The organism is Microbispora rosea (assembly GCF_044460045.1).
Taxonomy (GTDB): Bacteria; Actinomycetota; Actinomycetes; order Streptosporangiales; family Streptosporangiaceae; genus Microbispora; species Microbispora rosea.
Genome location: NZ_JBITJO010000002.1, coordinates 512,629 through 625,279, shown reverse-complemented (window position 1 = coordinate 625,279; position 112,651 = coordinate 512,629). Strand labels below are relative to the sequence as shown.

General features: G+C 71.6%; 104 protein-coding genes and 1 riboswitch (2 of these 105 running past the window's edge). Of the genes, 49 read left to right on the top strand and 55 right to left on the bottom strand.

The features are described from left to right. Positions 1-628: the 5' portion of a neutral zinc metallopeptidase gene (locus tag ACIBK1_RS10225; RefSeq protein ID WP_081903187.1), read on the bottom strand. It extends 167 nt beyond the left edge of the window; only the first 628 of its 795 coding nucleotides appear in the window; its start codon is at positions 626-628; the stop codon falls past the left edge of the window. 237 nt (positions 629-865) lie between these two features. On the opposite strand from ACIBK1_RS10225, the gene dxs reads away from it, so the two are divergent. Next, a complete protein-coding gene (dxs, locus tag ACIBK1_RS10220; RefSeq protein ID WP_030505446.1) occupies positions 866-2,779 on the top strand; it encodes a 1-deoxy-D-xylulose-5-phosphate synthase in 1,914 nt (637 codons plus the stop codon). 66 nt (positions 2,780-2,845) lie between these two features. Next, complete coding sequence (locus ACIBK1_RS10215) at positions 2,846-4,327, top strand: amino acid permease (RefSeq protein WP_030505445.1); 1,482 nt, start codon at positions 2,846-2,848, stop codon at positions 4,325-4,327. Here the strand turns inward: ACIBK1_RS10215 and ACIBK1_RS10210 are convergent. Both ACIBK1_RS10210 and ACIBK1_RS10205 read right to left on the bottom strand, forming a co-directional pair. Continuing rightward, positions 4,293-4,913, bottom strand: a complete 621-nt coding sequence (locus ACIBK1_RS10210) for a LysE family translocator (protein WP_051761141.1) — start codon at positions 4,911-4,913, stop codon at positions 4,293-4,295. The two genes, ACIBK1_RS10215 and ACIBK1_RS10210, sit on opposite strands and share 35 nt — an antisense overlap. A gap of 132 nt (positions 4,914-5,045) precedes the next feature. Further along, on the bottom strand, positions 5,046-5,417 hold the full coding sequence (locus tag ACIBK1_RS10205) for a MerR family transcriptional regulator (protein WP_030505443.1): 372 nt from the start codon (positions 5,415-5,417) through the stop codon (positions 5,046-5,048). Positions 5,418-5,545: 128 nt separating this feature from the next. Here ACIBK1_RS10205 and ACIBK1_RS10200 point away from each other — a divergent pair, with 128 nt between their 5' ends. Both ACIBK1_RS10200 and ACIBK1_RS10195 read left to right on the top strand, forming a co-directional pair. After that, positions 5,546-6,619 carry an alkene reductase gene (locus tag ACIBK1_RS10200; RefSeq protein ID WP_396733875.1) on the top strand — a complete coding sequence of 358 codons (1,074 nt, stop codon included), beginning with the start codon at positions 5,546-5,548 and terminating at the stop codon, positions 6,617-6,619. Positions 6,620-6,779: 160 nt separating this feature from the next. Beyond that, complete coding sequence (locus ACIBK1_RS10195) at positions 6,780-6,959, top strand: DUF6461 domain-containing protein (protein WP_030505441.1); 180 nt, start codon at positions 6,780-6,782, stop codon at positions 6,957-6,959. Between the two features lie 17 nt (positions 6,960-6,976). On the opposite strand, the gene ACIBK1_RS10190 is transcribed toward ACIBK1_RS10195, so the two are convergent. The 4 genes from ACIBK1_RS10190 to ACIBK1_RS10175 form a co-directional block, all read right to left on the bottom strand. Continuing rightward, positions 6,977-7,222, bottom strand: a complete 246-nt coding sequence (locus ACIBK1_RS10190) for a hypothetical protein (RefSeq protein ID WP_030505440.1) — start codon at positions 7,220-7,222, stop codon at positions 6,977-6,979. After that, positions 7,223-7,555, bottom strand: coding sequence for a DUF6247 family protein (locus ACIBK1_RS10185; RefSeq protein ID WP_030505439.1), 333 nt, complete (start codon positions 7,553-7,555; stop codon positions 7,223-7,225). A gap of 149 nt (positions 7,556-7,704) precedes the next feature. Then, complete coding sequence (locus ACIBK1_RS10180) at positions 7,705-9,810, bottom strand: 3-hydroxyacyl-CoA dehydrogenase NAD-binding domain-containing protein (protein ID WP_396733871.1); 2,106 nt, start codon at positions 9,808-9,810, stop codon at positions 7,705-7,707. After that, positions 9,807-10,991 (bottom strand): thiolase family protein, encoded by a 1,185-nt coding sequence (locus ACIBK1_RS10175; RefSeq protein ID WP_030505437.1) that lies wholly within the window; start codon positions 10,989-10,991, stop codon positions 9,807-9,809. The genes ACIBK1_RS10180 and ACIBK1_RS10175 overlap by 4 nt, the downstream gene beginning before the upstream one ends. A 240-nt stretch (positions 10,992-11,231) precedes the next feature. Here ACIBK1_RS10175 and ACIBK1_RS10170 point away from each other — a divergent pair, with 240 nt between their 5' ends. Continuing rightward, positions 11,232-13,694: a hypothetical protein gene (locus tag ACIBK1_RS10170; protein WP_396733868.1), complete on the top strand. Its 2,463-nt coding sequence runs from the start codon at positions 11,232-11,234 to the stop codon at positions 13,692-13,694. Positions 13,695-13,782: 88 nt separating this feature from the next. On the opposite strand, the gene ACIBK1_RS10165 is transcribed toward ACIBK1_RS10170, so the two are convergent. The 5 genes from ACIBK1_RS10165 to ACIBK1_RS10145 all read right to left on the bottom strand — a co-directional run bounded on the left by ACIBK1_RS10165 (position 13,783) and on the right by ACIBK1_RS10145 (position 17,298). Next, positions 13,783-14,418 (bottom strand): hypothetical protein, encoded by a 636-nt coding sequence (locus tag ACIBK1_RS10165; protein WP_396733865.1) that lies wholly within the window; start codon positions 14,416-14,418, stop codon positions 13,783-13,785. Next, positions 14,415-14,984, bottom strand: a complete 570-nt coding sequence (locus ACIBK1_RS10160; RefSeq protein ID WP_030505434.1) for an RNA polymerase sigma factor — start codon at positions 14,982-14,984, stop codon at positions 14,415-14,417. The genes ACIBK1_RS10165 and ACIBK1_RS10160 overlap by 4 nt, the downstream gene beginning before the upstream one ends. Before the next feature lie 93 nt (positions 14,985-15,077). Then, entirely contained in the window at positions 15,078-15,473 is a 396-nt protein-coding gene (locus tag ACIBK1_RS10155; RefSeq protein WP_396733862.1) for a VOC family protein, read from the bottom strand. 1 nt (position 15,474) lies between these two features. After that, a complete protein-coding gene (locus ACIBK1_RS10150; RefSeq protein ID WP_030505432.1) occupies positions 15,475-16,698 on the bottom strand; it encodes an HRDC domain-containing protein in 1,224 nt (407 codons plus the stop codon). A 3-nt stretch (positions 16,699-16,701) separates the two neighbouring features. Further along, complete coding sequence (locus tag ACIBK1_RS10145; protein WP_030505431.1) at positions 16,702-17,298, bottom strand: DUF3000 domain-containing protein; 597 nt, start codon at positions 17,296-17,298, stop codon at positions 16,702-16,704. 567 nt (positions 17,299-17,865) lie between these two features. Here ACIBK1_RS10145 and hemE point away from each other — a divergent pair. Next, a complete protein-coding gene (hemE, locus tag ACIBK1_RS10140; RefSeq protein WP_396733859.1) occupies positions 17,866-18,903 on the top strand; it encodes a uroporphyrinogen decarboxylase in 1,038 nt (345 codons plus the stop codon). A gap of 48 nt (positions 18,904-18,951) precedes the next feature. On the opposite strand, the gene ACIBK1_RS10135 is transcribed toward hemE, so the two are convergent. From ACIBK1_RS10135 to ACIBK1_RS10125, 3 genes are all read right to left on the bottom strand, one after another. Continuing rightward, the gene (locus ACIBK1_RS10135; protein WP_396733856.1) at positions 18,952-19,962 is read right to left on the bottom strand and encodes a DUF4349 domain-containing protein; all 1,011 of its coding nucleotides are present in this window, start codon (positions 19,960-19,962) and stop codon (positions 18,952-18,954) included. A gap of 169 nt (positions 19,963-20,131) precedes the next feature. After that, positions 20,132-23,443: a PQQ-dependent sugar dehydrogenase gene (locus ACIBK1_RS10130; RefSeq protein ID WP_396733854.1), complete on the bottom strand. Its 3,312-nt coding sequence runs from the start codon at positions 23,441-23,443 to the stop codon at positions 20,132-20,134. 125 nt (positions 23,444-23,568) lie between these two features. Then, complete coding sequence (locus ACIBK1_RS10125; protein ID WP_030505427.1) at positions 23,569-24,708, bottom strand: sugar phosphate isomerase/epimerase family protein; 1,140 nt, start codon at positions 24,706-24,708, stop codon at positions 23,569-23,571. Between the two features lie 125 nt (positions 24,709-24,833). Here ACIBK1_RS10125 and ACIBK1_RS10120 point away from each other — a divergent pair, with 125 nt between their 5' ends. From ACIBK1_RS10120 to ACIBK1_RS10085, 8 genes are all read left to right on the top strand, one after another. Then, positions 24,834-24,962 carry a hypothetical protein gene (locus tag ACIBK1_RS10120; RefSeq protein ID WP_357318838.1) on the top strand — a complete coding sequence of 43 codons (129 nt, stop codon included), beginning with the start codon at positions 24,834-24,836 and terminating at the stop codon, positions 24,960-24,962. A gap of 181 nt (positions 24,963-25,143) precedes the next feature. Further along, on the top strand, positions 25,144-25,296 hold the full coding sequence (locus ACIBK1_RS10115) for a hypothetical protein (protein WP_156080698.1): 153 nt from the start codon (positions 25,144-25,146) through the stop codon (positions 25,294-25,296). Then, positions 25,293-26,138 carry an SCO3242 family prenyltransferase gene (locus ACIBK1_RS10110; RefSeq protein WP_030505426.1) on the top strand — a complete coding sequence of 282 codons (846 nt, stop codon included), beginning with the start codon at positions 25,293-25,295 and terminating at the stop codon, positions 26,136-26,138. Before ACIBK1_RS10115 ends, ACIBK1_RS10110 begins: the two co-directional genes overlap by 4 nt. Continuing rightward, positions 26,135-26,986: a sugar phosphate isomerase/epimerase family protein gene (locus tag ACIBK1_RS10105; protein WP_357318832.1), complete on the top strand. Its 852-nt coding sequence runs from the start codon at positions 26,135-26,137 to the stop codon at positions 26,984-26,986. Before ACIBK1_RS10110 ends, ACIBK1_RS10105 begins: the two co-directional genes overlap by 4 nt. Continuing rightward, positions 26,952-27,455 carry an EboA domain-containing protein gene (locus tag ACIBK1_RS10100; protein ID WP_076434674.1) on the top strand — a complete coding sequence of 168 codons (504 nt, stop codon included), beginning with the start codon at positions 26,952-26,954 and terminating at the stop codon, positions 27,453-27,455. Before ACIBK1_RS10105 ends, ACIBK1_RS10100 begins: the two co-directional genes overlap by 35 nt. Positions 27,456-27,460: 5 nt before the next feature. Then, positions 27,461-28,303 (top strand): TatD family hydrolase, encoded by an 843-nt coding sequence (locus ACIBK1_RS10095; protein WP_030505423.1) that lies wholly within the window; start codon positions 27,461-27,463, stop codon positions 28,301-28,303. A 1-nt stretch (position 28,304) separates the two neighbouring features. After that, the gene (gene eboE, locus ACIBK1_RS10090) at positions 28,305-29,417 is read left to right on the top strand and encodes a metabolite traffic protein EboE (protein WP_030505422.1); all 1,113 of its coding nucleotides are present in this window, start codon (positions 28,305-28,307) and stop codon (positions 29,415-29,417) included. Further along, positions 29,417-30,742 carry an alkaline phosphatase family protein gene (locus tag ACIBK1_RS10085; protein WP_030505421.1) on the top strand — a complete coding sequence of 442 codons (1,326 nt, stop codon included), beginning with the start codon at positions 29,417-29,419 and terminating at the stop codon, positions 30,740-30,742. Before eboE ends, ACIBK1_RS10085 begins: the two co-directional genes overlap by 1 nt. 79 nt (positions 30,743-30,821) lie before the next feature. Here the strand turns inward: ACIBK1_RS10085 and ACIBK1_RS10080 are convergent, their stop codons facing one another. Beyond that, positions 30,822-32,000 (bottom strand): ROK family transcriptional regulator, encoded by a 1,179-nt coding sequence (locus tag ACIBK1_RS10080; protein WP_030505420.1) that lies wholly within the window; start codon positions 31,998-32,000, stop codon positions 30,822-30,824. A 276-nt stretch (positions 32,001-32,276) separates the two neighbouring features. Between ACIBK1_RS10080 and hemG the strand changes: the two genes are divergently transcribed. Both hemG and hemQ read left to right on the top strand, forming a co-directional pair. After that, on the top strand, positions 32,277-33,779 hold the full coding sequence (gene hemG, locus ACIBK1_RS10075) for a protoporphyrinogen oxidase (protein WP_396733849.1): 1,503 nt from the start codon (positions 32,277-32,279) through the stop codon (positions 33,777-33,779). An 88-nt stretch (positions 33,780-33,867) separates the two neighbouring features. Next, positions 33,868-34,569: a hydrogen peroxide-dependent heme synthase gene (hemQ, locus tag ACIBK1_RS10070; protein ID WP_030505418.1), complete on the top strand. Its 702-nt coding sequence runs from the start codon at positions 33,868-33,870 to the stop codon at positions 34,567-34,569. A gap of 79 nt (positions 34,570-34,648) precedes the next feature. Here hemQ and ACIBK1_RS10065 read toward each other — a convergent pair whose 3' ends face one another. Continuing rightward, positions 34,649-35,443: a maleylpyruvate isomerase family mycothiol-dependent enzyme gene (locus tag ACIBK1_RS10065; RefSeq protein WP_396733846.1), complete on the bottom strand. Its 795-nt coding sequence runs from the start codon at positions 35,441-35,443 to the stop codon at positions 34,649-34,651. Between the two features lie 77 nt (positions 35,444-35,520). Then, entirely contained in the window at positions 35,521-36,282 is a 762-nt protein-coding gene (locus tag ACIBK1_RS10060) for an SDR family NAD(P)-dependent oxidoreductase (protein WP_396733843.1), read from the bottom strand. A 332-nt stretch (positions 36,283-36,614) separates the two neighbouring features. Between ACIBK1_RS10060 and ACIBK1_RS10055 the strand changes: the two genes are divergently transcribed. Then, on the top strand, positions 36,615-37,208 hold the full coding sequence (locus tag ACIBK1_RS10055; RefSeq protein WP_396733840.1) for a hypothetical protein: 594 nt from the start codon (positions 36,615-36,617) through the stop codon (positions 37,206-37,208). Between the two features lie 3 nt (positions 37,209-37,211). Here the strand turns inward: ACIBK1_RS10055 and msrB are convergent, their stop codons facing one another. Beyond that, positions 37,212-37,613 (bottom strand): peptide-methionine (R)-S-oxide reductase MsrB, encoded by a 402-nt coding sequence (gene msrB, locus ACIBK1_RS10050; RefSeq protein WP_030505414.1) that lies wholly within the window; start codon positions 37,611-37,613, stop codon positions 37,212-37,214. A 410-nt stretch (positions 37,614-38,023) separates the two neighbouring features. Here msrB and ligD point away from each other — a divergent pair, with 410 nt between their 5' ends. Beyond that, entirely contained in the window at positions 38,024-39,019 is a 996-nt protein-coding gene (ligD, locus tag ACIBK1_RS10045; RefSeq protein WP_357322587.1) for a non-homologous end-joining DNA ligase, read from the top strand. Between the two features lie 489 nt (positions 39,020-39,508). Beyond that, positions 39,509-39,787: a hypothetical protein gene (locus ACIBK1_RS10040; protein WP_156080695.1), complete on the top strand. Its 279-nt coding sequence runs from the start codon at positions 39,509-39,511 to the stop codon at positions 39,785-39,787. A 119-nt stretch (positions 39,788-39,906) separates the two neighbouring features. Here the strand turns inward: ACIBK1_RS10040 and ACIBK1_RS10035 are convergent, their stop codons facing one another. The 3 genes from ACIBK1_RS10035 to ACIBK1_RS10025 all read right to left on the bottom strand — a co-directional run bounded on the left by ACIBK1_RS10035 (position 39,907) and on the right by ACIBK1_RS10025 (position 43,264). Next, complete coding sequence (locus ACIBK1_RS10035; protein ID WP_396733837.1) at positions 39,907-41,310, bottom strand: glutamate decarboxylase; 1,404 nt, start codon at positions 41,308-41,310, stop codon at positions 39,907-39,909. A gap of 23 nt (positions 41,311-41,333) precedes the next feature. Next, complete coding sequence (locus ACIBK1_RS10030) at positions 41,334-42,167, bottom strand: class II glutamine amidotransferase (protein WP_030505410.1); 834 nt, start codon at positions 42,165-42,167, stop codon at positions 41,334-41,336. Between the two features lie 230 nt (positions 42,168-42,397). Next, positions 42,398-43,264 carry a tyrosinase family protein gene (locus ACIBK1_RS10025; RefSeq protein WP_396733833.1) on the bottom strand — a complete coding sequence of 289 codons (867 nt, stop codon included), beginning with the start codon at positions 43,262-43,264 and terminating at the stop codon, positions 42,398-42,400. Between the two features lie 288 nt (positions 43,265-43,552). Between ACIBK1_RS10025 and ACIBK1_RS10020 the strand changes: the two genes are divergently transcribed. Both ACIBK1_RS10020 and ACIBK1_RS10015 read left to right on the top strand, forming a co-directional pair. Next, on the top strand, positions 43,553-44,290 hold the full coding sequence (locus tag ACIBK1_RS10020) for a pyrimidine reductase family protein (protein WP_030505408.1): 738 nt from the start codon (positions 43,553-43,555) through the stop codon (positions 44,288-44,290). Continuing rightward, positions 44,274-45,383 carry an ATP-dependent DNA ligase gene (locus tag ACIBK1_RS10015; RefSeq protein WP_449566881.1) on the top strand — a complete coding sequence of 370 codons (1,110 nt, stop codon included), beginning with the start codon at positions 44,274-44,276 and terminating at the stop codon, positions 45,381-45,383. Before ACIBK1_RS10020 ends, ACIBK1_RS10015 begins: the two co-directional genes overlap by 17 nt. Before the next feature lie 58 nt (positions 45,384-45,441). Here ACIBK1_RS10015 and ACIBK1_RS10010 read toward each other — a convergent pair whose 3' ends face one another. The 6 genes from ACIBK1_RS10010 to ACIBK1_RS09985 form a co-directional block, all read right to left on the bottom strand. Then, on the bottom strand, positions 45,442-45,750 hold the full coding sequence (locus tag ACIBK1_RS10010) for an AzlD domain-containing protein (protein WP_030505406.1): 309 nt from the start codon (positions 45,748-45,750) through the stop codon (positions 45,442-45,444). Further along, positions 45,747-46,706: an AzlC family ABC transporter permease gene (locus tag ACIBK1_RS10005; RefSeq protein ID WP_396733830.1), complete on the bottom strand. Its 960-nt coding sequence runs from the start codon at positions 46,704-46,706 to the stop codon at positions 45,747-45,749. Before ACIBK1_RS10005 ends, ACIBK1_RS10010 begins: the two co-directional genes overlap by 4 nt. Positions 46,707-46,874: 168 nt before the next feature. After that, positions 46,875-48,995: a glycogen debranching protein GlgX gene (gene glgX, locus ACIBK1_RS10000; RefSeq protein WP_076434686.1), complete on the bottom strand. Its 2,121-nt coding sequence runs from the start codon at positions 48,993-48,995 to the stop codon at positions 46,875-46,877. A gap of 114 nt (positions 48,996-49,109) precedes the next feature. Then, positions 49,110-49,535, bottom strand: coding sequence for an OsmC family protein (locus tag ACIBK1_RS09995; RefSeq protein WP_396733827.1), 426 nt, complete (start codon positions 49,533-49,535; stop codon positions 49,110-49,112). A gap of 101 nt (positions 49,536-49,636) precedes the next feature. Next, positions 49,637-51,247, bottom strand: coding sequence for an isovaleryl-CoA dehydrogenase (locus ACIBK1_RS09990; protein ID WP_396733825.1), 1,611 nt, complete (start codon positions 51,245-51,247; stop codon positions 49,637-49,639). A gap of 109 nt (positions 51,248-51,356) precedes the next feature. Continuing rightward, a complete protein-coding gene (locus tag ACIBK1_RS09985; protein ID WP_231513694.1) occupies positions 51,357-52,898 on the bottom strand; it encodes an ankyrin repeat domain-containing protein in 1,542 nt (513 codons plus the stop codon). Positions 52,899-53,056: 158 nt separating this feature from the next. Here ACIBK1_RS09985 and ACIBK1_RS09980 point away from each other — a divergent pair, with 158 nt between their 5' ends. From ACIBK1_RS09980 to ACIBK1_RS09970, 3 genes are all read left to right on the top strand, one after another. Continuing rightward, positions 53,057-53,746 carry a DUF1707 SHOCT-like domain-containing protein gene (locus ACIBK1_RS09980; RefSeq protein ID WP_081903236.1) on the top strand — a complete coding sequence of 230 codons (690 nt, stop codon included), beginning with the start codon at positions 53,057-53,059 and terminating at the stop codon, positions 53,744-53,746. A gap of 145 nt (positions 53,747-53,891) precedes the next feature. Continuing rightward, a complete protein-coding gene (locus ACIBK1_RS09975; RefSeq protein WP_030505400.1) occupies positions 53,892-54,389 on the top strand; it encodes a SigE family RNA polymerase sigma factor in 498 nt (165 codons plus the stop codon). Between the two features lies 1 nt (position 54,390). After that, entirely contained in the window at positions 54,391-55,182 is a 792-nt protein-coding gene (locus ACIBK1_RS09970; RefSeq protein WP_030505399.1) for a hypothetical protein, read from the top strand. A gap of 198 nt (positions 55,183-55,380) precedes the next feature. On the opposite strand, the gene ACIBK1_RS09965 is transcribed toward ACIBK1_RS09970, so the two are convergent. Next, positions 55,381-55,854 carry a GNAT family N-acetyltransferase gene (locus ACIBK1_RS09965; RefSeq protein WP_030505398.1) on the bottom strand — a complete coding sequence of 158 codons (474 nt, stop codon included), beginning with the start codon at positions 55,852-55,854 and terminating at the stop codon, positions 55,381-55,383. A 160-nt stretch (positions 55,855-56,014) separates the two neighbouring features. On the opposite strand from ACIBK1_RS09965, the gene ACIBK1_RS09960 reads away from it, so the two are divergent. After that, positions 56,015-56,311 carry a hypothetical protein gene (locus tag ACIBK1_RS09960; RefSeq protein ID WP_231513693.1) on the top strand — a complete coding sequence of 99 codons (297 nt, stop codon included), beginning with the start codon at positions 56,015-56,017 and terminating at the stop codon, positions 56,309-56,311. A gap of 14 nt (positions 56,312-56,325) precedes the next feature. Here ACIBK1_RS09960 and ACIBK1_RS09955 read toward each other — a convergent pair whose 3' ends face one another. From ACIBK1_RS09955 to ACIBK1_RS09930, 6 genes are all read right to left on the bottom strand, one after another. Beyond that, positions 56,326-57,069: a sirohydrochlorin chelatase gene (locus tag ACIBK1_RS09955; protein ID WP_030505396.1), complete on the bottom strand. Its 744-nt coding sequence runs from the start codon at positions 57,067-57,069 to the stop codon at positions 56,326-56,328. Beyond that, positions 57,069-57,797 carry a phosphoadenylyl-sulfate reductase gene (locus ACIBK1_RS09950; protein ID WP_030505395.1) on the bottom strand — a complete coding sequence of 243 codons (729 nt, stop codon included), beginning with the start codon at positions 57,795-57,797 and terminating at the stop codon, positions 57,069-57,071. The genes ACIBK1_RS09955 and ACIBK1_RS09950 overlap by 1 nt, the downstream gene beginning before the upstream one ends. Positions 57,798-57,858: 61 nt before the next feature. Further along, the gene (locus ACIBK1_RS09945) at positions 57,859-58,011 is read right to left on the bottom strand and encodes a hypothetical protein (RefSeq protein ID WP_030505394.1); all 153 of its coding nucleotides are present in this window, start codon (positions 58,009-58,011) and stop codon (positions 57,859-57,861) included. Next, complete coding sequence (locus ACIBK1_RS09940; RefSeq protein ID WP_030505393.1) at positions 58,008-59,690, bottom strand: nitrite/sulfite reductase; 1,683 nt, start codon at positions 59,688-59,690, stop codon at positions 58,008-58,010. Before ACIBK1_RS09940 ends, ACIBK1_RS09945 begins: the two co-directional genes overlap by 4 nt. A 147-nt stretch (positions 59,691-59,837) precedes the next feature. Next, positions 59,838-59,921 (bottom strand): putative leader peptide, encoded by an 84-nt coding sequence (locus ACIBK1_RS09935; protein ID WP_357054749.1) that lies wholly within the window; start codon positions 59,919-59,921, stop codon positions 59,838-59,840. Between the two features lie 80 nt (positions 59,922-60,001). Next, on the bottom strand, positions 60,002-60,136 hold the full coding sequence (locus ACIBK1_RS09930) for a hypothetical protein (RefSeq protein ID WP_260615795.1): 135 nt from the start codon (positions 60,134-60,136) through the stop codon (positions 60,002-60,004). A gap of 212 nt (positions 60,137-60,348) precedes the next feature. On the opposite strand from ACIBK1_RS09930, the gene ACIBK1_RS09925 reads away from it, so the two are divergent. The 4 genes from ACIBK1_RS09925 (at position 60,349) to ACIBK1_RS09910 (ending at position 65,341) form a co-directional block, all read left to right on the top strand. Then, the gene (locus ACIBK1_RS09925) at positions 60,349-61,314 is read left to right on the top strand and encodes a YihY/virulence factor BrkB family protein (protein WP_231513692.1); all 966 of its coding nucleotides are present in this window, start codon (positions 60,349-60,351) and stop codon (positions 61,312-61,314) included. 236 nt (positions 61,315-61,550) lie between these two features. Beyond that, a riboswitch (ZMP/ZTP riboswitch) is annotated at positions 61,551-61,646 on the top strand. Positions 61,647-61,655: 9 nt separating this feature from the next. Next, positions 61,656-62,933 (top strand): serine hydroxymethyltransferase, encoded by a 1,278-nt coding sequence (gene glyA, locus ACIBK1_RS09920; RefSeq protein ID WP_425293410.1) that lies wholly within the window; start codon positions 61,656-61,658, stop codon positions 62,931-62,933. A gap of 521 nt (positions 62,934-63,454) precedes the next feature. Next, positions 63,455-64,621, top strand: a complete 1,167-nt coding sequence (gene rsgA, locus ACIBK1_RS09915; protein WP_396733815.1) for a ribosome small subunit-dependent GTPase A — start codon at positions 63,455-63,457, stop codon at positions 64,619-64,621. 48 nt (positions 64,622-64,669) lie between these two features. Further along, positions 64,670-65,341 carry a phosphoribosyltransferase gene (locus ACIBK1_RS09910; protein WP_030505389.1) on the top strand — a complete coding sequence of 224 codons (672 nt, stop codon included), beginning with the start codon at positions 64,670-64,672 and terminating at the stop codon, positions 65,339-65,341. Between the two features lie 88 nt (positions 65,342-65,429). Here the strand turns inward: ACIBK1_RS09910 and ACIBK1_RS09905 are convergent, their stop codons facing one another. The 3 genes from ACIBK1_RS09905 to ACIBK1_RS09895 all read right to left on the bottom strand — a co-directional run bounded on the left by ACIBK1_RS09905 (position 65,430) and on the right by ACIBK1_RS09895 (position 68,564). After that, positions 65,430-65,744, bottom strand: coding sequence for a WhiB family transcriptional regulator (locus tag ACIBK1_RS09905; RefSeq protein WP_076434697.1), 315 nt, complete (start codon positions 65,742-65,744; stop codon positions 65,430-65,432). Between the two features lie 116 nt (positions 65,745-65,860). Next, positions 65,861-66,766 carry a sucrase ferredoxin gene (locus tag ACIBK1_RS09900; protein ID WP_030505387.1) on the bottom strand — a complete coding sequence of 302 codons (906 nt, stop codon included), beginning with the start codon at positions 66,764-66,766 and terminating at the stop codon, positions 65,861-65,863. A gap of 274 nt (positions 66,767-67,040) precedes the next feature. Further along, entirely contained in the window at positions 67,041-68,564 is a 1,524-nt protein-coding gene (locus tag ACIBK1_RS09895; protein WP_396733812.1) for a glycerol-3-phosphate dehydrogenase/oxidase, read from the bottom strand. 87 nt (positions 68,565-68,651) lie between these two features. Here ACIBK1_RS09895 and ACIBK1_RS09890 point away from each other — a divergent pair, with 87 nt between their 5' ends. From ACIBK1_RS09890 to ACIBK1_RS09880, 3 genes are all read left to right on the top strand, one after another. Further along, complete coding sequence (locus ACIBK1_RS09890) at positions 68,652-70,235, top strand: FAD-binding oxidoreductase (RefSeq protein WP_396734475.1); 1,584 nt, start codon at positions 68,652-68,654, stop codon at positions 70,233-70,235. Between the two features lie 19 nt (positions 70,236-70,254). Next, positions 70,255-71,754: a metallophosphoesterase family protein gene (locus ACIBK1_RS09885; protein WP_363414252.1), complete on the top strand. Its 1,500-nt coding sequence runs from the start codon at positions 70,255-70,257 to the stop codon at positions 71,752-71,754. A 180-nt stretch (positions 71,755-71,934) separates the two neighbouring features. Then, the gene (locus tag ACIBK1_RS09880; protein WP_030505383.1) at positions 71,935-73,560 is read left to right on the top strand and encodes a bifunctional 3'-5' exonuclease/DNA polymerase; all 1,626 of its coding nucleotides are present in this window, start codon (positions 71,935-71,937) and stop codon (positions 73,558-73,560) included. A gap of 41 nt (positions 73,561-73,601) precedes the next feature. On the opposite strand, the gene ACIBK1_RS09875 is transcribed toward ACIBK1_RS09880, so the two are convergent. From ACIBK1_RS09875 to ACIBK1_RS09855, 5 genes are all read right to left on the bottom strand, one after another. Further along, a complete protein-coding gene (locus ACIBK1_RS09875; RefSeq protein WP_396733808.1) occupies positions 73,602-75,359 on the bottom strand; it encodes a serine/threonine-protein kinase in 1,758 nt (585 codons plus the stop codon). A 132-nt stretch (positions 75,360-75,491) separates the two neighbouring features. Beyond that, positions 75,492-77,693 (bottom strand): serine/threonine-protein kinase, encoded by a 2,202-nt coding sequence (locus ACIBK1_RS09870; protein ID WP_396733805.1) that lies wholly within the window; start codon positions 77,691-77,693, stop codon positions 75,492-75,494. Positions 77,694-77,866: 173 nt separating this feature from the next. Further along, the gene (locus ACIBK1_RS09865) at positions 77,867-79,252 is read right to left on the bottom strand and encodes a DUF1116 domain-containing protein (RefSeq protein ID WP_396733802.1); all 1,386 of its coding nucleotides are present in this window, start codon (positions 79,250-79,252) and stop codon (positions 77,867-77,869) included. A gap of 34 nt (positions 79,253-79,286) precedes the next feature. Then, positions 79,287-80,654 carry an FdrA family protein gene (locus ACIBK1_RS09860; protein WP_396733799.1) on the bottom strand — a complete coding sequence of 456 codons (1,368 nt, stop codon included), beginning with the start codon at positions 80,652-80,654 and terminating at the stop codon, positions 79,287-79,289. Further along, entirely contained in the window at positions 80,651-81,556 is a 906-nt protein-coding gene (locus tag ACIBK1_RS09855) for a DUF2877 domain-containing protein (protein WP_396722100.1), read from the bottom strand. Before ACIBK1_RS09855 ends, ACIBK1_RS09860 begins: the two co-directional genes overlap by 4 nt. A 272-nt stretch (positions 81,557-81,828) precedes the next feature. Between ACIBK1_RS09855 and ACIBK1_RS09850 the strand changes: the two genes are divergently transcribed. From ACIBK1_RS09850 to cutA, 6 genes are all read left to right on the top strand, one after another. Then, complete coding sequence (locus ACIBK1_RS09850; protein ID WP_030505377.1) at positions 81,829-83,406, top strand: PucR family transcriptional regulator; 1,578 nt, start codon at positions 81,829-81,831, stop codon at positions 83,404-83,406. Between the two features lie 65 nt (positions 83,407-83,471). Further along, positions 83,472-83,699 carry an RNA-binding S4 domain-containing protein gene (locus ACIBK1_RS09845; protein WP_231513690.1) on the top strand — a complete coding sequence of 76 codons (228 nt, stop codon included), beginning with the start codon at positions 83,472-83,474 and terminating at the stop codon, positions 83,697-83,699. 144 nt (positions 83,700-83,843) lie between these two features. Continuing rightward, on the top strand, positions 83,844-85,226 hold the full coding sequence (locus ACIBK1_RS09840; RefSeq protein WP_030505375.1) for a uracil-xanthine permease family protein: 1,383 nt from the start codon (positions 83,844-83,846) through the stop codon (positions 85,224-85,226). 27 nt (positions 85,227-85,253) lie between these two features. Then, on the top strand, positions 85,254-86,129 hold the full coding sequence (locus ACIBK1_RS09835; protein WP_030505374.1) for an FAD binding domain-containing protein: 876 nt from the start codon (positions 85,254-85,256) through the stop codon (positions 86,127-86,129). Further along, positions 86,126-86,626 (top strand): (2Fe-2S)-binding protein, encoded by a 501-nt coding sequence (locus tag ACIBK1_RS09830; RefSeq protein WP_030505373.1) that lies wholly within the window; start codon positions 86,126-86,128, stop codon positions 86,624-86,626. Before ACIBK1_RS09835 ends, ACIBK1_RS09830 begins: the two co-directional genes overlap by 4 nt. Next, on the top strand, positions 86,623-89,007 hold the full coding sequence (gene cutA / locus ACIBK1_RS09825) for an aerobic carbon-monoxide dehydrogenase large subunit (protein ID WP_396733795.1): 2,385 nt from the start codon (positions 86,623-86,625) through the stop codon (positions 89,005-89,007). The genes ACIBK1_RS09830 and cutA overlap by 4 nt, the downstream gene beginning before the upstream one ends. Before the next feature lie 6 nt (positions 89,008-89,013). Here cutA and ACIBK1_RS09820 read toward each other — a convergent pair whose 3' ends face one another. Genes ACIBK1_RS09820 through ACIBK1_RS09805 form a run of 4 tightly spaced genes read right to left on the bottom strand, consistent with a single transcriptional unit; the run spans position 89,014 to position 92,113 of the window. After that, entirely contained in the window at positions 89,014-89,406 is a 393-nt protein-coding gene (locus ACIBK1_RS09820; protein WP_030505371.1) for a type II toxin-antitoxin system VapC family toxin, read from the bottom strand. Beyond that, entirely contained in the window at positions 89,403-89,663 is a 261-nt protein-coding gene (locus ACIBK1_RS09815) for a type II toxin-antitoxin system VapB family antitoxin (protein ID WP_030505370.1), read from the bottom strand. Before ACIBK1_RS09815 ends, ACIBK1_RS09820 begins: the two co-directional genes overlap by 4 nt. Before the next feature lie 57 nt (positions 89,664-89,720). Then, positions 89,721-90,632 carry a cytochrome d ubiquinol oxidase subunit II gene (gene cydB / locus ACIBK1_RS09810; RefSeq protein WP_030505369.1) on the bottom strand — a complete coding sequence of 304 codons (912 nt, stop codon included), beginning with the start codon at positions 90,630-90,632 and terminating at the stop codon, positions 89,721-89,723. Positions 90,633-90,643: 11 nt separating this feature from the next. After that, positions 90,644-92,113, bottom strand: coding sequence for a cytochrome ubiquinol oxidase subunit I (locus ACIBK1_RS09805; RefSeq protein WP_396733790.1), 1,470 nt, complete (start codon positions 92,111-92,113; stop codon positions 90,644-90,646). A 496-nt stretch (positions 92,114-92,609) separates the two neighbouring features. Here ACIBK1_RS09805 and ACIBK1_RS09800 point away from each other — a divergent pair, with 496 nt between their 5' ends. Beyond that, positions 92,610-93,299, top strand: coding sequence for a carbon monoxide dehydrogenase subunit G (locus ACIBK1_RS09800; protein ID WP_396733787.1), 690 nt, complete (start codon positions 92,610-92,612; stop codon positions 93,297-93,299). 145 nt (positions 93,300-93,444) lie between these two features. On the opposite strand, the gene ACIBK1_RS09795 is transcribed toward ACIBK1_RS09800, so the two are convergent. Continuing rightward, complete coding sequence (locus ACIBK1_RS09795; protein WP_396733785.1) at positions 93,445-94,623, bottom strand: FAD-dependent oxidoreductase; 1,179 nt, start codon at positions 94,621-94,623, stop codon at positions 93,445-93,447. A gap of 139 nt (positions 94,624-94,762) precedes the next feature. Continuing rightward, a complete protein-coding gene (locus ACIBK1_RS09790; protein ID WP_396733782.1) occupies positions 94,763-95,410 on the bottom strand; it encodes a PadR family transcriptional regulator in 648 nt (215 codons plus the stop codon). A gap of 126 nt (positions 95,411-95,536) precedes the next feature. On the opposite strand from ACIBK1_RS09790, the gene ACIBK1_RS09785 reads away from it, so the two are divergent. The 6 genes from ACIBK1_RS09785 (at position 95,537) to ACIBK1_RS09760 (ending at position 103,290) form a co-directional block, all read left to right on the top strand. After that, on the top strand, positions 95,537-96,199 hold the full coding sequence (locus tag ACIBK1_RS09785) for a DsbA family protein (RefSeq protein ID WP_396733780.1): 663 nt from the start codon (positions 95,537-95,539) through the stop codon (positions 96,197-96,199). Between the two features lie 94 nt (positions 96,200-96,293). Next, positions 96,294-98,339 carry a hydantoinase/oxoprolinase family protein gene (locus ACIBK1_RS09780; protein WP_396733778.1) on the top strand — a complete coding sequence of 682 codons (2,046 nt, stop codon included), beginning with the start codon at positions 96,294-96,296 and terminating at the stop codon, positions 98,337-98,339. Next, on the top strand, positions 98,329-100,176 hold the full coding sequence (locus ACIBK1_RS09775) for a hydantoinase B/oxoprolinase family protein (protein ID WP_396733776.1): 1,848 nt from the start codon (positions 98,329-98,331) through the stop codon (positions 100,174-100,176). Before ACIBK1_RS09780 ends, ACIBK1_RS09775 begins: the two co-directional genes overlap by 11 nt. A 121-nt stretch (positions 100,177-100,297) precedes the next feature. Then, on the top strand, positions 100,298-100,453 hold the full coding sequence (locus tag ACIBK1_RS09770; RefSeq protein ID WP_156080693.1) for a hypothetical protein: 156 nt from the start codon (positions 100,298-100,300) through the stop codon (positions 100,451-100,453). A 156-nt stretch (positions 100,454-100,609) separates the two neighbouring features. Then, a complete protein-coding gene (locus ACIBK1_RS09765; RefSeq protein ID WP_030505361.1) occupies positions 100,610-101,791 on the top strand; it encodes a CaiB/BaiF CoA transferase family protein in 1,182 nt (393 codons plus the stop codon). Next, positions 101,788-103,290 (top strand): carboxyl transferase domain-containing protein, encoded by a 1,503-nt coding sequence (locus ACIBK1_RS09760; protein ID WP_030505360.1) that lies wholly within the window; start codon positions 101,788-101,790, stop codon positions 103,288-103,290. The genes ACIBK1_RS09765 and ACIBK1_RS09760 overlap by 4 nt, the downstream gene beginning before the upstream one ends. Here ACIBK1_RS09760 and ACIBK1_RS09755 read toward each other — a convergent pair. Genes ACIBK1_RS09755 through ACIBK1_RS09735 form a run of 5 tightly spaced genes read right to left on the bottom strand, consistent with a single transcriptional unit; the run spans position 103,269 to position 106,120 of the window. Continuing rightward, positions 103,269-103,721 carry a hypothetical protein gene (locus ACIBK1_RS09755; protein WP_396733773.1) on the bottom strand — a complete coding sequence of 151 codons (453 nt, stop codon included), beginning with the start codon at positions 103,719-103,721 and terminating at the stop codon, positions 103,269-103,271. The genes ACIBK1_RS09760 and ACIBK1_RS09755 overlap by 22 nt on opposite strands. After that, entirely contained in the window at positions 103,718-104,176 is a 459-nt protein-coding gene (locus ACIBK1_RS09750; protein WP_030505358.1) for a hypothetical protein, read from the bottom strand. The genes ACIBK1_RS09755 and ACIBK1_RS09750 overlap by 4 nt, the downstream gene beginning before the upstream one ends. Positions 104,177-104,186: 10 nt before the next feature. Continuing rightward, the gene (locus tag ACIBK1_RS09745) at positions 104,187-104,978 is read right to left on the bottom strand and encodes a carbon-nitrogen hydrolase family protein (protein WP_357327075.1); all 792 of its coding nucleotides are present in this window, start codon (positions 104,976-104,978) and stop codon (positions 104,187-104,189) included. Then, positions 104,908-105,951, bottom strand: a complete 1,044-nt coding sequence (locus ACIBK1_RS09740) for a DUF418 domain-containing protein (protein ID WP_396733771.1) — start codon at positions 105,949-105,951, stop codon at positions 104,908-104,910. The genes ACIBK1_RS09745 and ACIBK1_RS09740 overlap by 71 nt, the downstream gene beginning before the upstream one ends. A 16-nt stretch (positions 105,952-105,967) precedes the next feature. Continuing rightward, positions 105,968-106,120 carry a hypothetical protein gene (locus ACIBK1_RS09735; protein WP_396733769.1) on the bottom strand — a complete coding sequence of 51 codons (153 nt, stop codon included), beginning with the start codon at positions 106,118-106,120 and terminating at the stop codon, positions 105,968-105,970. Between the two features lie 101 nt (positions 106,121-106,221). Here ACIBK1_RS09735 and ACIBK1_RS09730 point away from each other — a divergent pair, with 101 nt between their 5' ends. Beyond that, positions 106,222-106,542, top strand: a complete 321-nt coding sequence (locus ACIBK1_RS09730; RefSeq protein ID WP_396733767.1) for a hypothetical protein — start codon at positions 106,222-106,224, stop codon at positions 106,540-106,542. A gap of 40 nt (positions 106,543-106,582) precedes the next feature. Here ACIBK1_RS09730 and ACIBK1_RS09725 read toward each other — a convergent pair whose 3' ends face one another. After that, a complete protein-coding gene (locus ACIBK1_RS09725) occupies positions 106,583-107,191 on the bottom strand; it encodes a GNAT family N-acetyltransferase (protein ID WP_396733765.1) in 609 nt (202 codons plus the stop codon). A 497-nt stretch (positions 107,192-107,688) separates the two neighbouring features. Between ACIBK1_RS09725 and ACIBK1_RS09720 the strand changes: the two genes are divergently transcribed. The 3 genes in view from ACIBK1_RS09720 to ACIBK1_RS09710 are tightly spaced (at most 54 nt apart) and all read left to right on the top strand, a layout consistent with a single transcriptional unit that may run on beyond the window. After that, the gene (locus ACIBK1_RS09720; protein ID WP_396733763.1) at positions 107,689-110,040 is read left to right on the top strand and encodes an FxsB family cyclophane-forming radical SAM/SPASM peptide maturase; all 2,352 of its coding nucleotides are present in this window, start codon (positions 107,689-107,691) and stop codon (positions 110,038-110,040) included. After that, positions 110,030-112,117 carry an ATP-binding protein gene (locus ACIBK1_RS09715; RefSeq protein WP_396733760.1) on the top strand — a complete coding sequence of 696 codons (2,088 nt, stop codon included), beginning with the start codon at positions 110,030-110,032 and terminating at the stop codon, positions 112,115-112,117. Before ACIBK1_RS09720 ends, ACIBK1_RS09715 begins: the two co-directional genes overlap by 11 nt. A 54-nt stretch (positions 112,118-112,171) precedes the next feature. Then, positions 112,172-112,651 carry the 5' end (the start) of a pyridoxal phosphate-dependent aminotransferase gene (locus ACIBK1_RS09710; protein ID WP_357321549.1) on the top strand. The gene runs 696 nt beyond the window's last position, so 480 of the gene's 1,176 nt are visible here — the first part of the coding sequence; the start codon lies at positions 112,172-112,174; its stop codon lies off the right edge, out of view.

The following is a 112,651-nucleotide window of genomic DNA, read 5'->3' as shown; positions in this document are numbered from 1 at the left end:
AGTTCCAGACGCTGCGGACGAAGGCTCCGGAGAAGCAGTCGGCCTGCAGCTCGATGCGGCGGTTGAGGTCGTGGGCCCGCTTCCCGCTCAGCGTGCGGAACCGCCGCTCGAACTCGGCCAGGATGCCGGCGCGGTCCTGCGCGTGGTGGCCGTACTCGTGGGCGACGATCGTGAAGAGATCGAACCCCATGCGGTCCGACAGCTCCTCCTTGGACAGCATGATCCACATCGTCGTGTTCGCGGGGCAGTACAGGGCCGCGGCGTAGCTCGCCACGAATTGGCCGCAGCCCGTGTACACGCTCTTCGTGATGTAACGCACCTTGGGCGGGGAGAACCGCAGTCCGGCCTGCCGGAACCTCTCGCGCCAGGTCCGGTCGAGGCAGCCGAGCAGGTCGTCCAGGTAGGCCCGGTAGGAGTCGAGGTCGTCGGCCCACCGGGCCGGCTCGGTGCACTCCGAGGACTCGAAGGCGCCCGTGGCGTAGAGCGGGTTCCTCGTCAGCGCTCCCGGGCCGGTGGGCACGGGCCGCGCCGAGGCGCCGGAGGCGCCCGCCGTGCCGGTGAGGGACAGGGCTCCCGCCACCGCCGTGACCATGACGGCGGCCGCCCGGAGGCTTATGCGAATCATCATTGGGCATCCCAAGCGGACAGAGAGATAGTCAGGAATGTGGCGAATCGCCCGAATATCCGGTAACGCGGACTTTCCTTCTAGGGGATCATGAGGGTAGGGCAGGAGGCGGCGACGGGTAAAGCGGAATCGATGTCGGCGCCGGGAAGGTCTTGTGGAGGTTCGGTGCAACCCCTGATACCCCCGCACCTTCCTCGAACTAGACTCGATCCGTTCGATGGCGAGCGGGAAGGATGAGCGGTGGGGATTCTGGAGACGATCAAGGACCCGCTCGACGTGAAGCGTCTTGAGGCCGGGGAGTTGCCCGCGCTAGCGGCGGAGATCCGCGATCTGCTGGTCTCCACAGTCGCGAGGAACGCAGGCCACCTCGGGCCCAACCTCGGCGTCGTCGAGCTGACCATCGCCCTCCACAGGGTCTTCGACTCGCCGCGCGACCCGATCCTGTTCGACACCGGCCACCAGTCGTACGTGCACAAGCTGCTGACCGGGCGGGCCGGCCAGTTCGGCACGCTGCGGCAGGAGGGCGGCCTGTCGGGGTACCCCAGCCGGGCCGAGTCGGAGCACGACTTCATCGAGAACTCGCACGCCTCCACCGTCCTGTCGTACGCCGACGGGCTGGCCAAGGCGCTCGTACTGCGCGGCGACGCGGACCACACGGTGGTCGGGGTGATCGGCGACGGCGCGCTGACCGGCGGCATGGCCTGGGAGGCGCTGAACAACATCGCCGGGCGCAAGGACCTGCCGCTGATCATCGTGGTCAACGACAACGGCCGCTCCTACTCGCCGACGATCGGCGGCCTCGCCTCCCACCTGTCGTCCCTGCGGATGAGCCAGGGCTACGAGCACGTGCTCGAACTGGTGAAGAACAACCTCGGCCGGGTGCCCGTGGTCGGCGCGCCGCTGTACGACACGCTGCACGGCATCAAGAAGGGCCTGAAGGACATCCTGACCCCGCAGGTCATGTTCGAGGACCTCGGGCTGAAGTACGTCGGCCCGATCGACGGCCACGACGAGGGCGCGGTGGAGGCCGCGCTGCGCCGCGCCAGGGGCTTCCGCGGGCCCGTCATCGTCCACGTGCTCACCCGCAAGGGCAACGGCTACAGCCACGCGGAGAACCACGACGAGGACTGCTTCCACTCGCCGCAGCCCTTCGACATCGAGACCGGCGAGGAGCGGCCCAAGCCGCACAGCTGGACCAACGTGTTCAGCGACGAGATGGTCAAGGTCGGCGCCGAGCGAAAGGACGTCGTCGCGATCACCGCGGCGATGCTCCACCCCACCGGCCTGGCGGCGTTCGCCGAGGCGTACCCGGACCGCATCTACGACGTGGGCATCGCCGAGCAGCACGCCCTGACCAGTGCCGCGGGGCTCGCGATGGGCGGTCTTCACCCGGTCGTGGCGGTCTACGCGACCTTCCTCAACCGGGCCTTCGACCAGCTCCTGATGGACGTGGCGCTGCACCGGCAGCCGGTCACCGTCGTGCTCGACCGGGCCGGGGTCACCGGCGACGACGGGCCGAGCCACAACGGCATGTGGGACCTGTCGATCCTCCAGGTGATCCCCGGGCTGTCGGTCGCCGCCCCTCGCGACGGCGCGCGGCTGCGCGAGCTGCTGGCCGAGGCGGTCGCGATCGAGGACGGCCCGTCGGTGATCCGTTTCCCCAAGGGCGCCCTGCCCAAGGACGTGGAGGCCGTCGGCAAGCTCGGCGAGATGGACGTGCTCCGCACCGGCGACGCCGACGTGCTGCTGGTCGCGGTCGGCCCGATGGCCGAGGTCTGCATGGAGGCCGCCACCCTCCTCGACGCGCAGGGCATCTCGGCCACCGTGGTGGACCCGCGCTGGGTGAAGCCGCTGGACGAGGCGCTGGTGCTGGCCGCCGCCGCGCACAAGCTGGTCGTCGTGGTGGAGGACAACGGCCGGGTCGGCGGCGTGGGCGACGCCGTGGCGCGCCTGCTGCGCGACGCCGACGTGGACGTGCCGGTGCGGACCTACGGCATCCCCCAGCGCTTCCTCGATCACGCCAAGCGGGTCAAGATCCTTTCCGAGATCGGCCTGACCGGGCAGGACCTCGCGCGTCAGATCACCGAGGCCGTGGCGCGCAGGTCGCAGGTGATGGAGAGCCATCCGGCGCGGCTCGTGCAGCCCACGGATTGATAACCAGGAGTAATACCGGTGTGACCGGGAAGTCTGCAGGTCATCGACGTGATGAGGAGCCTGCGGATGAGCCTTTTCCGGACGAAGCCGGTCGAACAGTCGATTGAGGATGCCGAAGGCGGCGAGCATCGGCTCAGACGCAGCCTGAGCGCGCTCGATCTCACCGTCTTCGGCATCGGCGTCATCGTGGGCACCGGCATCTTCGTGCTGACCGGCGTGGCGGCGCGCAACACGGCCGGTCCGGCCGTCGCGATCTCCTTCGTGGTCGCCGGAATCGTGTGCGCGCTCGCCGCCCTGTGCTACGCCGAGTTCGCCGCCACGGTCCCGGTCGCCGGCTCGGCCTACACCTACGCGTACGCCACGATCGGCGAGTTCCCGGCCTGGATCATCGGCTGGGACCTGATGCTGGAGCTGGCGCTGGGGGCGGCGGTGGTCGCCTCGGGCTGGTCGGGCTACTTCGCCTCGCTGCTGAAGAACTTCGGGATCTACCTGCCGTCGTCCATCGCCGGGGACGAGGCCGTGTTCAACATCCCGGCGGCGCTGATCGTGATCGTGCTGACCGGGGTGCTGGTGGCCGGGATCAAGATGTCGGCCCGGTTCAACGGCGCCATGGTGGCGGTCAAGCTGGCCGTCGTGCTGCTCGTGATCATCGCCGGGTTGTTCTTCATCAAGGGGGCCAACTACCGGCCGTTCGTCCCACCGTCCCACCACATGGCCGCAGGGGAGGGCATGAAGGCCCCCCTCATCCAGGTGCTGTTCGGCGTGGAGCCGGTCGCGTACGGCGTCTTCGGCGTCTTCACCGCCGCCGCCCTGGTGTTCTTCGCCTACATCGGCTTCGACGTCGTGGCGACCGCGGCCGAGGAGACCCGCCGCCCGCAGCGCGACCTGCCCATCGGGATCATCGCCTCGCTGGTCGTCTGCACGATCCTCTACGTGGCGGTCTCGCTCGTGGTCGTCGGCATGCAGCACTACTCGGAGCTCAGCGCGTCGGCCCCGCTCGCCGACGCGTTCCGGTCGGTGGGCCAGCCCTGGATGGCGACGCTGATCAGCGTCGGAGCCATCGCCGGGCTCACCACCGTCGTGATGATCCTCATGCTGGGCCAGAGCCGGGTGCTGTTCGCGATGTGCCGCGACAGCCTGCTGCCCAGGTCCCTCGCCAAGGTCCACCCGACGTTCCGCACGCCGTACCGGATCACGATCGTCATCGGCGCCGCCACCGCGCTGCTCGCCGCGATGATCCCGCTGAGCGCCATCGCGGAGCTGGTGAACATCGGCACGCTGTTCGCGTTCGTGATCGTCGCGGTGGCGGTGGTGGTGCTGCGCAGGACCCGCCCCGACCTGCCCCGCTCCTTCCGCACGCCGTTCGTGCCGGTGGTGCCGATCCTGTCGGTGCTGGCCTCGGCCTACCTGATGCTCAACCTGCCCGTGGAGACCTGGATCCGGTTCTTCGCGTGGATGGTCGTCGGCGCCGTCGTCTACTTCCTGTACGGCCGCCGCCGCAGCAGGGTGGCCGCTACAACCCCTGGGGAAGCAGTCCTCGAACGGTGAGCACGGCGCCGACGACGGCCAGCAGCGCGCCGCTCGCGCCCAGCAGCAGGCGATAGCCGCGGGGGGTCAGCCGATGCCGGCCGGCCCCCACGGCCCCCGCCAGTGCCACCTTGGAGCCCACCAGGACCAGATAGAACCCGCCCACGAAGACCAGCGCGTACGCCGGGGCGTGATCCCACGCGGAGACGAAGATCGGTGAGCCCACCGCGATCCAGAACAGCCAGGGGTGCGGGTTGAGCAGGTTCACCACCACGCCCCGCAGGACCTCCTGGGCCGAGGACGGCGCGTCCTCGCCGGGGTGGGGCGGCAGGGCCGTACGGGCCTCGCGCAGCGTCTCCACGCCCAGGTACACGACGTAGAGCCCGCCTCCGACCGACAGCACGCGCAGGAGCACCTGCGGCAGCGCCCCGACCGCCGTCACGGCGAGCAGCACCACGGGCAGGTCGGACAGCAAGGGCACGCAGGCCAGGCGCACTCCCGAGCGGAACCCGCCGCGCAGGCTCGCCGTGATGACGAGCGTCAGCAGCGCGCCCGGCGTGACTCCCGCCCCCAGACCGAGGCTGAGCCCCATCAGCAGTTCCGTCACGCCGCTAACCTCCCGTTTCGTCCGCACGAGAGGCTATCGTCGGCCGGTCAGGGCGAGCACGCGGCCTGCCTTGGGCGAACCTCCGGCCCCCGGCCGGCCTCTGACGAGTGTTCCGGGACGGACCCGGCCGATTCAGCGAGGCGTCAGCTGCTGGGCACGGTGGACACGGTTGACCTCGATGAGCCGGTCGAGGGCGTCGCGGGCCTCGGCGAGTTCGTCGATGTGCCGGCTGATCCGGTCCCGCTCCTGGACCAGGCGCTCGAACGCCTCGTCGGAGTTCTGCTCGCTCGGCGTGTCGACACAGGGGAGCACTTCGGCGATCGTCCGGCTGGAGAGCCCCGCGCCGTACATGCGCTGGATGAGCCGTACGCGCTCGACCTCGTCGTCGGTGTAGTGGCGCTGACCGCTGAGGCTGCGCGTGCTGGTCAGCAGGCCCTGCTCCTCGTAGTAGCGCAGGGAACGGACGCTCACCCCGGCCCGCGCCGCCAGCTCGCCGATCCGCATCGTCGTGCCTCCTGTCGAAAACTCGGCTCAAACACTTGCATCTGACGTCAATGTCAGGTCTTAGCGTAGTCGCGTGTCCAGCCGGCGGACGCGACCATCCGCAGGAACGTCTGGAAAGGCACGTAGGAATGACGACCCTTTTCGACCGCTACCGGCTCGGTTCGCTGACCCTGCCCAACCGTGTGGTGATGGCCCCGATGACCCGCGTCCGTGCGGCCGCGGGCGGCCTGGCGACACCCTCGATGGCGGTCTACTACGCCCAGCGCGCCACCGCCGGGCTCATCGTGACCGAGGGGGTGCAGCCGAGCCTCGTGGGGCAGTCCAATCCGGGCACCCCGGGGCTGCACACCGACGAGCAGGTCGCGTCGTGGCGGCCGGTCACCGACGCCGTCCACGCCAACGGCGGCCGCGTCTTCGCGCAGATCATGCACGGGGGCCGCGTCTCCCACCCCGACACCACCGGGATGCAGCCCGTGGGCCCCTCGGCCGTCCCCGCTCCCGGCGAGGTGTTCACCCCGTCGGGGCCCAAGCCGGCGCCCGTGCCGAGGGCCCTGGAGACCACCGAGGTGCCCGAGCACGCCCTGTCCTACGCGCGGGCCGCTGTGCGAGCCGTCGACGCGGGCTTCGACGGCGTGGAACTGCACGGCGCGAACGGATATCTCATCTCCCAGTTCCTGTCGAGCACCGCCAACCTGCGCACCGACGCGTACGGCGGGTCGATCGCGGGCCGCATCCGCTTCGCCGTGGAGGCGGTGACAGCGACCATGGAGGCGGTGGGCGGCGACCGCACGGGCATCCGGCTCTCGCCGGGCGCGGGCTTCTGGGGCGCGGAGGAGAGCGACGTGCCCGAGCTGTACGGCGCGCTGCTCGCCGAGCTGGCTCCCCTGGACCTGGCCTACATTCACCTTGAGGCCACCACGGACGAGGACGTGCTGGTCGAACTGCGCAAGGCCTGGCCCGGCACGCTCATCGTCAACCCGGTCCTCCCGATGGGTCCCCGGAAGGCGGACAAGGCCGCGGCCGATCACTGGCTGGGGCTCGGCGCCGACCTGATCAGCTTCGGCCGCGCGTTCATCGCCAACCCCGACCTGGTGGAGCGGCTGCGCCAGGGGCTTCCCATCGCGCCGGACGACGAGTCCACCTGGTATCAGGGCGGCGACGCGGGCTACCTCACCTACCCCGCCTACCGCCACGCGGCCTGACCGCGTACGGAACCGCACTTCGCGGCGCACGGCTTGGCGGTGAGCGTACGGTCCCCGCACCGATCTGCTCTCCTACTCCGAGGCCGGGGCGCCGGTCGTCGTCCACGATCTGAGCGTCGAGACCGGACAGGAACCGGCCGGCCTGAACGCGGCGCATGCGGTGCCCGTCGCGTCCACGGCTGGGGACGAGCCTCTTGACCGCCAGGCCGCCGCCCTGGCCCTGGCTGAGCGCATCACGGGCGAACGCCTCACCGAGGAATGGCTCCTGGACACGAACCATGTCCGCCTGCTGGTCTCTACAGGAGAACGGAGAGGCTCGCTTGCCGGTGAGGCCGGGTGATCAGTTGGCGGCGGTGGCTACGGCCACTCGATGCGCACAAGGTAGCTCTCACGCTGCTCTTCCAGGACGACGTAAGTGGCAAGGCCCCGTTCGCCGAATGGGTGGGTGAGCATATTCGATCTCGGCTTGGCCTGATTGTACGGTTTCCCGCTCCACGGGGCGGTCTCCAGAAGCGTGAACAACTCCGCGAGCGGGCGCAACGCCTCGTCAGGCAGCGCTGCGATCTGCTCTTCGGCTATGGGATCGATGGCGAGCTTGTACACCTACACATCGATCCCACGAGCGGCGAGAATCTCGCGCCACGGCTTCCCCTCGGGACGGGGTCCGCCGGCAAGGACCTGTTCGGCCCGCTCGTGCATCCGCTGGCGGCCCTCGGGATCGCGCACCGAGTCGCAGGCGGAGATCCACCACCGGTGTATGAAGGCGTTCAGCGCACCCAGGTCCAGGTTGACCCTGACCTCGTCGAGCACCGCCTTCAGCCCCGCGTCGAACGCCTCGCGGTCCTGAGGGATGATCAACGCGGAGCGTATGGCCCGCAGGTTCTTCTCCGGCAATGGCGTCTCGCCGGACATGAAGTCGTGCGGTTGCGCTGTCATGGCCTGCTCCCTTCCCGCTTATAGAGCGTACAGAGAAGGGACGACATCTTCCGGCCCAGCAGAGCAGGAATGCCGCCGCCACTCGTGACGCCGGGCCGCCGCGCCGGTGTGGCGCGGCGGCCGGGCCGGGCGGCTCGTGGCAGGAGAGCTCAGGCCGGTACGGACGCCACGCCGGGCTCCAGGAAGCGGGAGCCGGTGACCTCCTCGGAGATGCCCGTACGGTCGAGGTAGGGCGTGATGCCACCGGTGTGGAACGGCCAGCCCGCGCCGAGGATCATGCACAGGTCGATGTCCTGAGGCGCGGCGACCACGCCCTCGTCGAGCATGAGCCTGATCTCCTGGGCGAGGGCCCGCAGCGCGCGCAGCCGCACTTCCTCCGCCGCCGAGGGGGACGAGCCGCCCTCGAACAGGGTCCGCACCTCCGGGTCGATCTGGAAGTCCGGGCCGTACATGCCCGGCTTGCCCGCGGCGACCAGCTTGGCGAGGTTCTCCGAGACGCCGAACCGGTCCGGGAACGCCGCGCGCATGGTCTCGGCGACGTGCAGCGCGACGGCCGGGCCGACGAGCTGGAGGAGTGCGAACGGCGTCATCGGCAGGCCGAGCGAGTCGAGCGCGTGGTCGGCGACCTCCAGCGGGGTGCCCTCGTCGGCCGCCGCCGTGACCTCGCCCATGAACCGCGTCAGCAGCCGGTTGACGACGAACGCGGGCGCGTCCTTGACCAGCACGCACGACTTCTTCAGCGTCTTGCCGACCGCGAACGCCGTGGCCAGCGTCGCGTCGTCGGTGGCGGCGCCCCGGACGATCTCCAGCAGCGGCAGCACCGCGACCGGGTTGAAGAAGTGGAAGCCCACGACCCGCTCGGGGTGGCGCAGGCCGGCCGCCATGTCGGTGACCGACAGCGACGAGGTGTTGGTGGCGAGCACGCAGGTGCCGGAGACGACCTCCTCCACCTCGGCGAAGACCTTCTGCTTCACGCCGAGGTCCTCGAACACCGCCTCGATCACGAAGTCGGCGTCGGCGAAGGCGTCCTTGGTCAGCGACCCGGTCACCAGGCCCTTCAGCCGGTTGGCCTGGTCGGCGGAGATCCGGCCCTTGCCCAGCAGCTTGTCGACCTCGGCGTGGACGTAGCCGACGCCCTTGTCGAGCCGGGCCTGGTCGAGGTCGGTGAGCACGACCGGAACCTCCAGGCGGCGGGCGAACAGCAGCGCGAGCTGCGAGGCCATCAGCCCGGCGCCCACCACGCCGACCTTGGTGACCGGGCGGGCGAGCGACCTGTCCGGCGCGCCCGCCGGCCGCTTGGCCCGGCGCTGCACCAGGTCGAAGGCGTACAGCCCGGCCCGCAGCTCGTCGCTCATGAGCAGGTCGGCCAGCGCCTCGTCCTCCGCGGCGAAACCCTCGTCGCGCGACGCCGTACGGGCCAGGGCCACGAGGTCGAGCGCCCGGTACGGCGCGGGGGAGGCCCCCCGCAGCTTGAGGTCCACGAGGGTCCTGGCCTGGTCGATCACCGGGGCCCAGTCCTCGGCGGTGTGGTCGGCCCGCTCGACGGTCACCTCGCCGCGCAGCACCTGGGCGGCCCACCGCAGCGACTCCTCGACGAAGTCGGCGGGCTCGAACATCGCGTCGGCGATGCCGAGGGCGTACGCGTCCCGGCCCTTGATCATGCGGTTCTGCGACAGGGGGTTCTCGATGACGAGCTTGAGCGCCTTCTCCGGGCCGATCAGGCGGGGGAGCAGCTGGGTGCCGCCCCACCCGGGCACCAGGCCGAGGAAGCACTCCGGCAGCGCGATCGCCGGGACGCCGGACGACACGGTGCGGTAGGTGCAGTGCAGGGCGATCTCCAGCCCGCCGCCCATCGCTGCGCCGTTGACGAACGCGAACGACGGCACGTCCAGCTCGCCGAGACGGCGGAACACGTGGTGCCCGAGCCGCCCGATGGCGAGCGCCTCCTCGCGGGAGGACACCGCCGCCGCGCCCTTGAGGTCGGCCCCGACGGCGAAGATGAACGGCTTGCCGACGACGCCGACGGCCGCGAGATCGGAGCGCGCGGCGATCGTGTCGAGCGCGTCGTTCAGCGCGAGCAGGCCGTGCGGGCCGAAGGTGTTCGGCTTGGTGTGGTCGAGGCCGTTGTCGAGCGTGATCAGGGCCATCGTGCCCGCGCCGTACGGAAGCTCGACGTCGCGCACGAGCGCCTTGGTGACGGCCTCGTCGGCGTTCTTGCCCTCCAGGAGGGCCCTGCTGGTGTCGAGGGTGCTCATGACAGGTTCTCCCAGATGACGGTGCCGCCCATGCCCATGCCGACGCACATCGTGGTGATCCCGTAGCGGACGTCGGGACGCTCGGCGAACTCGCGCGAGAGCTGCGTCATCAGCCGGACGCCCGACGAGGCCAGCGGGTGGCCGAACGCGATCGCGCCGCCGTACGGGTTGACGCGCGGGTCGTCGTCGGCGATGCCGAAGTGCTCAAGGAAGGCCAGCACCTGGACGGCGAACGCCTCGTTGATCTCGAACAGGCCGATGTCGTCGACGGACAGCCCGGCCAGGCGCAGCGCGCGCTCGGTGGAGGGGATCGGCCCGATGCCCATCACCTCGGGGTCCACGCCGGCGAAGGCGTAGGACACCAGCCGCATGCGCGGGGTCAGGCCCAGCTCCCGGGCCACGTCCTCGGCGGCCACGATGCAGCCGGTCGCGCCGTCGTTGATGCCGGAGGCGTTGCCCGCCGTGACTCGTCCGTGCGCGCGGAACGGCGTCTTGAGCGTGCGCAGGCCCTCAAGCGTCGTGCCGGGGCGCGGCGCCTCGTCCACGGTGGCCAGGCCCCAGCCCTCGGCGGCCTTGCGGGTGGCCATCGGCACGAGGTCGCGCTGGATCCTGCCGTCGGCGTACGCCTTGGCGACCTTCTCCTGGGAGGCGACGGCGAAGGCGTCGGCGCGCTCCTTGGTGATGGACGGGTAGCGGTCGTGCAGGTTCTCCGCGGTCATGCCCATGACCAGCGCCGAGCCGTCCACGAGCTGCTCGGACAGGAACCGGGGGTTGGGGTCCACACCTTCGCCCATGGGGTGGCGGCCCATGTGCTCGACACCGCCGGCGATGGCCACGTCGTACGCGCCGAAGGAGATGCCGCCCGCCACCGTGGTCACGGCGGTCATCGCGCCGGCGCACATGCGGTCGATCGCGTAGCCGGGGACCGACTTCGGCAGACCGGCGAGCACCGCCGCGGACCTGCCGATGGTCAGGCCCTGGTCGCCGATCTGGGTGGTGGCCGCGATGGCCACCTCGTCCACCCGCTCCGGGGGGAGGCCGGGGTTGCGCCGCATCAGCTCGCGGATGACGCGGACTACCAGGTCGTCGGCACGCGTCTCGGCGTACAGGCCCTTCGGGCCCGACTTGCCGAAAGGCGTCCGAACGCCGTCGACGAAGACGACTTCACGGGACGCAGGCACGGGGTTCGCTCCTACTTGTCGGTAGCTTCCGGCTCTCTATGCTACTGGTCGGTAACCGGTACTGGGATCAGTGGGTTCACCGTGCTTGTGAGTGATCGTTAACAGGGCGGCAACTGGGATGAATCAGTGCAGGTCCCCGGTGGCGATCTCATTCGGGATGCAACCCCTCAAATCCCAAGAATCACTCCTCTAGCTCTCGCTAGCGGATTTCTTGGGGCATTGCACTCGGAGAAGAACTTCATGCCCTCCCCTGTGCGCGCCTGGACCAAGGCGCTCGCCGCGGCCGTCACGGCCGCGACCCTGTCCACCCCCCTTCTCGCGGGAACCGCGTACGCCGCCCCGCCCGGCTCGATCGGCTCGTCCGGCGAGGACGGCGCCTGGACCGTCGAACCCGTCGGCGGCGGCCACCGGGTCACCCTCCACCTGAACAAGCCGCTGCCGGTCCGCGACGCCGTCCCCGAGCTCGCGGCGGACGGCCGCTCGCTCGGCCCGGCCCAGGAGTCGCCCGACGGCATGACGCTGACCCTCGTCACCCCCGACCCCGCCGTCGCCACGGCGTCGTCCGTCGACGTGGCCTGGAACGGCGAGGCCCCCGAGGCCGCCGCGGCGGCCGCCGGCAGGACCGCGCCCACGCCCGGCAATCCGCCCGCCGATCCGCCCGGCAAGCCCGGTAAGCCCGGCAATCCGCCCGGCCCGCCCGGCAAGCCGGATCCCGCGCCGGTCGACCCCGCCACGCCCGGTCCGTACGCCGTGACCCACGACGAGTACGACCTCGGCGACACCGCCATCACCCTGGAGGGACTCGGCGGCCGCCCGGCCGAGATCCGGGCGAAGGTCTACCTGCCGGACGGCGCCCGCGGCAAGCGCCCGCTGGTCGTCTTCCTGCACGGCCGCCACTCGGCCTGCTACAACCCGACGGCCTGGACGTCGTCCAACACGCAGTGGCCCTGCCCGGCGGGGCAGCAGCCGATCGCCAGCTACCAGGGCTACGACGGCCCCGCCGACGTGCTCGCGAGCAACGGATACGTCGTCGTGTCGGTGAGCGCCAACGGCGTCAACGCCGCCGACAACCCCTACAGCGAGGACCGGGGCGCGCTGGCCCGGGGCGAGGTCGTCATGCGGCACCTCGACCTGCTCGCCGACGCCGACCGGGGTGTGGGCGACGCGAAGCTCGTCAGCCTGTTCAAGGGCCGCCTCGACATGGCGGACGTCGGCCTGATGGGACACTCGCGCGGAGGCGAGGGCGTCGTCAAGGCCGCGCTGATGAACGCGGGCCGGGCCAAGCCGTACGGGATCAGGGCGGTGCTCCCGCTCGCGCCGACGGACTTCGCGCGGGCGACCCTGCCCGGCACGCCGATGGCCGTCATCCTGCCCTACTGCGACGGGGACGTCTCCAACCAGCAGGGCCAGCACTTCTACGACGACTCCCGATACGCCGAGGACGACGACCCGGCCTTCCGCTCCTCGCTGATGGTCATGGGCGCCGACCACAACTTCTTCAACACCGAGTGGACCCCGGGTGTGGCGCACGCGCCCGCGTCCGACGACTGGTCCAACCGCAACGACCCGGTCTGCGGCGGCACCGCGCCGTCGCGGCTGACCGCCGCCGAGCAGTACGCCGTCGGCACCGCGTACATCGCGGGGTTCTTCCGCCTCGTCCAGGGCGGCGAGCAGGGTCTGCTGCCGCTGTTCGACGGCAGTGGCGGCGCCGCCGCCTCCGCCGGACGGGCCGTCGTGCACGCCGTCGCCCAGGCGCCCGCCGGCAAGCGCTTCGACGTGGCCTCCTTCACGTCGCTCGCGCCGTCCACGCGGGTCACCGGCTCGGCCACCGCGGCCGTGTGCGCCGGAATGCTCGACCGCTCGCCACAGAGCGGCCTGCCGTCCTGCGCCTCCACGCTGACCACCTCGCAGGCGCCGTCCTGGACGCCCGCGACGTACGCGAACAACGTCGCCTCGACACCGGTGCTGCGGTTCTCCTGGAGCGACCCCACGGGCACGGTGACGGTGCCGCTCGACAAGCGGGACCAGAACGTCTCCCGCTACGACGCGCTCACCTTCCGCACCGCGAGGGACGAGACGGCGACCGGCGACGTGGACCTCGCGGTCGAGATCGTCGACAAGCACGGCGCGTCCCGCACGGTCAAGGTGTCCGAGGTCAGCGACGCGCTCACGGCGTTCCCCGGCACCGCCTCGCCGCTGCCCAAGACCTGGCTGCGCACGGTACGCGTCCCGCTGAGCTCGCTCACCGGCGTCAAGCCGCAGCAGATCAGCGAGATCCGGATCTCGGGTGCGACTCAGACGGGCGCGGTCTACCTCGCCGACGTCGCGTTCACCACGGACGCCGCGGGTGAGGCCCGCACCGACAGGCTGCCGCAGGTGTCGGTGGAGGGCGCCACGGTGGACGAGGGCGACGGCCCGGGCACGGCCACGATGACGGTGCGGCTGTCGAAGAAGAGCCCCACGCCGGTGACGGTCCAGATCCAGACGATCGCGACCGGGGACGCCCCGGTGATCGGCTCGGCGGCGCAGGAGGTCGTCATCCCGGCCGGGTCCCCGCAGGCGACCTTCCAGGTGCCCGTCAACGGTGACACCGCGGTGGCGTCCGCGCCGCAGTCCTACCAGGTGGTCGCCTCGGTGCCGGTCAACGCGACGATCGGGAACGGCTTCGCCCGGCTCGTCGTGACCGACGACGACGCGGTCTGATCACAACGGCTCCCGGGGGCGCGAGGGCCGCGCCTCCGGGAGCTTCCGCCTGCTCCATCCGTCCCTCACCGGCAGGACACGGAAGGGCTCAGCCGGCGTCGGCCACGGGTGTGCAGGGCTTGACGGGCGAGCCGGCCTTGGCCAGCCAGGCGCCGAGCCTCCAGGGCCGCCGCGCGTCCCGGTTGTCGCGGAACTCCAGCACGAGCGTCTCGCCCGGCCAGATGAACTCCGGACGGATTCTGATCTCACGGACATCGACCACCCGGGCCGCCGCGAACGAGCGCCACTGTTCCACGCCCTTCCGCAGCTGCGCCTCCGTATGGCCCCGCGACCCGTACGAGGGGTCCGCGCCCTCGAACCGGGAGTCCGCACACCGCGTGTGCGGCGCCAGGAACGACACGTCGGCCGTGACCCCGGCCGCCAGCAGATCGGCCCGCAGTCCCTCGGGGTCGCGCATCTCGTTGAGCGCCACCGTGATCGTGCCGTCGGGGTTCTCGGTCACTGCGTACGCCGGGGTCCCGCCGCCGGCGACCAGCGGTGCGGTTACGGCCGCCGCCGCGACGCCGGCCGCGACCAGCAGCCGAGGGGCGGTGACGACCCGACGCCTGGAGGTGGCGAGGACGGGCCGGGCCTGCATCCCGTCCAGCAGCCGCCGCCTGGCCCCGGCGAGGTCGTCCCGCGAGGCTGCCGGAACGTTCTGCCACATGCCGGTGAGCGCGTTCATTGCCAATCTCCCTCTGGTAAATCCTGGCGCATCTGGTTGCGGGCGCGGTTGAGCCGCGAGGCGACGGTGCCCGGGGGGATCGCGAGCGCGTCGGCGACCTCCTGGTAGCTCAGCCCGGCCCAGGCGACGAGCAGTAGCACGTCGCGGTCGGCCCGTTTGAGCCGCAGCAGGGCGCGCGCCAGCGGCCGGTTGACGGCCAGGGTGTTGACTCCGTCCTCCACCTGCGCGCCCGGTATCTCCCCCGGGTGCACGCCGCTGCGGAGGTACGCGCGGTAGAGGCTGGTCTCGGCGCGCCGCCGTTTCCCGATCATGTTCGAGGCGATGCCGTACAGCCATGGGCGGGCGTCGGGGCGGCCCCGGTCGTAGTCGCCCCGGTTCTGGAAGGCGGCCAGAAAGGTGTCGGCCACGACGTCCTCCGCGTCGCTGGGTCCCAGCCGCCTGGTCACGTAGCGGTGGAGGAGCGGTGCGTGCCGGTCGAACAGGACGGCGAAGACCTCCGGCTCGTGCAGCGATCTCTCGATGAGGGTCGCATCATCCGCCGCGACGACTTCGCGGGTGGTAGTCATGCATTTCGGCCTTTCCTGGCGTATGCGGTCACCTGTACTTACCGAGCCAGGGCGAAATGCTTCATTTCTTCAATTGCTGGTCGTACGCGCCGGTCAGGTCTCCGGGGAGAGGAACTCCAGGCGGTTGCCGACGTTGTCGTGGGCGTAGAAGCGGCGATGGCCCGGGAAGTGCGGGTCCCAGGAGACCTCGACGCCGGCGGCCGCCAGACGCGCGGCGAGGTCGTCGAGGCCGGTCACCAGGATGCCCGGGTGCGCCTTGCGCGCGGGGCGGAAGTCCTCCTCCACGCCGAGGTGGATCTCCAGGGCGCCGGCCCGCACCCACAGGCCCCCGCGTGCGGCGAGCACGGGGGGCTTGCCGATCTCGGTCATCCCGAGCACGTCCACGTAGAAGGCGCGGCAGTCGTCCTCCGCCCCGGCCGGGATGGCGAGCTGGACGTGGTGCAACCGGTAGCCGAAGGGAGACTCCGCGTCCCGGCCGTCGCCCCGCATGTCACACCTCTCCCTTGATCTCCAGCCGTTCGAGCGCCTTGGCCAGCGGGTGGACGGTCAGGCCGATCTGCCACTCCCGCGCGCCCAGTGCGCGCAGCCGCTCCGCCACGGTCTCCTCGCTGATCGGCGCGGGCGGCTCCCAGGTCAGCCTGCGTACGGCGTCGGGCTGGAGGAGGTTCTCCGTCGGCATGCGGTGCTCGTCGGCGAGCGCGGCGACGACGGCACGCGCCGCCGCGAGCCGCTTGGCGGCGGCCGGGTCCCGGTCGGCCCACCGGTTGGCCGGGGGAGGGCCGTCCCCGGGCCCCACGGGCTGCGGCAGCGACGCCTCCGGCATCGTGCGGGCCCGGTTCACCGCCGTCAGCCAGTCGTTGAGGTGGCGGCGTGCGCTGCGGCCGACGAACGGCGTGATCTCGGTGAGGGCCTTGGTCGTGCGCGGCTGGTCGAGGGCGGCCTGCACGATCGCCGCGTCGGGCAGCACGCGGCCCGGCGCGAGGTCGGACTCCCGGGCGATCTCGTCGCGCAGCGTCCACAGCTCACGCACCACGGCGAGCCCGCGCAGCGTGCGCACCCGGTGGATGCCCGAGGTGCGCCGCCAGGGGTCGGTACGCGGGGGATGGGCGGGCGCGGCCAGGATCGACGCGAACTCCTCCAGCGCCCAATCCAGCTTGCCGGTGCCGGAAAGCTCGTCGTGCAGGACGTCGCGCAGCTCGACCAGCACCTCGACGTCGAGCGCGGCGTAGCGCAGCCAGTCCTCCGGCAGCGGGCGGGCCGACCAGTCGGCCGCCGAATGGCCCTTCTCCAGCCGCAGGCCGAGAACGAGCTCGACCATGGTGCCCAGGCCGACCCGCTCGTAGCCGAGCAGCCGCCCGGCCAGCTCGGTGTCGAACAGCCGCCCCGGGCGGAAGCCGAGCTCGGCCAGGCACGGCAGGTCCTGGTTGGCGGCGTGCAGGACGATCTCGGCGTCGCGTACGGCCTCGTCCAGCGCGGACAGGTCGGGACACTTGATCGGGTCGATCAGCGCGGTGCCCGCGCCGGCCCGGCGCAGCTGCACCAGGTAGGCGCGGCCGCTGTAGCGGTATCCGGAGGCGCGCTCGGCGTCGACGGCCACCGGACCCGACCCACGAGCGAAGGCGTCGACGGCGGCCGCGAGCGCGGCGGAGTCCTCGATGACGGGCGGGATTCCCTCGCGCGGCTCCACCAACGGCTGGATTACGGGTTCTGTCACGGGCTAAGGAACTTTCGGATCATCTCGGCGGGCGGGGCGCGGATGCAGCGTGGCGACGTCGGGCGGCAGCGGGGGGATGCCCGCGGCGAGGCACATGAGGTCGCACCAGGCGGCGGCGTGCGACGACAGGTCCTCGTCGAGCGGCGACCACGAGGCCCGCAGCTCGATCTCCGTGGTGACGGGGTCGTCCGCCTTGCCGCCGAATCCCTCCGAGACGGCGCGGGTGACCGTGCCGCCCACCGCGGCGTATCGCGCGCCGTGGGCGTCGAGCGCCTCGGTGAGCCAGCTCCATGCCACCGGCCCCAGCAGCGGGTCTGTGGTCATCTCCGGCTCCATGTCGGCGCGTACGTAGGCGACGAGGCGGAACGGTCCCTCCCAGCCGCGCTGCCCCTCGGGGTCGAACAGCATGATCAGGCGGCCGACGGCGAGTTCGTCGTCGTCACGGTACACCGACGCCCCGACGGCCCCGGAATAGGGGGCGAGCCGCTGAGGTGCGGGAATGTCCTCCAGCTCGATCTCCGGCCGCACCTCGGCGGGGCGCAGCGTCTCCAGCGCGCGCCGGAAGGCGGCGGGAGGTGCAGGCGGTTCACCGAGGGTCATGACGGAAGAGTAGGTCGGATTCGGGATAGCGCGAAGCAGGGGGGTGGCTGTGGGGGGCATCGGAAGTCGTCAAACCGTCGCCGCCAGTCGAGCCGTCGCCCGGTCGGCCGTCCGCGCCCGGGCGCCTGTGCGCGTGCGGTCCCGGCGGTCGCCGCGGCCGTCCGCGCGGTCTCGCCGCCCCCTCGCGCGCGGCGCGCCGCTCGGGCGGGCGGGGCGCGCGGCGTCGCTGCCGGCACAGCGCTCAGTGCGGCGTTCGGGGGAACTCCACATCGAAGTCATCGCTCCGGGGCCTCTCGTCGGATCCACGGTCGTGGCGGTCGCTCGGGACTGATCCGACGTTGGCACGTCCCGGCGACATTTCCCCGCATCGCACTCGGCGTGTCTCGAAAGTGGTATTGGAATCGATGCCGGATGGCCGATTGACGAACACATTGCCGAGCTGTGAGATGACTCACAGGAGGGGTTGGGGTTCACCTTACGCGATCAACGGCCGTCCGCGCGTCGTTCTGGAGCCCCAGGTCATGGGTCCCGGCGCCGGGCGCCGCCGGGACATGGCAGGCTGGTGCCGTGAAACCCCAGCTCGGCGATTCCGTTTTCATTCGCGCGTGCCGGCGCGAGCCCGTTCCGCACACGCCGGTGTGGTACATGCGCCAGGCCGGGCGGTCGCTGCCCGAGTACCGCAGGGTGCGCGCGGGCGTCGAGATGCTCACCGCCTGCGCCACGCCCGACCTCGTGGTCGAGATCACCATGCAGCCGGTCCGCAGGTACGGCACGGACGCGGCGATCTTCTTCAGCGACATCGTGGTCCCGCTCAAGGCCATCGGCGTCGACCTCGACATCAAGCCGGGCGTCGGCCCGGTCGTCGCGACCCCCATCCGCGACAAGGCGGGCATGGAGGTCCTGCGGCCCCTGGAGCCGGACGACGTCCCGTACGTGACGGAGGCGGTCGGCGCGCTCACCGGCGAGCTGGGCGGCACCCCGCTGATCGGCTTCGCCGGAGGGCCGTTCACGCTCGCGTCCTACCTCATCGAGGGCGGTCCCTCCAAGAACCACGACCGCACCAAGGCCATGATGTACGGCGAGCCCGAGCTGTGGCACGAGCTGATGGAGCGGCTCGGCGCGATCACGCTCGCCTTCCTGCGCGTGCAGGTCGCGGCGGGCGCCTCGGCCGCCCAGCTCTTCGACTCGTGGGTGGGCGCGGTCGCGCCGCAGGACTACCGCACCTACGTGCTGCCGCACACCAGCAAGATCTTCGCGGGCCTGGCGGACCTCGGCGTGCCGCGCATCCACTTCGGCGTCGGCACCGGCGAGCTGCTCGGCCTCATGGGCGAGGCCGGCGCCGACGTGGTGGGCGTCGACTGGCGGGTGCCGCTCGACGAGGCCGCGCTGCGCGTGGGCGCGGGCAAGGCCCTGCAGGGCAACCTCGACCCGGCGATCCTGCTCGCGCCCTGGGAGGTCGTCGAGAGGCGGGCCAGGGAGGTGCTCGAACGGGGCCGGGTGGCCGAGGGGCACGTGTTCAACCTCGGCCACGGCGTGCTTCCCTCGACCGACCCCGACCAGCTCGCCCGGCTCACCGACTTCGTCCACGAGTCCTCGGTCCGCTGAAGCATCCATGAGGCGCCACTGAGGCGCCACTGAGGCCTCACCAAGGCGTCACCGCGGCGTGCGCTCGGACTCCCGGTCCTGATCCCGGTTCTCGTCCCGGTCCTCGCGGGGAGCGGGAGGCCCGGGGGGAACGGGCCCGGGAGGAACGGCGCCGGGCGGCGGGGCCGCACGGCGGCGCATCCGGCGCATGACGACCCGGACGGCCAGCCACACCACCCCCGCCACGACGATCCAGGGCAGCAGCGCGCCCAGCACGGTCAGCGCCGCCACGGCCGACGTGGTCAGGGTGTCCCACCCGGCGCGCAGCCCGGCGAGGAAGCCGGTCCCGTCCTCCTCCTGCTCGGGGCGGGGCGAGGGCTTCGGCGTGGGCAGCAGGGTGAGCGTGACGGTGGCCATCCCGGTCTGCGTCTCCAAGGCCTTCTGTCTGGCCTGCAGCGACTCCAGATCGGCCTCGCGGCTGGAGATCTCCCGCTCGATCTCGAGGATCTCGCCGATCTTGTTCGCCTTCGACAGCAGCGTGCGGAACTGCCCGAGCGCGGCCTCGGCCGACTTCACCCGGCTGGCGACGTCGGCGACCTCCTCGGTGACGTCCTGCGCGTTCTGCCGCACCGAGGTGCGTTTCCCGAGGTCGCGTCCGAGCTGGGCCAGCACGTCGGCGTAGCGCGCCGGCGGCACCTTGAACGCGATCGTCGACTGCTCGCCGCCGGGAATGGACGCGCTGCGCTCCTCGGCGACGTATCCGCCCGCGCCCGTCACGATCGCCTTCGCCCGCTCGGCCGCCGACGGGACGTCCTTGGCCTCGACGGTGAGCTCGGCCTGGTAGATGATCGCGCGAGCGGCCGGGTCGATCCTGGTCTTCTCCTGCCCGCCGCTCGCGCCGCCCGTGGCGGGCGCCCGCTCCTGAGCCGGGATCTCGGCCGTGGGGGCGTCCCCGGCCGGTGCCATGGTGCCGGCGACGCTGCCGGCCGCGTCGCTGCTGGATGCGCCCGAGCCGCCGCATCCCGTCAACAGAAAGGCGACGGACAGCAGGGCCGCCGCGCCGTACCGGATTCGCCTCATGCTCTTTACATCGGTTCACCGGCACGGGCAGTTCGACGCCGGCGATCACGATGGCATCACGATGCCGCCGTGGTCGCCGGCGTCTCTGTTTCCGGGGCGTGAGAGGGCTGTGGGGGTGTTGGGGTCCCGTGGGCCCGGCCGGGCCGGGCCGGACCCACGGGACGTCTGGCTAGCCGCGCAGCCGCTCGATGAGCGCCTTCGCGTCGCGGATGAGCGCGTCGCTCGCGGCCTTGTCGGTCACCCTCTTGGGATCGCCGGCGAAGCCGGTGAACCGCTCCAGGGCCTTGATCGCGTTGTCCTTCTTGCCCATGCCGGCCTGGTTGGCCGCTTGGTCGAGCTGCGCGATCAGGACGTCGCCGTCCTCGGTCACCGTGCCGGCGCTCCGGAAGGCGGTGAGGAGGGCCTTCACGTCCTCGAAGGAGGTCGTGACGGTGAAGGCCGCCGTCTTCTTCGTGGCGTGCCCGGCCTTGTCCTCGGCGGTCACGATCAGCTCGTTCTCGCCGAGCGGCAGCTTCCAGAGGGGGAGCGCCTCGCCCGGCTTGACCTGCAGGTCGCCGACGGCCGCGGTCACGCTCGCCACCCCGGACGCGGCGTCCGTGGCGGAGAAGACGGGCGTGATCGAGGTCGAGTCGCCGTGGTCACCGGAGTCGACGCCGCTGACGGTCAGCGCGGGCGCGGTCTTGTCGATCTTCACGGTGAGGGTGCCCTGCCCGACGTTGCCGCCGCTGTCGGTGGCCCGGTAGCGGACCTCCGTGGCGCCCTCGGTGCTGAACGTCACCGCGTTGTTGGCGCTCAGCCAGGTGGCGCCGCCGTTGATCGAGTACTGCCGGCTCGACACCGTGCCGTTGTCGGTCGCGGTCACCGTCATCGTCACGTTGCCGGTGTACCAGCCGTTCTCACCGTTCGGCTGGGCCGGGTTGAGCGCGGCCGTCACGGTCGGCGGGGTCTTGTCGGCGACGCCGTCGCCCACGAAGGTGAACGCGTCCACGTCCACGCCGCCGGTCGAGGTGACGTACAGCTTGCCGCTGCCCGTGGGGGCGTTCTTCAGGTCGGTGGTCACCGTCTGCCAGCCGGCGCCGGCCGGGATCGCGACGGTCGCGAACGGGGCCCCGGTCGGCGAGTTCCAGCGCAGCGACAGGGTGCCCGCGCCGGTGGCCACGGTCTTCACGGACGTGATGCCGCTGAGGTTCACCGGGTCGTAGCCGATGTAGTCGCCGGCGTCGAACGAGGTGACCTTGTTGAGGCCGGACGCCGTCTCGTCCTGGGTCTTGGTGACGCCCTTGCTGTCGTCCCCGTGCTCGGCCTGCATGAGCTTCGGGTTGAGGATCAGCGTCGCGTCGCTGCTCGCGCCGGGGATGCCGTTGGCGCCGTTGTCGCGATAGCTGACCACGACGACGCCGAAGATGTTCTCGGTCTCGCCGTGCTCGGGCGCGTCGGCCGGGGTCGCCCAGGTGACGGTGCATCCGGTGCCCGTGGTGATCGGGTGGGCGTGCGTGTCGTGGCCGAGGCCGAAGGTCCACGCGACCCTGCTGCAGGTCGGGTCGTCGCCGTCCTCCTGGTCGGTCACCTTGACCTTGAACGGAACCGCGTTGCCCCAGTCGATGAACCCGCCGTCGCCGGGGGTCTCGATGCCGACCGTGGGCGCGGTGTTGCCGACGGTGATCTCGGTCGTGGCGAGGCCGAACCTGCCGCCCGCGTCGGTGACGCGGAGCCTGGCGGTGTACTGCCCGAGCTTGTCGTAGGTGTGGCTCGCCGTCACACCCTTCGCGTCGAAGGAGCCGTTGCCGTCGAAGTCCCACTCGTAGGTGAGGTCGCCCGCCTCGGCGTCGGTGGACTTGGCGCCGCTGAACTGGACGGTGAGCGGCGCGTTGCTGCCCGACGTCCTGTCAACGGTGATCTTCGCCTGCGGGGCCTTGTTCCCCGGCGAGTAGTCGATGCGGTAGAGACCCGAGTCGGGGTTGGCGCGGAAGAAGCCGTCGCCGTACTCGAGGACGTAGAGCGCGCCGTCGGGGCCGAACTCGAGGTCCATCGGGTTGTCCGTGATGGGCATCGCCATCTTGGTCAGCTCGGCGTTGGGCAGGACCTGCTCGATCTTGGTGACCGGGCCGTCCGGGCCGGACACGGTGAACGCCGCCAGGTAGTCCTGGGAGAACTCGCCCATGAAGAACTTGTTGTCCCAGTATTCGGGGAACTTCGTCGTCGAGGGGTTGTCCGCTTCGTAGTGGTAGACCGGGCCGCCCATCGGGGCCTGGCCGTTCTGCACCGGGTCGAACTCGGTCAGCCCCGACCACTCGGCCGGCTGGTCGCTCGCGCGGTCGCCGTAGTACAGGTCGGCCGGGGTCGCCGGGGGCAGCTTCTCCAGGCCGGTGTTCCACACGGAGTTGTTGGTCGGGCCGCCCGCGCAGTCGAAGAACTCACGCGGCTTGGAGTTCGCGTAGTCCCAGTGGTTGTAGTTGAAGTTGTCGCCGGTGCAGTACGGCCAGCCGCCGTTCATCGGCTTGTTCAGCGGGGTCACGTTCCACTCGACGTACCCCATCGGGCCGCGGTTGGGGTCGGCGGCGCCGGCGTCCGGTCCGTAGTCGCCCCACGACAGCGTGCCGGATTTCCCGTCGACGTCCATGCGGAACGGGTTCCGCACGCCCATCACGAAGATCTCGGGCCTGGTCTTGGCGGTGCCCTTCGGGAACAGGTTGCCGTCCGGGACGGTGTAGGAGCCGTCCTCCTGCACCTTGATCCGCAGGATCTTGCCGCGCAGGTCGTTGGTGTTGCCCGCGCCGCGGCGGTCGTCGAAGCCCGGGTTCATCCCGGGAGCGTCGTTGTTGGGCGCGAAGCCGTTGGCGCCGGGGGTGCTGGCGGGGGTGTTGTCGCCGGTGGCAAGGTAGAGGTTGCCCTCGTCGTCCCAGTCGAAGTCGCCCGCGACGTGGCAGCACTGCCCGCGGTTGGTCCCGATCTTGATGATGACCTGCTCGGTCGACAGGTCGAGCTTGTCGCCGTCCCACTTGAACCGGGAGAGCTGGTTGTAGCCCTTCCACTGGTTCCAGTACGACTCGTCGGCGCCCGCGGGCAGAGAGTTGGGCGCGGAGCCGGTCGGAGTCGTCTCCGGGTACGCCCCGGTCATCTTCCTGGGCGCGTAGTAGACGTAGACCCACTTGTTGTTCGCGAAGTCGGGGTCGAGGCCGATCGTCTGCAGGCCGTCTTCGGAGTTGTTGTAGACGTCGATCGTGTTGACGACCTTGGTGACGCCGGTGGCGGGGTCGGTCATCCGGACGTCGCCGTTGCGGGCGGTGTGCAGCACCCGGCTGTCCGGCAGGATCGCCATGTCGATCGGCTCGCCGACGTCCTTGGTGAGGGTGACCTTCTCGTAGTTCTCCCAGTGCAGCGCGTCTTCGTGCGCCTGGGCCGGAGCGGCGGTGAGCGTCGCCGCGAACGGGAGCGTCAACGCGGCGGCGAGACCGCCGACCAGTATGCGAGTACGCTTCAAGTCTGCTGCGCCTCTTCTTCCAGGGGGGTGGCAGGAAAAGGCGGGCCGCCGCGTGCCGGTGGAACGGGTCGAACGCGTGGCGGTCCGCCATACTCAAGTGATCAGCCGAACTGCTCGGGCGGGCCTCAGCCGCGGAGCTTGGCGATGTTGTCGTAGCTCAGCTTCGAGTACTCCAGGGACTGCGCCGGGTTGGCCGTGCCGCCGGGGGCGTTGTCCTGCTCGTACATCGGGTTGTGGTAGCCCTTGGCGCCCATCTGGGAGAAGAAGCTCTTGTAGTCGATGTCGCCGGTGCCGAACGGAACCATGTCGTACCCGTTGGAGGTGGCGGTGTTGATCTTGCCGTCCTTGGCGTGGAACAGCGGGAACCGCATCGTCTGGGCCTGCACGACGCCGAGCGGGTTGAAGACCTGCGTCTGGGTGGAGCCGTCGGGCGCGGTGTAGGTCTTGTACTTGTACTGGGCCACGTGCGCCCAGAAGATGTCCATCTCCAGCCAGACCTTGCCCGGGTCGGTCTGGGAGAGGAAGTACTCGAGGCGGCGGATGCCGGAGGAACGGGTGGGCCGGCCCTGGGCGTCGAGCGGGCCGCTGTCGAGCAGGAAGCTGTAGGCCACGTCGTGGTTGTGGGTGTACAGCTTGAGGCCGGCCGCGGTGGCGAGCTCGCCCAGCGTGTTCCACTTGTCGGCGGCCACGTCCCAGTCGGCCTTGTAGGCGCTGCCGGTCGGGTCGTTGCCGGTGCCCACGTGGCTCATGCCGAGGATGTTGGCGATCTCCAGGTGGAGCTTGAAGCGGTCGAGGTCGGCCTGGTTCAGCGGCCAGGAGCCGGGGATGAAGCCGTGGTTGCCCTCGGCCTCCAGGCCGTTGTCGTCCAGCCAGGTGCGCAGCAGGCGGGCGCCCTCGACGGTCTCCAGGTTGGCGCCGCCCTCGGCGTTGGCGTGCTGGGCGTAGCCGGCGAACTCCACCTGCTTGTAACCGATCCGGCTGAGCTCTTCGAGCACCGGGCGGAAGCCGGACGGGAGGGTGGTCGACCGCGGGTCCCGTGAGACGGCGTCGCGGACGGTGTACAGGATGATGCCCCGCTTGCCGGGCGGCACGAGCACGCCGTTGCCCGCGGTCGCCGCACGCGCGGCCGACTTCATCGGGCCTGCCGCGGCCACGGCGGCGGCCGCCGCCATGCCGGTCGTGGCCGCGAGGAACTGACGGCGGTTGAGCCCCAGCCTGCGTCCGAGGTTGCCGGCGGTCTCCATCTCTTCTTCGTACGCGCTCATCGTCTAGCCAACTCCATCTGCGTGAAGAACTCGGTCCCCCCGATGACGCGGCCGTGCCGCGGGTGCCTCCGCTCCTTGTTTCACTCCGGGTCTCACTCCGGCCCCTCGGGACGGTGCGGAGCCACATGGCGAGCAAGTTACGCGACTTCTGCTCAATGGGGAAGAAGTTTTGCAATGATCTTTTTGACTTTGTCTTTGAAGAGGACAAAGTCGGGCTGTTCGGCGAACGGCTCATCGAGCGGGTGTCGTCGTGATCGCGCCGCGGTGCCCGCGGTGAGAGCCGGGGACCGGGATCCCGTCACGCTGTTCGAGCGCAGGTGGGGGAACTTTCTATGCCCTCTCGGGAAACTTTTGCTTGTCAGTGCCGAAAGATCCCTCTTACTATCCGAATGTTCCGGGGTCACCCTTCATACCCGAGTTGACGGGAGAGTTACAGTGCCGATCGGTGTCTGGCTGGTCGACGCCCGGGGGGCCGTCGCGACCACAGCCGTGGTCGGGGCGACGGCGGTCCGGGCGGGAGCGGCCCCGCCCACCCAGTACGCCCGGTGGGCGGCGTTCGCGCAGGCCCCGTCGGCGGTGCGGCCGTGAGGGCCTGGCTGGAGCTGGTCCGCGCGCCCGCCGCGCTGTCGGTTCCCGGGGACACGCTCGCCGGCGCCGCGGCGGCCGGACGATCGGCCCGGCCCGGCCTCGCCGCCGCGTCGGTGCTGCTCTACTGGGCCGGAATGGCGCTCAACGACTGGTCGGACCGGAAGATCGACGCGAAGGAACGGCCGGAACGGCCCATCCCCTCCGGCCGGATCAGCCCGGAGGGCGCGCTCGGCCTCGCCGCCGCGCTGACCGGCGCCGGGGTGGCCACCGCCGCGGTCTTCGGCGGACGCCGCGGGTTCGCGCTCGCGGGACTGCTCGCCGGCGCCGCCTGGGCCTACGACCTGCGCCTCAAGCACACGGCGGCGGGCCCGGCCGCGATGGCGGCCTGCCGCGTGCTCGACGTCCTGCTCGGGGCGGGCCCCAACACGCGGGCGGCCGCCCCCATGGCGCTGGCCGTCGGCGCCCACACCTACGGGATCACCCTGCTCGGCCGCGCCGAGGTGGACGGCGCCACCCCCGCGACCGTCACGCAGGCGCTGGCCGCGACCGGCGCGTCCGCGGCGCTGGCCGCCGTCGCCTGCCGCGGCGGCGACACCACCGGGCGGCTGGGCGCCGCCGCGATGATCGCCGGCTACCTCGCCACCGCCGGAAGGGCCCAGGCGGCGCTGCGCGCCGACCCCGACCCCGAGCAGGTGCGGCAGGCGGTGCGGATGAGCATCCTCGGCCTGATCCCGCTGCAGGCGGCCGCGGTGGCCGGGCGGGGCAGGCTCGCCCAGGCGGCGGCGCTGCTGGCCGCGCTGCCGGCCGGCCGGTGGCTGTCGGCGAAGGTGGCCACGTCGTGACCGTGCTCATGAACTGGGCCTACTGCACCAACGGGTTCCGCGACCACCCGCTCGACCAGACACTGGAGGTGCTCGCCGACCTCGGCTACACCGGCGCGGCGGTCTCCCTCGACCACGGGCACCTCATGCCCGGGGCCTCCCCGGCGGAGGTCGGGCGGATCGCGGCGCTGGCGGAGCGACTCGGCCTGGCCCTCGCCGTCGAGACGGGCGGCCGTTACACGCTCGACCCCCGGCGCAAGCACTTCCCGACCCTGCTGCACGACGAGGCCGAGGCGCGGGTGCGTTTCCTGCGCGGGGCCATGCGGATCGCGGCCGACCTCGGCGCCCCCGTGGTGCACCTTTGGAGCGGCATCCGGCCGCCCGAGGTGCCCGAGCAGGAGGCGTGGGACCGGCTCGTACGGCAGTGCGAGCGCCTGCTCTCCGAGGCGGACGAGGCGGGCGTCACGCTCGGGTTCGAGCCCGAGCCGGGCATGCTCGTGGCGGATCTCGCCGGATACGAACGGCTGCGCGACCTGCTCGGCGGGCACCCGAGGTTCGGCCTCACGCTCGACATCGGGCACTGCCGCTGCCTGGAGCCGTACGACGTGACCGAGTGCGTCGAGCGGGCGCTGCCGCACCTGGTGCACGTCCAGATCGAGGACATGCGGCGGGGCGTCCACGAGCATCTCGAGTTCGGCGAGGGCGAGATCGACTTCCCGCCCGTGCTCGCCGCCCTCGACGGTTTCGGCGGGCTGGTCGCCGTCGAACTGGCGAGGCACAGCCACGCGGCGCCCGACGTGGCGCGAAGGTCGATCGAATTCCTGAGGAGGGCACATGACCTGGCTGGCGCGGGCCGTAGCCGACGTTGAGCGCGACCCTGAGACCGTCTACGCGGTGTTCCCGCGGGCCGCGCGTGAGGGCGGCCCGGGCGCCCGCGCGGAGCTGCTGAGAACGCTCACGAAGACCGTGCAGGACCCCGTGGCGGCCATCACGAAGCTCTACTGGCAGGGCGACGCGGGGGAGCGGCTGGAGATCCTGGAGTCGCTTCCGCAGCTCGACCTCGGTCCGGCCGCTCTCCCGCTCGTCCACGACGCCCTGCGGACCAACGACACCCGGCTGGTCGCCGCCGCGCTCGGCCCGTACGGCTCGGCCTGGCTTGACGACCACGCCTTCCGGCAGGGCGTGCTCAAGTGCGTTTTCATGTCCGTCCCGCTCACGTCCGTCGAGGGCCTCGACCGGCGGTTCGACGAGGAGCTGCGGCGCATGCTCGCCGACTTCGCCGCCGAGCGCCGCGCGGCCGGACGGCCCGTTCCCCCCGACGTTCTCGAGAGGCTCTGATTCCGATGAGGATCTTCGACCCCCACGTCCACATGACGTCCCGCACGACGGACGACTACGAGCGCATGTACGCCGCCGGGGTCCGTGCCGTCGTGGAGCCCGCCTTCTGGCTCGGCCAGCCGCGCACGAACGTCGGCAGCTTCCTCGACTACTTCGACGCGCTGCTCGGCTGGGAGCCGTACCGCGCCGCGCAGTACGGCATCCGCCACCACTGCACGCTCGCGCTCAACCCCAAGGAGGCCAACGACCCGCGCTGCGCGGGCGTGCTGGACGAGCTGCCCCGCTACCTGCTGAAGGACTCCGTCGTGGCGGTCGGCGAGGTGGGCTACGACTCGGTGACGCCGGAGGAGGACCGCGTCTTCGAGGCCCAGCTCGCGCTGGCCGACGAGCACGGCCTGCCGGTGCTCGTGCACACCCCGCACCGCGACAAGGCGGCCGGGACCCGGCGGACGCTCGACGTGGTCAAGGGCATGGAGCCCGGCAGGGTCCTCGTCGACCACCTCAACGAGCTGACCGTCGGCATGGTCCGCGACGCCGGGTGCTGGGCGGGTTTCTCGATCTACCCGGACACCAAGATGGACCCGGACCGGATGGTGGCGATCCTCAAGGAGTACGGCACCGAGCGGATGATCGTGAACTCCGCCGCCGACTGGGGACGCAGCGACGTGCTCAAGACCCGCGAGGTCGGCGAGGCCATGCTGGCCGCCGGGTTCACCGACGACGACGTGGACCAGGTGCTGTGGCGGAACCCGGTCGCGTTCTACGGCCAGAGCGGGCGCCTGCACCTGGACGACGTCGAGTCCGGCGGCGACTACGAGGGCAACACGATCCTGCGCGGGACGCGCTGACATGCGTCTGCTGCATCCCTCCGGTTCCGTCGTCCACCTGGCCTACTGCACCAACGTCCACCCCGCCGAGGACCTCGACGGGATCCACGGGCAGCTGTCCGGCGTCGCCGCCCGGGTGCGGGCGCTGACCGGCGCCCCCGTGCTGGGCCTCGGGCTGTGGCTGTCGTCGGGCGCGGCGCGGGCGCTGCGGGCCGACCCCGGTGAGCTGGCGCGGCTGCGCGCCCGGCTGGACGAGCTGGGGCTGGAGGTCGTCACCCTCAACGGCTTCCCCTACCAGGGCTTCCACGACCAGGTCGTGAAACTTCGGGTGTACCGGCCCGACTGGGCGGAGCCGGAACGGCTCGCCTACACCCTCGACCTGGCCGAGATCCTCACCGCGCTGCTGCCGGACGACGTGACCGAGGGCTCGATCTCGACGCTGCCCCTCGCCTGGCGCACCGGCTGGACGCCGGACAAGGCCGGGGCCGTCGCCGCCAACCTCGACGCGCTCACCCGCGGCCTGCGGGAGCTGGCGGAGCGCACCGGCAAGACGATCCGCGTCGGCTTCGAGCCCGAGCCCGGCTGCATCGTGGAGACCACGCCCCAGGCGGTCGAGCTGCTGGCCGGCACCGACCCCGCGCATCTCGGCGTCTGCCTCGACGCCTGCCACCTCGCCGTCGGTCTCGAGGAGCCCGCCGACGCCGCCGCCCTGGGGCTGCCGATCGTGAAACTCCAGGTCTCGTCCGCCGTCGAGGCGCCGCCGGGTGGCCAGCGCGCGCTGGCGGCGTACGAGGAGGAGCGGTATCTCCACCAGACGCGCTGCGCCGCCGGATACGCCGACGACCTGCCGGAGGCTCTGGCCGGCGGGCTCCCGGCGGACCTGCCGTGGCGCACGCACTTCCACATGCCGCTGCACGCCGCGCCCCCGCCTCCGCTCGCCACGACCACCCCGTACCTGGAGGACCTGCTGGAACGCCTCCTGGCCTCCCCGGACGCGCCCCTCACCCGGCACCTCGAGGTCGAGACCTACACCTGGAGCGTGCTTCCCGGCCCGGTGGACGTCGCGGAGGGCATCGCGGCCGAGCTGGACTGGACCCGGCGGCGGCTCGCCGCCCTCGGACTTAAGGAGATCTGATGGCGCCCGTCGTCGTCGTGAACGTCGTCGGCCTGACCCCGCGCCTGCTGGCGCACATGCCGAACGTGTCCAAGGTCGGCACCGCCGCGTCTTTGCGGCCCGTGCTGCCCGCCGTGACCTGCTCGGTGCAGGCGACTCTGCTGACCGGATCGATGCCGCGCGACCACGGCATCGTCGGCAACGGCTGGTACTTCAGGGACCTCGGCGAGGTCTTCCTGTGGCGGCAGCACAACCGGCTGATCCAGGGCGAGCAGCTGTGGGACGCGGTGCCCGGGATCCGCACGGCCAACGTCTGCTGGTGGTACGCCATGGGCGGCTCCAGCGACTTCATCGTCACCCCGCGCCCGATCTACTACGCCGACGGGCGCAAGGAGCCCGACTGCTACACCAGGCCGCCGCAGCTGCACGACGACCTGGTCGCCGAGCTGGGCGAGTTCCCGCTGTTCACCTACTGGGGGCCGACGGCGAGCATCACCTCGTCCAAGTGGATCATCGCGGCCGCCCGCCGGATCCTCGCGAAGGAACGGCCGGACCTGCTCATGGTCTACATCCCGCACCTCGACTACGACCTGCAGCGCTTCGGGCCCGACGCGCCGCAGGCGGTCGCGGCGGCCCGGGAGGTCGACGCCGCGCTCGCGCCGCTGCTGCAGGAGGACGCCACGGTGATCGTGCTGTCCGAGTACGGCATCACCAACGCGTCCCGCCCGGTCGACGTCAACCGGGCGCTGCGCAGGGCGGGGCTGCTGGAGGTCTACACGCAGGACGGCATGGAGTATCTCGACCCCTGGGCCTCCCGGGCCTTCGCGGTCGCCGACCACCAGGTCGCCCACGTCTACGTGAACGACCCCGCCGACCTGGCCCGCGCACGGGACGTCGTGGCCGAGCTGCCGGGCGTGGACGAGGTGCTGGGTCAGGAGGGCAAGGTCAAGTACGGCCTCGACCACGAGCGGGCCGGCGACCTCGTCGCCGTGGCGGAGCCGGACGCGTGGTTCACCTACTACTACTGGCTGTCCGACGACCGGGCGCCCGACTTCGCGAAGCTCGTGGAGATCCACCGCAAGCCGGGATACGACCCGGCGGAGCTGTTCATGGACCCGGACGACCCGCTGGTGAAGCTGCGCGCCGGCACGGCGCTGGCCCGCAAGAAGCTGGGCATGCGCTACAAGATGTCGGTCGTGCCGCTCGACCCGGAGCCGGTGCGCGGCAGCCACGGCCGCCTGCCCGACGCGGCGGCGGACGGGCCGGTGCTGCTCGGCCCCTTCGACCGGGACGCCTACGCCGCGACCGAGGTCAAGGGCCTGATCACGCAGCTGCTGAAGGGCTGAGCCCTTTACGGACGGCCGCCGTCCCCCGAGGGGGGCGGCGGCCGTCCGGCGTCCTGAGCCGGCCGTGCGGGCCGCGCGCTCACTCGACGGAGAAGACGTGGTCGCTGATCAACCGGGTCGCCCCGATGATCCCGGCCGTGTCGCCGAGCTCGGACAACACGATGGGCAGGTTGCCGGTGGCCAGCGGCAGCGAGCGCTGGTAGACCACGCTGCGGATCTCCGCGAGCAGCGCGTGGCCGAGGCCGGCCACGCCGCCTCCGATGATCACCAGGCCGGGGTTGAAGAAGCTCACGAGCGATGCCAGCACCAGGCCCACGTGCCGCCCGCCTTCGCGGACCATCCGTACGGCGGCGGCGTCCCCCGAGGCGGCCGCCGTGGCGACGTCCTCCGCTGTCAGCGTGCCCTCCTGCGCGAGCCGTTCCGCGAGGAAGGGGGAGTCGCCCGACTCCGCGGCGGCCCGCGCGTCGCGGGCAAGCGCCGCGCCGCCGAAGTACGCCTCCAGGCAGCCCGTGTTGCCGCAGGTGCACAGCGGGCCGTCCTCGGACACCCGGATGTGCCCGATGTCGCCGGCGCTGCCGGTCACGCCGCGGTAGATCTCGCCGTCCACCACGATGCCGCAGCCGATGCCGGTGCCGATCTTCACCAGCAGGAAGTCGCCGACGGCCCTGGCCAGGCCCGAGTGCAGCTCGCCCAGTGCCATGATGTTCACGTCGTTGTCCACGAGCACCGGGCAGCCGAACTCGCGGCTCAGCGTCTCCCGCACGGGGAAGCGGTCCCAGCCCGGCATGATCGGGGGCGAGACCGGCGTCCTGTCGAGGAAGCTCACCGGGCCGGGGACCCCGATCCCGACGCCGTGGATCTCGGTCGTTCCGCCGGCCCGCAGCTTGCCGACCAGGTCGAGGGCCTGCTCCAGCACGGCCTCGGGGCCGTCCCGCACGTCCGCCGGCTTCGACAGATGGCCGAGCACCTCCAGCTCGCCGTTGGTCAGCCCGACGTCGATGGACGTGGCGCCGATGTCGATGCCGACGAACCGCAGGTGTGAGGCGACCCGTACGATGCCCGACCGGCGGCCGCCCCGCGAGGCCGCGAGCCCGCCCGATTCGAGAAGGTTCAGTTTGGTGAGCCGGTCGAGCTCGAGGGTGAGCTTCGACGGTGACAGACGGGTCACCTCGCCGAGTTCGGCGCGCGAGCGCGCGCCGTCCTGACGCAGGAGGCGCAGGATTCGCGCCTGGTGCGGGTTCTCGGGGCGAGCCGTCATACGCTTCACGCCGCTCTTCGGGGTCGGGGACTCGGATGAGTGTCAGAAGCGACTGCACTTCTGCTCCCAGTGCAACAACTTTATTACAGCGAACCCTTACTTTTTGCCTAGAAGGTGAAAAGTTTCTAAGGATCTTGCGTTCCTGTCGGCTTTGTCGGCCGGTGTTCCGAAACATGACTCTGTGTGCTCTGCCGTGGCGGCCGGGCTCCCCGCTTCGCGGCGGGACACGCCCGCGCCGGTGGGGGCACCGGGCGTACGGGCCGGTAGCTTTGCCCCATGGACGGGATTGCGGGACGTCATGTGGTCGTCGTCGGCGGGGGCATCGCGGGTCTGGCCGCCGCGCTGCACCTGAACCGGGCCGACGCCGGCCTGCGGGTCACAGTGCTGGAGGCGGCGCCGAGGGTCGGCGGCAAGCTGTACGCCTCGCAGGTGGCGGGGATCGAGGTCGACGCGGGCGCCGAGTCGATGCTGGCGCGGCGGCCCGAGGGCAAGGAACTGGCCCGGCTGGCCGGCCTCGGCGACGACCTGGTGGACCCCGGCACGACCCGGGCCGCGGTCCTGTCGCGCGGGGCGCTGCGCCCGCTGCCCCGGCAGCAGGTGATGGGCGTCCCCTCCGACGTGGTCGCCCTCGCGCGCTCGGGCGTCCTGTCGCCGGCCGGGCTCGCCCGGGTGCCCCTCGACCAGTTCCTGCCGCCGACGCTCGTGACCGGAGACGTCTCCGTGGCGGCGTACATCCGGGCCCGGATGGGGAGCGAGGTCGTCGACCGGCTGGTCGAGCCGCTGCTCGGCGGCGTGTACGCGGGCCGGGCCGACATGCTGTCGCTGGACGCGACCATGCCGAGGATCGCCGCCGTCGCCCGCACCGATCGGTCGCTGCTGCAGGCGGCCCGGAGCATCACGGCGGAGGCCCCCGCGGACGCCGGGCCGGTCTTCACCACGCTCAGGAACGGCCTGGGCGCGCTGCCCGCCGCGGTGGCCAAGGAGTCGGGCGCGCAGATCCGCACCGGCGTCACCGTCCGCGACCTGATCAGGACGCCGGACGGCTGGCGGCTGGTCACCGGTCCCACCAGGGACGAGGAGACGATCGACGCCGACGCCGTCGTCCTGGCGGTCCCCGCACGGCCCGCCTCGCGCCTGCTCCGGCGGGAGGCGCCGAAGGCGGCGGCCGAACTGGCCGCGATCGAGTACGCCAGCATGGGGATCGTCACCCTCGCCTATCCCAGGGCGGCGTTCCCCGAGCCGCCGGAGGGCAGCGGCTACCTCGTGCCGCCGGTCGAGGGCAGGCCGGTCAAGGCGGCGACGTTCAGCAGCGTCAAGTGGCCCCACCTCGCCGAGGCCGACCGCAACGTCCTGATCGTGCGGTGCTCGCTCGGCCGGCTGGGCGAGGAACTCGTGCTCCAGCGCGACGACGCCGAGCTGACGGCTCTGGCGATGAACGAGATGGCCGAGATCATGGGCGTGCGGGGCCTGCCGCTGGACACCCGGGTCACCCGCTGGGGCGGCGCGCTCCCGCAGTACGACGTGGGCCACCTCGACCGCGTCGCCCGCGTGCGCGCCGCGATCGCCGGACAGCCCGGCCTCGCCGTCTGCGGCGCCGCGTACGAGGGCGTCGGCATCCCGGCCTGCGTCGCGACCGCCCGCACCGCCGCCAAGCTCGTCCTGGAGCACCTGCGGGAGACACAGCACCTGCGGGAGACACAGCACCTGCGGGAGACACAGCACCTGCGGGAGACACAGCACCTGCCGGAGACACAGGGCACACCGGCCGCGGACGCCTGAGGGGCGGCGTGGACGCCTGCCGCCGACGGGCCTGATCTGGGAGGCACCCGGCGGCCGGACCACCGCCCCCCACCGGCAGAATGGAGGCATGACGGAGCCTGCCCCGCGGCCCAAGGCGCGCGATCTCAACCTGGTCATCCGCTACACGATGTGGTCGGTCTTCCGGCTGCGCGACCGCCTTCCCGACGCCCGCGAGGGCGTGGCCGACGAGGTCGAGGAACTGCTCGCGCAGGCGGCGGGCAAGGACGTGACGACCCGGGGCTGCTACGACGTGGCCGGGTTCCGCGCCGACGCCGACTTCATGTTCTGGTGGCACGCCGCCTCGCCGGAGGACCTGCAGGAGACCTACACCCGCTTCCGCCGCACCGCCCTCGGGCGCGCGAGCGAGCCGGTGTGGTCGGCCATGGCCCTGCACCGCCCGGCCGAGTTCAACAAGTCCCACATCCCGGCCTTCCTCGCGGAGGAGGAGCCCAGGGGCTTCGTCTGCGTCTACCCCTTCGTACGGTCCCTGGAGTGGTACCTGCTGGAGGACTCCGAGCGGCGCACGATGCTGGCCGAGCACGGCATGATGGCGCGCGAGTACCCCGACGTGCGGTCCAACACGGTCGCCTGCTTCGCGCTCAACGACTACGAGTGGATGCTGGCGTTCGAGGCCGACGAGCTGCACCGCATCGTCGACCTGATGCGCCACCTGCGCGGAGCCGAGGCGAGGCGGCACACCAGGATCGAGATCCCCTTCTACACCGGCACCCGCAAGCCGGTCGGCGAGCTCGTCGCCGCGCTGCCCTAGCGATCGCGCCCCGGCCTGGGGCCCGGGCGCCGAGGACGCCGCCCGGGGCTTTTCCCACTCGGCGCGGCGCCCGTGCCCGTCAGAAGCCCGGGAAGAGGGAGCGCAGGTCGTCCAGCGCCACCGAGCCCCTGGCCGTGACGCCGTCGACACCGGGGCGGTTGCGTCCGTAGACGAGGCGCAGGACGGCGTCGGCGGTTCCGGTGACCGTGGCCGCGGGGTCCGCCGGCTCCTCGGGGCGGATGCGCGGTTCCTCTCCCAGGTCGAGACAGACCGTGCGCCGCAGGTCGGTCAGCTCCAGCGCCACCCGGGCGGGAGCGAGGCGGCGGAGCGTGCCGCGGTCGTGGAACCGGCGCGTGACCAGGTCGAGGCGTTCCCACAGCAGGCGCGCCTCCTCGCCGGGGACGGTCGCGCCGGGGTCGAGGGCCACGGTCACATCCCAGCCGTGCACCGACTGCTCCGACAGGCGGTAGCCCAGGTAGGCGGGAACGCCGATCTGTCCCGCGAAGTACGGGATCCGCACAGTGGCGCGCTCGGCCGCGTCGAGGGAGTCCAGCAGGCCCAGGTGCCGGGCGTCGGCCTCCCGCCACGCCGCCCTCTGCGCGAGCGGGGGCAGCTCGTCCCAGCGTGCCCAGACCGGCAGCATCTCCTCGCGGGTCGGACCGGTCATGTCCCCGGCCCTGCCCCGCTCCACCAGCCTCGCGCTGATCTCCGCCCCGCTGCCCAGGTGAGACAGCACCTGGGCGATGCTCCAGCCGTCCGCGTAGGACGGCTGCTTCAGTTCCTCCTCCGAGAGCCCGTACACCAGCGCGGTCAACGACCGTGAGGCGGCGTGCAGCGCCGCGAGCCGACGGGCGGTGTCCTGCGTGGTCTCCATGCTGATCACTCCTTCGGGTTCGTGGACGGCGGTTCGGCGGCCGGCCCGGCCGCCGAACCGCGCCGGGTGGGACAGGGTCAGACCGCCCAGCGGCCGCCGTCCACGTGGAGGGTCGTCCCGTGGACGAAGCTCGCCCGCGGCGAGGCCAGGAACGTGATCGCTTCGGCGATCTCCTCCGGGGAGGCGGGACGGCCGGCGGGCAGGGTCCGTGCGAGGATCTCCAGGTCCTCGCCCATGGGCGCGGTGCCCTCTGTGCGGGTCGGGCCGGGGCTCACCGCGTTGACCCGCACGCCCCTGGGGCCGAACTCGGCGGCCCACGACTTGGTGAGGAGCACGATCGCGGCCTTGCTGGAGCCGTACAGGCTGTAGCCGGAGTGGCCGTACTCCGCCACCATCGTGGTGACGTTGACGATCGCGCCCCCGCCGCGCAGGGCCATGGCCGGCGCCAGCTCGGCGACGAGGAAGAACGGGGCCTTCACGTTGACGTCGTAGACCCCGTCGAAGTCCTGCTCGGTCATGTCCGTCGAGGGGGCGAAGGGGTAGACGCCGGCGTTGTTCACCAGCACGTCCACATGGCCCACCAACTCGGTCGCGCGCCGCGCGAGCGACCGCGCGGACGCCTCGTCGCGCAGGTCGGCCGCGACGAAGTGCGCCCGGCCGCCCCTCGCGAGGATCTCTTCGACCGCCTGCTCGCCCTGCCGCTCGTCGCGGCCGGACAGCACCACCTCGGCGCCGAGCCGGGCCAGCGTCAGCGCGGTCACCCGTCCGATTCCCTTGGTGGCCCCCGTGACCAGAGCGCCCTGTCCCGCCAGCTCCCCGGTCGTCACTTCCACGGTCATCACGTTCACCCTTGGTTGTTCGGTTCGTCGCCGGCCTCCGGATGGGCGGCTCGGCGCTTCGAAGAGGTGAAAGCGAGAATCGGCGCGGAGCTTCCGATCTGCTCATAGCGGCGGCTTATGCCCGCCATCAGCCACGTCGGGAACCGTCCCCGGGCCCCGGCCACGACGGACGTCCGGCGGGCCGTACGTCCGTCGTGGCCGGAGCGGTCCACGCCTCGGCGGAGTACGCAAGGGACATTCGGGCGGATCTTGCGCTAAGCGTCGAAAACGGTCTTGGCGGCCCGAAGTCTTTGCCATACTGTGACGAAGGATGGACGTCTGGGTGAGGCAGAGTGGCTAGCGGGCTGGCACGTTCCAGGGGGCGCCGCCGCAAGAGGCGGGCCCGTTCGCACGTCGTCGAAGTGTCCCTGGGGGTGGCCGCCTTCGCCGTCGGGGCCGTCGCGATCGCCTGGCCGCTGTCGCGGTCCGACGCGGAGCCCGGGCACGTGGTCGCCGCGCCGGCGCCGCAGGCCTCCCCGGCCGGCGAGCTGACCGTCGCCAGCGTCGAAACCGACAAGAAGCCGGCCGCGAAACGGGACAAGAAGGCGGCCGAGGAGAAGGCGTCGGGACCGTCCAAGTACACCGACACCTCGGCGCAGGCCTACTTCCGCAGCAGGTGGAGCGACAAGACCGCCAAGCGGGTCAAGGACATCCGCACCGAGGGCGGCTACCTGCGCATCTACACGAACCTCCCCGAGAACGCAGACAACTCCAAGACCGCGATCACGCTGTGCAAGCGCGGCCTGGAGTATCTGGCCGAGCGTGGGGAGGCCAACCCCGTGGTGTTCGTCCAGTCCCGGTTCGGCGAGAACGGCAACCCCGTCCTCGCCAACGTCCTCGGCCCGGACGACGACGACTGCCGGGTCACCTACCCCGAGCCGAAATAGGCGTCACTCGCCCGGCTGCAGGGTCAGGCAGACCGAGTTGATGCAGTACCGGTCGTCGGTCGGCGTGGGATAGCCCTCGCCGTGGAACACGTGCCCGAGGTGCGAGTCGCAGCGGGCGCAGCGGACCTCCACCCGGCGCATGCCGAGGGAGTCGTCCTCGTGCAGGGTCACGGCGGCCGACTCGGACGGCTCGTAGAACGACGGCCAGCCGCAGTGCGACTCGAACTTGGTGTCCGACCGGAACAGCTCCGCCCCGCAGGCACGGCAGGAGTAGACGCCGACGGTCTTGGTGTCGACGTACTCGCCGGCGAACGGGCGCTCGGTACCCGCCTGCCGGAGGACCCGGTATTCCTCGGGGGAAAGCTGCGCGCGCCACTCGGCGTCGCTCTTGATTACCTTCTCCATGCTCACCACCCTGCCTTCGGCAGCCCCTCGCGGGGATTACGAAGTGAGAAACTCCAGGGACGCCCCGGATCTTCCCCGCACATGTTGGTGAGCCGGAGCATCCTTTTCCAGGTCTTCCGGCGTCTTCACTGACGAGGGGGTTGATCGCCGTCACCCGCGCGGGGGCGGTCACCCGCACCGCCGTCAGGGCGGCGAGGCACCCGACCCGTGCTGGACGCCGCCGGACGGTGAGAGGAGGCCGCCCGAGGGCGGCCGCCGTGGTCCGTCCCGTCGCGTGCGGCGCCGTCCGAACGCGAGCGCGCCGTACGCGACCACGTGCCTGCGCCGGGAGGGCGCGGCCGTGGGAGCGCCCGGTCCGGCCGCCGTCGGCAGCCCGGGACGGACCCCCTCATCCGGGTAGGGTCACCTCCATGGCTTCGCCGTACATCGAGATAGAGGTGGGTGGCCGCACGGTCAAGGTCACCAATCCGGACAAGGTCTACTTCCCCGAGATCGGCGCCACCAAGCGCGACCTGGTGGAGTACTACGTGAGCGTGGGGGACGGTGTACTGCGCGCCCTGCGGGAGCGGCCGACCTACCTCAAGCGGCACCCCGACGGCGTCGGCACCGAAGCGATCTACCAGAAGCGGATGCCCCGGCATCCCGACTGGATCGAGACCGTCACCGTGCGCTTCCCCAGCGGGCGCACCGCCGACGCGTTCTGCCCGACCGAGGTGGCGGCCATCGCGTGGTGCGCCAACCTCGGCACGATCGACTTCCACCCGTGGCACGCCCGCCGCGCCGACCTCGACCACCCCGACGAACTGCGCATCGACATCGATCCGCAGCCCGGCACCTCGTTCGAGCAGGCCCGCACGGTGGCCTTCACGGCCAAGGAGATCCTCGACGAGCTGGGCATGACGGGCTTCCCCAAGACCTCGGGCAGCCGCGGCGTCCACGTGAACGTGCGCATCGAGCCCCGCTGGACCTTCACCGAGGTGCGGTACGCCGCGATCGCCTTCGCCCGGGAGGTCGAGCGGCGCTCGGACCTCGCGACGAGCGCCTGGTGGAAGGAGGAGCGGGGGGAGAAGGTCTTCATCGACTACAACCAGAACGCCCGCGACCGCACGGTGGTGGCCGCCTACTCGGTCCGCGCGCGGCCCGACGCCCGGGTTTCCGCCCCGGTGACCTGGGAGGAGCTGGCCGACTGCGACCCGCGCGACTTCGACATCAAAACGATGCCGGAGCGGTTCGCCGAGCTGGGCGACGTGCAGCGGGCGATCGACGACCGGGCCCACGACATCGGCACGCTGCTGGAGTGGTACGACGCCGACGAGCGGGGCGACATGCCGTACCCGCCGAACTACCCGAAGATGCCCGGCGAGCCGAGGCGCGTGCAGCCGAGCAAGGCGAGGCCGTCCAGCTGATCCTGACTCGCCGAACGGTGTTTTTGTCCGCCTGTCTCTGCTCTTGATCGGCTCTTGCATTCCCGCTCGGTGTCCCTGGAGACGGGTGCGGGGATGGTCCTGGCGAGCGCTCGCCGACGGGGGAGCGGGCGCTCGTCCCCGGGCAAGACCGCATACGGACGAACCTGGAACACCCACGAGCCTCGCCCTCGTACCGCTGCCGAGGGCGGGGCCGTTGTGCACACGACCGAGCAGGGGGAGACATCCGCATGTGCCTGAGCTGCGGCCGCGGCGAACCTGACGACGACCGCGGGAGTCCCGGCCACATCACCTGGACGGATCCGCGGACGGCTGCCAGGGCCGCGGACGTCGGCCCGGAGCGGGCCGCCGGCGCCGTCAGCGTCCGGGATGGAAGCCCTCGGCAGGCCGCCTTCCTGACGAACGGCCGTTGTCCCCTGCCCGGAACAGCTGGAAGCCGCCGCTAGACCGATATGTATGGAGAGTGACCAAGTGACGACACCGGTCAAGAGGATCACGATGTCCAAGCCGTTCTGCGCCCTCGCGGGCGTCGGGCCGTACGCCCTCGCCAAGGCCGGCGAGGTGTACGAGGACATGGCGCTCCGCGGGCGCAGGATCGTGAGCAAGATGAGCCGTGAGGCCGCGCAGGAGTTCGAGGAGACCGCGCACGAGCTGGAGGACCTCTCCAGGACCGCTCGCCAGCAGGAGAGGCAGGAGCGGGAGACGGTCGCCCAGACGCCCGGCAGGGCCCGCGCCACGTCGAGGGCCTGACACGAGGGCCCGCCGGGCCGTGCGGCACGCGCGCCCGGTCACGCCGCCGGCCACCCCGGCACCGGCCTGGCCGGAACGCGCGGTGGCCGTCGGCGTCCCGGCGCGTGCCGGTGGGTGGATCAGTGGTGGAAGCTGGTCGCGGCGTCCGGGCCGAACATCGGGGCGGGCTGCCTGTGCAGCCAGGGCAGCAGGCTGTCAAGGTCGTCCGCCAGGCGATCGGCCAGATCGAGTGAGAAGCCGTTGCGGCACACCACCCTCAGCACGTGCAGGTCGTCCCGGTTGGGCGGGAACGGGTAGGCCGGCACCAGCCAGCCCCACTCCCGCAGCCGCCGGGACACGTCGTAGACGTTGAACCTGGTGACGTCGTCGCCGGTGGTGAAGGCGAACACCGGCAGCTGGTCGCCCCGGGTGAGGAGCCGGAAGCAGCCGAGGCCCTCGATGCGCTCGGCGAGATGGGTCGCCACCCGCCGGAGGGCGCCCTGTACTTCGCGGAACCCTTCGTAACCGAGCCGGAGGAAGTTGTAGTACTGCGCGACGACCTGCGACCCGGACCGGGAGAAGTTCAGTGTGAACGTCGCGACGTCCCCGCCGAGGTAGTCGACGTGCTCCACCAGATCACCCGGGAGCGCGTCCCGGTCCCGCCACAGGATCCACCCGAGCCCCGGATAGACCATCCCGTACTTGTGCCCGGAGACGTTGATGGAGGCGACCCGCGGAAGGCGGAAGTCCCACATCAGGTCCGGTTCGAGGAAGGGGGCGATCATCCCGCCCGACGCGGCGTCCACGTGCACGGGGACGGACCACCCGGTGCGTTCCTCGAGCGCGTCGAGCGCCGCGCAGATGCCGGCGATCGGCTCGTAGCTTCCGTCCATCGTGGAGCCGAGGACGGTGACGACGCCGATCGTGTTCTCGTCGCACTGCCCGGCCGCCTCCTCGGCGCCCAGATGGAACCGGTCGCCCTCCATGGGTACCGTGCGGGGCTCCACCTCCCAGTAGTTGCAGAACTTCTGCCAGCACACCTGGGTGTTGACGCCCATGACCAGGTTGGGCCGCGCTCCGGCGGCGTAGCGGCCGGCGTTGCGCCGCATCCAGCGGCGTTTGAGCGCCATCCCGCCGAGCATGCACGCCTCGCTGGACCCGACGGTGGACGTCCCTATCGAGGAGTCGGGGTCGGGGGCGTTCCACAGATGGCCGATCATCGGGACGCAGCGCTGCTCCAGCTCGGCGGTCGCGGGATACTCGTCCCTGTCGATGAGGTTTCTGTCGGCCATGTCGCCCATGAGCGCGTGCGCCTCCGGCTCCATCCAGGTGCTCACGAAGGTGGCGAGGTTCAGCCGTGGGTTCCCGTCGAGCATCAGCTCGTCGCGGATGAGCCGGGACACGCTGGCGGGCGCCGTGGGCCCCTCCGGCAGCCGGCGCCGGGGAGGGACCGACGTGATCCCGGAGGCGGGGTCGGTCGCCCCGAACAACGGGTTGACCCATACCGGCCGCTGCCCGGCCCGCCTGCCTTCCTGTGGAGTCACCGTCCGCTCCTCTCCATCTCGGGTCAGGGTGTAGCTGGGCTGAATGGGTGCATATCGAAAAAGTCCGGTCTGACGACCGTGTACGTCGACTCCGGCACCTCCAGCCACAGGCCGGGCAGGTCACGCAGCGGCTCGGACACGACGAGCCGCGCGTCGTCGGAGAGATCGGCCGACTCGAACACCTCCGGATGGAGGTGCCGGAGCGTCTGGGTGTTCGAGCTGTGGAAGAGCGACCGCGAACGGCGGTCGCTGGAGTAGCGGAAGGACCACAGGCACTCCCCGTCCGAGGTGGCCAGCGACATCTGGAGCGGATCGTCCACGTCGTGCCGGCGCGCCGTCCGCTCCACGAGACCGGCCATCCGCTCCACCGCTCCCGGCGGGTCCTCGCGCATCCCCAGTGTGAGCGCCAGGAAGAACATGACCTCCGAGTCCGTGGACCCCTCGATCGCCGGGAACAGGTCCGGGGCGACGGCCAGGACCAGATCCCGTTTGAGACGGCCGAACTCGGAGATCGCGCCGTTGTGCATCCACAGCCAGGAGCCGTACCTGAACGGATGGCAGTTCGTCTGCTGAATCGCCGTTCCAGAGGACGCGCGCACGTGCGCCATGAACAGCGGCGACCGGACGTGGCGGGCCAGTTCGCGGAGATTGCGGTCGCCCCACGCGGGTTTGGTGTCCTTGAACACCGCGGGCGGCACGCCGGCGTCGCCGTAGTAACCGACGCCGAATCCGTCGCCGTTCACCGTCTCCTCGCCGTACCTCGCGTGGAGACTCTGGTCGATCAGGGAGTTCTCCGGCTCGTAGAGCAGTTTCTCCAGGGCGATCGGCGAGCCGGTGTAGGTCAGCCAGCGGCACATGAGTTCTGTCCCCCCACGGCAGCGGGTCGCCGTCTCGATGTCCCGTCACATCGGCGGCGTTCCGCGCGGGTGGGGCCGCGGCGGTACGACCCGCTTCCGCCCGATCGGCTCCGGGCTCGTCGGACGCCCGCCGATCGAGCCTCACCGCCGCTGTCCCCTTCGTCTGCCCTTCCCATCCGTGCCGGTTGTACGCGTGGTGGGGTCCACCGTTCGGGCCGAGGGCCCCCGCGTCAGCGCGTACGCGGCCACACGCCGTCGTAGCGGTAGCCCAGCTTCTCGACGTCCAGGACGCCCGCGACCGTGTCGCCGTACCGGGGCAGGCGGCTGTTCTCGGTCACGTTCCCGTACGCCGACCGGACCGGGACCTCGGGATGGCGGGAGCGCCACATCTGCCACAGCAGGTCGCCGAAGCAGGCGACGACCCAGTAGAGGGGGTCGTTCGGAGCGGCGGCCTGGGCCAGGTCCCCTCCGATGCCCATCTGCACCGCGCCGATGTGGATCTCCAGCTGCATGTTGAACACCTGGAAGTCCGGATTTTTCAGCATGGTGGCGATGAGATCGGCCGAGGCCCATGGGGAGATCTTCCCGCCGTCGGCGTAGGAACGCCGGAGCGGATGGACTTGCGGGATTCTGGCGGTCCACCCCGCGAACGCGCCGTCGAGCACGGCCTGATCGTGCTTCGCATTGCCGTTTCCTCCGAAATACGCCTTCGACAGCACCGTCGAGCGCTCCGGCGCCCGGCTGTCGAGAGGCCAGTCCCAGTACGGCACGGACACGGCCGGATCGATGCGCTGGAGCTCCTGCTCGAAGTGCAGGAGATACCTGCGCTGCCACGGCAGGAAGAAGCCGTTGGCGTGGGTGGCCGCGAAGTTGTCCGTGTAGGTCTTGACCAGCGCGTCGTAGGTCCCCCGTGCCTTCAGCGCGCGCACCGCCCGGACGAACGCCTCCCACTGCTGCTTGGTCATGTCGCCGAGCCGCCGGCGGACCGGCGGCCGGACCGGGTCCGCGTGCGCCGCCGCCCCGCTCACCCCGAACGCGATCGCCGCCGTGCCCAGCACCGCCGACGCCAGCATCTCCCGCCTGCTCGGCCCGCGCATATGTCCGCCCCCCGAATGTTCACCGGATCCTGTGGCCTGTTGCGACCGGCCGAAAGATTAGAACGGCGAAGCCCCGGGATCGTGAATTTCGCGCCGTGTCGGGGTGCCGGGAGGGATGAAACGGTCATCGGCGGCAGCGGGGCTTGGGGGGCGGGGCGTCGCGGCGGTGTTGCCGGTGCGGTGTTCCCTGACTTGTTCACCGGCTCCTCGTTCGCTTTGCGAGCGGCTCGTTCCTCACCGCTCACTCCGTCACCGCGTCGGGTTCTCTCGTGTGCCACTGTAGGAAGCGTGCGCCGCATCCACCCCTACGCCGAGGACGAGCCGGACATCCCCGCCGCCTACGCCTACCCGCGCGACCACTGGTTGCGCCTCAACATGGTCGCCAGCGCCGACGGCGCGGCCTGGGTCGAGGGCCACTCGGAGGGCCTGTCCGGCCGGGCCGACAAGCGGATCTTCGGACTGCTGCGCGGCCTGGCCGACGTGGTGCTGGCCGGGGCCGCCACCGTTCGCACGGAGGGATACCGGCCGGCGCGCCCACGCGAGTCGTGGCGGGATCTGCGGGAGGGCAGGCCTCCGGCGCCGCCCGTCGCCGTCGTCACGCGCCGCCTCGACCTCGATCTCGGCAGCTCGCTGTTCACCGAGGCCGAGCCGTACGCCCGGACGATCGTGATCACGACGGAGTCGGCGCCGAAGGACCGCCGCGAGGAGGCGGCCGCGAGGGCGGACCTCATCGTCGCGGGCGACGAGCGGGTCGATCTGGCGAGGGCCGTGAGCGAGCTGCGCGACCGGGGGCTCGGCCGCGTCCTGTGCGAGGGCGGCCCCCGGGTGAACGCGCAGCTGGCCGCCGCCGGCCTGGTCGACGAGCTGGCGCTGACCGTGAGCCCGCTGCTGACCGGCGGCGACGCGGCGCGCATACTGGACGGCGTCGCATCGCACACGCCGCTGACCCTCGCTCAGGTGCTCGAAGAGGACGGCTTCCTCTTCTGCCGCTACATCAGGGAGGCGCAGGATGAAGCTTCCGGTTGAGCCGGAGATCCCCGACCTGGATCTGCCGGTAGTTCCGCCGGTCGCGCCGATGCTCGCCAAGGCCGTCAAGGGGCTGCCGAAGCAGGACGGCACGCTCTACTACGAGCCGAAGTGGGACGGCTTCCGCTGCATCGTCTTCCGCGACGGCGACGAGGTCTTCCTCGGCAGCAGGAACGAGCGGCCCTTCACGCGCTACTTCCCCGAGCTGGTCGAGGCCGTCAGGCGGGAGCTGCCGCCCAAGTGCGTGGTGGACGGCGAGATCGTGCTGATCAGAGGGCAGTCGCTCGACTTCGACGCGTTGCAGCAGCGCATCCATCCCGCGCAGTCCCGGGTGCGGCTGCTGGCGGAGAACACGCCCGCGTCCTTCGTCGCCTTCGATCTGCTCGCCACCGCGACGGAAGACCTCATGGAGGCGCCGTTCTCGGAGCGGAGGGCCCGGCTGGAGGAGACGCTGGCGGGTGCGGGCCGGTCCGTGCGGCTCACGCCGGTCACCCGGGACGAGAGCCGGGCCGCCGAGTGGTTCAACGCGTTCGAGGGCGCCGGTCTGGACGGCATCGTCGTCAAGCCGGGCGACCAGCCGTACACGCCGGACAAGCGCGTGATGTTCAAGGTCAAGCACGAGCGGACGGCCGACTGCGTGGTGGCGGGCTACCGCGAGCACAAGTCGGGGCCGATCGTCGGCTCGCTGCTGCTCGGGCTCTACTCGACGGACGGCCGCCTGCACCATGTGGGCGTCGCCGCGTCCTTCCCGATGAAGCGGCGCGAGGAGCTCGTCGAGGAGCTCGCGCCCTACCGGGTGCAGGACCTGAGCGAGCATCCGTGGGGACACTGGGCCGAGGTCGCGGGGGGCGGCGCCGAGGGCCAGCGCCTGCCCGGGGCCGTGTCGCGGTGGAACGCCAAGAAGGATCTGTCGTTCATCCCGCTGCGGCCGGAGCGGGTGGTCGAGGTGGCCTACGACCACATGGAGGGCGATCGCTTCCGGCACACCGCCCAGTTCCGCCGCTGGCGCCCGGACCGCACCCCCGCGTCCTGCACCTACGAACAGCTCGAACGCCCGGTGAGCTACGACCTCGACAAGATCCTCGCCCGCTGACCCGCTGACCCGCTGCCGCTGACCCGCTGCGCCACCGGGCCGTCGGCCGGCCTGACCCTCAGCCCGCCAGTGCACGGACGGCCGCGGTGACGACGACGGCGACCGCGACGACCACCAGGAACGGCGCGCGCAGCAGTAGCGCGACGGCCGCCGCGGCGAGCCCGGCGGCCCGGGCGTCGACGACGAGCGTGCGGCCGTCGGCGAAGGTCTGCAGGGCGATCAGCGCGGCCAGCGCCGCGATCGGCACCAGCGCGGCCAGCCTGCGGACGAGTGGCCGCTCCAGCACCGCCGCCGGCACCGATAGGCCGAGCAGCTTCACGGCGTAGCACCCGGCCGCGGTGACGACGATCGCGACCCAGACCATCAGCGTCCTCCTCGGGACGGGCGACGGGTGAGCAGCCGTGACACGGCGAGTACGGCGAGTACGGCGGGCGCGGCGAGCACGGCCACCAGCACCGGCACGCCCGCGGTCACGAACGGCACGCAGACGAGGGCGAGCACGACGGCCAGCGCCGCCACCGCCACGGCCACCGCCGCCTCCGCGCGCCGGGGGAGCGGGCCCCGGGCCGGCGATGCGCCGGCTGCCGGTGTTCCAGGTGCCTGTGTGCCGGATGCTTGAGTGCCAGGTGGTGGCGTGCCGGGCGGCGCCGTCTGCGGGCGGGCCGGCTCATCGGCCGGTTCCGGGCGGGCCGGCTGATCGGCCGGTTCCGGGAAGGCCGGGGAAGCCGCAGGGGGAGCGGTGGCGGGCGCGGAGGAGGAGCGGGCCCGGAGCATGGGCAGGAGCAGGGCGAGGAAGACTGCCGGACCGGCGGCGTCGAGCCCCCACGCCGCCGGATCGCCCAGCGCGGAGGCGCCCAGCGCGCCCAGGAACGTGGTGATGTTCCATCCGGCGTACAGGCTGACCCCGGTGACCGTGAACCCGAGCCGGGCGAGGCGCCGGTCGGGCTGGGCCAGGGCCACGGCGGAGGTCTCGTCGATCACCCACTGCGCGGCGAGCGGGCGGACCGATGCGGGGAGCCCGAGCAGCTGGGACAGCCGCAGCCCGTAGAAGGCGTTGCGGACGCCGAGCAGCAGCGCCCCGGCCGCGGCGGCGAGTGGGTTCCCGCCGCTGCCGAGCGCGCCTACCAGCGCGAACTGGGACGCCCCGGTGAACACGAACAGCGACAGCACGCAGGTCTGGACGACGGTCATCCCCGCGCCCGCCGAGGTCACGCCGAACGCGAAGCCCGACAGGCCGACGGCCGTGCCGACCCCGAGGGCGTCCCGCACGACCGCCGCCCGGGGTTTCGGCGGCAGGCCGGCCTGCACTGGTGTCGTGGTCACGGCCCCGAGAGTAACGAAGCGTGCAGGAACGTCCCGTGTGAGGGTGAGTGGCCGGGTTCGTGCCGCCGACCCCTACCGGGGGGAGACCCGCGCGGGGTCGCGGCCCGGCTCTCCAGGGGCCCGGTCACGACGCGGCCTTCCGGCGGCCGGGGCGGCGGCGGGAACGGCTCAGCCGCCGGCGCAGACCAGGACCCGCATGGACCGGTCGGCGAGGCAGACCTTGGCCTCGGCGGGCAGGATCTCCTCGGCGTACGGGTCGTCGCGGACGTCCTCGTCGGCGGTGTCGAGGACGGGGCGCCAGGCGGCCCCCAGCTCCGGCCCCGGGAGGGCGAACGTCAGGTTCTCGTGGTGCGCGTTGATCAGCAGCAGGAACGTCTCGTCCGTGATCCGCTCGCCGCGCGGGCCGGGCTCGCTGATCGCGTCGCCGTTGACGTACACCGCCAGCGACTTCGCGTAGCCGGTGTGCCAGTCGCCGTCGGTCATCTCGGTGCCGGACGGCGTGAGCCAGATGATGTCCCTGCTGCCGTCCCCGAACGAGTGGCCCTGGAAGAATCGGCGCCGCTTGAAGACGGGATGCGCCCGCCGTAACGCGGCCAGGCGGCGGACGAAATCGAGCAGGTCGCCCTCCTGCCGGATCAGCGACCAGTCGATCCACGAGGTGTCGTTGTCCTGGCAGTAGGCGTTGTTGTTGCCCTGCTGCGTGCGGCCGAACTCGTCGCCCGCCAGCAGCATCGGCACGCCCTGCGACACGAACAGCGTGGTGAGGAGGTTGCGCCGCTGCCGGCGGCGCAGCCGTACGATGCCGGGATCCTCCACGGGGCCCTCGGCGCCGCAGTTCCAGGAGCGGTTGTCGTCCGTGCCGTCGCGGTTGCCCTCGCCGTTGGCCTCGTTGTGCTTGTGGTCGTACGACACCAGGTCGGTGAGGGTGAACCCGTCGTGGGCGGTCACGAAATTGATCGAGGCGACCGGGCGGCGGCCGCTGCTGGCGTACAGGTCGCTCGACCCGGCCAGACGCGAGGCGAACTCGGGCAGCGTCCGGGAGGCCCCGCGCCAGAAGTCACGCACGGAGTCGCGGTACTTGCCGTTCCACTCCGTCCACAACGGTGGGAAGTTGCCGACCTGGTAGCCGCCGGGGCCGACGTCCCACGGCTCGGCGATCAGCTTGACCTGCGAGATCACCGGGTCCTGCTGGATGAGGTCGAAGAACGCGCTCAGCCGGTCGACGTCGTGCAGCTCCCGGGCCAGCGCGGCGGCGAGGTCGAAGCGGAAGCCGTCCACGTGCATGTCGAGCACCCAGTAGCGCAGCGAGTCCATGATCAGCTGAAGCGCGTGGGGCGAGCGGACGTTCAGCGAGTTGCCGCACCCGGTGTAGTCGAGGTAGTAGCGGCGGTCCTCCTCGCGCAGCCGATAGTAGGCGACGTTGTCGATGCCCCGGAAGCCCAGCGTGGGGCCCATGTGGTCGCCCTCGGCGGTGTGGTTGTAGACGACGTCGAGGATCACCTCGATCCCCGCGTCGTGCAGGGCGCGCACCATCGCCTTGAACTCCTGGACCTGCTCGCCGCGCTGTCCCGAGCTGGCGTACGCGTTGTGCGGCGCCATGTAGGCGATCGTGTTGTAGCCCCAGTAGTTGGTCAGCCCCCGGGCGACCAGGAAGTGCTCGGGCACGAACTGGTGCACCGGCATGAGCTCGACCGCCGTCACGCCGATCGACTGGAGGTGGTCGATCACGGCCGGGTGCGCGAGCCCCGCGTAGGTGCCCCGCTGCTCCTCGGGGACGGCGGGATGGCGCATGGTCAGGCCGCGCACATGCGCCTCGTAGATCACCGTCTCGTGGTAGGGCGTGCGGGGCGGCCGGTCGTTGCCCCACTCGAAGAACGGGTTCACGACCACGTTCTTCGGCATGTAAGGCGCGGAGTCCTCGGTGTTGAGCCGCGCGGGGTCGGCGAAGTGATAGGAGAAGAGCGACTCGTTCCACCGCACCGAGCCCTCGATCGCCTTGGCGTACGGGTCGAGCAGCAGCTTGGACGGATTGCACCGGTGCCCGTAGTCGGGCCGGTAGGGCCCGTGCACGCGCAAGCCGTACCGCTGGCCGGGCATGATTCCCGGCACGTAGCCGTGCCAGACGAACCCGTCGACCTCGGGCAGGTCGACGCGGGTCTCCTCACCCCTGTCGTCGTACAGGCACAGTTCGACCCGCTCGGCCACTTCTGAGAACACCGAGAAATTGGTGCCCACACCATCCCAGGTGGCGCCGAGCGGGTAGGGCTCTCCAGGCCAAACCTCGCGCATGTAACCTCATTCTCCACTGCTCGGGCGAATCGTGCACCCGCGACGACCCCTGCTCTCGCACGGGAACGCGGGAGCCCCCGCCGGATCGGGTCCGGCGGGGGCTCCCGCTGGTGCTCAGACGAGTTCGGCGTTGAGGGTGATCGTCGTGCCGGCGAGCGCCTTGCTCACCGGGCAGTTCGCCTTGGCCGTCTCGGCGGCCTCCTGGAAGTCCTCGGCCGAGATGCCGGGCACCTGCCCGCGGACGGAGATCACGATGCCGGTGATGCCCTCGCCCGGCTGGAAGGTCACGTCCGCCCGGGTCTCCAGCGACTGCGGCGGCGTGCCCGCCTTGGCCAGGCCGGCGGACAGGGCCATCGAGAAGCACGAGGAGTGGGCCGCGGCGATCAGCTCCTCCGGGCTCGTCTTGCCGTTGGCCGCCTCCGCCCGGGAGGGCCAGGAGACGTCGAAGGAGCCGACCCCGGAGGTGTCGAGCGAAACGGTGCCCGAACCGTCGAGCAGCGCGCCCTTCCACTGCGTCGTCGCGGTACGAGTGGTCGCCATGGCGATATCCCTTCAGTAAGCGGAGCCTATCCACAGTGACCTTAACGCCGCCGCCGGTGCGCATAGCCCACCGGCATGGCCCACCGGCATGGCCTGTCGGCTCACGCCGTCGCCGCGCGGTCCAGGATCGCCTCCAGATCGAGGCCGGAGGGGAGCGTGCCGAGGGCCCGCCCCCAGTCGCCGGACAGGCGCGAGGCGCAGAACGCGTCGGCCACCGCGGCGGGGGCGTGCCGTACGAGCAGGGACGCCTGGAGGACCAGCGTCATCTCCTCGGCCACCCGGCGCGCGTCGGCCTCTCCCGCCGAGGCGAGCCTCTTCAGCACCCGCTCGGCCGCGTCCGCGATCCTCCTGTCCTGAGCCAGGGCCACCTCGGCGAAGAACGCCTCGACCGCCTCCGACTCTCTGGCCATCACGCGCATCAGGTCGAGGGCGGCCACGTTGCCCGAGCCCTCCCAGATGCCGTTCAGCGGCGACTCCCGGAACAGCCGGGGCATCTGCGACTCCTCGACGTACCCGTTGCCGCCGAGGCACTCCAGCGCCTCCGCCGCGTGGACCGGCGCCCGCTTGCACACCCAGTATTTGCCGGCGGCGAGCGCCGCCCGCCGGAACAGGCCCTCGGCCGCGTCGCCCCGGATCGCCCTGTCGGTCGCCCCGGCCAGGCGCATCATGAGCGTGGTCGCCGCCTCCGACTCCAGCGCCAGATCGGCGAGCACCGAGCGCATCAGCGGCTGTTCGGCCAGCGTCCGGCCGAACGCCCTGCGGTGACGGGCGTGGTGGAGCGCCTGCGTCAGGCCGTACCGCATGCCGGCGGCCGAGCCGATCACGCAGTCGAGCCTGGTCATGTTCACCATCTCGATGATCGTCCGGACGCCCCGGCCCTCCTCGCCGACGAGGTAGGCGACCGCGTCCTCGTACTCGACCTCGGCCGAGGCGTTCGACCGGTTGCCGAGCTTGTCCTTCAGCCGCATCAGGCGCACCGCGTTGCGGGTGCCGTCGGGCAGCACACGGGGGAGCAGGAAGCACGACAGCCCGCCCGGGGCCTGGGCCAGCACCAGGAACACGTCGCACATCGGGGCGGAGTTGAACCACTTGTGGCCGGTCAGGGCGAAGCTCCCGTCGCCCAGCGGCTCGGCCCTGGTGGTGTTGGCCCGCACGTCGGAGCCGCCCTGCTTCTCGGTCATGGCCATCCCGGCCAGCACGCCGCGCTTGTCCTGAGGCCGGCGCAGCCCGAAGTCGTACGTGCGGGAGGCGAGCAGCGGCTCCCACTCCGCGCGCAGCGACGGCGAGTGCCGCAGCGCGGCCACGGCGGCGTACGTCATGGAGATCGGGCAGCCGTGCCCGGCCTCGACCTGGGACCAGGTGAAGAACTTGGCGGCCCTCGCGACGTGCGCACCCGGGCGGGCCGACGTCCAGGGCGCGGCGTGCGCGCCGCTCTCGACGGCGATCGTCATCAGCTCGTGCCAGGCCGGGTGGAACTCGACCTCGTCGATCCTGTTGCCGTAGCGGTCGTGGGTGCGAAGGACGGGCGGGTGCTCGTTGGCCAGCCGCCCCCACTCCTGCGCCTTCGCCGAACCGGCCAGCAGGCCGAGCTGGCGCAGCTCCCCGGTAGCCCAGTCCGCCCCCTCCCTGGCGAGCCCCTCCAGCAGAGCCTGGTCGGCCGCGACGTCGTGGCCGGTGAGCGGGGGCACCTGGTTGGTCACGTCGTGGGTCACTGGTCCTCCTGTGGTCGATGCCGGGACTCGTCCATGCCGGGACGTCCACGATGCCGGGACTCCATCTCAACATCTCGGACGGCCGCGACAAACACCGGACGGCAAACGGTCAAGCGCCTGAAATCTCCAGTCCGAGCTCCTGGGCCGCCTCCAGGGCGAGGTCGCGGGCGTAGTCCTGGTCGGCGCCCGCCTCGCACAGCACCCGGTGGACGCCCTCGATCGCGCGCCGGTCCCCGCGCCCGGCCAGGCCCCGCGCGGCCTCGGCCACCGTCGTCAGATCGCGGTCCGTCAGCCGGGAGACCAGGGCGTCCCTGATGGGGGCGGTGTCGGCGGGCAGTCCCGCGATGCCCATGGTGGCCCAGTCGCGCACCTCGTCGTCGGCGCACCGGCTCAGGCGGATCAGCGTGGCCAGCCCGTCCTCGTGGTCCGGAGGCAGGACCGCGGCGAGTGCCATGGGGTCGTGGACCGTGGGCTCCCGGCCGGGACTATTGATGATCGTGAGCACCTCGGGGAGCGCCCGTTCGTCGGTCTGGTGGCCGAACGCGCGGAGCAGCGCCTCGACGACCGCGGGCTCGGTCTCGTGCCGGGCCAGGTCGCGCAGGATCTCCAGGATGCGATCCCGGTAGGGGTCGTGCCCGATGGCATGGCCGAGGCCCGTTTCCCCGCCGGGCCCCGGCTCGCCCAGCCCCGTCTGCCCGCCGACGTCCGTCATCTGGCCGAACTGCGCGAGCACGTCGACGCCGAACTCCCGCTCCACCGCGTCGTCGCTCTCGCACAGCCGGGCCAGCGCCAGGAACGTCTCCTCGTCGTGGCGGGACTGGAGCGCGTGGACGGCCGCCCACCACGTCTCGTCGTCCTCGTCCAGGTCGCGATAGGGCAGCGCGCGCCTGAGCAGCACGTCCGCGGGGGGCCGCAGGCCGAGAGTCGCCTCCAGGACCGTCGCGATCGCGGCGTGCCCCTGCTGACGGGTGACGGAGTAGAGGCCGTCGGCGCCGCGCGCCTCGACCGTGACCCGCCGGGTGCCGTCCGCGCCGCAGGCGTGGACCACCAGCACCGTGTGCTCGCCCTCCACCCTCGTGGAGATCTCCTCGCGCAACACGGCTTCGAGATCAACCGCCGTCAGCCGCACGGCGATCTCCAGGGGGGTCGCGCCGTCCCAGCCGGGCGCGGACGGGTCGGCGCCGTGTTCCAGCAGGGACCAGACGATCCCGTACGCCCCGAAGATCGCGGCCAGCGTCAGCGGGGTGTCGCCGTCGTCGTCGGCCCGGCCGGGATCGGCCCCGGCGTCGAGCAGGATGTCGGCCACTTCCAGGTTGCCGTTCGCCGCGGCCCACAGCAGGGGCGTCCAGCCGCCCTCCTCCGCCGCGTCGGGGTCGGCGCCGCCGTCGAGCAGCGCCTGCACGGTCTCGGCGTGGTTCCAGCACGCCGCCGCGCAGAGCGGAAGGCCCTCCTCGTGCCCCCCGCTCGGCTGGTCCGGGTCGGCGCCGTACTCCAGGAGCAGCCTGACGATGTCGTGGTGACCGCAGACGGCCGCCCGGTAGAGCGGGGTCGTCCCCTGAGCGGGGTTCACGGCGGTGTCCGGATGCAGCATCGCCGCCACCCGCGAGACGTCCCCTCCCGCCACCGCTTCCAATAACCTGCTGCGGGTCACGATTCCATGCTCACACAGCCCGTTCCGTGCGTCGTCCGCAGGGATCGTCTCTCCGGATCGTCTCCGGGAATCGTCTCTCCGGATCGTCTCCGAGATCGTTCCCAGGATCGTTCCCAGGGAGGAGGGAGAGCGGGGCCGGCCGGGATACGGTTTAGGGCGTGAACGATCCGGGTGGTATGCGGGCATCCGACGCCGAACGCGAGGCAGCGGTGGAGCAGTTGCGCGTGGCCTCCGCGGAGGGACGGCTGACCCTCGCGGAACTGACGGAGCGGACCGAGGCCGCCTATCTGGCACAGACCCACGGCGAGCTCGCCCAGATCACCGCCGACCTGCCGGGCGGCGCTCCCGCCCCCGCTCCCGGGCCCGCTGTGCCGGCCGCCCCGCAGGGCAGGATGCGCAAGTGGATCGTGGCGGTGATGGGCGACGCCAAGAGGACCGGCACGTGGCGGATCGACGACGGCATCGGCGCGGTCTGCGTGATGGGCGACGTGGTCCTCGACCTGCGCCAGGCCGAGGTGCGCGGGCGTGAGGTGGACATCGTCGCCACGTGCGTGATGGGCGACGTGAAGATCATCGTGCCGGACGGCGTCGACGTCGAGCTCTCCGGCGTCACGATCATGGGCGACAAGAAGGTCCAGGTGGTCGAGGCGCCCCGCGGCCAGTCCGCCCCCGTCGTCAAGGTCACGGCGTACGTGCTGATGGGCGATGTGAAGATCATCGGCGACTCGCGGGCCGAGCCGATCAAGCGTGGCTTGTTCGCCTGGAGCGAGTGGTGGCAGGAGCGCCGCCAGCGCCCGGGCCACGGCGGATACGAGGTGCCCCACCGCCGCCACCGCGGCCTGCACTGATCGCGCCCACTTATCTGGCCCACTGATCGGGCCGCGTCGGCCGGCCACCCGGAGGATCGGCCCGCCAGGCAACGTCGGGACGCCCCCAGAGCGTAGTCATCGGTGACCGTTCACCAAGGGATCACCGAGAACCTGGGGGCCGCACATGCGCGACCGGGCCGACTTCGAGCGCTACGTCCAGCAGCGCTCGGACCGACTGCTGCGGACGGCCTACCTGCTCTGCCGTGACTGGGCCACCGCCGAGGACCTGCTCCAGACGGCGCTGGCCAAGGCGTGGCTGGCCTGGCGCAGGGTCGGCGAGAACCCCGACCCGTACGTCTACCGCATCCTGGCCAACACCCACGCCTCCTGGTGGCGCAGACGCTGGCGGGGCGAGCAGCCAACCGGAGTACTGCCGGAACCGGCCGTCTGCGACTCCGCCGACCTGCTCGGCTCCCGCGACGCCGTACGGCAGGCCCTCACCTGTCTGCCGCCGAAACAGCGCGCCGTGATCGTGCTGCGTTACTTCGCCGACCTGGGTGACGCCCAGATCGCGGAGATCCTCGGCTGCTCGGCCGCCACCGTTCGAAGCCAGGCGAGCCGGGCCCTGGCCAGGCTGCGCGTCGATTCCGCCGCCCGCTCCGCGATGAGCCTGGAGGGCTGACATGACGATGACCGACGACTACCTGCGTGACCTGCTCGCCCGGGACGCGTCCACGGCGGGAGGCGCGGGTGTCACCCTGGCCGACGTCGACCGGCGGGTGCGGCGCATCCGGCGCCGTCGCGGTGCTGCGGGGGCGGTGCTGGCCGCCGGCCTGGCCGCCGTGGTGATGGCGGCGACCTCGCCGCGTACGGTCACGATCGCGCCCGACGAGCGCCCGGCCGCCGCCGCCATGGCCGGCCCTGCGCTGACTCCGGGGGTGTCGTACTTCGCGGGGCAGCGGGTGTTCCTCGAAAAGGAGATCGAGACGGGCGGGCGCGTCCTGCGGTTCCCCTACACGGGCATCAGCACCTCGGTGAACGTGCAGGTCGACTGCCGCGAGCCGTCGTACGCGTTCGTCTGGCTGAACGGCCGGTTGGAGGCCCAGGGCGTCTGCGGCGTCCAGAGCGACCATGTCGATCACCTGCTCTCGTGGATCGACGAGTCCGGCGGGGATCTGAGGGGAGACAACGAGGTGGACGTCGCGCTGGTGCCGGTCCAGCGGGTGGCGGCGGACGGCGACCCGGGCGCGCCGATTCCCGCGCTGGGCGAGCAGGAGGCCGAGCGGCTCGTCGCCGAGACCGGCGAATACCGGACCGGCGGCAGGGTGACGATCCGGGAGGCGTGGCTGCTGGCCGTGGCGCCGACGCCCATCAACTGCGACAGGGACATCGTGATCCGCGGGCCGAACGGGCGTGAGATCCTCTCCTCGGCCTGCGACCAGCCCAGCGAGAAGCCGCCATCCCCGCAGGGCTAGTGCCAATGCCGTTCAGCTGCCGATCAGTGAGGATTGCCAAGGGTGGCGGAGACAGCAACGGAGCTCCTGCTAGAGCAGCGTCGACCAAGATCACAGTCCAACAGGAGCTCCGTTGGATGTTCGGTCTGTCATGTCCGGCGGGGGCGGCCGACCACTCTCAGCCGCGGCGGAGCCTTCGGCTCGTCTGGCCGGTACAGATCACTGAGCGTTGTTCGGCGTCCAGCGAAGCGTCATGTCGGGCAGGTTCTCCATGTTGCGATCACCATCGTTGGTGTCGAGGACGGTGAAACCGTGGCTCTCGTAGAACGCGCGGGCATCGGTGTTCTGCTGAAAGACGTGCAGCGACACCCCATCAGGGCTGTGCCGCCTGACCTCATCGAGCAGTAGCGTGCCGACTCCCTGGCGGCGGACGTCCGGGCGCAGATAGAGGTGTTCGAGCATGTCGCCGTCGAGGGCCGCATAGCCGATGATCTCCGCATCACGCACTGCGACCCACGTGCGACACAGCTTGAGCAGGACGTCCTGGATCCATCTGGTCACCTGCTCGTGACTGCGCTTCTGCGGGGGCAGGTAGGGCATCGTCGCCGACCGAGAGGTCATGTGGATCCGCGCGATCACGGCTGCATCTGCTTCCTCTGCGAATCGGATCCGCGTCTTGCCGTCATCAGTCACGTCGGGAACCTACAAGCCCTGCGAAACTCGGTCCAGCGGTTAACCTCGGTAATGCTGCCGGTCACAGCACTAAACGAATGCGTCCCGATTCGTCCAGGTTGTCATGCGCCAGCATGCTGTCCGCCAATGTCCACCGAGGGCGGAGGGAGCGAAGCCGGAAGTGACCGTCAAGCGTCTGGAGGAGATGGTGACCACCATTCAGGACTTCGACTACCTCGGCGAGAAGTACTTCTCGCACTGGGTTGACAAAGGTCGTGAGGAGGGCCGTGCGGAAGGTCGTGAGGAGGGCCGTGCGGAAGGCGAGATCAACTCGATTCTCACGGTGCTCGACGCCCGTGGTCTGGAGATCTCCGATGAAGCGCGTGAACGGATCCTCCGGTGTGAGGACCTGAGCCAGCTCAGCACCTGGGTCCGCAGGGCCGCCACCGTCGCCTCCGCCGACGACCTTTTCACCTAGCCCCGGCCGCGCGGTCAGGCGGCCTCGGAGGCGGCGCGTACGGCTTGGGCGTGGCGTTCGAGCAGGAGCGTGACCAGTTCGGGAGCGGGGCCGAGGACGCCGGCCACGGCGTGCGCCCCGGCCTCCATGGTGTCGCGCTCCACCCTGTCGGCGAAGTAGCCGGGGGCCAGCAGGTAGGGCGCCACCACGACCTTCGGGGCGCCCGCGCGCGTCAGCCGTACGACCTCGTCCTGAGGGGTGGGCGCGGCGGCCGAGGCGTAGGCGGCGCTGACCGACCACCAGGGGCGGGTGCGCGCCCACTCGCGGGCGACGGCGGCGATCGTCGCGTTCGCCCGGCGGTCGCTGGAGCCGGCCGAGACGAGCACCACGGCGGTGCCGGGGTCGCCGATCTCCACGCCGGCCTCGGCGAGGCGGCGCTCGAGTGCCCGGACGAGCAGCGGGTGCGGGCCGAGCGTAGGGCCGCAGACGGCGCGCAGCCGCGGCGTGCGGCCGGCCGCCTCCCGCAGCGCCGCCGGGATGTCCACCCGGCTGTGGTAGGCGGCGGTGAGCAGCAGGGGGAGCACGACGGCCTCGTCCAGCCCCGACAGCGCCTGCGGCAGCGACGGCGTGGAGTGGTCGAGATAGGCGGCGCGGACGTCCAGGCCGGGCCGCGCCCGCCGTACGCCGTCGAGCAGCGCCTCCACGGTCGCGGTAGCGCGCGGGTCGCGGGACCCGTGCGCCACCGCGATCAGCGGCGCGCCTTCGTGCGGGACGGTCATCAGAGGTGGATGCCGCACTCGATCTTGCCGAGACCGGCCCAGCGGCCGCTGCGCGGGTCCTCGCCCGGCGCCACCCGGCGGGTGCAGGGGGCGCAGCCGATCGAGGGGTAGTCGTCGTAGTGCAGCGGGTTGATCAGGACGCCGTTGTCGGCGATGTAGTTGTCGACGTCCTCCTGGGTCCACCGGGCGATCGGGTTGACCTTCACCATCTGCCGCTTGGCGTCCCACTCCACGACCTTGGTATTCGCCCTGGTGGGCGACTCGTCGCGGCGGATGCCCGACACCCAGGCGAGGTACGGCTCGAGCGCCCGGTTGAGCGGCTCGACCTTGCGCAGGTAGCAGCACAGGTCGGGGTTGCGCCCGTACAGGCGCGGCCCCAGGTCGCGGTCCTGTTCCTCGACGGTCCTGGACGGCTTCACGTTGATCACGTTGACCTGGTAGACCGCCTCGACCGCGTCCCGGGTGCCGATGGTCTCGGCGAAGTGGTAGCCGGTGTCGATGAACAGCACGTCGACGCCGGGCTTGACCCTGCTGACCAGATCGATCAGCAGGGCGTCGCTCATCGACGAGGTGAGACAGAGGCGGTCGCCGAAGGTGGCCGCGGCCCAACGGATGATCTCCCGGGCGGGCGCGTCCTCAAGGAAGCGCGCCGCGGACTCCACGATGCCCTGGAGGTCCAGCGTCACCCGCTGCCGCTCCAGTCCTGCCTCTATCTCCGCCACCGACATTGTTACTCCTCACACGTCGTTCATTGATTCATCGGATGATGGGCTGAAAAGCCTTTGGGGGTTACGAACGCACGCCGAGGCCGAGGAATTTCACCCGGAAGGCGCGGGCGCAGGACCTGCAATACCATCCGTGGCTCTCCTCCTCGGTCACGTAGGGCTCCAGGTCCTCCTCGCCGCAGTACGGGCAGTAGAAGGGTGCGGCGCGCTCTGTCACTTGAGGTCGGCCTCATCGGCGCGCTGGACCCATTCGGCGAAGGTCTCGCCCTCGTTCTTCTGCTTCTGGAAGTTGAGTACGACCCGCTCGATGTAGTCGGGCAGTTCCTCGGCGGTGGCCTTGAGCCCTCGCACCTTGCGGCCGAAGCTCGGGTTGAGGCCCATGGAGCCGCCCAGGTGCACCTGGAAGCCCTCGACTTGCTCGCCCCTGTCGTTGACCACGAGCTGGCCCTTGAGGCCGATGTCGGCCGTCTGGATGCGCGCGCAGGAGTTCGGGCAGCCGTTGACGTTGATCGTCAGCGGCTCGGCGAAGTCGGGCAGGCGCCGCTCCAGCTCGTCGATCAGGGCCGAGGCGGTGGCCTTGGTCTCGACGATCGCGAGCTTGCAGAACTCGATTCCGGTGCAGGCCATCGTCTGCCTGCGGAACGTGGACGGGTTCACCTGGAGGTCGGCCGCCTCCAGCTCCGCCACGATCGACTCCACCTTGTCGGGGGCGACGTCGAGGATGACCATCTTCTGCTCGACGGTCGTACGGACCCGGGTGGACCCGTGCCGCTCGGCGATGTCGGCGATGCGGTGCAGCGTGTCGCCGTCCACCCGGCCCACGCGCGGGGCGAAGCCGACGTAGAAGCCGCCGTCCCGCTGCGGGTGGACCCCGACGTGGTCGCGCCGGCCGCCGCGGGGCGCCTCCGGAGCCGGACCGTCGGGCAGGGCGTACTTGAGGTACTCGGTCTCCAGGACCTGACGGAACTTCTCCGTGCCCCAGTCGTTGACCAGGAACTTGATCCGCGCCCGGTGGCGCAGGCGGCGGTAGCCGTAGTCGCGGAAGATGCCGGCGACCCCGGCCCACACCTCGTGGGCCTGCTCGGGCCGGACGAACGCGCCGAGCCGCTTGGCGAACATCGGGTTGGTCGACAGGCCGCCGCCCACCCAGACGTCGAAGCCGTGCTCGCCCTGCTCGTTCACCACGCCGACGAACGCCACGTCGTTGATCTCGTGGACGGTGCAGTAGGCCGTGCAGCCGCTGATCGCCGTCTTGAACTTGCGCGGCAGGTTGGAGAACGCCTTGTCGCCGATGTACCGGTCGTAGATGTCCTGGATCTGCGGCGTGCCGTCGATCACCTCGCCGGCGTCGATCCCGGCCAGCGGGCACCCGAGGATAACGCGGGGGGTGTCACCGCACGCCTCGGTGGTGGACAGGCCGACCGCCTCCAGCCGCCGCCAGATGTCCGGCACCGACTCGATGTCGATCCAGTGGAGCTGGATGTTCTGCCGGTCGGTGATGTCGGCGGTGCCCCTGGCGTACTCGTTGGAGATGTCGGCGATCACGCGGAGCTGCTCCAGGCTGAGCTGCCCGCCGTCGATGCGGACGCGCAGCATGAAGTAGCGGTCGTCCAGCTCCTCCGGCTCCAGGATCGCCGTCTTGCCGCCGTCGATTCCGGGCTTGCGCTGGGTGTAGAGGCCCAACCAGCGGAAGCGTCCCCGCAGGTCGGCGGGGTCGATGGAGTCGAACCCGCCCTTCGAGTAGATGTCGATGATCCGCTGGCGGACGTTAAGCCCGTCATCGGCCTTCTTGTTCTCCTCGTTCTTGTTCAGCGGCTCACGGTAACCGAGAGCCCACTGACCTTCGCCACGCGGGCGCTTGTGGTGGCGGTTCGCCGGGCGGGCCGGGGTGCTCATGGGCACACGTCCTTCTCCGAGGCTCGGTCTGAGATCGGGTTTCGGCGGACACCGGCGCAGGCGGCCTCTCACCTCGCCGTCGAGTGTGAGGGCATACAAAAACGACGCCTGGCCGAGCGCCCGGGATGGAACAGCGGAGGGCGACGGTCAGCCGGCGTCGATACAGATCGCGCTACGGACACGCAGGAGATCGACGTGGCGTCGCACGACGAGCAACGGGTCCGCTGGCATGTCCCAAACGATACCTCTGAGATCCTGGATGTCCAAGTTCGTGTCCAGGATGCGGGATTGTGACGGCAATGTAACGCGCGTCAGCCCTTGCGGACCCAGTTCTCCGGCGGCTCGGCCTCGTGCTCCCTCTCGGACGGGTCCTGATGCTGGCAGTCACACCAGGACCCGCCGCGGCACTCCTCGTGCCGGTGCTCCCTGCACGCTGGGCAGATCATGTCTCCATTGTGAACGCCGTGCTGCAGACCGAGCGAACCGGAGGGGCGCGCCGCCGGTCCCGGCCGAGGTACGGACACGGTTCTCGCGAGCGACGGTTCTCGCGAGCAGGGGGTGGGGGCCCCTATTCTTGGCGGCGACAATCCGCCCGCAGGTCACGTACTAACCGCCGCGGCAGCGGGTAGAGCCCAGTTCTCATGACCGGTTGGGTGCCATGACCTCCACGGACGCGCCATCGCGCAGGCCGCGGCTTACGCGCAAGGGCATGGCGCTCGCCCGGGCGCGTCTCACCTGGATACGCGACACGAACCTCTGGTCCCTGGTCAAGGCGACCACGATGGCGGGCGTCAACTACCGGGTGACCGGCCTCGCGGGCGAGGCGGCGTTCTTCGCGCTGCTGTCGCTGCCGCCGTTCGTGCTCGGGCTGCTCGGGGTCATGGGCCATCTGAGCGGCCTGCTCGGCCCGGCCGCCATCGCCGAGATCAGGCGCTGGGTGGTGGACCAGTCCGAGCTGCTGTTCACCCACAACACCGTTCAGCGGGTCGTCAAGCCGCTGCTCGCCGACGTGCTGAGCGGCGGGCAGGTCTCGCTGATCTCCGTCGGCTTCCTGCTGTCGCTGTGGTCGGGCTCGCGGGCCCTGTTCGTCTACGTGGACCTGATATCCATCGCGTACGGCCTGGGGGAGACCCGGGGGATCATCCGCACCAGGGTCCTGTCGTTCGTCCTCTATCTCGCGGCGCTGCTGATCGGGCTGGTCGTCATGCCGATCCTGGTCATCGGGCCCACCCTGATGTCCAACGCCCTGCCCAAGTACGCCGCGCTCGTGACGATCCTCTACTGGCCCGTGCTCGTGATCGGCTCGGTGCTGATGCTCACGCTGCTCTACCACGTGAGCGTGCCGCACCGCACGCGCTGGTGGCGCGAGGTCCCGGGGGCCGTGCTGGCGCTGCTGATCTGGATCGTGTGCGCCGCGTTCCTGCGCGAGGTGCTGGCCGCCTGGTTCACGCCGCTGTCGATCTACGGCTCGCTCGCGGCGCCGATCGCCGTGCTGCTGTGGCTCTACATCACCGCGCTCGCCGTGCTCATCGGCGCGACGCTGAACGCGGAGGTGGACCGGCTCTGGCCGCTGCGCGGCGCCACCAGGCACGAGCACCATCACCGCAAGTCCGGTAATGGCTGATCTGTCCCGGTAGCGGGGGAAGGACGACGCCGATGGACGCACAGCCTTCCGCCGGTGACCCCACCACGACGCACCGGCGATGATCGGCCCCACGCCCCCGTACGCCGCCCCCCCGGCGGACCGCCGTTCGGCGGTGGCCCGGCCCGGAGGGCCTCCACCGCGTCGCCCGGCGGCTCCTCGACCGGCATCCGCCGCGCCCGCGCCCGGCTCTCGGACGAGGCGCGCTCCGATAGGGTTGAAGGCATCGCGACTGGCGCTGGAGCGCCCGATGGGCGCAGGTGGGGCACCACCGGGGAGCGAATCTGCGGAGGCCGTGCGCCTGGGTCGCCGCCGACGTCGACGTGGAGAAGGAAGGCGCCATGGCTGAGAACTCGCTGAACGTCGTCGATCCCGAGATCGCCGAACTGATCAGGGCGGAGGAGCGGCGGCAGGCCGACACCGTCAAGCTGATCGCGTCAGAGAACTACGTGTCCAGGGCCGTCCTGGAGGCGACCGGGACCGTCCTCACGAACAAATACTCCGAGGGCTACCCGGGCAAGCGTTACTACGAGGGCCAGCAGGTCATCGACAAGATCGAGACGCTGGCGGTCGAGCGGGCCAAGTCGGTCTTCGGCGTGAGCCACGCCAACGTCCAGCCCTACTCGGGCTCGCCCGCCAACCTCGCCGTCTACCTGGCGTTCCTGAACCCGGGCGACACCGTGCTCGGCATGGGCCTGCCCTTCGGCGGTCACCTCACCCACGGCTGGTCGGTGTCCGCCACCGGCAAGTGGTTCAACTCGGTCCGCTATGGCGTGCGCCGCGACACCGGCCGCATCGACATGGACGAGGTGCGCGCGCTGGCGCTCGAGCACCGGCCCAAGCTGATCTTCTGCGGCGGCACCGCGATCCCGCGCACGATCGACTTCCCGGCCTTCGCCGAGATCGCCAAGGAGGTCGGCGCGGTACTCGCGGCCGACATCGCCCACATCGCGGGCCTCGTCGCCGGCGGCGCCCACCCCTCGCCGGTCGGGCACGCGGACGTGATCTCCACGACCACCCACAAGACCTTGCGCGGCCCGCGCGGCGCGATGCTCATGGCGAACACCGACGAGGTCGCCAAGGCGCTCGACAAGGCCGTGTTCCCCGGCCTGCAGGGCGGCCCGCACAACCACACCACCGCCGCCATCGCGGTCGCCCTGCACGAGGCCGCCCAGCCGACGTTCAAGGCGTACGCCGCGCAGATCGTGAAGAACGCCCAGGCGCTCGCCGACGAGCTGCTCGCCCGCGGGTTCGACCTGGTCTCCGGCGGCACCGACAACCACCTGATCCTGATGGACCTCACGTCCAAGGGCGTCGGGGGCAAGCCGGCCGCGCAGGCCCTCGACCGGGCGGGCCTGGAGACCAACTACAACACCGTGCCCTTCGACCCGCGCAAGCCGTTCGACCCGTCCGGCATCCGCATCGGCACGCCGTCGGTCACCTCGCGCGGAATGGGTGAGGCCGAGATGCGCCAGATCGCCGCGTGGATGGACGAGGTCGTCACCGCCGTCGCGAAGGGCGACGCGGAGGACGTGATCGCACGGGTGCACGGCGAGGTCACCGAGCTGACCGGCCGCTTCCCCGCGCCCGGCCTCTCCTGACCCCCAACCACCGTGATCTTGCAGTTTGTCGCAGGGGTGCGGGCGGACCTCGCACCGTACCTTCATGATCTTGCGGTTTGTCGCATCGACAGCCGGTGACCTGCGCCATCCGTGTGAGATCTTGTACGAGATGTCGCGGCTGCCCACCTGGCCTGCTGATAGTCGCAGCGCGATCTTGCAGTCTTCGCCGACTGCAAGATCACGGGCACTTGAAGGCCAGGTCGGCGGCTGATTCGATGAATCTCTGCAAGATCACGACTGCGCTGCTACGTCGTCTAGCTGGGCTTTCTCTTCGCTCTGCGACAAACTACAAGATCACGGCATGGGTGGGGGGATAAATGGGTTGCGGCGGGTGAGTGCGGGGCTGTTAGTGTTCCCCCGTCGCCGCCACCATGCGGCCGGGACCAGGGAGGTGAGGACTATGCGGGTCTTTCTGACGACCATGCCGTCCGTCAACTCCCGGGTGCCCGCCTAAGCTCTTCTCGCTGGGACACCCGGTTTCCGAAGGGTGTTCACCAGCAGTGTTCAACGATCTTTCTCTTCTCGGCTGGCACGATGGGCTCGCTGAGCAGCTCCCCGACCTGCCCGGCGGCGCCGTTGCCGCCCGTGTGGCGCGGGTCGACCGGGGCGCCGCCGAGGTCATCGCCGCCGACGGAACCCATCAGGCGCGGTTCGGCGCCCGCGTACGCAGGGCCGCGGCGGCCGATCCGCTCGCGCTTCCGTGCGTGGGGGACTGGGTCGCGCTCGCCCGGCTCGACCTGTCCTCATCCCAGGAGGGCCGCTACGAACTGGCCGAGGTGCTGCCCCGCCGTACGGCCTTCGTCCGGGGCGGCGTGAGCCGCGACTCGCGCGGAGGGCTGTCGGGCGACGGCCAGGGCCAGGTGCTGGCCACCAACGTCGACGTGGTCTTCGTGGCCGAGCCGTCCATGCACGCCACGCCACCCGGGGGGCTACGGGGGGTCGTCCCCCCGGGCAAGCACAGCGCCGATCTCGGCAGGATCGAGCGCCTCGTGGCGCTCGCCTGGGAGAGCGGCGCCCGGCCGGTCGTGCTCGTCACCAAGGCCGACCTCTTCGGCGATCTGCCGAACCGGGGGCTGGACGATCTCCTCGCCGACGTCGCCGCGGCGGCGCCGGGCGTCGACGTCCATCCGGTCTGCTCGCTCACCGGCGACGGCGTGGACCTGGTGCGCGCCCACCTCGGCCCCTCGGGGACCGCGGTGGTCCTCGGCCCGTCGGGCGCGGGCAAGTCCACACTCGTCAACGCCCTCGCCGGTGCGGAGGTCATGGAGACCCAGCAGGTCAGGGCCGCCGACGGGCGGGGCAGGCACACCACCGTCCACCGGCAGCTCATCCCGCTGCCCGGCGGCGGGCTCGTCATCGACACGCCCGGCATCCGCCGGGTCGGGCTGTACGAGATGAGCGAGGGCGTCGGCCTGGTCTTCTCCGATATCGAGGAGCTGGCCGAGGACTGCCGGTTCTCCGACTGCCGGCACCGGTCGGAGCCGGGCTGCGCGGTGCTGGCGGCCGTCGAGTCGGGCGAGCTGCCCGAGCGGCGGCTGGAGAGCTGGAACAGGCTCCAGCGCGAGGCCGCCTGGATGGCCCGCCGCACCGACGCCCGGCTGCGCGCCGAGGAGACCCGCAAGTGGAAGACCATCCACAAGCAGATGCGGGGTATGAGCCGCCCTTAGGTCCGGGTGCCTCCCGTCCCCGGCGGGTATGACCGGAACGTGAAGACGATGCGGGTGCGGCTGCCGTACGCCGACCGCGCCGAGGCGGGTGCGCTGCTCGCCGAGATCCTGTGGGACATGGCCCCGCGGGATCCGGTGGTGCTCGCCCTGCCGCGCGGCGGCGTCGCGGTGGCCGCACCGGTCGCGGAGCGGCTGCGCGCCCCGCTCGACGTGCTGGTGACCCGGAAGATCGGGCATCCGGCCCGGCCCGAGCTCGGCGTGGGCGCCATCGCGGAGGGCGGGCGGCCCGTGTTCGACTCCGAGATGCTCGACCGGCTCGGACTGGAGCCGGAGGACGTGGCGGAGGTGGCCGGGCGGGAGCGGCGTGAGCTGGCCAGGCGGGTGCGGGTCTACCGGGGAGACCGGTCGCTGCCGGAGCTGCGCGGCCGTGACGTGATCGTGGTGGACGACGGCCTGGCGACCGGGGGAACGGCGCGCGCGGCGCTGCGGGCCGTACGGACGATCCAGGCGGGGCGGGGACGGGTGACCCTGGCGGTGCCGGTCGCCGCTCCGGAGACGGTGGAGGCGATGCGGGGTGAGGCGGACGAGATCGTCGTGCCGGTCACGCCGGAGAACTTCCGCGCGGTGGGCCAGTGGTACCGGCGGTTCGACCAGCTCACCGATGACGACGTGCTGGGCCTGCTGGCCGAGGCGGGGCGGGGAGGGACGGATGACACCTGAAGGGCGCTCCGCGTGCGCCGTCGCCCGCATTCGGGGGACGGGACGCGAAGCGCCCAGCGGTGACGCGTGTCGGGGAAGGGGGAAACGCTCAGGCGACGGCGCTGATGCCGGCGCTGGCCGCGCGGCGCATACGACGGCGACGCTCCGACGCGCGCTCGTCCTCGTTGAGGCCGCCCCACGTGCCGTACTTCTCCGGGCGGGAGAGCGCGTAGTCGAGGCACTCAGCTCGCACAGGACACTGAGCGCAGATGGCCTTGGCCTTGCGCTCCCGGATGTCGCGCTCGGGCTGACGCTCACCGTCAGGACCGAAGAACAGCACCAGGTCCTCTCCCCGGCACGCGGCATCATCCTGCCAACCCCAGCTGGGGCGCGGGCGGGCGAGCTGCCGACGTACCTGAGACATGAGAAACCACCTTTGGTGAGAGGTATTTCAGTGTTTGTGCCGCATTGGACGCTTGTGGCGTCCCTTGTGCCAACGCCGGGATAGGCCGTGGTGTTCCCGGCTCCGGGGCGGAGCCCTCAGGTCAATACCGGCGTGAGCTCGCTCAGCTCGGCCAACCTGTAGGTCGGGATTCCGTCGGCGCAGATCGATCCGCACGGTGCTGTGCACACCGTGGGCTCGACCACGACCCGAAACCGCGACGTCCCACGCCGCGTCGTGCAACGCACGACGCAGATCGTGGAGTCGTCAACCGACCGGGAGGATTCCACGGCCACCCCGCCGACCGAGATCTCGCCGGTGTGAGTCCGGACGAAGTGCTCGGCGGCCTGCAGTGGCTCAGGGATACCCGCGCGTCCCCGGAAACGGTCGAGGACGACCTCGCCGTGCCGGTACGCGTTTGCCGCCGCGATCGCAGCAGCCTGAGACATGCTGCCGTAGTAAAGCCCGTGTGGCAAGCATACGAGGTTGGCGGCGTATCGATCGCCGCCGACATGTGTGGTTTCCCACACTTCGCCGGGCAGGTTCTCGTCGAGGAACCGCGCCAGCGGGAGTCCGAGACGCGCACAGCACGCGTTGTGCCGTCCGTGCGTGCAGACCAGGTACATCGGCTCGTTCACCAGTATGCAGGACTCCGGAACCACTCCGTGCACGAGAGCGCCCAGGTCAAGATCGTCGGGGCGCTCCACGAAGCCCTCGGCGAGCCACGGATGGTCGACCGCGGCCGCGGCGACGTAGACGTGCAGGGGGCCCGTGACGGCCTCGCGGCGGCCGGGCCGGCGGATCAGTTGCGGCCGGATGTCAAGAGCCCTGGCGCGGGAAATCAGCCGGTGGATCTCATCGGGCAGGCGGGACTCCTCCAGCTCCGCGGCCCAGGGCCCCGCGTGCTCGATGAGCAGCCAGAACCGGCCCTTCTTGGTCGCGCTCGCGAGGATCGGCGCCTCGCCCGTGTGGCAGGCGGCGGGGTGCTCGCACCCGTTGGCCATCCGGTCCCGTCCTTCTCTCGCGTTTCTTAGGTAAGACTAACCTTAACCAATGACGCCGGGGGGCGCGGGAGTGGGTCCGTAAATCCACGTTGAATCCGTAAATATCCCGATGCTGTCGGTATGGGTAGAGCGGCCGGGGAACGGACCCGGGCGGCGGAAGGGGGGCCCGCGCGGCGGGAAGGGGACCCACGCGGCGGGAAACGGACGCGCACGGCGGGAAGGGGCCCGTGGTGGGGGGCCGGCACGCCCGCCCCCGTATGCAGGCGGGCGACGATCAGGAGTAGGCCAGGGCGGCCTCGGCGGCGGGCAGGGCCGCCGCGCGGTCCTCGGCCACCAGTCCGATCCTGGTCCGCCGGTCCAGGAGGTCCGCGGCGTCCAGGGCGCCTTCGTGGCGCACGGCCCACACCAATTCGGCCCGGGTGATCCCCAGCGCCACCGGCTCGGCCAGGGCCGGGTCCTCGCGCATCAGGTCGCGCACCGCCCAGGCCTCCGAGCCGTACCTGCGGGCCAGCCGGCCCGGCGTGCCCGGCCGCACCGGTCCGGCGCCGACGAGGGGCAGCCGCGCCGTACGGCTCGCGCGCGCGTGCGGGCAGGCCGCGTCGACGGCGTCCTCGGCCATCCGCCGGTAGGTGGTGAGCTTCCCGCCCACGACCGTCACGACGCCGTCCGGCGAGCGCAGCACGGCGTGGTGGCGGGACAGGTCGGCGCTGCGTCCCCCCGCAGGACCGGAGGCCGCGTCCGCCGCGCCGACGCGGCCATCGACGAGGGGCCGCAGCCCGGCGAAGGCGCCGGCGACGTCCGCGCGCCGCAGCGGCCGGTCCAGCGCCGTCCCGACGACGTCGAGCAGGAACGCGACGTCGCTCTCGGGAGCCTCGGGGACGTCCGGGACCGGGCCGTCGAGCGGCTCGTCGGTCAGCCCGGCGTAGACCCGCCCGTCGGCCTGGGGGAGCACCAGCGCGAAGCGGGCGCGCTCACCGGGGATCGGCACGTGCAGCCCCGCCCGCAGCGCGCCGAGCGCCCCGGGGCGCAGGACGAGGTGCGTGCCCCGCGAGGGACGCAGAGCCACCGACGGCGTCAGCTCTCCGGCCCACACACCGGTCGCGTTGATCACCGCACGGGCCCGGATGTCGAACTCCTCGCCGGTCAGCTCGTCGCGCACCCGGGCGCCGTCCCCGCCGAGCGCCAGCGCCCGGCAGCGGGTGAGGATCCGCGCGCCGTGGGCGGCGGCCGTACGCGCCAGCGCGACGACCAGGCGGGCGTCGTCCACCACCCGCCCGTCCCACGACAGCAGCGCCCCGCGCAGGCCGTCCGCGCGCAGCGACGGGGCGAGCGCGAGCGCCCGGCCGGCCGCGACCCGGGAGGGGCCGGGCAGCAGCCGCCGCGGCGTGCCCGAGGCGGCCCGCAGCGCGTCGCCCAGGCGATAGCCGGCCATCAGGGCCGCGGCCTGGGCCCGGGGGACGTCCGGCGTCAGCGGCAGCAGGTACGGGTGGGCGGCGACCAGATGGGGCGCGATGAAGCGCAGCAGGGCGTCGCGCTCCACCGCGCTCTCCCAGGCCACGCCGACCTGCCCGCTGGCCAGGTAGCGCAGCCCGCCGTGGATCAGCTTGGAGCTCCACCGGGAGGTGCCGAACGCCAGGTCGTGGGCGTCCACGGCGGCCACCGACAGACCACGTGAGGCGGCGTCCAGCGCGACTCCGGCCCCCGTGGCCCCCAGACCGACCACGAGGACGTCGACGACGTCCGTACGTGCCTCGTCCAGCTCCCACCGGCGCCTGGCCGCGTTCAGTGAGGAGTTCATTTCCCCTCCACTACTTGCGCATTACTCTTTAGTAACCTACTTGGAGGCGTGACGGCTATGGAATCCCCTCTCACCGCGGCGGAACCCATGCTCTGGTCGGGTTGGGGTGATCCCGCCAAGGCCGCCGAGCTGCCCGCGCCGGTGCGGGACCTGCTCGCGCAACTCCTCGGCGTCCGGGCGCCCGCCGCACCGGCGGCGACGTTCGGCGAGGTGCGGCTGCCGCCGATCGCGTTGCCGCCGCCCCTGCTGGCCGCGCTGGCCGCGATCGTGGGGGACGAGCACGTGCGGGCCGACGACGACGCGCGCATCCGCCACACCCGGGGCAAGTCCACCCCCGACCTGCTGCTCATGCGCGCGGGGGACGCCTCGGACGCGCCCGACGCCGTCGTGCTCCCCGGCTCGCACGACGAGGTGGCCGCCGTGCTCCGCCTGTGCGCGGAGCATCGGGTGGCCGTGGTGCCGTTCGGCGGGGGCACCTCGGTGGTCGGCGGCCTCGTGGCGGCGCGGTGTGGCTCCGAGGGGGGCTTCACCGGCGTCGTCGCGCTCGACCTGGCCAGGCTCAACCGGCTCGTCTCCGTCGATTCCGTGTCCATGATCGCCGAGCTGGAGCCGGGGCTGCGCGCGCCGCAGGCCGAGCACCTCCTCGCCGCGCACGGGCTGACGCTCGGGCACTTCCCCCAGTCGTACGAGTACGCGACGCTGGGCGGCTTCGCGGCGGCCAGGTCCAGCGGGCAGGCCTCGGCCGGGTACGGCAGGTTCGACGACATGGTCGCCGGCATGACCGTGGCGACGCCCCGGGGCACTCTGGAGATCGGCCGCGCGCCCAAGTCGGCCGCCGGGCCCGACCTGCGCCAGGTGTTCCTGGGCTCAGAGGGCGCCTTCGGGGTGATCACCTCGCTGCGGCTGCGCGTCCGGCGGGCCCCGGCCGTCAGGGCGTACGAGGGCTGGCGGTTCGCGGGCTTCGCCGAGGGCGCGGCCGCCATGCGGCGGCTCGCGCAGCAGGAGGCCCCGCCGCCCACGGTGCTGAGGCTGTCGGACGAGACCGAGACCATGGTCGGGCTGGCGAAACCCACCGACCTCGGCGCGGCGGGGCGCGACTCCGGCTGCCTGCTGGTGGCGGGCTTCGAGGGCTCCCCCGGCGACGTGGCCTACCGGCGGGACCTGGCCGCCGCCGTGCTGGTGGAGGCGGGCGGCGTGCACCTCGGGCCCGAGCCGGGGGACGCGTGGGCGCAGGGCCGGTTCTCCGCCCCCTATTTGCGCGACTCCCTGCTGGCCGCGGGGGCGACGGTGGAGACCCTGGAGACCGCCTGCTTCTGGTCGAACCTGCCGCGCCTGTACGACGCCGTACGGCTGGCCCTGCTCGGCGCGCTCGGGTCCCCGCTGGTGATGTGCCACATCTCCCACGTCTACGCCACGGGGGCCTCGCTGTACTTCACGGTGGTGACCGCGCAGACCGGCGACCCGCTCGGGCAGTGGGCGGCCGCCAAGCGCGCGGCGAACGAGGCGATCGTGCAGGCGGGCGGCACGATCACGCACCACCACGGCGTCGGCCGCGACCATCGCGAGGCGTACGCCGCGGAGATCGGCGACCTGGGCGGCGAGATCCTGCGGGGCGTCAAGGAGCGGCTCGACCCCGCCGGGATCCTCAACCCGGGTGTGCTGATCCCGTGAAATTGCCAAGATTGTTCCCATGGTCGATATGGGCGCGGCCGCCGCGCGGGGGAAGCAGGTCTCGTCACGGGTGTCGCAGGCCGGAGCGGGCTGGGACTGCGCGCAGATCGGCACGTTCGACGCGCTGAGACCCACCCGGAGCTCCTTCAGCTGGCTGAACCCCGCGACGCTGTGGCGCTCCCGCAACGAGGTGCTCGCCCAGCTGTTCGGCGACCCCTCGCCGCAGGTGCGCCGCCGGTGGGTGGCGGCCCAGCGCGACCGCGGCGTGGACGAGGACTTCCGCATCAGGCTCGATCTGGGGGAGGAGTTCTCGTTCCTGGTGCTCGGCGACACCGGCGAGGGGGACGCCTCGCAGTACGCGGTGGTGCCCGGGCTGCTCAAGCTCGGCGCGGACACCGCGTTCGCCGTCATCGCCAGCGACGTGATCTACCCGACCGGCTCGGGCAACGAATACGGCGACAAGTTCTTCCGGCCCTACAAGGACTACCCGGCCCCGATCTTCGCCGTGCCCGGCAACCACGACTGGTACGACGGGCTCGGCGGCTTCATGCGGGTCTTCTGCGACGCCCACTCCCTGTCCGCCGAACAGCGGGGGTTCCGGCTCTCTCCGGACGGGCTGCGCGGGCTGCTGTGGAAGAAGCCGGAGACGATCGACGAGGACGCCCTCGCCCAGGCCAGGAAGATGCGGCCCAACCCGGGCCCGGCGCTGCCGGGGCCCTACTGGGTGATCGACACCGGCCGCCTGCTGCTCGTGGGCATCGACACCGGCATCAAGGGCACGCTCGACCGCGAGCAGGGCGACTGGCTGCGCCGGGTCTCCGCCGACCCCCGGCCCAAGATTCTGATCACCGGCAAGCCGATCTACGTCAACAACGCCTACCACCCGTGCGAGATCGAGGGCGGCGGCACCGTGGACGACGTGGTCCGCGACCCGGCGCACAACTACGTCGCGGCCATCGGCGGCGACGTGCACAACTACCAGCGCTACCCGGTCCGCGTGGACGGGCGGCTCATCCAGTACGTGGTGTCCGGGGGCGGCGGGGCCTTCATGCACGCCACCCACACGATCCCCCGGGTGGACGCGGCCGGCGTGCACGAGGACGACTTCAAGTGCTACCCCCTGCGCGGCGACTCGCTGTCCTTCTACAGCCTGCTCTACAGCAGGAGGCTGCGCCTGCCCGGGCTGTACGTCACGCCGGAGGAGGGCCTGGCCCTGATGTCCCGGCGGATCGGCAACACCCCGCCCAGGCCCACGCCCGGGGCGCCGATCGGCGCTCGGGTGAAGTGGGCGGCCCGGCTGCTCGGCGGCTGGCCGATGCCGTTCCGCCTGCCGGTGGGGCGGGTCTTCCACCGGTACATCTCCGAACTGTCCGACTGGGACACTCCGCCCTTCTTCAAGAGCTTCCTCCACCTGTCGGTCACCGGGGACACGGTCCGGCTGCGCTGCTTCGCCGCGACGGGCTGCCTCCCGCAGGAGGAGGAGCCGCCGCTGGAGGACGAGGTCGAGATCCCGCTCTGACCGGTAGGCCCGGCCGGGAAACGACGGCCGGGAAAACGTCGGCTGGAGACGGCGGTCGGAGAGGCATCGGCTGGGGAGACGCCGATCGGAGAGACGCCGGTCGGGGAGAGGCCGGCTGGGAAAACGTCGGCCGGAGACGTCGGCTCGGGAAATGTCGGCGCCGCCTGGCACGCTGGTGGGGTGCACGTTGTGGTGGCGGCCGACGCCGAGGGGGGCGGCACCGTCAAGCCCCTCGGCGGGCCGGCGAGCCGCGTCTCCGATCTCGCGGCGGCGGTGGGCTCGCTGGAGGCCGCCGAGCGGCCCCGTTGGGTGTGGGCCGACGCGCGCCGGGTCTATCCGGCGCTCCTGGCCGCCGGTGTGCGGCTGTCGCGCTGTCACGACGTCACGCTGACCGAGAACCTGCTGCTGGCGGCGGACGGGCGCTACGGGGAGCCCAGAGGGGTCCAGGCGGCCTACGCGCGCCTGCGCGGCCTCCCGGTGCCCGACGACCCGCACGAGGCCTCTGACGCGCATCAGGGGGGCGGGACGCAGGCGAGCCTGTTCGACCCGGCGCCGCCGCGGCACGGAGTGCCCGAGGCCGACATGGTCGCCGAGGTTTTCGAGGACCAGCGCCGCCGCGTCGCGCGCACGCCTGATCCCGGGCGGTTCCGCCTGCTCGTCGCCGCCGAGTCGGCCGGTGCGCTCATCGCCGCGGAGATGGGCCACGACGGCATGCCCTGGCGCGAGGACGTCCACGACGCGCTGCTGACCGACCTGCTCGGGCCCCGCCCCGCCCACGGCATGCGGCCCGCGAAGCTCCAGGCCCTGGCCGACGAGGTGTCGGCCGCCTTGGGCCACCTGGTCAACCCCGACTCCCCGCAGCAGATCGTCAGGGCGTTCAAGACCGCGGGGATCGAGATCCCGTCCACCCGCTCCCACGTGCTGAAGACGGTCGACCACCCGGCCGTCGCGCCGCTGCTGGCGTACAAGGAACTGGCCCGTCTGTACAGCTTCCACGGCTGGACCTGGGCCGCGCAGTGGGTCAGCGGCGACCGCTTCCGGGCCGAGTACGTCGTGGGCGGGGTGGTGAGCGGCCGGTGGGCCACCAGCGGCGGCGGCGCGCTGCAGATCCCCAAGGTCATGCGCAAGGTCGTGATGGCCGACGAAGGCTGGACGCTCGTGGTCGCCGACGCCGCGCAGCTCGAACCCCGGGTGCTGGCCGCGCTGTCCGGTGACCTTGGGCTCGCGCGGGCGGCCGGGGAGATCGACCTGTACGCCGCGCTGGCCCAGGCGTTCGGCGGGGTCCGCGAGTCGGCCAAGATCGCCATGCTGTCCGCGATGTACGGCGGGACCAGCGGCGACGCCTCCAAGCTGCTGGCCGTCATGCGGCAGCGGTTCCCCAAGGCGTACGCGTTCGTGGAGGACGCCGCCCGCGCGGGGGAGGAGGGACGGCTGGTCCGGTCGTGGCTGGGCCGCACCTGCCCGCCCCCGTCGGACCGGTGGCGGCGCCTGGTCGCCGGTCCCGAGGGCGCCAGAGCGGCCAGGGACCGGGGGAGGTTCACCCGCAACTTCGTCGTGCAGGCGACGGCGGCCGAGTGGGCGCTGACGCTCCTCGCCGTGCTGCGCGGGCTGCTGCCGGACCCGGCCCGGCTGGTGTTCTTCCAGCACGACGAGGTGATGGTGCACTGCCCGCTCGACGTGGCGGGCGAGGTCAGGCAGGCCGTCGGCCGCGCGGCCGACGAGGCGACCCGGCTGCTGTTCGGCGACACCACGGTCCGCTTCCCGATGGAGGCGGTGGCCGTCACCTGCTACGCCGACGCCAAGTGACAGGCGGAGGCCGGACGCCTCCGGCCCAGGGGGGCCGGACGTCACTTCCTGGTGATGAAAGCGGTCACCAGCAGGGCCGGGGCGCCCAAGGCGGCGAGGAGCAGCAGGAGCGCCACGGCGGCGGCGGAGACGTTCCGGGCGCCGGAGGAGGGCGCCGCTCCCACGCCGAACACGGTGTCGTCGCCGGAGCACGTCACCGTGTAGGTGTCCGTCTTCGGCGGGCGGATCTCGTAGAGCAGCCGCCACTTGGTGTCGCCCGTGGTGAACGGCCGGTAGCTCGCCGCCGGGCGGCCCAGCCTGACGTTCCGCCCGCGGCCGTTCGCGACTTCGCAGCGGGGGCCGGGTGACGCGCCGGAGACGTAGATCGCCGGCTTCAGCGTGGGATTCAGCGTGACGGTCAGCGCGGAACCGTCGGCGGAAATCCTCCTCGGCGTGGCGGAGATGCCCATGCCGACTTCGCACACGGCGGCGACGGCCACGAGGAGCCCGCAGAGGACCACCCAGGCGCGCGTGGTCCGCCGCAACCAGGCGGGGTACCGCCTGGGCCGTCGCCCGGCCGCGGGACGCGCCGGCGGCGCGTACGGCCTCGCGGGGCGGCGCGCGGGTCCCGCCGGGTAGGGCGCGGGGCGCGAGAACGGAGGGCCCGGCGCCGGATAGGCCGGCCGCGGACCGGGGGTGAACACCGGCGGGGCCGATCCGCCGCCCGCCCGGGGATCCCTGGGCGGACCGGCCATGTGCGGACGCGGCGTTCCCGGTGTCCACGGCGTTCCCGGCGTCCCCGGAGCTCTCGGCGTTCCCGGAGCTCTCGGTGTCCCCGGGCCGGACGCCGCCGCACCGGACGCAGCCGCGCCGGGCCCGTCGGACAGCAGTGAGCGCGGCGTCTCCGGTGACGCGGTCAGGGCGCGGGTCGGGGCGACGCGCGTACGCACCGCCTGCGCCACGCTCGGGGGGAGCCACCCGCCCTGCTGGACGGGCGAGGCGGAGACACGGCCGCTGTCGGAGAGCTCGTTCAGCACGGCCGACACGGTCGGCCGCCCGCCGGGTTCCTTGGCCAGGCACCGCGCGACCAGCGTCCGCACCGTGGGCGGCAGCGTGTCGAGGGCCGGCTCCTCGTGGACGATGCGATACCACAGCCCCTGCCAGGACCCCTGTCCGAAGGGCCCGCTGCCCGTCGCGGCGAACGCGAGCACCAGCCCCAGGCAGAACACGTCGCTCGCCGGTCCGACCCGGGCGCCCTTGAGCTGCTCAGGGGACATGAACCCGGGGGAACCCATGGTGATGCCGGTCTTCGTCAGGGAGCCGCCCTCGGCGGCCAGGGAGATGCCGAAGTCGATGACGCGGGGGCCGTCGTCGGCCAGCAGCACGTTCGACGGCTTGAGGTCCCGGTGGACGACCCCGGCCGCGTGGATCGACTCCAGGGCCTCGGCCAGCCCCGCGGCCAGGGCCAGGACGGACTCCTCCGGCCAGGGCCCGTGCTCGTCCACCGCGTCTTCCAGCGACATCCCGGGCACGTACGCGGTGGCGAGCCACGGCGGCGACCCCTGGGGGTCGGCGTCGACCACTCCGGCCGTGAAGAAGCCGTTGACCCTGCGGGCCGTGGCGACCTCGCGGTCGAACCTGCGGCGGAAATCGGCGTCGCCGGCCAGTTCGGGCCGCACGACCTTCACCGCGACGGCACGCCCGCTCCGCGAACGCCCGAGATACACGCGGCCCATCCCGCCCTCACCCAGGCGTGCCTCGACCCGGAAGGGCCCCACCTCCCGGGGATCGTCCTCCCGCAGCGCCTCGAAGGTCCGCACCGGCACTCCTTGGAATCCGGACTCACGCGTGGTCGATCAGGACACTCTGTCCAAAGAGCGCGGGAACCGATCGCCACGCGACGCCGCCGAGGCGAGCGCGCGCTGCCGCGTCGCCCCGGCGGGGACCGGGCGTCAGGAGGGCCGGAAGCTGCTCCAGAGGGTCTGCCGGACCGGTGCGGCCGACTCGTTCCAGTCGAAGTCGGGCGAGGCGAACATGATCGCGTAGGCGCGCTCGCCCGCCTCCAGGTAGCGGATGACCGCGTGGACGGTGACCTCGCTGGCGTTGGTGTAGGTGTACTCCCACTCGGCCGCGGGGTAGCGGTAGTCCACCTGGCGCAGCTGGACCTGCGTGTAGTCGGTGAAGTCCTTGATGTCCAGGTTCTGCTCGGCGGATTGCAGCGCCGCCAGGCTGCCGTCGGGGATCCTCTTGATCGTGATGCTCTGCCCGCTGTCCTTCGGGCCCGTGAGCCTGACGGCGCCGTCCTCGACCGCGGTGCTCCACTCCTTCGGCACCGCGAGCGACACCCCGTCCTCGGTCACCGGCTGGTAGCCCTCGGGCACGCGTACGGCCGACAGGGGGCGCGCGGTCGGCGCGGCGGTGTCGGGGGGCGTGAGGGTGGCGCCCGACCTGCCGTCCTGCTGTGAGACCACGGCCTCGTCCGGGCCGCTCGGCAGCAGCACGAACACGATCGCGGCGATCACCGCGACCACGGCCGCGGCGGCGACGGCGAGCAGCAGCTTCGACCGGCCCTCTCCGCCGGGGGCCTCGTCGGCCTGCTCCTTGCGCCTGCGCCCGGCCCGGGGCGCGTGCGGACCCGTGGCGTCGCTGACGGGACCGAAGTCACCGCCCTGCGAGGAGACGCCCTGTGATGAGAGGCCCTGTGACGAGAGGCCCTGCGGTGCGGCGGCCTGGTGCGGCCCCGTGTGCTGCGGCCCCGTGTGCTGCGGTCCCGTGTGCTGCGGTCCCGTCTGCTGGGGCATCGCGTGCTGCCCGGACCGGTGCTGCGGCCGCGGCGTGCCGCCCAGGTCGCCGGGCATGTCGCCCGGCGCGGGCGTCGGCCACATGGCCTCCTTCGGCCGCTCCGGCGCGTGCGTCGAGCCCGAGGGGGACGACAGCGGGTCGAAGGCCGTGTCGAAGGGCGTGTCGAAGGGCGGGGCCTGCCCGAAGGCGTTCACCGGCCCGAACGCGCCCGGGGGCTCGTACGCGGGGCCGGCGGGCCGCGGCTCCCCGGCATGGGGCCCGGCGGGACGGGGCTCGGCGGGACGGGGCGCCGCGGTGCCGGGCGGGACGGTGCCGGGCGGGACGACCGCGCCCGCGGGCAGGCTCTCCGCCGTGAGCGGCACGCGGACCGGACCCGAGGGCGTCTCGATGATGCGCGAGGGCAGCGGCCCCGAGGGGATGTCGAGCGGCGGCAGCAACCCGGCGGGCGTGGAGTCCTGCGGGGTCGGCACCGACGTCGGCGTGCCGGCGCGGCCCGGCAGTCCGGCGCCGTGGCTGTGCAGCACCCGCTCCAGCATCTCCGCGACCTGCGCGGCCGGAAGGCGGTCGGCCGGGTTCTTGCGGAGCAGGCCCTCGATGACCGGGAGCAGCGCGCCCGCCCGGCGTGGCCGGTTGGGCTCCTGCGTCAGCACCGCGCCGAGCACGGCGACCGCGTCCGGCCCCTCGTAGGGCGGTCGGCCCTCCACGGCAGCGTACAGCGTCGCGCCGAAGCTCCACAGGTCGGCGGCGTGGGTGATCGGGCGGCCCTGGAGGCGCTCCGGCGGGATGTAGGCGGGCGAGCCCATGAGGAGCCCGGTCTGGGTGATCGTGACGTCGCCCTCGATGGCGGCGATGCCGAAGTCGGTGAGCACCACGCGGTCGGCGGTGAGCAGCACGTTGCCGGGCTTCACGTCGCGGTGGAGGATACCGGCGGCGTGGGCGTGACGCAGCGCGTCGAGCACCCGGATGCCGATCTCGGCGGCCTGCACGACCGGCAGCGGCCCGCTCTGCCGTACGGCCTGCTCCAGGGACCAGGCGCGGACGAGCTCCATCACGATCCAGGGGCGCCCGTCCTCCTCGACGACGTCGTGGACGGTGACGATGCCGGGATGGCTGAGCCGGGCGGCCGAGCGCGCCTCGCGCAGCATGCGCCGGTGGGCGGTCTGCGCGCCGGCGTTGTCGAGCCCGAACGGCAGGAGCAGCTCCTTGACCGCGACGTCCCGGTCGAGCAGCACGTCGTGGGCGTGCCACACCATCCCCATGCCGCCGCGGCCCACCGGGGACAGCAGCCGGTAGCGCCGGCCGACGAGACGTCCCTGCCCTTCGGGGGCGCCCCCCGCGGGGGCGCGACCCACAGGTCCTTGACCCTCTGGCATAGGGGGGACCATACCGAGCAGGCGATCTGTCGTCATAGATTAGGTCCCCAATTCACGCTCGCTCCGCAAGATCTCCCGAACGGACCGTGCGAATTGCATCGGATATCTGAGGTTGACGACGATATTACGGTCTGATGACGGTCAATGGGAATTCACGTGTCGCACAGGGCGTCGAGGGCGGCCGTGAAGGCCCCGGCAGGCGGGCTCACCAGACCCGCTCCCACCTGCCCCGTTCCGGCGATCCTGCCCGCGATGCCGGTGTTCACGACGGGCAGCAGACCGGTCCTGGCCACGAGCGCGACGTCGATGCCGGCGGGCGTGCCGCGGAAGCCCAGCCCCGGGATCTGGTACGCCGGGTGCTCGGCCAAGGTGATCTCGTACATCGAGGTGGTGGCGGCCACGGCGTCGGACACCTCGCCGCCGACGAACCGGACGATCGCGGGGGCCGCCGCCATCGCGAAGCCGCCCAGGCCCGCCGTCTCGGTGATGGTGGAGTCGCCGATGTCGGGGTTGGCGTCGTCCGGGCCGTACCCGCCGAGGTACAGGCCGTCGGGCACGCCGGCGGGGCCGGTGAACCACCGGTCGCCGAGGCCCGACACCTGTATTCCGAAATCGGTTCCATTGCGTGCCATCGCCACGACCAGGCTCGATCCGGGCACGCCGCGGGCCGCGTCGGCGCTGACTTTCGCCGCCGCCATTCCCGCGTTCAGGAAGAAATGATCATTTCCATTGATGAATCGCAGCACCTCGGCCGCGCGGTCCGGGGCCGCCTCCACGATCGCGGGCGCGATCTCGCGTACCAGCAGGGACGTCGCGGCGCGGTTGCGGTTGTGCAGCTCGTCGCCCATCTGCAGCGCCTGCGCGATGAGCGTGCGCAGATCGAGGGGGCCGCACCGCTCCAGCGCCGCCGCGAGCACCGGTCCGAGCACCTCGCCCATCCAGCGCAGCCGCTCGATCACCTCGGGCCCGTACGCGCCGTAGCGCAGGACCTTGCCCAGCCCCTCGTTCAAGGAGCAGTAGGCCGTGCCGCCGTGCTCGGCGTCGGCGACCTCCAGCATCCACATGGACGGGCTGACCACCCCCGCCATGGGGCCGACCGTACGGTGGTGGTGACAGGAGCCGAGGCTGATCCCCGCGCCGGAGGCCAGGCGCTCCTCCGCCTCCTCGGGCGTGGCCGCCAGGCCCTCGAACAGCATCGCCCCGGTGAGCGCCCCCCGCATCGGGCCGGAGGCGCGCTCCCAGGTGATCGGCGGACCGGCGTGGAAGAACTCCCCGGCCCCCAATCCGAGGACCTCGCGCGCCGGGCGCACGCCGGTCAGCATGGGCCGGGCCGACAGCATCCTCCCGACGGCGGTGGCGTTGGCGCTCTCGCGCCGGGGGTCGGCCAGCACCCGCGCGAGCGCGGCGGAGGCGCCCGGCAGCGGAGGCCGCCAGTCGACCTCCCGCCGCACCACGGCCTGCCGGTCCAGCGCCTCGCCCAGCACCTGCGCGCCGACGGTGATGACGCGCGGCTCGCCGTACAGCATGGAGAGGGTCATCGGGCTCCGATCCGGGTCGGCGCGGCCACGCCCGTCACCCGCCCGCGAGGTGACGGGCGTGCCGGGCGGCCGCGGCGTTGGAGGTGAAGACCGCCGCCCCGGCGTCGTTCAGCCGGGCGGCCTGGGCGCGCAGCCCCTGCGGGTCGCCGTCGGTGCCGACGACGGCCACGACCACGTCCACGCCCCTGGCGACCGCGTCGCGGATCGCGGGCGCGAGCCAGGAGGACGGGTCGGGGTCGGCGCCGTGCCCGAGCACGACGTCCATCAGCACGACGCCGGAGGCGACGCCGCGCAGGGCCTCCAGGCGCAGCGCCGGGTCGATCATGGGATGCGCCCGGCCCCGGGTGTAGGAGTCGTCGCCGAAGTCGGTGAACCCGCCGGCGCCCGCCACGAGGGCCGCCTCCGCGCACAGCGTGCCGCCGGCGTAGAGCCCCCGCAGGGCCCCGCCCGGCTCCGCCGCTCCCTCGCGCGCGGGCGCGGGCCAGGAGGGCCACTCGGGCACGTCGCGGCCGAGGGCCCGCAGCACCTTCTCCGCCGCGGTGGTCAGGTCGTCCTGCCCCGGCCCGAGCAGCGCGGCGACGACCGGCGTCGCCAGGTCGAGGTCCCGCACGGCACGGGCCACCTCGGGGGCAGGGGGCTTGGAGACCAGCACGATCAGCTCGGTCGCCGGGTCGTCGTCGAGCGCGCGCAGCGCCTGCACGGCCGAGCGCCCGCCCACCGCGGCGGACAGGTCCCTGCCGCCCACGCCGAGCACGTGGGAGACGCCGACGCCGGCGAGGTCGAGCAGGCTCGTCACCTGCTGGGCGCCGGTCCCCGAGGCGGCCACGACGCCGACGGGCCCGGGGCGCAGGACGTTGGCGAAGCCCAGGCCGGCCCCGCCCACGACCGCGGTGCCGCAGTCGGGCCCCATCACGAGCACGCCCCTGGCCCGTGCCAGGTCCTTGAGCAGGATCTCCTGCTCCACGGGCACGTTGTCACTGAAGATCATCACTGAGAGCCCGGCCTCCACGGCGTCGAGCGCCTCGGCGAAGGCGTGCTCGCCCGGCACGCTCACCAGCGCCAGGCTCGCGTCGAAGGCCCGCGCCGCCGCCCGGGTGGTGCGCGGCGGCGCCTCGCCCCGCGTCCCGCTCGCCTGCGCCCGTGCGGCGAGCTGTCGCTCCAGTTCGGCGGCGGCGTCCTCCAGCTCCGCCGGCGAACCGGCCCGGACCGCCACCAGCAGGTCGCCGGGCGTCGCGGACGGCACCGCGAAACCGAGGTCGCGGGCGAGGCCCAGGTTGAGCTCGGTCGCCATCGCGACGACGGCGACCGCCACCCCGTGCCGTTCGGTGAGCGCCCGGCTCACCCGCATCAGCGTGACGGAGTCGCGGTAGACCCCTGGGCGCACCTCGACCAGGTCGTTCAACGGCCCTCCCGATGAGCGAGGACGGCGGACAGCCCGATCTGCACGCCCCACGCCAGGTCGGCTCCCGAGGTGTGGCCGAGGCGGAGCAGGCGGTGCACGGCGGGCTCCAGCGGCTGGTGCCCGGCCACGCCGCGCAGCACCCCGGTGACCTCCGGGCTCGCCTCGCCCCTCGCGGCGCAGTGCAGCAGGGTGGCCGAGATGGGCGTGGTCCTGGTGCGGGCGTCGTAGGTGACCACCGCGGCGAGCCAGTCCGCCAGCCAGACGGCGCGTGGCACGCCTGCCGCCGCGCCGAGGTGCCGCAGCGCGACCAGCAGGCCGGCGAGCATGTCGTCGCCGCTCGGCGTCAGTCCCGGGCCGAGGCCGATCAGCCGCTCGGCCGCGGTGATGCTCTCCACCAGCGAACCGGCCCGGCATCCGCGCTCCAGCAGTGCCGGGGCGCCGTCCGGGTCGAGTCCAGGCCGCCGGGGGGAGGCTCCGCGGACACGGCCGAGCACGCCGAGGGCGGGCGCGAGCCGTACGGGGTCGGCGGGGCCGAGCGGGGGAGCGGGGTCCCACCAGCGGCGCACGCAGATCGAGACGCCGCCGACATCGACGGAGCCCTCGCCGACCCAGGCGTCGTCGCCCGCCGACACTCCGTCGAGGCGCTCGGGGAGCAGCACGGCGTTGGGCAGGCGGGTGGCCTCGCCCGTGACCACGGCGACGACGTGCGGCTCGGACTCGCTCCTGATCTCCAGGTAGAGCGCGAGGGGAAAGGCCGCGAGCACTCTGGCCGGGCGGCGGGGCGCCTCGAGCGCGGGCCGCACGGCCATGCTCGCGGCGCCGCTCATGAAGGTGGGGGCCGCCGGGGGGCGGGACGCGGGCGTCGCCGCCCGCCGCCCTCTCGGGCGCGTGCCAACACTCACCGGACCTCCCGAAGCAGTCGTTGCCGACGCTAAGCCCCGCCCTCCCCCCTCCGTACGGAGAAAGATGCCAACAGTCGGCCGAATGCTTGGCTCTTCCTGCCAGGACCGCCGTCGGGCACAATCGGCCTGAGACGTCCCCGGAGCGGTCCGCGAGGCGCGAGCGGCCCGCGTGGCGAACGAGGAGCGGTGAGCGGCCGACGGCCCGAGGATGTCGCGACCCGGTGACGGCACTCTCGGAGACGGCATTGCAGAACGACCCGGCCCCGCCCGCGATGCGCCTGGCAAGCACCGGAACGATCCTCCACGGCGTGTCGGTGGGCGAGGTGCTCGGGGTCTCGACGCTGGCGGACGCCCGCCTGATCGCCGGGCGGAGCGGTCTCGACCGCATCGTGCAGCGCCTCAACGTGATGGAGGTGCCCGACATCCTCGCCTGGGTGAAGCCGCACGAGCTGCTGCTCACCACGGGCTACCCGCTGCGCAACACGCCGCAGTCGCTCGACCGGCTCGTGGCCGACCTGGACGAGCGCGGCCTCGCCGCGCTGGCGATCAAGCTGGGCCGCTACCTGGACGAGCTGCCGGGGGAGATGGTCGAGCAGGCCGACCGGCTGGGCTTCCCGCTGATCCTGCTGCCCAACGACGTGGGCTTCGACGACATCCTCAACCAGGTGCTCACCGACATCCTCAACCGCCAGGCGGCGATCCTCGCCCGTACGGAGGAGGCGCACCGGGCGCTCGTGCAGATCGTGCTGGCCGGGGGCGGGATGCGGGAGGTCACGGCGGAGGTGGCCGGGCTGCTGCAGGTGGCGGTGGGGGCGACCGACGCCGCGGGTCATCTCCTCGCGGCCGCCGGGGAGTCCGCGCAGGTGGCGCGGCTGCGGGAGATCACCGCGGCCCTCGCGCGCACGCCGTCGGCCCCGCCGCCGGGCGGCGACGGTCACTACGCGGCGGTGCCCGTCGTCGCGGGCGGGCACCACCACGGGAAGATCGCGGCCTTCAGCGCCCACGGCACGCTGACCCCCAGCGACATCGGCATCCTGGAGCGCGCCGCGACCGTCGCCGCGCTGGTGATCACCAAGCAGGAGGCGGTCACCGCCGTCGAGAGCAAATATCGCGCCGACTTCCTGCGCGACGTGCTCACCGGCAGGGGCGGGCTGCGGGTGGCCGAGCGCGCCCAGGCGTTCGGCTGGGACCTGGAGCGCCCGGTGAGCGTGCTGGTCGCCGAGATCGATCCGGACGCCGAGGAACGACCGGTCCAGGACCGCATGCTGGCGGCGTGGCAGGCGTCGGTGCGCAAGCACGACCCGCGCGGCGCGGTCGCCGGCTTCTCCCACGAGGTCGTGGCGATCGTCGGGGCGGCGGCCGACCCGGCCAAGGTGGCCAGGGACGCGCTCGCCGCCGTCACCGACGGCACGTTCTCCACCGGCCTCAGCCGGGTCGCCTCCGGGGCGGACGCCCTGCCCGGAGCGTACGGCCAGGCGCTGAAGGCTGCCCGGGTGGGCCGTCAGCTCCACGGGGCCGGCGCGGTCGCCCACTTCGACGAGCTGGGGGTCTACCGGCTGCTTTCGCTGGTGAACGACACCGACGAGCTGCACGCCTTCGTCCGCGAGACCCTCGGCCCGCTGGCCGGGGACGACGACGCGGAGAACGCCGACCTGCGCCGCACGCTGCAGGCGCTGCTGGAGACGAACCTCAACGTCGCGGAGACCGCGCGCCGCCTGCACTTCCACTACAACACCCTGCGTTACCGGATCGGGAAGCTGGAGCGCATGCTGGGCAACTTCACCGAGGACGCCCATCTGCGGCTCAACCTCACCCTCGCCCTGCACGTCCTGCGCATGCGAGGCATCTGAGTGTCCTGCCCCGAGTCTCCTGCCCCGAGACGGGCGGCACCCCCGGACACTCCTAGGCTGGCGGGGTGAACGACGCGAAGGCCCCAGCGATCACCTTCGAGCTGGACGGCGACTACATCCCGCTCTGCGATCTCCTCAAGTTCTGCCAGATCACCGACAGCGGCGGCGCGGCCAAGCACCTCGTCGCGGAGGGCCGGGTGCGCGTCGACGGACGCGTGGAGCTGCGCAAGGCCTGCAAAATCCGGGCGGGCCAGGTCGTCACCGGCGACGGGTACACGATCCGCGTGGTGTGACGCCCCGGAGCTCACCGGTTTGGCAGATCATGCCCATGTCTGACGCGCACGCCAGTCCTACAGTGCCCCAAACGGTGAACGCCGCGGAGGGACGCCTGCGGGGTGGCCGACCGGCCCACGGCCCAGTGAGCAAGAGGGGCGTATATGGCTTTCAGATGGACGGTGCACGGCGACGGCAGAGGGCTGGCTCCCGGTGAGGTCGTCAAACCCGACGAGAGGCTGAGCTGGCCGCGCATGGTCGGCATCGGCGCCCAGCACGTGATCGCCATGTTCGGCGCGACCTTCGTGTTCCCCCTCGTCATGGGGCTGGACCCGAACACGGCCGTGATGATGTCGGGTGTCGCGACGATCCTGTTCCTGCTCTTCACCCAGGGGCGGATCCCCAGCTATCTGGGCACGTCGGCCTCGTTCGTCGGCGGCGTGGTGGCGGTGCGTGCGGCGTTCGGCGGCGACACCCCGGCGGCCGACCAGGTCGTGACCGGCGCGATCCTCGTCGCCGGCCTGGTGCTCGCCCTGTGCGGCGTGGCGATCCACGTGCTCGGCGTGCAGATCATCCACCGGATCTTCCCCCCGGTCGTGACCGGCGCCGTGGTCATGCTGATCGGCTTCGGCCTGGCGTACGTCGTGGCCGACGTCTACTGGCCGCAGGACCCGTGGATCGCGCTGATCACGATGGTCGCGACGTTCGTGTTCATCGTGCTGTTCCGCGGCTTCCTCGGCCGCATCGGCGTGCTGCTCGGGCTGGTCTTCGGGTTCGTCCTGTCCTGGCTCGCCGACAAGGTGCTCGGGAACATCACGGCCTACAACGCGGGCACCGGCAAGATCGACACCCATCCCCGGGTGAGCTTCCAGGCCGTCGCCGACGCCGACTGGATCGGGCTGCCGCACTTCCACGCCCCGTCGTTCCAGGCGTCGGCCGTGCTGGTCGTGCTGCCCGCCGTGATCGCCCTGATCGCGGAGAACGTCGGCCACGTCAAGGCCGTGGGCCAGATGACCGGCGCGGACGTCGACCCCCAGATGGGCAGGGCGGTCATCGCCGACGGCGTCGGCACCGCGGTCGCGACCGCCGTCGGCGGCTCGCCCACCACGACCTACGCTGAGAACATCGGCGTTATGGCGGCCACCCGGGTCTACTCGACGGCCGCCTACTACATCGCCGCGATCATCGCGATCCTGTTCGGCCTGTGCCCCAAGTTCGGCGCGCTGGTCGCCGCCACGCCCGGCGGCGTGCTCGGCGGCGTCACGGTCATCCTGTACGGCATGATCGGGTTGCTCGGCGCGAAGATCTGGGTGGAGAACCGGGTGGACTTCGCCGACCCGGTCAACATGGTGCCGATCGGCGCGGGCATCATCCTCGCGATCGGGCCGGTCACCCACCAGATCACCGGCGACTTCTCGCTCGCCGGGATCGCGCTCGGCACGATCGTGGTGCTCGCCGGCTATCACCTGCTCCGCGCCATCGCGGGCAGACGAGCGAAGGAGGTCACGGGTGGGGAGATCGGACTCGAACGCGACCCGGCCGTCTGACCGGCCCGCGCCGCGGGTGCGGACGCGATGAAACCGCCTCCGTTCGTCTACCACGGCCCGGCCACCCTCGGCGAGGCACTCGACGTCCTCGCCGAGGCCGGGCCGGACGGGAAGGTGCTGGCGGGCGGCCAGAGCCTGATCCCGCTGCTCAACATGCGGCTGGCCGCGCCCGCCCACATCGTCGACGTGAACCGCGTGCCCGGCCTGGACGGGATCGAGGCCGGGCCGCCGGGCGTACGCGTCGGGGCCCTGGCCCGCCACGCCGCGGTGGAGCGCTCGCCGGGGGCCGCCGCCGCGCAGCCGCTGCTGCGGCAGGCGCTGCGGCTGGTCGCCCATCCGGTGATCCGCAACCGCGGCACGGTGGTGGGCAGCCTCGTGCACGCCGACCCCGCCGCCGAGATGCCCGCCGTGCTCGCCCTGCTCGGCGGGTCCGTACGGCTGGCGAGCCGGGGCGGGGAGCGGGAGGTGCCGGCCGCGGAGTTCTTCACCGGCCCGATGGAGTCGGCGCTGCGGCCCGGCGAACTGGCCCTGTCGGCGTTCTTCCCCGCGCTGCCCCCTCGGTCGGGCACGGCCTTCCACGAGGTGGCCCGGCGGCACGGCGACTATGCGGTGGCCGGGGTGGCCGCCGCCGTCACGCTGGACGAGGACCTGCGCGTCGCCGCCGCCCGCGTCGCCTGCGTGAGCGTGGGACCGGTCCCGGTCGTCGTGGACGTGACCGCGGCGTGCGGCCCTCGTCCGGCCGCCTCGATCAAGTGGGAGGCCGTGGCGGAAGCCGTACGGGACCGGATCGATCCGGAGGGCGACATCCACGCGACGGCGGACTACCGGCGGCACCTCGCCGGGGTGCTCGCCGCCCGGGCGCTGCGGGACGCGGCCTCCGCGGCCCGCGGGGAGGAATCGTGAACGAGACACGCCATCACGTGACGCTGACGGTCAACGGGGTCCTGCGGGAGGCGACGGTGCCGGGGCGGCGGCTGCTGTCCGACTGCCTGCGCCACGATCTCGGCCTCACCGGCACCCACGTGGGCTGCGAGCACGGCGTCTGCGGCGCCTGCACGGTGCTGCTCGACGGCGAGCCGGTGCGGTCGTGCCTGACGTTCGCCGTCACGGTGGACGGCCACGAGATCACGACGGTGGAGGGGCTGGCGCGCGACGGCGAGCTGTCGCCGGTGCAGCGGGCCTTCACCGAGTGCCACGCCCTGCAGTGCGGGTTCTGCACCCCGGGGTTCCTGTGCACGGTCACCGCGTTCCTGCGGGACAACCCCGTGCCGACCGAGGAGGAGGCGCTGGAGGCTGTGGCGGGCAACCTGTGCCGGTGCACCGGCTACCAGAACATCCTCAAGGCGGTCCACCGCGCCGCCGAGTTGCAGGCGGAGCTTCACGCCGAGGAGGACCGGTGACGACGAAGCTGTTCGGTGAGCCGGTCCGGCGGCGCGAGGACGGCCGGCTGATCACCGGGCAGGGGCGCTACCTCGACGACCTGGGCGAAGGCGCGCTGGCCGCCGCCTTCGTCAGGTCGCCGCACGCCCACGCGCGGATCCTCGACATCGACGTGTCGGCCGCCCTCGACGTCGAGGGCCTGGTCGCGATCTACACGTGGGAGGACCTGCCGGGCGCGCTGGCCGAGCCGCTGCCGCTGCTGATCCCGCACCCCGCGCTCACCCACGGCCGTACGGCGTACCCGCTGGCCCGGGAGATCGTCCGGCACGTCGGCGAGCCGGTCGTGATGGTCGTCGCCCGCGACCGCTACCTCGCCGAGGACGCCTGCGCCCTGATCAGGGTCGACTACGAGATCCTCAAGCCGGTCGTGGGCATCGAGGAGGCCGTGCGCGGTGTCCACCTCGTGCACGAGGACGTGCCGGGCAACATCGGCGCGCACCTCGTCCAGGAGGTGCCGGGACCGGGCGGCGTGACCGCGCGGGACGCGATCGCGGCCGCCCCGCACACGCTGGAGTTCCGCCTCGACATCGAGCGCAGCGCGTGCATGCCCCTGGAGGGGAAGGGCGTGTACGCCCGCTGGGACGCCGACGACGGGTCGCTGCGCGTCTACTCCTCCACGCAGACGTCCACGAGCGTGCGGATGGCGATCGCGGCCAAGCTCGGGCTGCCGCTGCCCAAGGTGGAGGTCGTCGCGCCCGACGTCGGCGGCGGGTTCGGTGTCAAGATCGTCCATCCGTGGCCGGAGGAGGTCCTCGTGCCGTGGGCGGCGCGGCTGCTGAACCGCGAGGTCAAGTGGGCCGAGGACCGGCGCGAGCACTTCGTCTCCTCCTCCCACGAGCGCGGCCAGGTCCAGCACGTGCGGGTCGGGTTCGACGACGAGGGGCGCGTCCTCGGCCTCGACGTCGAGATCCTGCACGACCACGGCGCCTACACGCCGTACGGGATCATCGTGCCGATCATCACCTCGACGCAGCTGCTCGGGCCGTACAAGGTGGGGGCCTACCGGGTCGAGTTCTCCTCGATCTACACCAATACCGTGCAGGTCACGCCGTACCGGGGCGCTGGCCGCCCGCAGGGCGTGTTCTGCATGGAGCGGACGATGGATCGCATCGCCGCCCATCTCGGCAGGGACCGCACCGCGGTCCGCGCGGCCAACTTCATCCAGCCGGACGAGTTCCCGTACGACCAGGGCATGACGTTCCAGGACGGGCGGCCGCTGATCTACGACAGCGGCGACTACCCCGAGGCGCTGCGCCTGCTCAAGGAGCTGATCGGCTGGGACTCCTTCCCCGAGGAGAAGGCCCGCGCGGCGGCGGAGGGCCGCAGGATCGGCATCGGCGTCGGCTGCTACGTCGAGGGCACCGGCGTCGGCCCCTACGAGGGCGGGCACGTGCAGGTCACCTCCGACGGCCGGGTGCACGTCTCGACCGGCCTGACCTCGCAGGGGCAGGGACACGAGACGGTGTTCGCGCAGATCGCGGCCACCGAGCTCGGCGTGCCGATCGAGAAGGTGTCGGTCGTCACCGGCGACACCCGGCGCTTCGGCTACGCCGTGGGCACCTTCGCCTCACGGGCGGCCGTGATGAGCGGCAACGCGATCGCGCTCGCCTGCCGGAAGGTCAGGGAGAAGGCGCTGCGGATCGCGGCGGAGGCGCTGGAGGCCGACCCGCGCGACCTGGAGATCACCGACGGGATGGTCCACGTCGCCGGCGTGCCGTCGGCGTCGATCCCGCTGGCGACCGTCGCCGTGCTGTCCAACCCGCTGCGGTACGCCTTCGACGAGGAGGCCAGACGGGCCACCCAGTTCGCCGGGGCCGCCTCCGACGACCGGCCGCCGGTGGCGGAGGGGGAGGAGCCCGGCCTGGAGGGCCGGGACTACTACTCACCGGTCAGGTCCACCTTCGCGGCCGGCATGCACGCGGCGATCGTGGAGACCGACCGGGACACCGCGGAGATCAGGATCCTGCGGTACGCCGTCGTCCACGACTGCGGCAAGCTGATCAACCCGATGATCGTCGAGGGCCAGATCCACGGCGGGGTCGCCCAGGGCGTCGGCGGGGCGCTGTACGAGAAGATGGCCTACGACGAGCACGGCCAGTTGCTGAACGCCTCGTTCATGGACTTCCTGATGCCGTACGCCACGGAGGTGCCGCACATCGAGACGGCCCACCTGGAGACGCCCTCGCCGCTGAACCCGCTCGGGATCAAGGGCGCGGGGGAGGCCGGGGTCATCCCCGTCTCCGCCGTCATCGCCGGCGCGGTCGAGGACGCCGAGGACATCACGATCGCCCGGATGCCCATCTCCCCCTCCGACCTGTACGCCCTGCGTCAGGACCGGTGACCACCGTCAGAGCGCCGGGGTCACGTCCGTGTGAGTGAAGTCGTCGCCCTTGAACAGGAGTGGTTCCCGGCACTCTCTCGCGAGTGCGTAGGAGAAGCAGTCGCCGAAGTTCAGTCCTGCTTTGTGACCGCTGCCCCTGCCGTAGTCCCAGTAGGCCCGGCGCGCGGTCCGCGCCTGCTCAGGCGTGACCGGCATGATCTGCACCCTCATCCGGGCGAGAAGGTCGTCCAGGAGCCGTGACGCAGCGGGGTCGCGGGCACGCTCGACCACCGCGGCCAACTCGACGTAGGTCCCCGCCGAGATCCGTCGCGTCGGCGCATCCCTGATGGCTCTGGCCAGGTCGATGGCGTCCGGCTCTCCGTTGATGATCGCGATGATCGCGCTGGTGTCGATGATCACGACGGAAGCCCAGTCTCAGCGTCGTAGAGGAAGTCGCTGGACAGGTCGCGCTCACCTACTCCCGAGCGGATCCTCGCGGCAATGGCGAGGATGTCGTCTGCCATCGTGGCGTCCTCGGTCTGCTGCAGCTTCGCGAGCAGCCGCTCGTGCCTCTCCCGTAGGGCGGAGATGACGGCGGCGGTCTTGCTCTCACCGGTGAGCGCCCCGATCTCGGCCGCCAGTCGCTCGGCCTCGGGATTCTTGATGTTCAAGCTCACGGCCGCCCCCTTCTACCCTGTCTACCTTCCAAATCTACCCCTTCTGCCATTCCTGAGTCAGGACACGTGGGCGGTGAGGCGCTTGCGGAAGACCCAGTAGGTCCAGGCCTGGTAGGCGATGACGCCGGGCAGGGCGAACAGGCCGATCCAGGTGAGGACGGTCAGCGTGTACGGCGCCGAGGCCGCCTCGGCCAGGGTGAGCCCGGGCAGGGGAGCGGTCCACAGCACGCCGAAGACGGTGGCCGTCGTCGCGGCGATCGCCGTCGCGGTCGCGGTGAAGGCCCAGCCCTCACGGCGGCCCCACACCAGCGTCACCCCGGCAGCCAGCGCCGCGGCGGCGAGCAGGGCGGTGCCCAGCGTCCATCCGGGCCCCTTGCCCGGCACGGACGGCAGCGTGGCGAGTGCGACCGGCACCGCGCCGACGGCCGCGAGCAGTGCGGCGCGGCGGGCGCGGGCGCGGACCCCGCCGGTCGTCTTGAGCGCCACGAACACCGCGCCGTGCAGCACGGCCGCCGACAGCGACAGGGCCCCGCCCAGCACGGTCGCCAGCGCCGTGCCGAACAGCAGGTTGCCGAAGATCGCGCCCCACAGGAACGCCGGCAGCACGCTGCCGGTGACGATCCCGGCGTCGCACAGCGCGACCTCGCGCCGGGAGTGGACCTTGCCCCGCCACTCCAGGCCCACCCCGCGGACGATCAGGCCGGCGATGACGAGGAAGACCGGCAGGTAGAAGCCGCTGAGCAGGCCCGAGTACCAGGCGGGGAAGGCGGCGAACATCGCCCCGATCGCGGTGATCAGCCACACCTCGTTGCCGTCCCAGACCGGCCCGATGGTGCCCAGCACCTGCTTGCGGTCGGCCTCCGACCGCGACAGCAGCGGCAGCAGCGCGCCCACGCCGAAGTCGAACCCCTCCAGGACGAAGTAACCCGTCCAGAGGAACGCGATCACGATGAACCAGAAGGTCGTCATCTCGTGGCTCCTCAGTACATGAGCGTCGGCGTGAGCCGCGCCTCGTCGGGGCGGGCGGGAACGGTGCCGGTGGGCGCGTTCTCGACCGGCGGCAGCTCCGGGCCCGCCTTGACGTGCCGCACCAGCAGCACGCCCTCGGCCAGCGCCAGCACGCCGTACAGGACCGTGAAGACCGCCAAAGTGATCGCGACCTCGCCGAGCGAGACGCCGGGCGACACGCTGGCGGCCGTCATGAGCTCGCCCTGCACGGTCCACGGCTGGCGGCCGATCTCGCTCAGCAGCCAGCCCGAGATGATCGCGACGGCGGGCAGCGGAAGCGCCAGAACGCACAGGCGGGCGAACCAGCCGGGCACCGGCTTCGCCGTTCCGCCGCGCTGCCGCCGAGGGCGCCTGGTCAGCCACAGGCCGAGCGCGGACAGGCCGACCGTGGCCATGCCGAAGCCGATCATCACGCGGAACGACCAGAAGACGACCGGCACGTTCGGGGTGTAGTCGGCCGGTCCGAAGGTCTTCTCGTACCGTGCCTGGATGTCGTCGATGCCCTGGACCGTCGCGCGGGGGTCGTGCGCGGCGAGCAGGCTGAGCAGGCCGGGCACCTCGACGCCGGGCGCGATCGAGAACGGCGCGCCGGCGGTGTCGTGGCGCAGGCCCTCCGCCGCGGCGAGCTTCATCGGCTGCTGCTCGCGCAGCAGCTGGCCGGACAGGTCACCGCTGCCGGCGACGACGGCCCCCGCGATCGCCGTCATGACGAGCGCGGCGCGCAGGCTGGTGCGCCACATGTCCGGGAGGCGGCGCAGCGGCACGGGCGCGTCCTGGGCGGCCGTGGCGTTCCGGCGGCCGGGCAGCACGGTGAGGCCGCGCTCGCGCAGGATGCGGTAGCCCGCGACGGCGATGACGAACCCGCCCGCCACGACGAACGAGGCGGCGACGACGTGCGGCACCTGGGCGAGGGCCGTCGAGTTGGTCAGCACCGCCCACAGGTCGGTCATCCTGGCCCTGCCGTCCACGACCTCGTAGCCGACCGGGTGCTTCATCCAGGCGTTGGCCGCGAGGATGAAGTACGCCGACAGGTTGGAGCCGATGACGGCCGCCCACAGGCAGGCGAGGTGGACCCGCTTGGGCAGCCGGTCCCAGCCGAAGATCCACAGGCCGAGGAACGTCGACTCGAGGAAGAACGCGAGCAGCGCCTCCAGCGCCAGCGGCGCGCCGAACACGTCGCCGACGAAGGTCGAGTACTCGCTCCAGTTCATGCCGAACTGGAACTCCTGGACGATGCCCGTGACCACGCCCATGGCGAAGTTGATCAGGAAGAGCTTGCCGAAGAACTTCGTGAGCCGGAGGTAGTGCTCCTTGCCCGTCAGGTGCCATGCGGTCTGGAGCCCGGCGACGTAGACGCCCAGCCCGATCGTCAGGGGTACGAAGAGAAAGTGATAGACGGTGGTCACCCCGAACTGCCACCGTGCCAGGTCAAGCGCGTCCATGTCTCCCTCACGCCAGAGCTCTACGGCTCGTAGTTCTATCTCCAGTAGTACTACAAGCTGTAGAGCATTAGGGCTCCGCGATGTGCGATCTTCGTCACAGCCGGGCGGGGTGCCGCCCGGGCCCCGTTCGCGGTGCCGTATCCCCGTTGCCTGCAGTGCCGACCTTCGCGGTCGGATCGTCCCGGTCGCCAGGGACATCGGTCCCGCCCCACCGGGAGCGCCTCCTGGGGAGGCACGGGATCAAGGGTGGACGAACGATGACAAGTGCCGCGTCCGCCGCGCGGGTGATTCACCTGTACGCCGCGCGGTTGACGGTGCGGAGGCCGAATCGGCGGGCGGGCGTACGGGTCGGCGTAGCGGCGGCGAGACACTTCCGGTAGCCGGCCGTACGGCCGGGCATGTGAACTCTGCACGACCACGGCGCCGTGCCGGGGCAGATCTTGCCGTTCTCGCCGTACGGGTGATTCTCTAGGGTGCTCGGCATCGGAGGTGGCTCATGAAGGTCTCGGGCAGCGCGTTGGTCGCGGCGGAGCGCAAGCGGGTCTGGGACGCCCTCCAGGACCCTGCCGTCCTGGTCCGGACGATCCCGGGCTGTGAGCGCCTGGAGACGATCGGCGAGGACGTCTACGCGATGACGGTGACCGCGGGGGTCGCCTCGATCAAGGGCGTCTACCAGGGCGAGGTGGCGCTGCGCGACCAGGAGGAGCCGGACCGGTTCACGCTCGGCGCGCGCGGTCAGGGCGCGCCCGGCACGGTCGAGGCGACCGTGGCCGTACGGCTGAGCGACGCCGGGGGTGGCACCCGGGTCGACTACGACGCCGAGGCCGTCGTCGGCGGCATGATCGGCGGCGTGGGGCAGCGGATGCTCGTCTCGGTCGCCAAGAAGACCGCGGGGGAGTTCTTCTCCGCCGTCGAGCGGCACCTGCTGTCCATGCCCGCCGTGTCCGCGGGGACCGCCGTCGTCGCGGCGGGGCCGGTGGCGGCGGCCGGCGACGAGCGTGCGGCGGTGACGGCGGCCGTGACCGGGCAGGCGGCGCCGCGGGTCTTCACGCGAGAGGCCGTGGCCGCGCCCCGCCGGGGCGTGCCGGCCTGGACGATGCTCGCGGCGTTCGGCACGGGCGCCGGGGTGGCGCTCGGCAGCGCCGTCATCGGCTGGCTCCTCGGCCGCCAGGGCCGGCGCAGGTAGGCCACCGGTAGGGAGGCCCTGTAAGGAGGGCCGGTAGGCAGGCCCCGCAGATAAGTCGCGCGCGCGACCGAGGACATTTCGCGACTCCGCGGACGGGCCGGTCCCGCCCAGGGCGGAATCGGCCCGTCGTGGTCGGGCCGGCGACCTAGGAGAGGGCGCCGACGGGTGCGTCCCAGTCGATGCGGTAGCGCTGCTCGGGGCCCACGGTCTTGTCCGGATCCATGAACGTCTTCAGCAGCAGCGGCATGAGCAGCGGCATCAGCTTCTGCATGACCGGGCCCGGCGTCTTGGCATGGTTGGCCTTGGAAGCGCGTGCCGCCACCTTCTCCACCCGGCTGCGGCGGAGCCGCTCGTACGTGGCGAACGCCCGCGGCACGTCCTCGATGTCCCGCAGGCAGCGGGCGAGCTGGACGGCGCTCTCGATCGAGAGCGACGCGCCCTGCCCCGAGCTGTTCGACGGCGCGTGGGCGGCGTCGCCGACCAGGACCATGCGGTCCCGGTGCCAGCGCGGAACGCTCGGCATGATGTAGAGCGCGCCCGTCACCTGCATCGATGTCACCGGGGTGTGCCGGATCAGGTCACCGCCGGGCACGTCCTCGCCGTACGTCTCCCGCAGGACGCGCATCCACTCCTCGCGCGGCACCTCGCGGGCCTGGGCGAGGGAGAGGGGCCGGTGGTAGGGCAGGTTGACGCCCCAGGTGCTGCCGCCCGCGGCGTTGCGCCAGTAGAGGTAGTAGCCGCGCCTGCCGAAGGCGAAGACCGTCGTCTCGGGATCTTCAGGCACCTCGTAGGACGACACGCCCTCCAGGCCGAGCATCCCGGTCCACTTCGGGCCGGGCGCGTCCGGGTCGATGAGGCGGCGGACGGTGGAATGGACGCCGTCGGCGCCGACCAGGACGTCGAACCGGGCCCGGCTGCCGTCGCCGAAGACCGCCGTGTCGCCCTCGACCCCGGTGAGCCTCCTGCCGTACTCGACGCGGACGCCCTGCCGCACGGCCTCGTCGCGGAGCGCCCGGTAGAGGTCGGCGCGGCGGACCGTGTGCAGCGGGCCGACACCGGCCGGGCTGGGCAGCTCCAGGCGCGTGCGGTTGGCGAGCGTCATCACCGAGCGCGTGCTGGGCTGTGCGGCCGCCCGCACCGCGCCGGCCACGCCGACGATTTCCAGCGCCGCCATGCCGTTGGGGGCGAGGGCGAGCGATCCGCCCGCGCCGTCGGCGCCGGTCGGGTACGCCTCGTAGACGGTGGCGTCCATGCCCGCCTTGCGCAGCGCCAGCGCGGTGACCGGGCCGGCGATGCCGCCGCCGATGATCGCGACATTCTTCATTTCTCCTCCTGTCGGGTTGACGTGCTCGCCGAACCGTCATGGGAGGAGACCCGTTATTCTCGATTCGTCGCATCTTCGGGCCACCACATGCCGGTTCGAAGGTCTTCCTGGTGGCGGTGTTGCAGCACCGCCACCAGTGCTAAATGTCGGTGATCTTCTCTTCCGCGAGCTCCTTCATCTCGGCTGACAGCTCGCCGGTCACGTGGAAGGCCCGCCACTGCGTCAAGCCGGGGAACGTGCCCGAGGTCAGCTCGTCGAGCAGGGCGGCGATCCAGCCCTCCTCCGCCCTGAGCATCGCCAGGTCGTACTCCGTCTCGATGAGGAACAGGCGCGGCACCTGCGGGCTGTCACGGTCGTGGAGCTCCTCCAGTGCGGCGATCTCCTTCCTGATCGCCGCGAGCCGGTCGGCGAGCAGCACGGCCACGTCGTCCGGCGGGAGCACCGCCATGACCGACAGTCCGGCGCGAAACCACGGGAACTCCGTGTGGGGAACGCGGAGCAGTTCCCGGGTCCAATCGACCAGCTCCTCCCGGCCCGTCTCGGTGATCTGGTAGACGGTCCGCTCCGGGCGGCGCCCCTGGCGGCTGCTCTCCAGTTCCTCGATCAGCCCATGCTTGGCCAGATTTCCGACGACCGTGTAGAGGGATCCCCACTTGATCCCCATGTCGTGCTCTTTGTTCCAGCCGCGCAGGGCAGCCGCCATCTCGTAGGGATGCATCGGCCGATGCGCGAGCGCGGAGAGCACCGCCAACCCCAGCAGGTTCGCCACCTTGCGCCGTTTCGCCATCGACGATCACCTTCTTGCTCAGTTACTCGTACACGAATATACGGCCACGAGTCGGCGGCCACAAGTCCACGGATCCCACCCACGTCTGGGGGAATCGGCCGTCGGTGCCGCTGGTTGGGACAAGTCGTGAAAGTCGAGATCTTCTCCGATGTCGTGTGTCCCTGGTGCTACATCGGTCACCACCGTCTCCGTCAGGCCGTGCGCCTCTACGAGGGGGCCGTCGAGGTCGCCCATCGCCCGTTCCAGCTCGACCCGGACGGAGTCTCCGGCGGTGAGCCGCTGCTGCGCGCGCTGGAGCGCAAGTTCGGCGGCGCCGCCCGCGTGGCGCAGATGACCGGTCACGTCACGGGCGTGGCGGCGCAGGACGGGCTGGAGATCCGCTTCGACCGGGCGATCGCCGCCAACACCTTCGAGGCGCACCGGCTGATCCGGCTGGCCGGCCGAGCAGGGCACGAGGCGGACATGGCCGACCGGCTCTTCCGGGCGCACTTCACCGACGGCCTCGACGTCGGCGATCCCGCCACGCTGGCCGCCCTGGCCGAAGAGGTGGGGGTCGAGGACACGGGTGAGGGAGCGGAGGAGGTGCGCGCCGAGCTGGCCCGCGCCCGCGCGCTCGGCGTCCAGGCCGTCCCGCTGTTCCTGTTCGAGGAGAAGTTCGCCGTCTCGGGCGCGCAGCCCGTCGAGACGCTCGTGGCCGCCCTGCGGGAGGTCGAGGAGCGTACGGCCCAGGAGAGGGCCGTACGCGTGCCGGACGGCGAGGACTGCGGCGACGGCACCTGCGCCGTGTAAGCCGCCGGTCCGGGCAGGGTCTGACGACAGGACGGCGATTCTTCGGCAGAGTGCGCCGGTTCTTCCGATCGGCGGCGATCGGTAAACACGGAGCATGTCCAGCGTCCGCATCGGGGTCGACACAGGCGGCACCTTCACCGACGTCGTGCTCGTCGACGAGGAGTCCGGCCAGATCGTCACGACCAAGACTCCCTCGACTCCTGCCAACCCGGCCGACGGGTTCATGGCAGGGGTTCACAAGGTGATCGAGGCCCACGCGGGGTCCCGCGCCCTCGACGCCGTGTCGGCACTCGTCCACGGCACCACCGTCGCCACCAACCAGTTGCTGGAGGACCGCCCGGACGGCACGTCGCACCTGGGCTTCATCACCACGGAGGGCTTCGAGTTCGTCCTGGAGATCGCCCGGCAGAGCGTGCCGGACGGGTACGGCAACTCCTACTTCTGGGTCAAGCCGCCGCGGATCGTGCCCGTCCACCGGGTGCGGACCGTCGGGGGACGGCTCGACCACCTCGGCCGTGAGGTCCGGCCGTTCGACGAGGAGCGGGCCGCGGACGCCGCGCGGTGGTTCAGGGAGCGTGGCGTCACCGCGATCGGGGTGTGCTTCCTGCACTCCTACGCCAATCCGGAGCACGAACGGCGGATGCGCGAGGTGCTGGAGCACGAGCACCCCGAGGCGGTCGTGTCGCTGTCGAGCGACGTGCTGCGGGAATACCGGGAGTACGAGCGGTCGGTGACCACGCTGGTGGACGCGGCGGTCAAGCCGATCATGCGGCGGTACATCGACAACCTGTCGGAGCGGCTGGGCCGGCCGTTCTCGGTCATGAAGAGCAACGGCGGGGTGCTGTCGGCGGCCGAGGTGGTGCACCAGCCGATCACGACCGTGCTGTCCGGTCCGGCGGCGGGGGCGCTCGGCGCGGCGCTGATCGCGGGCACCGCCGGGCACCCGAGCGTCATCACCCTCGACGGCGGCGGCACCTCGACCGACGTGGCCGTCGTGGTGGACGGGGAGCCGTCGCTGACGACCGAGGGCAGCATCGGCCGCTACCCGTGCAAGATCCCGATGATCGACATCGTCACGGTCGGGGCGGGCGGCGGGTCGATCGCCTGGACGTCCCCCGAGGGGACGCTGAAGGTCGGCCCGAAGTCGGCGGGCGCGGACCCCGGGCCGATCTGCTACGGCAGGGGCGGCACCGAGGTGACGGTGACCGACGCGCACGTCTTCCTCGGCCGGGTGCCCCCGCATCTGCTCGGCGGCGAGATCCCCCTCGACGTCGCCGCCGCGCGGGCGGGCGTCGAGGCGCTGGCGAACCGTCTGGGGCTGAGCCCGGAACGCTGCGCCACCGGGATCCTGGAGATCAGCGCGTTCAACCAGTCGAACGCGATCAGGCAGATCACGGTCCAGCGCGGCCTCGATGTGCGGGACTTCCCGATGGTCGCCTTCGGCGGCTCAGGGCCGCTGCTGGCCTGTCGTCTCATCGACATCCTCGGACTGCCGGCCGCGATCGTCCCGCCCGACCCCGGGAACGTGTCCGCGTTCGGCCTGCTCACCGTGGACGTGAAGAACGACTACGTCCAAACGTACGTCGCCCGCGACCCCTCGCCCGAGGTGGTCGCCGGGATCCTCGCCGATCTGGAGGCCCAGGCCGCCACCGCGCTCGACCGCGAGGGATTCGCCCGGCACGTGTACGCGCGCAGCGCCGACCTGCGCTACTACGGCCAGGCGTACGAGGTGCGGGTGCCCGCCCCCGACGGCCCGGTGGACGCGGAGTGGCTCGCCGTGGTCGCCGAGCGGTTCCACGCCGAGCACGAGAGGCTCTACGGGTACGGCTACCGCGACGACCGCCGCCACGCCGTCGAGTGGGTCAACCTCCGGGTGTCGGGCATCGGCCCGATCACCCGGCCGAAGATCGTGCGCAGGCCCCTCCAGGAGGACGAGCCGAGCCCGGTCGCCACCCGCGACGTCTACTACGAGCGGTGGGGCCGGACCGTGATCTACCGCAGGGCCGACCTCGGCGCGGGGGCCGTGGTGCGCGGCCCGGCCGTGATCGAGGAGTACGGCTCGACCCTGCCGGTGCATCCCGGCTTCACGGCGACCATGGACGACTACGGCAACCTCGTGGTGGTGAGCGATGACCGATAGGACCGTCGACCCCGTGCTGGTGGAGATCGTGGAGGGAACGCTCGCCTCCGTGGAGATGGAGGTGGAGACCGCGATCGCCCGCACCGCCCGCTCGCCGATGATCCGCGACGCTCACGACTTCCGCGCGGGCATCCACGACGTGCGGCTGCGCAAGCTGACCGGGCGGTCCTACTCCGCGCTGGTGCAGCCGGTCGTCCGCGACTTCCCGGTGGACGCGATGCGCCCGGGCGACGTGTTCTTCCACAACGACGTCTACCTGTCCGAGGGGGGCATCGGCCACCTGCCCGACCTCTGCGTGACGGTGCCGGTCTTCCACGACGGAGACGTCGTCGCGTTCGTCCAGGCGTTCGGCCACCACGACGACATCGGCGGCGCCGTGCCGGGCTCGATGCCGTCGCACGCGCGCAGCGCGTTCGAGGAGGGCCTGATGGTCCCGCCGATCAAGCTGTGGGACCAGGGCGTGCCCAACCGCGCCGCGCTCACCATCATGACGCGCAACTCCCGGATGCCCGACTCGCTGGCCGGGGACCTCGACGCGGAGTGCTCGGCCTGCCTCATGGGCGCCCGGCGGCTCGGCGAGCTGTTCGACCGGTACGGCCGGGAGGCGGTCGAGGCGTGCTTCGACGCGATCATCGGCAAGACGACCGAGACGTTCCGCCGCGAGCTGCTCGCGAAGATCCCCGAGGGTGTGCACGTCTGGGAGGACTACGCCGAGCACGACGGCGTGGACGAGCCGCGCCTGCACACCCAGCGGATCACGCTCACCGTCGACCACGCGGCGGACACGCCGCTGACCATCGACTTCACCGGGACCTCGCCGCAGGCCAAGGGGCCGATCAACCACGCCGGCGACTACGCCGACGGCGTCTTCCTGAAGAAGTGGCTGGCGCCGATCCTGCGCAACCTCGCCGACACCCCCGAGCGGATGGCCGAGCTCGACGTCAACGAGGGCGTCGTGCCGCTGATCAAGATGGTCTTCCCGGAGAAGGGCACCCTGCTGACGCCGATCTTCCCCGCGCCCACCAACGCCCGTACGTTCGTGATCCTGCGCCTGCTCGGCGTGCTGGCGGGCGTGCTGGCCAAGGCGACCGGCGGCCGCATGCCCGCCGACCAGGAGACCATCCGCTACACCGGCGTGTACGGCGAGTCGGACGACGGGCCCTACCTCATGCGCGAGGTGCTCGGCGGCGGCTCGGGCGGGCGCTGGTACGCCGACGGGGAGGACACCATCCACGTGGTGCCCGACAGCCGCAACATCCCGGTGGAGTTCGCCGAGGCACGCTGGCCGTTCCGGGTCGAGCGGCTGGGCCTGGCCGTGGACAGCGGCGGGCCGGGGGAGTTCCGCGGCGGCCTCGGCTACGACAAGCACATCCGGATGCTGCGGGACGCCTCCTTCATGTCGATCGCCGACCGCTCGATCCTGTCGTGCTGGGGCGTGAACGGCGGCCGGGCGGGCCGCCGCTTCCAGGTCACCGTGGACGGGGTGGAGATGGAAGGCCTGGTCGACGACTTCCCCGTACGCGCCGGGCAGGTCATCCGCATCCGCACGACCGGCGGGGGCGGCTGGGGCTCGCCGTACGACCGGCCGGCCGAGAAGGTGGCCGCCGACGTCCGCGACGGGAAGGTCTCGCCCGAGGGCGCGCGTGAGGACTACGGCGTCGTGCTGTCCGTGTCACACGAGGCCGGGGCGGCCGACGAGGTCGTCGTCGACGTGGAGGCGACCGAGCACCTGCGGGGTCGCCTGCGGGAGACGCGTCCCGCCGCCTTCTTCGACCGCGGCCCGGGATACCCCGAACTCTCCGGCGGCCTCTCGCACGCGGAGGTGGACACCCTCTGACGCGCCGCTCGTCCCGGCTTCACCGTGTCGCGGCCCCGCGCTCCGCCACCGGTGCGGTGATTGGCGGCGGCGTGCGCGGGTAGCCGTTCAGTAATGGCACAAACGGGATGGTGAGTTACAAATGGCATCTATCGTCCAGCGCATCAGGGAATACCTGCAGACTCCCAAGGGTCGCGAGAACGTCGACAAGGCCAAGACCATGGCGCGCGACCCGGAGAACCGGCAGCGGCTGCGCCGGCTGATGGACCAGTGGCGCGGCCACCGCACGCACCACTGACGCGGCGGATCTACCCGGCGTTCCCGGTTCGGAGGGGCCGTGCCGTACGGGCGGCCGGGAGCGCGGATCGGGCTGTCACTCCGGCGGGGTGATTTGGCAGGCTTGCCAGTGGAGACCGAAGGACGTTCTCCTTAGCGACCCCCGTGGAGGCTGGCCGTGCAGGGACCTCTCAGCGGCATCGTCGTCCTCGATCTGTCCCGGGCCCTCGCCGGGCCGCACTGCGCGCAGATGCTCGGCGACCTGGGCGCCCATGTGATCAAGGTGGAGCACCCGTCGGGAGACGAGTCGCGCGGATGGGGCACCTTCGTCGGCCCGGAGCACGACATATCCACGTACTTCCTCGCGGCCAACCGCAACAAGCGGTCGATCACGGTGGACATGAAGTCCGCGGAGGGCCGCGACCTGATCGAGCGGCTCGTACGGCAGAGCGACGTGCTGGTGGAGAACTTCCGCACCGGCGTGCTCGACCGCCTCGGATTCTCCGTCCAGCGCCTGCACGCGCTCAACCCCCGACTGGTGATCCTGTCCATCACCGGGTTCGGCCACGACGGTCCCGAGGGCGGCCGGCCGGGGTACGACCAGATCGCCCAGGGGGAGGCCGGGCTGATGTCGCTGACCGGGCCCTCGCCCGACGAGCCCTACCGGGTCGGGGCCTCGATCGCCGACCTGCTCGCGGGCATCCACGGCGCGTACGGTGTGGTCGCGGCCCTGTACGAGCGCGAGCGCACGGGTAGCGGAACGGTCGTCAGGACGTCCCTGCTGGCGTCGGTGGTCGGTGTGCACTCCTACCACGGCACCGCCTGGACCGTCGGCGGCACGGTGCCGAAGGCGGGCGGCAACCATCACGCCTCCATCGCCCCGTACGGCGCCTTCCGCTGCGCCGACGGCATGATCCAGATCGCGGTCGCCAACGACGGACAGTGGCGCAAGGTCGCCCAGCTACTGGACATTGATCCCGAAATGCCGAAATATGCGACAAACAGGCATAGGTTCGCTCATCGGGAAGAGCTGATCGCCGAGATGGAGAAGGCGCTGGCGGCACACGACCGCGAGCACTGGCTGGCGGCGCTGCGGGAGATCGGCGTGCCCGCGGGCGCGATCCGGTCGATCGACGAGGTGTACGCCTGGGAGCAGGTCCGGTCGCAGGGCCTGATCGTCACCGTCGACCATCCCGTGCTCGGCCCTATCGAACTGCCCGGCCCGGCGCTCCGCTTCGACCGTGGCGATCAGCCGGGGACATCGGCGACCGGCGAGGGGCATACGGCGCCCCCCGCCCTGGGCCAGGACAACGACGCCGTGCTCGACTGGCTGGCCGAACGGGAGCGGCGGTCGCCATGAACGATGGCGACGCGGCCAGGCCGGACGCGCGGTCACTGATCGCGCGGATGCTCGACCCGCACTCGTGGAAGTCGTGGGACGAGCCCCCGCGGGACCGGGCCGAGCCAGGGTCGGCGTACGCCGCCGAACTCGCCCGCGTCCGGGCCACAACGGGCTACGACGAGTCGGTCGTCACCGGCGAGGGCACGCTGGACGGACGCCGGGTGGCCGTCGTCGCCTGCGAGTTCTCCTTCCTGGCCGGCTCGATCGGGGTGGCGGCGACCGAGCGGCTCGTCCGGGCCGTCGAGCGGGCCACCGCCGAGCGTCTGCCGCTGCTCGCCGCCCCCGCCAGCGGCGGCACCCGCATGCAGGAGGGCACGCTGGCCTTCACCCAGATGGTGAAGATCACCGCGGCGGTCGCCGCCCACCGCGCCGCCGGCCTGCCGTACGTCGTCTACCTGCGCCATCCCACGACGGGCGGGGTGCTGGCTTCGTGGGGCTCGCTCGGGCACGTGACGGCCGCGGAGCCCGGCGCGCTCATCGGCTTCCTCGGGCCACGGGTGTTCGAGTCGCTGCACGGCTACCCGTTCCCCCAGGGAGTCCAGGTCGCGGAGAACCTGTACGCCCACGGGCTGGTCGACGCCGTGGTCTCGGCCGAGGACGCGCGGACGATGGCCATCCGGGCGCTGGATGTGCTCTGCGCCCCGCGCGAGGGGCTGGAGCCGGGCCGGGAACCCGAGGAGGCGGCCGAACCCGTACCGGCGTGGGAGGCCATCACCCGCTCGCGCCGCGACGATCGCCCCGGAGTACGCGACCTGCTCGAATTCGGCGCACGGGACGTGACTCCGCTGCAGGGCACCGGCACGGGGGAGCGCGATTCCCGCCTGCTGCTGGCGCTGGCCAGATTCGGCGCCGCGCCCGCCGTGGTCCTCGGCCAGGACCGGCGGCGCGAGCGGGCGGGCAGCACGCTAGGCCCGGCCGGGCTGCGGGTGGCCAGGCGTGGCATGCGCCTTGCCGCCGAACTGCGCCTGCCGCTGGTCACGGTCGTCGACACTCGCGGGGCGGAGTTGTCGAAGGCGGCCGAGGAAGGCGGCCTGGCCGCCGAGATCGCCCGCTGCCTGGCCGACCTCGTCATGCTCGACGCGCCGACCGTGTGCCTGCTGCTGGGGGAGGGCGCGGGCGGCGGCGCGCTGGCCCTGCTGCCGGCCGACCGGGTCGTCTGCGCGCAGCACGCCTGGCTGTCGCCGCTCCCACCGGAGGGCGCGTCCGCGTTGCTCTACCGGACCGTCGACTTCGCCCCGGAGATCGCCGCCGCCCAGGGCGTGCGCGCCGCCGACCTGCGGCGGAACGGCATCGTGGACAGGATCGTGCCGGAACGGCCGGACGCGGCGTACGAGCCGGAGGAGTTCTGCCGCAGGGTCGGCCGCACACTCGAACACGAGATCGCGTGCCTGCTGGACCGCCCGGCGGCGGAGCGGACGGCGGCCCGCCTCGCCCGCTACCGGTCGCTCGGCTCGTGACCGTCCGGCCGGTCAGCAGTGAGCGGCACCGGCACGCGCTCCACCCGGATCGCGTGGACCTCGTCGCGGGGCACGACCACCTCGTAGGCGCCGTGGTCCACCAGCCAGTAGCCGAGCGCCTCGGCCTTCAGGCCGTCGTGGCCGGTGTAGGCGATGTGCAGGCCGCCCTCCCCGCCGTCGCCGCCGTCGTCCTCGTCCAGCACGAGGCACGGCTCGCCGCCGAACGCCCCGACCGTACGCAGCAGGGTCAGCCGATCCAGCACGGCCCGGCTCACCCGCAGCCGCCAGTAGCCGCCCGCGGCGGTGAACCCCTCCTGCGGCGTCTCGCTGAACAGCACCACGTCGGCGCCGCCGGGCCCGACCGCGGCGGCGTAGTCCCGCTCGCGGTAGCGGGCGACGAATCCCAGGCCGACCGGCTCGATCTCGCTCATCGCGCCGGCCGCCAGGTCAGGCCGTCGTACCCGGCGAACGGACGCTCCCCGCCCCCGCTGAGATGGACGATCTCCGCGCCCGCGGGGATCGGCATGGGCATCGTGTGGAACTGCGGCACCACCTGCTCGCGCGAGGCGGTGAAGCCGTTCCCCGTGAAGGGCGGTGCATCGCTCCAATCACCGCCCATGTGCGGGCCGTACGGGACGACGTAGGTGTCGATGTCCCGCGCGTCCCAGCGCATGATGTACAGCTCGGGCACGTCCGGCGTCAGCTCCGATCCGTCGAAGCACAGGTCGAGGGCCTCGACGAGCGCGGCGGGAGTGGTGAGACGGTCGCAGTCCTGCACCCGGTAGACGTAACCGGAGATGATCGTGCGACGCCCCGACAAGTACGGCACGAGCAGCCGCGGCGGAACCACCTTCTGCATCCGCGTCCTGCGTCCCGGCTCGCTCATGGGGCCAAGTTTACGATCTGCCGACTCCGAGCCGGCGGTGTTCGAGCGAGGGGAGGGTGGCGCGCGCGGTCTCGGTCCACGCCGTGTCGATCTCCGCGATCAGCACGCCGGGGCCCGTGCCCAGGTCATGCCGGGCGACGCCCATCGGGTCGACGAGCATGCTGCGGCCGACACCGAACCCGTCCGGTATGGCGGGATTAGGTGCTTGACCGACCGCGATGGTCCAGGTGGTGTTCTCGATGGCCCTGGCCCTGACCAGGGTCGTCCAATGGTCTTCCTTCAGCGGGCCCGAGCCCCAGGCGGCGATCACGGCGAAGGTGTCCGCGCCCCGGTCGACCAGCGCGCGGGCCAGTTCGGGGAAGCGGACGTCGTAACAGGTGATCAGGCCGATCCTGAGCCCGGCCAGCTCCACGACCTCCGGCGCGTCCCCCGGCGCGACCAGCTTCGACTCCTTCGCGCCGAAGGAGTCGAACAGGTGGATCTTGCGGTAGGCCGCGGCGAGCGAGCCGTCCTCCCGTAGGGCGACGGCCGTGTTCCAGACCCTGCCGTCCGCGGCGGGCTCGAAGACACCGGCGATGACGGCCGTTCCGTGCTCGCGCGCGGCCTCGGCCAGGCCGGTGACGAACGGGCCGTCGAGGGGCTGGGCCGTCTCGAGGATCCCCGGACCGAACCGCGAGAGCGTCGCCTCGGGGAACACGGCGAGATCCGCCCCCCGCGCCCGTGCGAGGGCGTCACGGACTGTCGAGAGGTTGGTCTCCGGGTCGTGGTCGACGGGGATCTGGCACAGCGCTACACGGGTCACGGATCACAGTCTGCCCGGTCGCCGGCACGCCCCACCAGGTGCCCCGGGAGGTGCCCCACCACGTGAGCGTGCGCCACACCCACTCCAGCGGGCCGTACCGGTGCCGGGCGAGCCACCACCTGCAGAAGACCGCCTGCGCGGCGACGGTGACGACGGCGAGCACCACGACGGCGGCCCCCGTACGGTCGGCCTCCAGAAGCGGCATCGCCACCACGATCACCGTCGTGCCCGTCACGTAGTTGGTCAGCGTCATCCGGCCCAGCGCCTCGAACACCGTCGTATGACGGGCGACCAGCAGGAACGCCGTCGCGTACGCCGCCGCGCCGCACAGCGCCGCCGCCTGGTAGACCCCGCCGCCGGGCGGCGCGTGGTTCCACCACCAGGTCAGCCCGGCCGCGAGCAGGGCCGCCGTCGCGCACACGGCGCCGAGTAAGGGCCCGCTGCCCAGGCCGTCGGCCCCGGCAAGACGCCCGGTCGCCCTCCTCGCCTCCGCATTCGGGGCGGCCGCCAGGCCGAGCAGGAACAGCGCGGTGATCAGCACGTACGGATGGGGGTCGAGCACGGAGGCGACCAGGACGCCGCAGCCCACCAGCAGCACGGCCGCCCGGGGCAGCAGGCTCGCCGGAAGCAGGACGGCCACCCCCAGCAGCGCGTACGGCAGCATCACCTCGCCGGGGTCGATCAGGATGTGCGCCGCGCCCAGCGCCGCGAGCACGGCCAGGCGCCGAAGCATGACGAGGCGCGGACGCCGCGTGCGCAGCCGTGCCGAGCGCAGGAACAGCGCGAAGGACAATCCGAACAGGAACGCGAACATCGGGTAGAAGCGGCTCTGGAACAGGTTCACCATCACCCAGTCCAGCGAGGTCGGCCCGTGCCGCACCCTCTGCTGCCAGGCGTTGACCAGCATGATCCCGCACACCGCGAACCCGCGCAGCGCGTCGACCCGCCGGATCCTGCCCCCCGCCACGTTCACCCGCAGTCCCTTCCCGTCAGTCCCTTCGAGAGCCGGGCGGCCAGAGCACCAGCACCCGCATCTCCTGCTCGCGGGCGTGCGCCTTCATCGCCGCGTCAAGGATGTCGCCCCAGCTGTCCAGGTCGAGTCTCTTTGTTCCATCGTCGCGCGCGTTGAGACGGGGGTTCACCCCAACGGTCAGATGCCACAGCGATCGCTCGTGCGCGCGCTCTCCCATTTAGGAGGCGAACGGCGCATGATGGACAGGTCGCTAGCACAGAAAGGACGGACGTGGATCCATTAACTATCGCCATCGCAGGAGCCGCCGCCACCGGATTCGCCACCGGCGCCGGTGAATCCACTGGAGCGGCCATGTCGGCCCTGATCGGCAAGATACGTGAGCGCTTCGCGCAGCGTCTGCAGCGGCTGGAATCCAAGGAGCGGCTCGCGGTCGCGCTCGATGAGGAGTTCAGCCGAGATCCAGCGTTCCGGCAGGAATGTGAGAATCTATGGAACCAGGCCAATGGTGACGGTGTCGTCAACGTCTTTCATGGCCAGGCGAAATCCGTTGTGCAGGCGCGCGACGTGCACGGAGGGCTGACGATCAACTGAGTTCGCATCCGGGAATCTGCATGCTCGGCAACGCGGCGTGTCACCCCGGCGACTGCCCATCCTGAAGCGTGGGCGGCCGTGTCGGGGTTGCGGGCGCCATGCGCCCCTGGCTCACGGCGGGCATGTGCATCTCCTGCGTGATGGCCCAGCGCTCGTGATCACGCCATGCTCCGTTGATCCGAATGAAATCGGGAGAGAACCCCTCCCTGCGGAACCCGAGTCGTTCGACCAATTTCTTCGAAACGATGTTCTCCGGTTGGATATCCGCTTCCACGCGATGCAGATCCAGACACTCGAAGGCGTGGCGCACCGCGAGGGCGACTGCTATGGACATGTAACCCTGCCGCACGTAGGGCAGGAAGGCGGCGTACCCCAGGGTGCACTTCTGGTAGGAACCCCTGACGATGTCGTTGAGGTTCACCATCCCCACCAGGTCTCCTCCGTTTCTCAGACAGGTCACCATGCATGCTGCGCTCACCTGATCGGATTTGGACAGATATGACGAGAACTCAGTCGGCGTGGTGGGCAGGCGGACCCAGGGGCGATGGAAAGCGGCGCTGGCGTTGGCCAGTTCGAGGAATCGCGTCTCATCCTCGGGCGTGATGGCCCTGAGTACTACAGGGGACGTCAAGGCGGGGTGGGTGCTCATTGTGCACAGTTTAGATCCTTCTTAGGCGACCGGCGAGGGGGCCGAATAGTTCGTTCTGGTCTGATTACGGTCGAGCGAAACCGGTGAGAGCGCCGTCGACGTGGGGAGATTCCTAGGGCTCTAGGTATTCGGTCGCATGCCGGAACTCTCGTGGCCGACTACTGATCGAATCGCCGGAGATCGTGCCACCGATCGGCTGGAAAACGGCCTTGACTTGCCAGGGCAGGTAGACATACTTGACCTGTCTCATCTGTCGGGGTGGGCTCATGCTTCGGTGGAACTTGCCGAAGCTACGGTGGAAAGAGGGCCATGGGTGCAGGAGAATTTCCTCTGTGTCGGATTCCCGACCTAAGGGATGTGTCACTCGCTGCCTTGTGTCGGGATTCGGCCGTTACTGCCGACATCTGTGAAATCGTCCTGAATGGCGAGGATCCTGAATACGCAGCCGCCGAATTTAACTCGTTCTACTTGTTCAACTCGGACATCGGCGGCGACTAGTGCCGACAGGGATCGGTGAATTTATACTCAAGGTGCACGGTCGGTGCAATCTGGCCTGTGACCATTGCTACGTCTATGAGCACAGCGACCAGAGTTGGCGAACAAAACCACGTGCGATGAGCACGTCTGTGGCGGTCAAGGTCGGGCAGCGGATCGCGGAGCACTTGAGAGCTCATGGGCTGCGGAGAGTGCGCGTCGTCCTGCACGGAGGCGAGCCGCTCCTTCTCGGGGTCTCGAGGATGCGGGAATTGATCACGGCTCTTCGCGCTCAGACGCGAGCGGTGACTAGCATGAGTCTGTCTGTCCAGACGAACGGTGTACTGCTCTCTGAGGAGTTCTGTCGGCTGTTCGACCAATGCGGTGTAAGTGTCGGGGTCTCTCTCGACGGCGATCGGACTGCCAACGACCGACACCGCCGGTTCGCGGACGGCCGCAGCAGCCATTTCGGAGTGAGGCGCGGTCTGGCTCTGCTGAGACGTCCAGAGTTCCGCCATCTGTACGGCGGCATCTTGTGCACTGTGGACCTCGATAACGATCCGATGGATGTGTACGAGGCGCTGATGGCGGAGTTGCCGCCACGCCTCGATTTCCTGCTGCCGCAGGCGACATGGGCGAATCCGCCGCCTCGTCATGGAGAGGTTCCGGCGCCTTACGCTTGGTGGCTCGGCAGGATCTACACCAGGTGGGACAGGGATGGCCGGCCTGTCCCGATCCGCCTGTTCGACTCCCTGGTCAGGGCGGCGCGAGGGTTTCCAAGTGGGAGCGAAGCGGTGGGGCTGGGACCCGTGGCGCTCGCCGTGGTGGAGACCGACGGCTCGTGGGAGCAGGCCGACTCGTTGAAGACCGCATACGAGCACGCGCCCGCGACAGGGATGACGGTCTTTACCCACAGCGTGGACGACGTTACCGGCCATCCCGGCGTGTCCGCCCGTATTAAGGGATATGACGCGCTCTGCAAGGAATGCAAGGCATGCCCCGTCGTTCGCTCCTGCGGAGGCGGTCTATACGCGCACCGCTATCGTCCTGGGAGCGGCTTCGACAATCCATCCGTGTATTGCGCCGACCTCAAGGCGCTGACGCTTCAGGTCGTGGGGCCGCGTCGGCGGGGCGATGGGGGAATTGAGGTTCGCCGCCTTCCCGAACCCGCGCACGTGTTGACCGATGGCGACTTCGACGCGTTCGCTGCCGGTGCTGGGACAGTCAGTGGGATGAGGGCCCTCCTGGAGATGCGGCTCTCGCTGAATCGAGCTCTCGTGGCAGCGGTGGCATCGGACGGTCGCCGATCGGATTCGGGTCCCGCTGCGTCCGGGTGGCAGCTGCTGACCGAACTCGATGTGAGTCATCCGGCCGAAACCGCCGAGGTCCTTGGTCATCCCTGCATACAGCCTTGGGCGATGAGATGCCTTCGTGCTGACGACACGACGCATCTCGAACGGGAGAGGGCTCATCTGGCAGGTGTCGCCGCCGCCGCCGCCTGGCGAGCCGAGTCGGACGCGACTCTGCCGCTGCCCGTAAGAGACGGCTTGGTGTATCTGCCAGGTGTGGGCGCGTACCGAACTGCCGCGGACGGTCCGACGGCGATGTTCTCTGCGGCTGACGTCGACGCCTGCGCGGATGAGTGGTTGGAGGTCAGGCGCCTGCACACGCCTCATCTGTCGCTTGCCGTCGACGATCTCGACCCTTACCGCGGCTGCCCTCACGACCCGGTCACCGACCGGCTGCCGGCCGCGCGATGGAAGGTCTGGCGGGACTTGCTCACCGGTGGGGGATCGGAGGCTGCGCGACTCGTCCCTGATTACGCGGCCGTACTCCGAGTGGGGCTACAGGCGGTGATCCCAGTGAGCGGAAGCATCACGAGCCTCGGGGAAGGGGGCCAAGGGCGGGGGCCTTCCGGAAGCATCTACGTGGCCGCGACGAGCGACGGGGATCTGGTGGAAACGCTTCTGTGGCGGTTTCAGCACGTCAAACTGACGGCGCTGTTGTATATGTACGAGTTCTTCTCCAAAGACTCCCCTCTGCTCAAGGTTCCGTGGCGGCTGAAGGCCATTCCCGTCCGGGAGATCTTCTACGACCTCTACGAGAGTGCGGCACTCGCCGAACTCTGGTGCTCGCGCCGGGCGCGCGCTCGCGGTCGTGACGAGGGCGGCCTTGACGCGGCCATGGTGTTCGGGCACCACCGTACGCGCGTGAGACAGGCCACCGACGCCTTAGCATCCAAAGGTTCGCTCACCCACCACGGCCTCCGGTTCATCACCGGCCTGCGGAGGAGGATCGACGGCCTGGACACTGCTTACGGCGGTGCTTCAGAAGCCTCGCCGACGGGCCGACCGGGAGACCTGCTTGAAACGTGAAGAGAAGGGTGATAACTCATTCGCGGGCGGCGCTACAAATGTCGTTCAGGCGAGCAAAATCTTCGGCGGAGTCCAGTTGGCGCCCGGGGAGGCGATGCCTGTCCCGCGGCAGTTGCCCAGGGCTCCCACATATTTCACCGACCGAGCTGATGTCATGGCAAGGCTCAGCGAGATCGCCGCGACGGACAACGGAATAGCCGTGGTCTCGGGGCCGGCAGGAGTGGGGAAAAGCGCACTGGCCGTATTTTGGGCACACGGGACCAGGGATCGATATCCGGATGGTCAGCTTTACGTCGACCTGCGCGGTTATGACCACCGCCCTCCGCTACGTCCAGAAGACGTTATCCGTAATTTCCTGTACTCCCTGAACGCTCCGGCTAATCGAATCCCCGACGAACTGGACGCGATGTGCGCCCTCTTCCGGTCGCTGCTGCATGATAAGCGACTGCTGCTGGTAGCGGACAACGCCAACAATGCCGAACAGGTACGACCGCTGCTCCCCTCGTCGGCAACCTGCTTCACCATCGTGACGAGCAGAAGCCGGCTCGGCAGCTTAGTAGCGGTCGACGGGGCGGTACCTCTGCCCGTCATGCCTCTGGAGACGGACGAGGCTGTCCGGTTATTCGCGAAGCTTTCCGGCCACACGGACAGGGAAGGGGCGGCGCGACTGGTGCTCTCCTGCGGTCGTCTGCCCCTCACCATCCGTATCGCGGCCCAGCAGACCAGTGGCACCGCGGATCTCGCGGAACTGCTTGAGGAGCTGAAAGGCGACGGAGCGCTCGCCGCGTTCGCTACGCCGGATGAAGGAACGAAAGTCCATGCCGTGTTCTCGTGGTCCTATCAGACATTGAGCCCATCTGCGGCGCGGGCCTTCCGGCTGCTTGCGTTGCATGCGGGGCCGCACTTCTCGGTGGAGGCCGCTGCCGCCCTGATCGGGGTGCCGATGTCGGAGGCCCGGCGGGTCCTGCGCGCGCTGGAAGCCGTGAACATGCTCGAGGAAATAGAGCGCCGGCGCTACCGCTATCACGACCTCCTGCGCGACTACGCCAGGGAGCGGGCGATGGAGGAGGAGACAGCGGCAGGGACGGCGTCTGCGGTGCACAGGGAGCTTTCCTATTACTTGAGGATGGCAGACGCGGCTGATCGCGTTCTTGCTCCTGAACGCAGGCATGTTCCGATCCCCGAGGCGGACGAGGCCGGAGGCCGGCCGTTTAAGGATCCCGCAGCCGCCCTCGCCTGGTGCGACTCCGAGTTGTCGAGCCTTATTCCGGCCGTCGATCAGGCTTATCAGATAGGCTTCGACGAGTTCGCCTGGAAGCTTCCCGTGGCCCTGGTCTACTTCCTGCGCCTGCGCCAGCATCATCATCATCGCCTTCATCTGTCCACGACGGCCGTACAGGCCGCAGGGAGAGCCGGCGACAGATCGGGCGAGACCTGGAGTCTCATATGTCTCGGTGGGGTGGAATCCGACCTCGGCCGCCATGAGGAGGCGATCGGCCATTTCGCCGAGGCGTCGCGCATTAGCGGTGAGATCGGAGACCTTCGTTGGCAGAGCATCAGCGCCTACAACATGGGACGCAACAGCCGCCTGCTGGGGCGGACAGAGGAGGCCAGGGAGTACCAGCGCCAGGCGCTTGCCATCCAACGGGAATGCGGTGACCGGCGCAGCGAGTCGATCACACTCACCGAACTCGGCGCGCTGGCACTGACTTCTGGTCATCCCCGCCAAGCACACGACGATTACCTGAGCGCCCTGGCAGTCGCGCGCGAGACCGCCGACCTGTACACCGAAGGTGAATGCCTGCACGGGTTGGGCGACGTCTGCAGGAGGCTCGGGAGATCCGGCGAGGCACTCGAATGGTACGAGCGGGCGGTCGAAGTCCGCCGCCAAGTCGGAGACCTGGCGGGATACGCCTATTCCCTTTTCGATGTGGCCAGGCTGTACGTCGAGTCCGGCCGGTCTGCTGCCGCACAGCAACTCCTCGATATCGCCATCGGTGTATTCGACGATCTCCAGAATCCTTTTGGCCAGCAGGTCCGTGACTATCGGGACGCGAACACCGGCGGAATGTCCTAGCCTTCGGGGTCGGGCAGGACCTGAGCCGGAGGTGTGCCGGATACAGTGAACGGCGTGAGAGAGCCGCTGGTGCGGCGGATGCGGGAGTTCGGCACGACCGTGTTCGCCACGATGACGAAGCTGGCCGTGGACACGGGCTCGATAAACCTGGGCCAGGGTTTCCCCGACACGGACGGGCCGGAACGCATGCTGGAGCGTGCGGTCGAGGCCGTGCGGAGCGGCCTCAACCAGTATCCGCCGGGACCGGGCCTTCCCGAGCTGAGGCAGGCGGTCGCCGAGCACCGCAAGCAGTGGTACGGCCTCGCCTACGACCCCGACGGGGAGGTCCTCGTCACCGTCGGCGCCACCGAGGCCATCGCCGCGGCGATCCTCGCGCTGTGCGAACCGGGCGACGAGGTGGTCGTCTTCGAGCCCTACTACGACTCGTACGCCGCGGCCGTCGCGCTCGCGGGGGCCGTGCGCAGGGCGGTCACGCTGCGTGTCGACGCGGGGCGGTTCACCTTCGACCCGGCCGAGCTGGAGGCCGCGATCACG

What these genes read in the sequence shown, in the direction of transcription:
- hemG (WP_396733849.1), top strand. Translation starts at nt 32,277, where the DNA reads ATGGACGGGATTGCGGGACGTCATGTGGTCGTCGTCGGCGGGGGCATC.
- ACIBK1_RS10120 (WP_357318838.1), top strand. Translation starts at nt 24,834, where the DNA reads ATGGCGAGCAAGTTACGCGACTTCTGCTCAATGGGGAAGAAGTTTTGC.
- ACIBK1_RS10125 (WP_030505427.1), bottom strand. Translation starts at nt 24,708, where the DNA reads ATGAGCGCGTACGAAGAAGAGATGGAGACCGCCGGCAACCTCGGACGC.
- ACIBK1_RS09805 (WP_396733790.1), bottom strand. Translation starts at nt 92,113, where the DNA reads ATGGACGCGCTTGACCTGGCACGGTGGCAGTTCGGGGTGACCACCGTC.
- ACIBK1_RS09900 (WP_030505387.1), bottom strand. Translation starts at nt 66,766, where the DNA reads ATGGCCAACGGGTGCGAGCACCCCGCCGCCTGCCACACGGGCGAGGCG.
- ACIBK1_RS09760 (WP_030505360.1), top strand. Translation starts at nt 101,788, where the DNA reads ATGAACGATGGCGACGCGGCCAGGCCGGACGCGCGGTCACTGATCGCG.
- ACIBK1_RS09975 (WP_030505400.1), top strand. Translation starts at nt 53,892, where the DNA reads ATGCGCGACCGGGCCGACTTCGAGCGCTACGTCCAGCAGCGCTCGGAC.
- ligD (WP_357322587.1), top strand. Translation starts at nt 38,024, where the DNA reads ATGGCTTCGCCGTACATCGAGATAGAGGTGGGTGGCCGCACGGTCAAG.
- msrB (WP_030505414.1), bottom strand. Translation starts at nt 37,613, where the DNA reads ATGGAGAAGGTAATCAAGAGCGACGCCGAGTGGCGCGCGCAGCTTTCC.
- ACIBK1_RS09775 (WP_396733776.1), top strand. Translation starts at nt 98,329, where the DNA reads ATGACCGATAGGACCGTCGACCCCGTGCTGGTGGAGATCGTGGAGGGA.
- ACIBK1_RS09890 (WP_396734475.1), top strand. Translation starts at nt 68,652, where the DNA reads ATGCTCTGGTCGGGTTGGGGTGATCCCGCCAAGGCCGCCGAGCTGCCC.
- ACIBK1_RS09925 (WP_231513692.1), top strand. Translation starts at nt 60,349, where the DNA reads ATGACCTCCACGGACGCGCCATCGCGCAGGCCGCGGCTTACGCGCAAG.
- ACIBK1_RS10215 (WP_030505445.1), top strand. Translation starts at nt 2,846, where the DNA reads ATGAGCCTTTTCCGGACGAAGCCGGTCGAACAGTCGATTGAGGATGCC.
- ACIBK1_RS09910 (WP_030505389.1), top strand. Translation starts at nt 64,670, where the DNA reads ATGCGGGTGCGGCTGCCGTACGCCGACCGCGCCGAGGCGGGTGCGCTG.
- ACIBK1_RS09750 (WP_030505358.1), bottom strand. Translation starts at nt 104,176, where the DNA reads ATGAGCGAGCCGGGACGCAGGACGCGGATGCAGAAGGTGGTTCCGCCG.
- ACIBK1_RS09905 (WP_076434697.1), bottom strand. Translation starts at nt 65,744, where the DNA reads ATGTCTCAGGTACGTCGGCAGCTCGCCCGCCCGCGCCCCAGCTGGGGT.
- ACIBK1_RS09885 (WP_363414252.1), top strand. Translation starts at nt 70,255, where the DNA reads ATGGTCGATATGGGCGCGGCCGCCGCGCGGGGGAAGCAGGTCTCGTCA.
- ACIBK1_RS10185 (WP_030505439.1), bottom strand. Translation starts at nt 7,555, where the DNA reads ATGACAGCGCAACCGCACGACTTCATGTCCGGCGAGACGCCATTGCCG.
- ACIBK1_RS09865 (WP_396733802.1), bottom strand. Translation starts at nt 79,252, where the DNA reads ATGACCCTCTCCATGCTGTACGGCGAGCCGCGCGTCATCACCGTCGGC.
- ACIBK1_RS10025 (WP_396733833.1), bottom strand. Translation starts at nt 43,264, where the DNA reads ATGCGCGGGCCGAGCAGGCGGGAGATGCTGGCGTCGGCGGTGCTGGGC.
- ACIBK1_RS10015 (WP_449566881.1), top strand. Translation starts at nt 44,274, where the DNA reads ATGAAGCTTCCGGTTGAGCCGGAGATCCCCGACCTGGATCTGCCGGTA.
- ACIBK1_RS09790 (WP_396733782.1), bottom strand. Translation starts at nt 95,410, where the DNA reads ATGGCGAAACGGCGCAAGGTGGCGAACCTGCTGGGGTTGGCGGTGCTC.
- ACIBK1_RS09940 (WP_030505393.1), bottom strand. Translation starts at nt 59,690, where the DNA reads ATGAGCACCCCGGCCCGCCCGGCGAACCGCCACCACAAGCGCCCGCGT.
- eboE (WP_030505422.1), top strand. Translation starts at nt 28,305, where the DNA reads ATGCGTCTGCTGCATCCCTCCGGTTCCGTCGTCCACCTGGCCTACTGC.
- ACIBK1_RS09935 (WP_357054749.1), bottom strand. Translation starts at nt 59,921, where the DNA reads ATGCCAGCGGACCCGTTGCTCGTCGTGCGACGCCACGTCGATCTCCTG.
- ACIBK1_RS09755 (WP_396733773.1), bottom strand. Translation starts at nt 103,721, where the DNA reads ATGAGCGAGATCGAGCCGGTCGGCCTGGGATTCGTCGCCCGCTACCGC.
- ACIBK1_RS10085 (WP_030505421.1), top strand. Translation starts at nt 29,417, where the DNA reads ATGGCGCCCGTCGTCGTCGTGAACGTCGTCGGCCTGACCCCGCGCCTG.
- ACIBK1_RS09770 (WP_156080693.1), top strand. Translation starts at nt 100,298, where the DNA reads ATGGCATCTATCGTCCAGCGCATCAGGGAATACCTGCAGACTCCCAAG.
- glgX (WP_076434686.1), bottom strand. Translation starts at nt 48,995, where the DNA reads ATGCGCGAGGTTTGGCCTGGAGAGCCCTACCCGCTCGGCGCCACCTGG.
- ACIBK1_RS10165 (WP_396733865.1), bottom strand. Translation starts at nt 14,418, where the DNA reads ATGAACGCGCTCACCGGCATGTGGCAGAACGTTCCGGCAGCCTCGCGG.
- ACIBK1_RS10065 (WP_396733846.1), bottom strand. Translation starts at nt 35,443, where the DNA reads ATGGAGACCACGCAGGACACCGCCCGTCGGCTCGCGGCGCTGCACGCC.
- ACIBK1_RS10180 (WP_396733871.1), bottom strand. Translation starts at nt 9,810, where the DNA reads ATGAGCACCCTCGACACCAGCAGGGCCCTCCTGGAGGGCAAGAACGCC.
- ACIBK1_RS10030 (WP_030505410.1), bottom strand. Translation starts at nt 42,167, where the DNA reads ATGTGCCGCTGGCTGACCTACACCGGCTCGCCGATCGCCCTGGAGAAA.
- ACIBK1_RS10135 (WP_396733856.1), bottom strand. Translation starts at nt 19,962, where the DNA reads ATGAGGCGAATCCGGTACGGCGCGGCGGCCCTGCTGTCCGTCGCCTTT.
- ACIBK1_RS09835 (WP_030505374.1), top strand. Translation starts at nt 85,254, where the DNA reads ATGAAACCGCCTCCGTTCGTCTACCACGGCCCGGCCACCCTCGGCGAG.
- ACIBK1_RS10080 (WP_030505420.1), bottom strand. Translation starts at nt 32,000, where the DNA reads ATGACGGCTCGCCCCGAGAACCCGCACCAGGCGCGAATCCTGCGCCTC.
- ACIBK1_RS10200 (WP_396733875.1), top strand. Translation starts at nt 5,546, where the DNA reads ATGACGACCCTTTTCGACCGCTACCGGCTCGGTTCGCTGACCCTGCCC.
- ACIBK1_RS10095 (WP_030505423.1), top strand. Translation starts at nt 27,461, where the DNA reads ATGAGGATCTTCGACCCCCACGTCCACATGACGTCCCGCACGACGGAC.
- ACIBK1_RS09970 (WP_030505399.1), top strand. Translation starts at nt 54,391, where the DNA reads ATGACGATGACCGACGACTACCTGCGTGACCTGCTCGCCCGGGACGCG.
- ACIBK1_RS09725 (WP_396733765.1), bottom strand. Translation starts at nt 107,191, where the DNA reads ATGAGCACCCACCCCGCCTTGACGTCCCCTGTAGTACTCAGGGCCATC.
- ACIBK1_RS09840 (WP_030505375.1), top strand. Translation starts at nt 83,844, where the DNA reads ATGGCTTTCAGATGGACGGTGCACGGCGACGGCAGAGGGCTGGCTCCC.
- ACIBK1_RS09850 (WP_030505377.1), top strand. Translation starts at nt 81,829, where the DNA reads ATGCGCCTGGCAAGCACCGGAACGATCCTCCACGGCGTGTCGGTGGGC.
- ACIBK1_RS09800 (WP_396733787.1), top strand. Translation starts at nt 92,610, where the DNA reads ATGAAGGTCTCGGGCAGCGCGTTGGTCGCGGCGGAGCGCAAGCGGGTC.
- ACIBK1_RS09955 (WP_030505396.1), bottom strand. Translation starts at nt 57,069, where the DNA reads ATGACCGTCCCGCACGAAGGCGCGCCGCTGATCGCGGTGGCGCACGGG.
- ACIBK1_RS09950 (WP_030505395.1), bottom strand. Translation starts at nt 57,797, where the DNA reads ATGTCGGTGGCGGAGATAGAGGCAGGACTGGAGCGGCAGCGGGTGACG.
- ACIBK1_RS09995 (WP_396733827.1), bottom strand. Translation starts at nt 49,535, where the DNA reads ATGGCGACCACTCGTACCGCGACGACGCAGTGGAAGGGCGCGCTGCTC.
- ACIBK1_RS09895 (WP_396733812.1), bottom strand. Translation starts at nt 68,564, where the DNA reads ATGAACTCCTCACTGAACGCGGCCAGGCGCCGGTGGGAGCTGGACGAG.
- ACIBK1_RS10205 (WP_030505443.1), bottom strand. Translation starts at nt 5,417, where the DNA reads ATGCGGATCGGCGAGCTGGCGGCGCGGGCCGGGGTGAGCGTCCGTTCC.
- ACIBK1_RS10155 (WP_396733862.1), bottom strand. Translation starts at nt 15,473, where the DNA reads ATGCGGGGCGACGGCCGGGACGCGGAGTCTCCCTTCGGCTACCGGTTG.
- ACIBK1_RS09795 (WP_396733785.1), bottom strand. Translation starts at nt 94,623, where the DNA reads ATGAAGAATGTCGCGATCATCGGCGGCGGCATCGCCGGCCCGGTCACC.
- ACIBK1_RS10100 (WP_076434674.1), top strand. Translation starts at nt 26,952, where the DNA reads ATGACCTGGCTGGCGCGGGCCGTAGCCGACGTTGAGCGCGACCCTGAG.
- ACIBK1_RS09780 (WP_396733778.1), top strand. Translation starts at nt 96,294, where the DNA reads ATGTCCAGCGTCCGCATCGGGGTCGACACAGGCGGCACCTTCACCGAC.
- cydB (WP_030505369.1), bottom strand. Translation starts at nt 90,632, where the DNA reads ATGACGACCTTCTGGTTCATCGTGATCGCGTTCCTCTGGACGGGTTAC.
- hemQ (WP_030505418.1), top strand. Translation starts at nt 33,868, where the DNA reads ATGACGGAGCCTGCCCCGCGGCCCAAGGCGCGCGATCTCAACCTGGTC.
- ACIBK1_RS10060 (WP_396733843.1), bottom strand. Translation starts at nt 36,282, where the DNA reads ATGACCGTGGAAGTGACGACCGGGGAGCTGGCGGGACAGGGCGCTCTG.
- ACIBK1_RS10160 (WP_030505434.1), bottom strand. Translation starts at nt 14,984, where the DNA reads ATGACTACCACCCGCGAAGTCGTCGCGGCGGATGATGCGACCCTCATC.
- ACIBK1_RS10145 (WP_030505431.1), bottom strand. Translation starts at nt 17,298, where the DNA reads ATGACCCTCGGTGAACCGCCTGCACCTCCCGCCGCCTTCCGGCGCGCG.
- ACIBK1_RS10170 (WP_396733868.1), top strand. Translation starts at nt 11,232, where the DNA reads ATGCCCTCCCCTGTGCGCGCCTGGACCAAGGCGCTCGCCGCGGCCGTC.
- ACIBK1_RS09930 (WP_260615795.1), bottom strand. Translation starts at nt 60,136, where the DNA reads ATGATCTGCCCAGCGTGCAGGGAGCACCGGCACGAGGAGTGCCGCGGC.